The organism is Palleronia caenipelagi, from assembly GCF_007004065.1.
Taxonomy (GTDB): domain Bacteria; phylum Pseudomonadota; class Alphaproteobacteria; order Rhodobacterales; family Rhodobacteraceae; genus Palleronia; species Palleronia caenipelagi.
This window is the reverse complement of sequence record NZ_VFSV01000002.1, coordinates 55,916-167,645: the sequence shown is the minus strand read 5'-3', so window position 1 is coordinate 167,645 and position 111,730 is coordinate 55,916. Positions and strand designations below refer to the sequence as shown.

Here is a 111,730-nt window from a genome sequence, read left to right as displayed (position 1 = left end):
AGGCCTTCGAGTCCGCAAACGGGATCGAAATTCCGCACAGCATCACGGACCGCCGTCCGGGCGATGTCGCGACCTATGTGGCCTCAAGCGCGCGGGCGAAGGATTTACTCGGCTGGGAGGCTGAGTTCGACATCGAGGAAATGTGCGCCTCTGCGTGGAACTGGCAGTCAAAGAACCCGCAAGGTTATCGGGACGACTGATCTTCAGGTGCGACGTGCACGTCGGTTTTCCAGGACGCGCAAGCTTTGGCCAGTTCGGGAGGCAATGGGCGGTCGGTGATGATCATCTCGACCTCTGACAGCGAGCCGATCCGCGCCGGAGCGGTCCGGGTGAGTTTTGTATGATCGGCCAGAACGATGCGCTGCCGCGTTTGTTGCAGAATGGCCTGTCGCAAGCCGATCTCCTGCGTGTCGAAATCCATCATGTCTCCGTCGGCGTCCAGGGCGGAGCAACTGGTCACGGCAATGTCGAACTTGAACCGCCCGATGGCTTCACGCGCCAGCGTACCGGTCAGCCCGCCATCACTGCGCCTGAGCTGCCCCCCGGTGACAATCACATCGCAGCTCTCGTGTCCGGCGAGAATATTGGCCACGTTGAGATTATTGGTCACGACGATCAAACCCGTATGGGCTCCAAGTGACCGGGCGACCGCTTCGGTGCTGGTGCCGATATCCAGAAACAGAGTGATCTGATCGGGGATGTGCGCGGCACAGCCGCGGGCCATAGCCTCCTTGCCGTCTGCGTTGAGAGTCTGGCGTTTCTCATAGCCGATATTGGACGTTGATCCGCGGAGGATGGCGCCGCCATGGACACGCTCCAGCACGCCCTCTTGCGCCAGTTCTGACAGATCTCGCCGGATTGTCTGGTGTGTGACGTCGAAATGTGTGGCGAGCCCATCAACCGTGAGCATTCCTTCGCGTCGTGCGATGTCCATGATTTGCGCTTGGCGGAAGCTGTGGGACACGGCTTCATCCCTCCACGGTAATTTGCCGAAAACGGTAGTTCGTTTGGCCGCGCTTAATCAAGATATTTGTTCTTTTTTAGAAATATTGATTGTGATCCGGCGTCGAAGGCTGACTTTTCGGAAGCATACGCGCAAAAATGAAAAAAGATCTTGTCAGACGTGCAAAGCCTCATCTAGCTTCACCCCAACGGATTGTCCGCATGATGGACGACGAACGTTTGAACGGGGGAAGCTGTGACGCTGGAGCTGCGGGGGGTGTCGAAGACCGTCAGCGGTCAAACCCACATTCATCCAACCGACCTGACGCTGCGCAAAGGCACGATGAACGTCCTTTTGGGTCCAACCTCATCGGGCAAGACGTCGCTAATGCGGCTGATGGCGGGGCTTGATCTGCCGAACACCGGTTCCGTGATCTGGAACGGAGAAGATGTGACGGGTATGCGCGTGCAGGACCGGCGGGTCGCCATGGTCTACCAGCAGTTCATCAACTACCCCTCGATGAGCGTTTATGAAAACATTGCCTCGCCGCTTCGGCTGATGGGAGTGGATCGGGGCGAAATCGACCGGCGCGTGCGGGCCTCTGCCGAGATGATGCAGCTCACGCCGATGCTCGACCGCAAGCCACTGGAGCTGTCGGGCGGGCAGCAGCAGCGCTGCGCTTTGGCGCGGGCGCTGGTCAAGGAGGCGGGGCTGGTTCTGCTGGACGAGCCGCTGGCCAATCTCGATTACAAACTGCGCGAGGAACTCAGGGCAGAGATCCCGAGGATCTTCGAGGCATCTGGTGCGATCTTTGTTTATGCGACAACGGAGCCGGAGGAGGCGTTGCTGCTGGGGGGCAACACGGCGACGCTCTGGGAAGGCCGGGTGACCCAGTTTGGTCTGACGCCCGACGTCTACCGTCAGCCTGCGGATGCGACGACGGCGCGCGTCTTCTCCGATCCGCCAATGAATTTCCTGCAAGTGGTCAAGACTGGTGACCGGCTGATGTTCGGCGAAAGACAATCCATCCCCGCGACGGGCGGGCTGCGGTCGTTGCAGGACGGGGTCTATATGACGGGTTTCCGGCCCAACCATCTGGAAATCCGCGCACACGCCCCGGATGCGATACGGTTCGAGACGCGGCTGACGGTGACGGAGCTGACCGGCTCCGAAACCTTTGTCCATCTCGATCATGCGGGCGAGAGCTGGGTGGGGCTGGTGCATGGGGTGCATGACCTGAAGCCGGGCACGCCGCTCGAAGTGTGGCTCGATCCCCGCCATGTCTATGTCTTCGACCGCGACGGGGCGCTAGTTGCGCCTGCCGCCTACGCGATGAGCGCCTGAGGAGGAGATATGGCACGGATCACACTGGAGAATCTGGCGCATTCCTACCTGCCGAACCCGCAGGGCGAAGAAGATTTCGCGCTGAAAGAGCTGAACCATGACTGGATTGACGGCGAGGCCTATGCGCTGCTCGGGGCGTCGGGATGCGGCAAATCCACGCTCCTGAACATCATCTCGGGCCTGCTGGAGCCCAGTCAGGGACGGATTCTCTTCGATGGGCAGGATGTGACCCACGCGCCCACTGCCGAGCGCAACATCGCGCAGGTGTTCCAGTTTCCGGTGGTCTACGACACGATGACGGTGCGGGAGAATCTCGCCTTCCCGCTGAAAAATCGCGGCGAGGATGCGTCCTATGTGGCGCGGCGGGTGCAGGAAATCGCCCGGATGATTGGCATGGAGGACGTGCTCGACCGCCGCGCGAGGGGTCTGACGGCGGACGCCAAGCAGAAGATCTCGCTGGGGCGGGGGATGGTTCGGGAGGACGTGAATGCACTGCTGTTCGATGAACCGCTGACGGTGATCGATCCGCATATGAAATGGGAGCTGCGCACCCAGCTGAAGTCGCTGCATCATGAGTTCGGCCACACGATGATTTACGTCACCCATGACCAGACGGAGGCGCTGACCTTCGCCGACAAGGTCGTGGTCATGTATGATGGGCGGGTGGTCCAGATCGGTACGCCCGAGGAGCTGTTCGAGCGGCCCGCCCATACCTTTGTCGGGTATTTTATCGGCTCGCCGGGAATGAACGTGCTGCCTGCGACGGTGACGGGCCACCGGGCGACGCTGGCCGGGCACGAGGTGGCGCTGGGGAGGGATTTTGGCCGCCCGGAGGGCAATGTCGCGCTCGGGGTGCGCCCGGAATATCTGCGGCTGGGCGCCGAGGGCCTGCCGGTGACGGTCAAACGGGTCGAAGACGTGGGCCGGCACAAGATCGTCCGCGCCGAGCTCTTCGGACAGGAGATCAGCGTCATTGCGGCGGAGGACGAGGAGATTGGCGCGGACCAGACCCGTGTCAGCTTCGATCCCGCCCGGATCAATGTCTACGCCAATGACTGGCGCGTGACGCCGCAAGGACAGGGAGGGGCCTGAGCGATGGAGAAAACGGTCAATCAGAAAGCGTGGTTCCTCGTCCTGCCGGTGCTGATCCTCGTGGCATTTTCGGCGGTGATCCCGCTGATGACGGTGGTGAATTACTCGGTGCAGGACACGTTCGGGAACAACCAGTTCTTCTGGGCGGGGCTCGAGTGGTTCGACGAGATGCTCCACTCTGAACGGATGTGGGACGCTTTGGGGCGGCAACTTCTGTTCTCGGGGATCATCCTCGCCATCGAAATTCCTCTGGGCGTCTTCGTCGCGCTGAACATGCCGAAATCGGGCTTCTGGTCCTCGCTCTGCCTCGTCCTCATGTCGCTGCCGCTGCTCATCCCGTGGAACGTCGTGGGCACGATCTGGCAGATTTTCGGCCGAGTGGATATCGGGCTGTTGGGTCATACACTCGACGCGCTGGGCATCGACTATAATTACACGCAGGACACGCTGGCGGCTTGGGTGACCATCGTCGTCATGGATGTGTGGCACTGGACCTCGCTGGTGGCGCTTCTGGCCTTTGCCGGGCTGAAATCCATCCCCGACGCCTTTTACCAGGCTGCCAAGATCGATCAGGCCAGCCGCTGGAAGGTTTTCCGCTATATCGAGCTGCCCAAGATGATGGGCGTACTTATGATCGCCATCCTGCTGCGTTTCATGGACAGTTTCATGATTTATACCGAGCCTTTCGTGGTCACGGGCGGCGGTCCGGGCAATGCCACGACGCTCCTGTCCATCGATCTGGTGAAAATGGCGCTGGGGCAGTTCGACCTCGGTCCGGCGGCGGCTTTCTCGATCATGTATTTCCTTGTGATCCTGCTGATCTCATGGGTGTTCTACACTGTCATGACCACCATCGACCGGCGGGAGGGCTGAGCCATGAAGATCAACTCCCGCGCCGTTGTGATGACGCTTTACCTGCTGTTCCTCCTGCTGCCGATCTACTGGCTCCTGAATATGAGCCTGAAGACCAACACGGAGATCCTGAACAGCTTCACCCTCTGGCCCCGCGACCTGACTCTGGCCAACTATGCCACCATTTTGACCGATCCGGCGTGGTATATGGGCTATGTGAACTCGCTGATCTACGTCTGCCTGAACACAGTGATCAGCCTCGCGGTGGCGCTGCCGGCGGCCTATGCGTTCTCGCGCTACAGCTTCATGGGGGACAAGCACCTGTTCTTCTGGCTGCTGACGAACCGCATGGCGCCGCCTGCCGTGTTCGCCCTGCCGTTCTTCCAGCTTTATTCGTCGGTGGGGCTGTTCGACACGCATATCGCCGTGGCGCTGGCCCATTGCCTGTTCAACGTGCCTCTGGCGGTCTGGATCCTCGAAGGCTTCATGCGCGGCGTGCCCAAGGAGATCGACGAGACGGCCTATATCGACGGCTATTCCTTCGGGCGGTTCTTCGTGAAGATCTTCATGCCGCTCATCGCCTCGGGCATCGGCGTGGCGGCGTTCTTCTGCTTCATGTTCTCATGGGTGGAACTCCTGCTGTCGCGGACCCTGACCACCGTGGACGCCAAGCCCATCGCCGCGATCATGACCCGGACCCAGGGGGCGTCCGGCATCGACTGGGGCGTGCTGGCCGCAGCCGGGGTTTTGACCATCGTGCCCGGTGCGCTCGTGATCTACTTCGTCCGCAACTACATCGCCAAGGGCTTCGCCCTCGGGAGGGTGTGATGAAACTATCAGTGTTCGTCCAAACAACGCTTGAAGAAATCGCCAAAGGAGTCAGCTCAGCAAAGAACAACTCGCGATCCAACGATAATGTTTGGATCGCTCCTGGGTATCTAATGGGAAAGGAAGTAGCGTCTGAACAACAAGTTCAGTTTGATGTCCTTGTAACTTCAAGTGTCAATGGCGATGGTGGCGTGGACATCTTGGGTCTGGCGGACCTGAAGGGTGGGTACTCCCATGAAAACAGTAACCGGGTTTCATTCTCTGTTCCCGTCTATTTTCAAGCTCTGGGGGGGGGGTCCTGATGGCATGGATGGCATGGACCTGGCCCACGGCGGTTTTCTTCATGGTGATCGCTGGGCTGCTGATTGTCTCTACCGTTCTGGCAATCCGATACCCGGAGACGCCACGCACGGGCATCCTCGGGATCGAGACCACGCGGGGAGACAGGCTGTTCATCACGCTCTTGGGCTCGGCCTTTATCAATCTCGCGTGGCTGGGTCTCGTTGGGGAAAACCAGCCTTATGCGCTCCTCGTCTGTCTCGCCTATGCCGCCGGCGTCTTCCGGTGGGTCTGACTGAATTTCCAAGAACAGAACCGGTTCGATCAAGGGAGGATCACTTATGAACCTGACGTTGAAATCAAAAACCGCTCTGGCGCTTGCGCTGGGGCTCGCGGGCGCTCCGGCGTTGGCGGGAATGGACGAGGCGCGCGCCTTCCTCGATGAGGAGATCGGCGACCTGTCCGCGCTCACCCGCGAAGAGCAGGAGACGGAGATGCAGTTCTTCGTCGATGCCGCCAAACCGTTCGAAGGTATGGAGATCAAGGTCGTCTCCGAGACCATCACCACCCATGAATACGAGAGCCAGGTCCTCGCCCCCGCCTTTACGGCCATCACCGGCATTCAGGTCACCCACGACCTGATCGGCGAAGGCGATGTCGTTGAGAAACTGCAAACCCAGATGCAGTCGGGCGAGAACATCTACGATGCGTATATCAACGACAGCGACCTGATCGGCACCCACTGGCGCTACCAGCAGGCACGCAATCTCACCGACTGGATCGCGGGCGAGGGTGCGGATGTGACGAATCCGGGGCTCGATCTGGAGGACTTCATCGGCCTGAGCTTTACCACTGGTCCTGATGGCAAGGTTTACCAGCTCCCCGACCAGCAATTCGCGAACCTCTACTGGTTCCGCCACGACTGGTTCAACGACGAGAAGAACAGGGCCGATTTCAAGGAAGCCTATGGCTATGACCTTGGCGTGCCGGTGAACTGGTCCGCCTATGAGGACATTGCCGAGTTCTTCACCGGGCGCGACCTGTCCCATCTGGGTGTCGAGGGCGAGGTCTTCGGCAACATGGATTACGGCAAGAAGGACCCGAGCCTCGGCTGGCGTTACACCGACGCGTGGATGTCCATGGCCGGGATGGGCGATGTGGGTGAACCCAACGGCCTGCCGGTGGATGAATGGGGCATCCGGGTGAACGAGAACTCGCAGCCCGTAGGCTCCTGCGTGGCGCGTGGCGGGGCGACGAACGCTCCGGCGGCTGTCTATGCAGTGACCAAGGCCATCGAATGGCTGGAGAAATACTCACCTCCCGCCGCGGCCGGAATGACCTTCTCCGAAGCAGGCCCGATCCCGGCGCAGGGCAACGTAGCCCAGCAGATGTTCTGGTACACCGCCTTTACCGCCGACACGGTCAAGCCCGGTCTGCCGGTCATGAACGAGGATGGCACGCCGAAATGGCGCATGGCCCCCAGCCCCCACGGTGTCTACTGGAAAGACGGCCAGAAGGTCGGCTATCAGGACGCAGGCTCCTGGACGCTCATGGAATCGACTCCCGTGGATCGGGCCAAGGCCGCGTGGCTCTACGCGCAGTTCGTCACCTCCAAGACCGTGGATGTGAAGAAGTCCCACGAGGGCCTGACCTTCATCCGCGAGAGCACGATCCAGCATGACAGCTTCACCGAGCGTGCGGACAAACTCGGCGGTCTGGTTGAGTTCTACCGCTCTCCCGCCCGTGTGCAGTGGTCGCCTACCGGAACCAACGTGCCGGACTACCCGAAGCTGGCTCAGCTCTGGTGGCAGAATATCGGCGATGCCATGAGCGGTGCGAAGTCCCCTCAGGAAGCGCTGGATGCGCTCTGTGCCGATCAGGAGAAGGTGCTTGAGCGGTTGGAGCGTGCGGGCATCCAGGGCGAGATCGGTCCGGTCATGAACGAGGAGCAGGACGCACAATACTGGTTCGACCAGCCCGGTGCGCCTTATCCGAAGATCGAGAACGAGGACGAAGATCCGAAGACCGTGTCATATGACGAGCTGATTGCCTCCTGGCAATAAGCTGCGGCATTTTGAAACCATTAGAGCGGGCCATATGGCCCGCTCTTTTCGATTCTGATGATGCGTTGGTTGCCGGTCATTTCCCGGGAGGCGGGAGATTTCAGCGGCGTTTTGGTGGTTCGCTGCCGCCACTGCCGGCCCGGCCATCGCGGCCCGGTTTGCGCGGTTTGGCAACCTGCCCCGGGGGGGTGAATCGCCGTGACGTGTCGGTGCTCCGGGCCTTGCCAGGCCCTGCTTTCTTGTCTCCCGGCGTACGCTTTTCCGCGTAGGACGGTTTCCCCTTCTTGTCCGGACGGGCCGCGTCCTTTGCGCCGGGCTTGCCGAAGGATTTACCCTTTGGCGTGCCCTCAGCCTTGCCGGGGCGCTTTGCATATGAGCTCTTCCCGCCCGAAGGTTTGCCTTTGGGATGCGTCGGAGCCGCGCTCTGTCCGCCCTTCGACGCGCGATACGGTTTGACGGCGCCATCGGAAATCGCAGCTTCCATCTTGCTAGGCGGTTTTGGCTCTTTAGGGCGCGGTTTTTCCGGATGGGCGCGGGGTGGTCGCGACGGGGCATCTTGCGAGGGTTTGCGCGGCTTAGGGCCACGATCGGCAGGGGCAGAGCTCAGATCGGGCGCGGCATCGAGCTTTCGCACTTTCACGCCGTCCTCCAACTGGGCCGTCTCGCCGATGGCCGCCAGAAACCCGTCGGCGCTGGCAGCGGTCAGTTCGACAAAGCTCTCGGACTGCTGGATGCGGATCGCGCCGATGGCGTCCTTGTCGAGATTTCCGGCCCGGCACAAGAGCGGCAGCAGCCAGCGCGGCTCGGCCCGGTCGTTCCGTCCAACCGAGAGCGCAAACCAGACGCTGGGGCCGAAGGGTTTACGCTCCTTGCGCTCGGGGCGCGCATCGGGGGCGGCGAGATCTTCGGGGGCGGACTGCCGGTCCCGGTACAGGGTGACATAGGCGGCTGCAATCTGTTCGGGGCTGTGCAGCGCAAGGAGCCTTTGTGCGAACGCCATCTGATCGGGGGACGGCTCGGCGCTCCAGACGGGATCGGCCAGCAGCCGCTCTTCATCCTTGCGCAGCACATCTTCGGCGGAGGGGGGAACGGTCCATTCAGCTTCGATCTTCGCGAATTTCAGCAGGCGTTCGGCCTTTTTCGTCACCTTTGGCGGCACGATCAGAGCAGAGATCCCCTTGCGCCCGGCGCGTCCGGTGCGCCCAGAGCGGTGCAGGAGACTTTCGGCATTCGACGGCAATTCAGCGTGGATCACCAGTTCGAGCTTTGGCAGGTCGATGCCCCGGGCTGCGACGTCAGTGGCGACGCAGACCCGCGCCCGTCCGTCGCGCATGGCTTGAAGCGCATGGGTGCGTTCGGCCTGGCTCAGTTCACCGGACAGGGCCACCACCGAGAACGCCCGGTTCGACAGGCGTGCCGTCAGACGGTTCACCGCCGCGCGCGTGTTGGTAAAGATGATGGCATTCTGGGCATCGTGATATCTCAGCACGTTGATGATCGCGTTCTCGATATCCGATTGAGCGACCCTCAGGGCCTGATAGGTGATGTCCGCATGCTGACTTTCGCCGGTGACGGTCTTCACGCGGACCGCGTCGCGCTGGAAGGTCTGCGCGAGCTTGGCGATCATTGGCGGAACGGTGGCCGAGAACATCAGGGTCCGGCGGTTCTCCGGCGCCTCGCCCAGCATGAACTCAAGGTCTTCGCGAAAGCCCAAATCGAGCATTTCATCGGCTTCATCCAGCACGATGGTGCGCAGACAACTCATGTCGAGAGAGCCGCGCTGGATGTGATCGCGCAGACGACCGGGTGTGCCGACCACGATGTGCGCGCCGCGTTCCAGTGCGCGGCGTTCGTCGCGCATGTCCATGCCCCCGATACAGGTGGTCACGCGGGCGCCGGCCTTCGCATAGAGCCAGCCAATCTCACGCATCACCTGCAACGCGAGCTCCCGCGTCGGTGCAACGATCAGGGCCAGCGGGGCCCCGGCCGCGTCGAGGGTCTCAGCATCGCCCAAGAGAGTTGGCGCGATGGCAAGGCCGAAGCCCACGGTTTTTCCAGAACCAGTCTGCGCAGATACCAGAAGGTCAGAATCCCGCAGCGCAGGGTCAGAGACAGCCTCCTGGACGGCGGTCAGAGTGTCGTATCCACGCTCTTGAAGCGCATCGGAAAGGGCCTGAATCATATCGGATAGGGTCTCTGGTCACGGGGCTGGGAGGCTTACGCAGTTTCCGCTGGAGGGCGAAAACAAGCTTCGCCCCATAGACCCTTGTGGCTGGGCTGTATACCTCTAATCGCTGCCGGATGGGTCGCTACACATGTGCAGTCTGGCGGAAGTGCCGCTTAATCGCGCCTGTCGGATACACGAGTGATGCGTGTGCCCGGATGTACGAGGCAGAGGATTCATCCGACATCAGTCTGTGCCATTGCTGCACCGTAATGCGCCGATAAACTCCGTCATTCTGACCGCATGGGTCTTGCAGCCAACCGTCTATTCCTCTATCCGCAGCGGCGCCGTGTCCCCCTCATCCGCTTCCCGGAGGGGTCGTCCGGCCAGACAGGAGAAGCATTATGAAATTGCATGAACTGCGCGATAACGAAGGCGCGACGAAAAAAGCAAAGCGTGTTGGCCGTGGTCCCGGCTCCGGTAAGGGTAAAACCGCCGGCCGTGGTATCAAGGGTCAGAAATCCCGCTCGGGTGTGGCTCTGAATGGCTACGAAGGCGGCCAGATGCCGCTCTACCAGCGTCTGCCCAAGCGTGGCTTCAACAAGCCGAACCGCAAAGCTTACGCTGTTGTGAACCTCGGCCTGATCCAGAAGTTCATCGACGCGGGCAAGCTCGGTGCCGAGATCACCGAGGAATCGCTGGTCGAATCGGGCCTGATCCGTCGCGTGCGTGACGGTGTGCGCGTGCTGGCGAAGGGTGAGCTGACCTCGAAGGTCTCCATCACCGTGACCGGTGCGTCCAAAGGCGCCGTTGAGGCGGTCGAGAAGGCCGGTGGTTCGCTGACCGTGACTGGCGCGACCAAAGAAGCCGCCGCCGACGCGTAATCCTCGGGTTGTTCCGGGCGCCTCGCGCCTTTACATGACCTGACAGGTATTCCAGAAATGCGCCGCGTGGCCGGGGAACCGGACGCGCGGCGTTTCTACTCTCAAAGGGGCCCCCATGGCATCAGCAGCCGAACAAATGGCCGCAAACCTCTCCTGGTCCGCCTTCGGCAAGGCGACTGAACTCAGGGCGCGGATCCTTTTCACGCTTGGCCTTCTCTGCGTCTACCGGCTGGGAACCTATATCCCTGTGCCCGGTATCGATGGCGGTGCTTTGCGCGACTTTATCGAGCAGGCCAGCGCGGGCCTCGGCGGCATCTTGAACATGTTCACCGGCGGCGCGATTGGCCGCATGGGCATCTTTGCCCTCGGGATCATGCCCTATATCTCGGCCTCGATCATCGTGCAGCTGATGACCGCGATGGTCCCACAGTTGGAACAGCTGAAGAAAGAGGGTGAGCAGGGCCGTAAGAAGATCAACCAGTACACCCGCTACGGCACGGTGTTTCTGGCGACGTTTCAGGCCTATGGTCTCGCGGTGAGCCTTGAGGCCGGTGGCCTTGTCAGCGATCCGGGCTGGTTCTTCCGCATCGCCTGCGTGATTACGCTTGTCGGCGGCACGATGTTCCTGATGTGGCTCGGCGAGCAAATCACCCAGCGCGGCATCGGCAATGGCATCTCGCTGATCATTTTCGTGGGCATTATTGCTGAAATTCCCGCCGCTCTGGCGCAGTTCTTTGCGTCTGGTCGGTCTGGCGCCGTCAGCCCCGCTGTGATCGTCGGCGTGCTGCTGATGGTGGTCGCTGTGATCGCCTTCGTCGTGTTTATGGAACGCGCACTGCGCAAGATCCACATCCAGTATCCGCGTCGCCAGGTGGGGATGAAGATGTATGATGGCGGCTCGTCGCACCTGCCGATCAAGGTCAACCCTGCGGGCGTGATCCCGGCGATCTTCGCCTCTTCGCTGCTGCTGCTGCCAACCACGCTTGCGACCTTCTCCGGCGGACAGACGGGTCCGGTGATGTCGACGCTGCTGGCCTATTTCGGCCCGGGCCAACCGCTCTACTTCCTGTTCTTCGGCGGGATGATCGTGTTCTTCACCTATTTCTACACGCTCAACGTGTCCTTCAAATCCGAAGATGTGGCGGACAATCTGAAGAACCAGAACGGCTTTATCCCCGGCATTCGTCCGGGTAAGCGGACTGAGGAATATCTGGATTACGTGGTGTATCGGGTGCTTGTGCTGGGTTCGGCGTATCTGGCCGCGGTTTGCCTCTTGCCCGAGATCGTCCGCTCTCAGGCCGCTATTCCGTTTTATTTCGGTGGCACTTCGGTCTTGATCGTCGTGTCGGTTACGATGGATACCATTCAGCAGGTGCAAAGCCATCTTCTGGCCCATCAATATGAGGGCCTGATCGAAAAATCGCAGCTGCGCGGCAAGAAGCGTGGCCGCAAGGGACAAGCCCGCGGAGGATCGCGTCGATGACCGTGAACATCATTCTTCTTGGACCGCCGGGTGCCGGCAAAGGCACGCAGGCCGCGCGGCTTGTGGAGGAGCGGAACATGGTTCAGCTCTCCACCGGCGACATGTTGCGCGCCGCACGGACCTCGGGGACCGAGATGGGCCAGCGCGTGGCTGAGGTGATGGATCGGGGTGAGCTTGTCACCGACGAGATCGTGATCGGCCTGATCCGCGAGAAGCTGGAAGAAGGGTCCGAAGGCGGGTTCATCTTCGACGGCTTCCCGCGCACGCTGGCACAGGCGGACGCGCTGGGGGATTTGCTCAAAGAGACCGGGCAGAAGCTCGACGTGGTGATCGAGATGCGGGTCAATGACGACGTTCTGGTGGAGCGTATCGTCGGCCGGGCCCGAGACGCCGTCGCTGCGGGGGGCACAGCCCGTGCGGACGACAATGAGGAAAGCCTCAAGATCCGTCTGATGGAATACTATAAGAAGACCTCGCCTCTCATTGGCTACTACCATGCCAAGGGGAACCTGCGTCCGGTCAACGGTCTCGGCGAGATTGACGAGGTTGCAGCGGAAATCGGCGTGGTTCTTGACGCCTGACGTTGCGTTCCCGTGGCAGCCTTTGGCGCAGCGCTCAAAGGTGCCCTTTCGATCTTGACCTCCGGCATCGGAGGACATAACCACCGGCATCCCGCCCGGGAATCGGGCTTGGCTGCTTTTGCAGGGGATGCCATTTCATTTTGCCCGGCAGTGCCGCACTTCCGGGCTGATGTTGTGAAAAAAGGGCCTGGGACTACGGGCTCGCAACCAAAGGAAGTAAACACTTGGCACGTATCGCCGGGGTGAACATCCCCACCGCCAAACGAGTGCCCATCGCGCTCACCTATGTCACGGGCATCGGCCACAGCTCCGCCCGCCAGATCTGCGAGGCCGTTGGCATCGAACCCAGCCGTCGAGTCAATGAACTGAGCGATGACGAAGTTCTGAAGCTGCGCGAGCACATCGACGAGAACTACACCGTCGAGGGCGACCTGCGCCGTGAAACGCAGATGAACATCAAGCGTCTGATGGATCTGGGCTGCTACCGTGGCCTGCGCCATCGTCGTAACCTCCCGGTGCGGGGTCAGCGGACCCACACCAACGCCCGCACCCGCAAGGGTCCGGCGAAGGCCATTGCTGGCAAGAAGAAATAAGGGGAGGATTGAGACATGGCTCGCGATCGTCGCGCATCCGGTAAGAAGAAGGTCTCGAAGAACATCGCCACCGGCGTTGCTCACGTGAACTCCTCTTTCAACAACACCAAGATCCTGATCTCTGACGTGCAGGGCAACGCCATTTCGTGGTCGTCCGCCGGTACGATGGGCTTCAAAGGCTCGCGGAAATCCACCCCCTACGCCGCCCAGATGGCCGCCGAAGATGCCGGCCGCAAGGCGCAGGAACATGGCGTCCGCACTCTCGAGGTCGAGGTGCAGGGTCCGGGTTCCGGCCGTGAAAGCGCCCTGCGCGCTCTGGCCGCTGTTGGCTTCAACATCACGTCGATCCGCGACGTGACGCCGATGGCCCATAACGGTTGCCGTCCGCCCAAGCGCCGTCGGGTCTGATCCCGCTCTGAAGATTGGCAGACCGCTCGGTTCTCGGGCGGTCTGCTTCTGTCGTTTTCACCCTCGGGGTGTCGGTGGCGACGCATGGGCCGCTGACCGGAATTGAGGAGACATACATGCTTCAAAAGAACTGGCAGGAGCTGATCAAGCCGCAGCAGCTCGAAATCAAGCCCGGCAACGACCCCCATCGTCAGGCCACCGTGATCGCCGAGCCGCTTGAGCGTGGCTTCGGTCTGACCCTCGGCAACGCGCTCCGTCGCGTGCTGATGTCCTCTCTGCAGGGTGCCGCGATCACCACCGTGCATATCGACAACGTTCTGCACGAGTTCAGCTCCATCGCTGGCGTCCGCGAAGACGTGACCGACGTGATCCTGAACCTCAAGGGTGTCGCCTTGAAGATGGAAGTCGAAGGCCCCAAGCGCGTCTCCATTCAGGCCAAAGGCCCGATGGTCGTCACCGCTGGTGATATTTCCGTCAGCCAGGGTATCGAGGTCCTGAACAAGGATCATGTGCTGTGCCACCTGGACGATGGCGCCGACCTGTTCATCGAGATGACGGTGAACACCGGCAAAGGCTACGTCGCCTCCGACAAGAACCGCCCCGAGGATGCGCCCATCGGCCTGATGCCGATCGACGCGATCTATTCTCCGGTGCGCAAGGTCAGCTATGACGTGCAGCCGACCCGTGAAGGTCAGGTGCTCGACTATGACAAACTGACCCTGAAGTTGGAGACGGATGGATCCGTGACCCCCGAGGATGCCGTGGCCTATGCCGCGCGGATCCTTCAGGATCAGCTCGGAATCTTCGTCAACTTCGACGAGCCCGATCAGGGTGGCTCTGCCGCCGATGATGACGGCCTCGAGTTCAACCCGCTTCTGCTGAAGAAAGTGGACGAGCTGGAGCTGTCGGTGCGTTCCGCCAACTGCCTGAAGAACGACAACATCGTTTATATCGGCGACCTGATTCAGAAGACCGAAGCCGAGATGCTCCGTACCCCGAACTTCGGTCGCAAGTCCCTGAACGAGATCAAGGAAGTGCTCTCGGGCATGGGTCTGCATCTGGGCATGGATGTCGAAGAGTGGCCGCCGGAGAACATCGAAGATCTGGCGAAGAAGTTCGAGGACAACTTCTGATCCACGCGTCTAGGTACGTAATTGGAAAGGGGTGGACTCGCGTCCGCCCCTTTTCTTTTGTCCGACACAGAAGGGCTTGCCGTTGCCCGCGCCGGGGGCGATGGTTGGAATATGATACTTCGTTCTCTTGCTTCACTCGCCCTGACCCTGTTGCCGACCGGTCTCTTTGCCGATCCCGTGCGCATTGCCGCTCCGGTCAGTCTGAAAGGTGCATTCGACGCCGTGGTGGCGAAAATCGTTAAGGATCTGGGCGTCGAAATTGTGCCTGTCTATGGCGGTACGTCCCTCCTCGCGCGACAGATCCTGACCGGCGCGCCGTATGATATTTTCATCTCGGCCAACGCCGCATGGATGGATGAAGTGGCCGATTCGGGCCGTCTGGTGCCGGGGACCCGACACGATTTGCTGACCAATCGTCTGGTGGTGGCTGGCAATGCTCCGTCTCCGGAACGCCCCCTCGACGACGCGCTGACTGAAGGCCAGATTGCCATGGCGCTGACCGATGCGATCCCCGCCGGGATCTACGGCAAACAAGCTCTGCTGAGCATCGGAATGTGGGACGACGTGGAGCCACGGGTGATTGAGACCGCCGATGTCCGTGCGGCTCTTGCGCTGGTAGCCCGTGGCGAGGTGCCCTTGGGCATCGTCTATGCCACAGATGTGTTCGCGGAGGAGCGGGTGGACATTGTTGCGCGGTTCGACGTCATGTCCCACGATCCGATCGTCTATCCTTTGGCGATGCTGACCAGCGCGGGCACCGATGCTCTGAGGGTGATGGCTGCTCTGTCGAGCGACGAGGTGGGCGAACTCTTTGCGGCCCACGGCTTTCAACGGGCCGACTGAGATGACCGGGATCAGCGGCTGGCTTGGGGCGGAGGCCTCTGCCGCGCTTGCGCTGTCGCTGAAAGTCTCGGTGGTGGCCACGCTGGTCAGTCTGCCGTTCGGCGTGCTGACAGCCTTTGCGCTGGCCCGCTGGCGCTTTCCGGGGCGTCAGATCCTCAACGGGCTCGTGCACTTGCCGCTGGTCCTGCCCCCGGTGGTGACGGGCTACATCCTGCTGCTGACTTTCGGGCGTAGCGGGGTTTTCGGAGGCGCGTTGGCGGAGCTCGGCATTGTATTCGCTTTCCGCTGGACCGGCGCGGCGTTGGCCGCTGCGATCATGGCGTTTCCGCTGATGGTCCGCGCGGTTCGGCTCTCGATCGACGCTGTGGACCCGGCGCTGGAAGCAGCAGCCTCGACATTGGGCGCGAACCGCCTTTGGGTCTTTCTAACCGTAACTCTGCCTCTGATCTTACCCGGCATCCTCACCGGCGCGGTTCTGGCCTTTGCCAAGGCCATGGGAGAGTTTGGCGCGACGATCACCTTCGTGGCGAATATCCCGGGGGAGACACAGACTCTGCCCACGGCAATCTACAGCTTTCTGCAAGTCCCGGGGGCAGAGCCTGAGGTCGTGCGGCTGGTTCTGATCTCTGTCGCCGTGGCTCTGGGCGCTCTGGCTCTGTCCGAGTGGCTCTCGGTTCGCGTGGCGCGCTGGGTGGCTGGACGATGACGTTGGCCGTTCAGATCCAGCAGAAGTGGCCCAGTTTCGCCCTCGACGTCGAGTTTGATGCACCACCGGGGATCACGGTGCTGTTCGGGCGGTCCGGCTCTGGCAAGACCAGCGCGGCCAATGCGGTGGCGGGACTGATGCGGCCCGACACGGGTCGGCTCGTCCTAGGCGGGCGGATTTTGTTCGACACGGCGGCCGGCATAAGCTTGCCACCACATCGACGGCGGATCGGCTACGTGTTTCAGGACGCGCGGTTGTTTCCGCATTTGACGGTTCGCCAGAACCTGACCTACGGGCGGTGGTTCGCGGGTCGGGACGACGATATCGAGATGGACCGTGTAGTGGAGATGCTGGGCCTTGCTGCGCTGCTGACCCGTCGCCCGAGCGCGCTGTCCGGGGGCGAAAAGTCCCGCGTGGCCATCGGGCGTGCGCTTTTGTCCGGTCCTGATCTGCTGATCGCGGACGAGCCACTGGCCGCGCTGGATGAGCCGCGGAAGGCCGAGATTCTGCCCTATTTCGAATGGCTCCGGGATGAGACCGGGCTGCCTATCCTGTATGTGAGCCATTCCGTCACTGAGGTGGCGCGTCTGGCGACGACGGTTGTGGTGCTGGAGGCTGGGAGGGTGATCCGGCAGGGGGACGCCGCGGAGGTGCTGGGGGATCCGACCGTCACTCCAACCGGGATCCGCGACGTGGGCGCTCTGATCACCGCAAGGCTGGTCGCGCATCATTCCGATGGGCTCTCCGAGCTGGATGCGGGTGGTATTCCGCTGATCCTCCCGCAGATCAGCGGTAGTCTTGGGCGCGAGGTGCGGCTGCGCCTGCCCGCGCAGGATATGATACTGTCCCGCGCTCGCCCCGAGGGCCTGTCGGCGTTGAACGTCATCCCGGGTACGATAATTTCGATCCGCGACGGCGAAGGGCCGGGTGCGCTGGTGGTGCTCGAAACTGCTGCGGGACGGGTCTTGTCCCGTATCACCCGCCGCTCTGTCGCCGCCATGGGCCTCGCATCCGGCATGACCTGCTATGCGATCGTGAAAACGGTCGCCATCGCCGCGCCCGATGCTGGTGGTTGAGACTGGTCAAGCCCGGATCAGGGCGGCATTCTCTGGCGCAACGACAGTCTCAGGAGATCGCCTATGACCCCTACAGAACCCATTGGCCCGCTGGCCGGTGTCACGGTGCTCGACCTGACCCGCATCCTCGCCGGGCCGACCTGCACCCAACTCCTGGGCGATCTGGGGGCAAAGGTGATCAAAGTCGAGAACCCCGCTACAGGTGGCGACGACACGCGCAAATGGGGTCCGCCGTTCGTCATGGATGCCGACGGTGTGCCTACGGATCTGTCGGCTTATTTCGTCTGCGTGAACCGTAACAAGCTGTCGGTCGCCATCGATATCGCCAGCGAAGAGGGGGCCGCGCAGATCCGGCGGCTGGCGGCGCAGGCGGATATCCTCGTGGAGAATTTCAAACCCGGCGGACTGGCGAAATACGGGCTCGATGCGGAGACCCTCTGCGCGGCCTATCCGGGACTGGTCTACTGCTCGATCTCAGGGTTCGGCCAGACGGGCCCGAACCGCGACAAGCCGGGCTATGACCTGATGGCGCAGGGCTATGGCGGGATCATGTCGCTCACCGGTGACGCAGACGGTCCTCCGGCCAAGGTTGGCGTGGCCGTGGCGGACGTGGTCTGCGGGCTCTATGCCTCCACCGGTATCCTTGCCGCCCTGCGCCATCGGGACCGGACCGGGCAGGGCCAGCATGTTGAGCTGGCGCTGGTGGATAGCCAGATCGCGTGGATGATCAATCAGGCGAGCAACTACCTGATCGGCGGCGAGGTCCCCCGGCGCAAGGGCAACGCCCATCCGAATATCGTGCCCTATAACGTCTATGCCTGCTCCGATGGGTACGCGATTATCGCCGTGGGGAACGATCGGCAGTTCCTGCGCTTTGCGGACTGGCTGGGGCAACCGGGCTGGGCCGATGATCCGCGCTTTGCCACCAATCCGGCGCGGGTCGAGAACCGTGCGATGCTGGAGGCAGAAATCGAACCGAGGCTAAAGTGCCTGACGGTCGCTGAGGTGATCGAGGCGCTGGAGGTGCGTGGGATCACGGTCGGACCGGTGAACGATATGGCGGAGGTTTTCGCCACCGATCAGGTGGCTGCGAGGGGTATGAGGGTCGAAATGGAGTCGCAGACCGGGCCGGTCCCGGTGGTGGGCAATCCGCTGAAGTTCTCTGCGACGCCTGTCAGCTATCGCAATGCGCCACCACGCTTTGGGCAGGACACTGACGCGGTGCTGCGGGACTTGCCCGAGGGGGAGTAGGTGGACCCGGGACGCGCGGCCCGGGTCCGCCGGCGCGTTATTGCAGCGCGTCGATCAGCAGTTCCGCGACCTTAACCGAGGATTGCGGGTTCTGGCCGGTTATGAGACGGCCATCCCGCACCGCGTGGGGCTTGAAATCGGGACCCTTGCGCAAATCCGCGCCAAGTTCGCGCAGGCGAGTTTCCAAAAGGAACGGTACCACGCCGGTCAGGCCCGTGGTCTCTTCTTCGCTGTTGGTAAATGCGGAAACGGCCTTGCCGCGGACAAGCGGCGCGCCATCGACTTCGACGCCCACCAGCGCGCCGGGGCCGTGGCAAACCGACGCGATGATCTTGTCGGCTTTCCAGGCGCGGGAGAGCAGATCAGCTACCTCGTCGCTGTCCGCCAGATCCCAGACGACGCCGTGGCCGCCGGGGACGAACACGGCGTCATAGGTCGCCAAATCCTGCTCCGCGAGCACTGCGGGGGCGTTCAGGATCGCCATGGCATCTGCGTCCTTGGCGAAGCGCTCGGCAGCCTCGCCCGCATCGTTCTGCTCGGGGTCCGAGTTGGGGTCGATCGGGATCGTTTTGCCACCCAGCGTCGCAACGGTCACATCGTGCCCGCCGTCCTTAAGGGCGTAATAGGGAGCGGCGAGCTCTTCGAGCCACAGGCCGGTTTTCTCGCCGGTGTCACCCATTTCAGAATGTGCGGTAGAGATGATCAGAATCTTCGACATGGAATTTCTCCGGTAAGTCTGCCGGGCAAAGCGCCCCGCCTTTCCCAGAGTGATCTAGGGAGGGTTTGCCCCGCGTCCAGAACCTGACGCTGCGTCGCTTAGCTTTCCGGGAAAAAACACGCCGCCGGTTGCGCCTCGCCTGTCATCTGAGGCCGCTCGGCGCGGCATTTGTCCTGCGCCTTCCAACAGCGCGGCGCGAAGGCACAGCCGGGAGGGACGGCAAGAGGCGAGGGCAGCTCGCCCTGCAATTTGATCCGCTGGCGGCGCTTCGTCGGGTCGGCGGTGGGCGTCGCGGAGATTAGCGCCTTCGTATAGGGATGGCGCGGGCTGTTGAACACCGCATCGCGGCTGCCATATTCGACCGGCCGCCCCAGATACATCACCAGAATGTCGTCGGCCACGTGATGAACCACCGACAGGTCGTGGCTGATGAACAGGTAGGCGAGGTTCAGGCGTTCCTGCAAGTCATTGAGCAGGTTCAGGATCTGACTCTGAATCGACAGGTCGAGGGCGGAGACGGGCTCGTCGAGCACCAGCAGCTTCGGCTCCAGCATCAGGGCGCGGGCCACCGCGATCCGCTGGCGCTGACCGCCCGAGAACATGTGCGGGTAGCGGTCGTAATGCTCTTCGCGCAGGCCCACCAGCCGCATCATCTCGCGCGCCTTTGCCTGCCGGTCGGCGGGGGAGAGCTCCTTGCGGTTGATCTTCAGAGGTTCTTCGAGGATCTGGCCGACCTTCTGACGCAGGTTCAGCGAGCCATAGGGATCCTGAAACACGATCTGCACATCGGTGCGCAGCTCGGGCCAGCGTTCGGGCGTGACCTCGGTGCCGTCGATGCGCAAGCTTCCGGCGCTGGGTGCCTCGATCATGGTGATCATCCGCGCCAGCGTGGATTTGCCGCAACCGGATTCACCCACGACGGCCAGTGTCTTACCCGCCTCGACGGTAAAGGATGTCCCCGCGACGGCGCGCACGACCCCGGGTTTCGAAAACAGGCCGCCGCCGACCTCATAGTCGCGGCCGAGCTCGTTGGCTTCGAGAACGGGGCTCATGCGGAGACCTCCTCAGGTGTGGTGAGCGGGTAGTGACAGCGCGCGTGGCCGAGGGCGGCGGATTGCACCGGAGGCGGGGTCTGGCGGCAGGTGTCATCGGCGAATTTGCAGCGCGGCGAGAACAAACAGCCCGCCGGGCGGTCATGCTGACCCGGAACGACACCGGGAATCGTGGGCAGGTGTTTCTCCGTCGCGCGCTCGGGCAGGGCGGAGAGCAGCGCCGAGGTATAGGGGTGATGCGGCGTCTCAAAGAGCCCCTGCACCGTCTGGTCCTCGACTTTCTGGCCTGCATATTGCACCGAAACGCGCTCGGCGGTTTCGGCAACCACCCCCATATCGTGGGTGATCAGGATCAGCCCCATACCAGTCTCGCGCTGGAGCCCGGTGAGCAGGTCGAGGATCTGCGCCTGAATGGTTACGTCAAGCGCCGTGGTGGGCTCGTCGGCGATCAGCAGGCGTGGTTTGCATGCGATGGCCATGGCGATCATCACCCGCTGATTCATGCCGCCCGACATCTGGTGCGGGAAGGTTTTCAGCCGCTTTTCCGGGTCGGGGATGCCCACCATCTCGAACAGCTCCACGCAGCGGGCGTGCCGCTCGCGGGCGCTGAGGCTGGTATGCTTGCGCAGCGCCTCCCGGATCTGGAAGCCCACGGTGAAACACGGGTTCAGCGAGGACATGGGCTCCTGAAAGATCATCGCCAGTTCATTGCCGACGATCTTGCGGCGCTCCTTGGCGCTGATGGTGCGCAGGTCACGCCCGTCAAAGCTCATCTGGTCGGCAGTGATGGTGGCGGTCCACGGAAGCAGGCCCATCGTGGCCAGCATTGAGACGGATTTGCCGGAGCCGGATTCGCCGACGATGGCAAGGATCTCGCCCGGATTCACGTCCACATCGACCCCGTCCACGGCGCGGAACTGGCCCGAGGACGTGGCGAAGGAGACCGAGAGATTGCGGATGGTCAAAAGGCTCATGGTCTCAGCTCCGCTTCAGTTTCGGATCGAGCGCATCGCGCAGGCCGTCGCCCATCAGATTGATCGCCAGCACGGTGATCAGGATGGCGATGCCGGGAAGGGTGACCACCCACCACGCGCGCAGCACGAACTCCCGCGCATCGGCCAGCATGGTGCCCCATTCCGGCGTCGGCGGCTGGGCACCCATCCCGAGAAAGCCGAGCGCGGCGGCGTCGAGGATCGCGGAGGAAAAGGAGAGCGCCGCCTGAACGATGATCGGCGCCAGGCAATTGGGCAGTACGGTGATGAACATCTGCCGCAGCCGGCCCGCCCCGGCCACGCGACTGGCGATCACGTAGTCCTTCGACCTCTCCGACATCACGCTGGCGCGGGTCAGGCGCACATAATGGGGCTGGAGCACGATGGCGATGGCAATCATCGCATTCAGCAGCGACGGCCCGAGGATGGCCACCAATACGAGGGCCAGCAGCAGCGAGGGAAAGGCCAGCACGATGTCCATCAGGCGCATGATCAGCGTATCAAGCCATTTCGGCGCAAACCCCGCGACGAGGCCGAGGATGATGCCACCGGTTGCGGCCAGCACCACGACGACGATGCCGACAAAAAAGGAATAGCGCGCGCCATGGATCAGGCGCGAGAGCATGTCGCGGCCCACTGCGTCGGTGCCGAGGATGAATTGCCATGTGCCGCCGTCTTGCCAGACGGGCGGTTGCAGTGTGGCTTCGCGGAACTGCTGGGTCGGGTCATAGGGCGCCAGCAGGGGGGCGAAGATCGCGACCAGAAGAAACGCGATGAAGACGTAGAAGCCGATCACGGCGCCCCGGTTTTCCGAAAAGGAGGACCAGAATTCGCGGAACCGGCCCGGGCGGGCGGTCGTGGTGCTGGCGAGCTCGGAGGTTGTGTCGGTCATCTCAGCGCTTCCGGATCTTGGGATTGATGAGGCCGTAGAGAATATCCACGATCAGGTTCACGATCATCACGATCACGGCGATGAGCAGGAGGCCGCCCTGCACAACAGGGTAGTCACGGCGGGAGATCGAATCGACCATCCACTTGCCAATGCCGGGCCAGGAGAAAATCGTCTCGGTCAGGATCGCGCCCGCCAGCAGGGTGCCGACCGACAGGCCAATCACCGTGATCACCGGGATCAGCGCGTTGCGGAGTGCGTGGACGCCGTTGACGCGGGCGGTGGAGAGGCCCTTGGCCTTGGCGGTGCGGATGTAATCCTCGCTGAGGACTTCGAGCATGGCCGAGCGGGTCTGGCGCGCGATCACCGCCAGCGGCACCGTGGCCAGCACGATGGAGGGTAGGATCAAGTGCCGGACTGCGCTGCCAAAAGCGCCGTCCTGACCGGACATGGCGCTATCGATCAGCATGAAGCCGGTGGGTGTGTCGAAGAAGTAGAGCAATCCGATGCGTCCCGAGACCGGAGTCCATCCGAGGTTGCCGGAGAAGACGATGATCAGCAGCAGCGCCCACCAGAAGATCGGCATCGAATAGCCGATCAGCGCGGTGGACATGAGCGCGCGGTCAAAGAATTTGCCCCGGTTCACCGCCGCGATGACGCCTGCGGGGATGCCGATGGCGGTGGCGATGATGATGGCGCAGAGCGAAAGTTCGAGCGTCGCCGGGAACAGAGTGAAAAACTCGTCCCATACCGGGCGGTTGGTGACGAAGCTCTGCCCGAGGTCGCCTTGCAGGATGCCGGTCATATAGTCCCAGAACTGCACCCAGATCGGCTGGTCAAAACCGTACTGCTGGCGCAATTCCTCGTAACGCTCGGGGCTGACCCCCCGTTCGCCTGCCATGACGATGATCGGATCGCCGGGCAGAACGCGGATGAAGGCGAAGGAAATGAGCGCAACGCCGATGAAGGTGGGAATAAACGTGCCCAGACGGGAGAGGGCGAATTTCAGCATGGGCGGGGGACCTTATCGGGTTCAGGCGCCGCAGTCCGGTTCCTGCCGATGGGCGGTCCGGTTGCGGCAGCAGGGGGAGATGCCCGGGTCAGGCCCGGGCATCCCATGGTCGCGGATTACTGGGCGAGGGACACGTCCCAGAACCAGTGGCCGCCAAGCGGGTCGATCTTGTAGCCTTCGACCTCGGCGCGGACCGGCATGAAGACGATCGAGTGCGCGATGGTCGCCCACGGGGCCTGATCCTTGAAGATCGCCTGAGCCTCTTTGTAGAGGGCGGCGCGCTCGTCCTGGCTTGACTTGGTCTTGGCTTCCTGCACGACCTTGTCGAAGTCCTCGTTGCACCACTGGGCGCGGTTCGAGCCGCCGACGCCGTCACAGCCCAGCAGAACCGCGAGGAAGTTGTCCGGATCGCCATTGTCACCGGTCCAGCCCAGCAGAACGGCGCCGTCACGATCCATCTCCTTGGAGCGCTCCAGATACTCGCCCCACTCGTAGGACACGATTTCCACGTTCACGCCAATCTCGGAGAAGTCCTCCTGCATCAGCTCGGCCATGCGGCGGGCGTTGGGGTTGTAGGGACGCTGCACTGGCATCGCCCAGATCTTCAGCGTCAGATCCTCGACACCTTCCTCGGCCAGCATCGCCTTGGCGGCCTCGGGATCATGCGCGTCATCCACCGTGTCTTCGTCGTAGGACCAAATCGTCGGTGGGATCGGGTTCTTGGCGATTTTCGCCGCACCCTGGAATACCACGTCGATGATGGCTTGCTTATCAATGGCCATGTTCAGGGCCTTGCGAACCTTCGGATTGTCGAAGGGCGCGACCTGAGTGTTATAGGCCAGATAGCCCACGTTCAGGCCTTCCTGTTCCAGCATCTTCAGGTCGTCATTCGACTTGATGGAGTCCACGTCGGCGGGATTCGGGTAGGGCATCACGTGACACTCACCGGCCTGCAGACGCTGCAGACGGACGGAGGCGTCGGGCGTGATGGCAAAGACCAGATTGTCGACCTTGGGCAGGCCCTCATCCCAGTACTCGGCGTTCTTGGTATACCGGATCACGGCGTCGGTCTGGTAATCCTGGAAGACAAACGGACCGGTGCCGACGGGCTTCTGGTTCAACATTTCGGGGGTGCCAGCCGCTTCCATGGCGTCGGCATATTCCTTCGACACGATGGACGCGAAATCCATCGCCATATTGGCGATGATCGGCGCTTCGGCGCGGGTCAGATTGAACTGTACGGTCAGGTCGTCAACCTTTTCGATGGAGCCGATCAGCTCATGCATCGACATGCCGTTGAAATATTCCCAGGAGCCTTCGCCGCGCTGGCGCTCGAAGGTGTAGATCACGTCATCGGCGTTAAAATCGCGGCTGGGCGTGAACATGTCGTTCGAGTGGAACTTGACGCCTTCGCGCAGTTTGAAGGTCACGGTCAGGCCGTCTTCGGAGACGTCCCAGCTCTCGGCGAGGCCGGGAACCACGTTGGTGGTGCCGGTGTCGAACTCGACGAGGCGGTTATAGACGGTCTTCGATGAGGCGTCGAAGGTCGTGCCGGAGGTATAAAGCGCGGCGTCAAAACCTTCGGGGCTGCCCTCGGAGCAATAGACAAGCGTCTGCGCCGAGGCGCCACCCGCAAGGCCCAGCGCAAGGGCCGAAGCCGCAAGTGTGGTACGAAATTTCATTCTTCTCTCCCTGTTATGGTCCGGATCGTCTGTCCGGATATCTGCATGAAAAGATGCAGGTTCAGAGCATGTCACCCGACCGGGACAGTGGCAAGTCCTCAGATTACGGCCATCCGTGGCGTCATTTACCTGTCCTGAGCTTCGGTTGTGATTGCGGAGATTTGGGGGATGGCGTCACCTTCGTGGTGGCCTCGGATCTCCAAATCCGCCGCGTCTGGCAGCTCATGCGCCCCAATAACGGCAGTTCCGCGCGATCTGTGACTGGGCAAAGCCAGATGGCGGGCTAGCTTGCGTACCGTTCGGATCTGACACAGTGTCGCAGGTCCGGTGCGAGGCGTAATCTGTTGGGATCGCGCCGATCGAAGGGAATATACTGGTGAAGGTCCGAAGATGTCATCGTTTCTAAAGGCGGTCTTACTCATCATCATCGTTGCGGCGGTTGCCGTCGGCCTGTGGTGGATCACACGTCCGCCCCCGCTGATCATTCAGGGTGAGGTTTCCGCGGATCGCTACGACATCTCGGCGCGGGCGTCTGGCCGCGTGGAGACTATTGCCGTGGAGTTGGGTGACAGCGTTGCCACGGGCGATCTGGTGGTCCGGTTGGCCTCGCCGGAGCTTCAGGCCCGGGAAGAAACGGATCAGGCGGCCGTCGAGGTGGCCAAGGCCGATTACCAGAGGGTGATCGAAGTGCGTGAGGAAGATATCGCCATCGCCGAGGCCGATGTCTTCGCCGCTCAGGCCGATCTGGACCTGAAGGAACGCGAGCTTCAGCGTGCACAGGAACTGCGGAAAACCAATGTGACCTCGCAGGAAACGCTGGATATCGCGATCCGGGATCGGGATGCCTCGGTCCGGGGCGTCGCCGCGACCAAGGCACGGCTGGTGCGCACCACGACCGGCGCCACGCAGGCCGAGCGCGATCTGGCACAGCAGCGCATTGATCAGGCTCAGGCCGCACTTGAGGCGACCCGGACCATGATTGAAGAACTGACGGTGGTGTCCCCGGTGGATGGGCTGGTCACGGCGAAAATTGCCGAGGTAGGCGAGAACTTTTCGGCCGGAGCGCCGCTGATATCGCTGATCGACATGGAAAATCTGTGGTTCACCTTCAACATCCGGGAGGACTTTCTGAACGGAGTGGAGATCGGCCAGAGTTATCAGGTGCAGGTGCCTGCGCTGAATAACCTCATGGTGGATGTCGAGGTGACGGTCATCAACGTTCTGGGCCAGTTCGCCACCTGGCGGGCTACGCGTGCGACCGGGGACTTCGACCTGCGGACCTTCGAGGTCCGGGCCGAGCCGACCGGCAAGGTCGATGGCTTGCGTCCCGGGATGAGTGCCATCGTCCAGCTCCCGTCGACGGAATAAGCCATGAAGACGACGCAGCGGACAGGCTTCGGGCTGATCCTGCGCCGGGAGTGGCGCTGGTTCTGGCGCCGTAAGGTGCTGTGGGCCCTGGCGACCTACATTCCGCTGGGCATGTTCGCGTTTCTCGCCGTATCTTTCTGGCACGGCGTTGCGACCTCACTGCCGATTGCGGTGCTGGACAACGACAACACGCAACTTTCGCGCACCATTTCCACGCGGATCGATGCCTCGCCCACAGTCGAAATCGTCACGAAAGTCTATGACCTGAACGAAGCCAAGCGAAACATCCGCGGCGGTACGGTCTACGGTGTCATTGTCATCCCCGAACATTTCAGTCGCGACATCATGATGGGCCGCCAGCCCGAGATGACCTTGTTCTACAACACCCAGATGCTGTCGGCGGGCAATCAGGTGGCCAAGGCGTTTCAGGAAGTCCTGCCTGCGCTCGCACTGGAGGCGCAGGGGCTGGCCCGCCTGTCCAAGGGCATGACCACGAAACAGGCCGCAGCGGCGGTCAATCCCATCCCGATCCAGTCGCACGCTCTGTTCAACCCGGCCTTCGACTATAGTCACTTTATCCTGGCCGGGATCATCGTCGCGGTGCTGGAACTGACCATCGCACTGGCAGCGGCGCTGACCATCATCCTCGACATGGCGATTGACCCGAAACTCCGTGTCGTCCGCCGTATGGGCAATGGCGTGTTCCAGGTGATCCTCGCCAAACAGCTCATCATCTTTGTGTTCAGTTGCTTGGTCTACGGAATCTGCGACGCGATTATGTTCAGCGTCTACGACCTGCCCCTCGAAGGCTCCGGCGGCCTCCTTCTGGCCTCGACGCTGCTGTTCATTATCGCAGCGCAGCTCTTCGGCGTCTTCTGGGCAGTGCTCCTGAAAAGCGACTCTGCCCTCGCGCCCACGGGCATGATCCTCGCCCCGGCCTTTGGCTATCTGGGAGTCTCGTTCCCCCGTGAGGCCATGAGCGGGTTTTCCCTCGGCTTTAGCTATGTCATCCCGGGTAAAGCCCATATTCCCGTGCGTTTCGACCAGACCCTGCGGGGCGCGCCGGTCGAATTCTCGATGCCCGCCTTCCGCGAGCAACTGATCTATATCGCGATCATCACCCTGATCATTGCCATCCTCCTCGCCCTCCACCTGCGCCGGTCAAAGGACAGTGAGGAGGAGGCTGAGACGACAGCGCCCGCCGGGCAGCCGGGGGAGGCGTAGATGTTTTCCGCTATGTTCCGGATCATGAAGGATGAGTGGCGCAAGATCGTCGAGGAAAAGCTCATCCTCGCCGTCTTTGTCGGCACGATCATCCTCTACGGCGCCTATTACCCGCAGCCCTACACCACGCAGGTTCTGCGTGACGCGCCCATCGGTGTGGTGGATCTGGACGACACCTCGGTGACGCGACAGATCACACGCGACATCGACGCGTCTGCCGATGCCGAGGTCGTGATGAAACTGCCTGACGTGACAGCCGCCAAGCGCGCCCTGTTCGAGCGGAAAATCACCGGCTACGTCTACTTTCCCGAGAAATTCGAGGAGCGTCTGCTCGGCGGCCAGCAATCGCCGCTGGCCTTTTACGGAGATGCGGCGTTCTTCCTCGTCTACAGTCAGGCCTTCGCCGCCGTGTCATCCGCCGCGCAGAAGACAGGAGTTGAGACCTCGGTGGTGAGGCTAGCGGAAATGGGCTTTGGCAGCAGCGCCACAGCCGTCGCGGCTCCGATCACCGCGAATTTCGTCAGCGTCTACAACCCGGCCAAGGGCTACAACACCTATGTCGTCCCGGCGGCGTTTTTGCTGATCCTGCAACAGATCCTGCTCATGGGGGTCGGCTTTCTGAACACCTTCCCGCGGCAGAATGAGAGCGTCAGCGAGATCAACGCTTTCGCCAAGACCACGGCCAAGCTCATGTCCTACTCCGTCCCGGCGGTGTTCCTGTACTTCATGGCGACGACAGTGGTTCCGGCGGTCTACGGCGTTCCCCGGATCGGCGGGTTCTGGGCGGGAATGCTCATCGCGGTGCCCTATGCCCTGTCCATCGCCGCGCTCGGCCTGATCTTTGCCGCCATCTTCAAGAAGCCCCTCGCGGTGCAGATGGCCTGCAACTGCCTCGGGATGCCGTTCTTTTTCATTGCGGGCATCCCCTATCCTGCCGAGGTGATGCCCGATGCGTTCCGGTTGTTGATCAAGGCCGTCCCCTCTTCGACCGGCATCGACGCTACTGTGCGGGTCAACCAGATGGGCGCCGAGTTGAAGGATGTGAGCCAGCAGATCATGATTCTCGTCGCGCTGAGTGCGGTGTATTATCTGCTCGCCGTCATCGCCATCGACCGCCGGGACAAAAGAAGGGCGGCGGACGCAAGCTCAGGCTGAGTGGATCTGACGTTTCTGATCACAGCGGCGAAGACGCGCGGGACACCATATTCCGACAGGCTGGCGCCGCGCCGCCACCACGCGGAACTGTGATTGTCGAGCGCCGGAAATTGACTGTACAGCGGTGGCAAACGACACACGGAGACACGTCATGCGCCGCGCCCTTGTCAGCCTGTTGACGCTCACACTTGCCAGCCCTCTCGCTGCCGCCCCGACCGAAGAGGGCGAGTTGATCGTCCCCTGCGGCGGGAGCTTTACAGAGTTCAAAGAGACGTTGATGACCGCCGCCATCGAGCGGGGTGCGGTTTCCGACAAGGCTGCGATTTTCTTTCAGGCGGCGGCTCAGGATCCCGGGACACTCGCGGCAGACCAGAAGCAAGGGGTGTTCACCTTGCCCTTCACTGATTTTGCGCGCCGTCTGATCAGCGACGATCGCCTCCAGAGGGGGCTGGCGAACAGCCGGGACCACGCCAAAATCTTCGACACGATCGAGGCCGCGTATGGTATCCCGCGCGGCATCCTGCTGGCCTTCTGGGCCTTTGAGACGGATTACGGATCCTATCAGGGGGACTTCAACACGGTGAATTCGCTGATGACCCTGGGCCATGATTGCCGCCGCCCGGAGCTGTTCCAGCCGCAAATTCTCGCCGCGTTGTCTCTGTATGAAAAAGGCGATCTGGACCCCCAGACGACCACAGGCGCCTGGGCCGGGGAAATCGGGATGGTTCAGATGCTGCCGAAGGACATCATCGCCAACGGTGTCGACGGCGATGGGGACGGGCACGTGCGGCTGAAAACCTCTGTCTCCGACTCCCTGTTCTCCGGCGCGAATCTGCTGCGGTCGCTGGGTTGGCAGCCGAACGAGCCTTGGTTGCAGGAGGTCACCCTTTCCCCGGATATGCCGGTCGCTGAAACGGGCTTGCAGACCAGTCGGCCTGCCGGGGAGTGGGCGGCGCTGGGTGTCAGTCCGCGCGGCGGGTCGTTTCTGCGGCCCGATCTGCCCGCCTCGGTGATTCTGCCGCAGGGGCAGGGGGGACCTGCCTTCCTCGCCTACCCGAACTTTTCGGTACTCTTTGAGTGGAATCAGTCCTTTACCTACGTGCTGACCGCCGCCTATTTCGCCACGCGACTGGAGGGGGCGCCGGTCTTCGACGCGGGCACCCCGACGCCGCCGCTCTCAGGCGAGGAGATGAAAGCATTGCAGAGCAAACTCGCGGCGCGCGGCCATGATGTCGGTGAGATCGACGGTATCCTCGGAGCCGGGACCCGGGCGGCTGTCCGGGCCGAGCAGGACCGTCTCGGACTGCCGGTGGATGCCTGGCCAACGCGGGCGCTGTTGGACGCCCTTTGACAGAGGATGCTTGCAGGCAACGCGCGGGCTGAATAGCGTTCCGACATGCTCAGTCCTTCGCTCCCCGCCATCCTGACCATCACGCTGAACCCGGCGCTCGATCTGTCGACCCAGACACCCCATCTGCGCCCCGGTGAAAAGCTGCGCTGTGCTGAGCCCAGCCTCGATCCCGGCGGTGGCGGGATCAATGTGAGCCGGATGGTGAACAGGCTGGGGGCCGAGACGACGGCGTTTGTGGCGTTGGGTGGGGCGACGGGCATGCGGCTCATCACGGCGCTTCAGCAAGAGGGCATCTCCACCCGGATCATTCCCATCGCCGGCGAGACCCGCACCAGCCTGTCTGTGCGGGACTTGTCCACCGGAGAACAGTTCCGCTTCATGCTGCCGGGTCCGGCGCTGAAGCCCTCCGAATTCCTGCACGCCATCGCGGCGGTCAGTGAAGAAGCCGCTGAGGGCGATTTCGTGGTGATCTCCGGCTCGCAACCGCTTGGGACCGAGGCAGATTTCACCTGCCGCCTCGCCGAGGCATTGGCACCCAATCGCGTCCGCCTCGTGGTGGACACCTCAGGCGCGCCTTTGTCCTGGCTCGTCACCCACCCCTCGGTGGATCCGTCAGCGCGGCCCGAGATCCTCCGCTTCGACGGGGTCGAAGCCGAAGATGCTGCGGGGCATCCCCTTCCCACCCGCGCCGATACGGCGGCTTTCGCCGGTGAGCTGATCGCCCGGGGGGTGGCAAATCGTGTGGTGATCGGGCGCGGGGCCGAAGGCAACTTGTTGGCCGAAGCGGATGGGATCTGGTTCGCGCATGCGGCCAAGGTCGATGTCCTGAGCACAGTCGGCGCAGGGGACAGCTTCCTCGGCACGCTGACCTACGCGCTGGCTACGGGGGCGACCTCCGCCGAGGCGCTGCAATGGGGCACGGCTGCAGCCGCTGCGGCGGTGACCACGCCGGGCACGAAGCTCTGTGACCCCGAAGATGTGGAGCGTCTGCGACCGCTCTGCACCCTCGAAAAGATTACCGACGTGCCCGCCAGCGTCTGAGCCTCAGGCAACCAGCTGTTCGGCGCGGCTGAGGTCGACGCTGACCAGCTGGCTGACGCCTTGTTCGGCCATGGTCACACCAAACAACCGGTCCATCCGCGCCATGGTCACCGCATGGTGGGTGATGATGAGAAAGCGCGTGTCGGTCTGCCGGGTCATTTCGTCCAGCAGATCGCAGAAGCGCGTCACGTTGGCGTCATCCAGCGGTGCGTCCACCTCATCGAGTACGCAGATCGGCGCGGGGTTTGCGAGGAACACAGCAAAGATCAGCGCCAGCGCTGTCAGGGTCTGCTCGCCGCCGGACAGGAGCGAGAGCGTGGAGAGCCGCTTGCCCGGAGGCTGGCAGAGGATTTCCAACCCGGCATCCAGGGGATCCTCGGACTCGATCAGTTCCAGCCGGGCTTCGCCGCCGCCGAAGAGATGCTTGAACAGGTTGGTAAAGTTGCGGTTCACTTCGCCAAACGCGTTGAGCAGCCGTTCCCGGCCCTCGCGGTTCAGCCCTGCAATGCCTTTGCGCAGTTCGGCGATGGCATCTTCCAGATCAGCCTTTTCGCGGATCAGCGTCCCGTGCTCGCCCTCGACCTCTTTGGCATCCTCCTCGGCGCGCAGGTTCACCGCGCCAAGGGCATCCCGCTGGCGACGCAACCGCCCGATTTCGTCCTCGATTTCGGTCACCGGGGGCAGGGCGTCGGGGTCGGTGACCTCCAGCTTGTCTACCAGCGCCTCGGGTGCCAGCTCCATCTCTTCCCGGATGCGCTGAGCCGCGGCGTGGACGGTTTCGATACAGGCATCCGCCCGCGCCTGTGCCGCCGCACGGGCTTCGCGCGCTTCGCCCGCCCGACGTTCCGCCCCGCGCTCTGCCTCCTGCGCCGTCCGCAACGCTTCTTCGCCTATCTCGCGCGCGCTACGGGCGGCGCTGAGCCGGGTCTGTACCTCGGTGAGACGGGTGCTGACGGTGGCTTGCTGTTCCGCCAAAGCACCCGGCACCTGACGCGCTTCGTCGAGTTCCTGTTCCGTGCGTTCTTGCCTGCGCCGGATTTCGTCCAACCGCCCACCCGCCGAGGACAAGCGCGTGGTCCAGCTCTCCAGCTCGCACGCGATGGCCGCCAGTCGCTTGTCCCGGGCCTCACCCTCGCGGCGCAGTTCGTCATGGGCCGCGCGTTTCGCCATGGTTGTCATGCGCGCGGCATCCACGGTCATCTTCACATCTGCCACCCGGCCGCGCAGCTCCGACAGGTCGGCGAGCCCGGACAAGGCACGCTCCGCCTCACTCAGCCGGTCAGTCGCCGCAGCCGCTTCCGCTTCATGGCGCCGCACGGCATCCTGCGATGAGGCGCGCTTGCCCTCGGCGATTTCGCGATCCGCCTCGGCCCGGCTCAGCGCCCGGTTCAGCTCCGCCAGACGGGTGTCCGCCTGCCGCCGCGCTTCCCGTGCTGTCCGATCCGCTGACCCTGCCACGTCCAGTCGTGCTGTCGCAGTCTGGTGTGCGGCGCGGGCCGTCTCAAAGCGCGCCTCGGCTTCGTCCAGTTCGCGGGCGAGCCGCTCCAGCCGGTTCCGCTGTTGGAGGCGCAGTGCGGCCTGCGACGGCACATCCTCAGGGTCCGAGCGATACCCGTCCCAGCGCCACAAATGCCCTTCGCGCGACACCAGACGCTGGCCAGGACGCAAGCGGTCCTGCATCGCTGTGCCCTCATTGGCCTCGACGACCCCAATCTGCCCAAGGCGGCGGGCGAGTAGATCAGGCGCTGTCACCTGATCGGCGAGGGACGCAGACCCTTCGGGCAAGCTCTGGGCGTCCGCATAGGGCGTCAGACTGTACCAGCCGGAGCCCGTCTCGGTCACGGGCGCGCGCAGGTCATCGGCCAGCGCCGCCCCCAGTGCCGCCTCATATCCGGAACTGACCTGCAAAAGGTCCATCAGGGTCTGTCCGTCGCCTGCGTCACGGTCCACGAGCCGCGCGAGCGCCTTATGCTCGGCCCTGAGCGCCCCCAACGTGCCCTCGGCCTCGGATCGGGCGGCGCGGTGCTCAGCCTCGACAGCCTGCGCTTCGGCACGCTCGGCCTCCGCCTCTGCGAGGGCCTCTTCGACACCGGCGATGGCGGCCTCGGCCTCGGCCTGAGCGGTCTGGCTCGCCTCAAGACGCGCGGCGGCCTCAGTAAGAACCCGGTCCGCCCCGGCCACCGCCTCGCGCGCGGTTCGGGCCGCAGTCTCGGCGCGGTCACGGGCGGTGCGACACTCGTCCAGCAGTCGTTGCGCCGATTGGTGCCGCGCGGCCAGTCGGGCGACATCTTCGGTCAGGGCCGCCAGCGCGCCCTCGCGTTCGCCCAGAACAGTGGCCGCTTCTTCGGCTGCGGATCGTGCTCCGTCGAGATCCGCTTCATAGCCCTCGGCATCGGCTGCAAGAGACTGTTCTTCTTCCCGCAGCCGGGCGATGGTCTCATCGGCATCCGCGTTCAGCGCGGCCTCACGATCCGCGTCTTTGGCCAGTTGCCGCATCCGCCCCTCGAGCCGTCCAACCTTTTCGCCCGCGTTTCGGATCTGATCCGCAAGCCCCGCCGCCTCGACTTCGAGACGTTGGCTCAGGGTGGTTGCGATGGCTTCTTCGTCGCGCAGCGCGGGCATCTGACCTTCGGCGCCTTCGCGTGCGGCTTCGGCCTCGGCGGAGCCGGTCTCCGCCCGCTTGGCTTCGGCGGCACGCTCCGACAAGATCTCACGCGCGCGCCGTAACTCGTCCTCGGCCTCGCGCCAGCGCCGGTAGAGCAGAAGCGCTTCGGCCCGCCGCAACCGATGGCCAATATCGCGGTAGCGCGCGGCCTGCTTGGCCTGCCGGGCAAGCTGCGCGAGCTGCTGGGCGAGCTGGTCCACGGTGTCGTCAAGCCGGGCGAGGTTGGTCTCTGCGGCCCGGAGCTTCAGCTCGGCCTCATGGCGACGCTGGTAGAGCCCGGAAATCCCGGCGGCTTCTTCGAGGATCCGGCGGCGATTTTTCGGCTTGGCGTGGATCAGCTCAGAAATCTGTCCCTGTCGCACCAGCGCCGGCGATTGCGCACCAGTGGAGGCGTCTGCGAAAAGCATCTGCACGTCCCGCGCGCGGACATCCTTGCCCAACGCCTTGTAGGCGCTGCCGGCATCACGGGTGATGCGGCGGACGATCTCGATCTGATCCTCATCGTTAAAGCCTGCGGGGGCGAGGCGCTGGCTGTTGTCTATGGTCAGGGAGACTTCGGCAAAATTGCGGGCGGTGCGGCTGGAGGTGCCGGCAAAGATCACGTCTTCCATGCCGCCGCCGCGCATGGCCTTGGGACGACTTTCGCCCATCACCCAGCGCAACGCCTCAAGCAGGTTCGACTTGCCGCAGCCATTGGGCCCGACAACGCCCGTCAGGCCGCCATGGATCACCAGATCAGTCGGATCTACGAAAGACTTGAAGCCGTTCAGTCTGAGCCGTGTGAATTGCATCCCGCGCCTGTCCTGCCCGTGTTTTCCGGTACGCATCATGATCCGGTCAGAGCACGTGTGAGTCAAGTGAGCTGCACTATATCGGGCCGCGCAGGTCTGCTTATCCACAAGATATCGATGGCGGCACAAGGCTGTCGGACTGTTTGTCATAGAAAAACCCGGAAAAGGCCGCGCCTCTCCCGGGTTGATGCCGTCGATGCGCCGGAGCGCAAAAGATCAGCGGGTTTTCAGCTGGTCCCGGATCTCAAGCAGGACGTCGAGCTCGGACGGGCCGGTCTCAACCTCCGGGGCCACATCTTCAGGCTTCTCAGCCGCCGCCTTGATCCGGTTGACGGCGCGCACGAGGAGAAAAACCACGAAGGCGATGATCAGGAAGTTGATCACTGCGGTGATGAAGTTGCCATACATGAATTGGGCTTCGCCGATTCCAACGGACAGACCGGAGAAATCGAGACCGCCGACGAACAGCCCGATCAGCGGATTGATCAGGTCGTCGACGAGCGACGTGACAATGGCTGTGAAAGCTGCGCCGACGATGATGCCGACGGCCATGTCCATGACATTGCCCTTGGCGATGAAATCCTTGAACTCTTGAAGCATTGCGGTCCCCTCTGTTGAATACCGTTTTTATAGCAACATGGGTGACCGCTCAGGCAAGCGCTTGCAAGATGTCGCGACATGAAAAGATCGCGTGACCGCGGTGTAGTGCCCGCAGTGGCGGAAGTCCGCCTGACCTTGGGTCAGGCAGCCAGACCGGTTGTCCCCATCGACAGGAATTTCTGCCGCCGCTGGGCACGGATCTCATCAGGCGACAGGCCTTGCATCTCGTCCAGCATGTCTTCGATGGCGCGACCAACGCGGGTGATGGCCTCCTTGGGGTCGCGCTGCGCGCCACCCATGGGTTCCGGCACAATCCGATCAATGACGCCGAGAGCTTTGAGATTCTGTGCGGTCAGCTTCAGGGCTTCCGCGGCTTCGCGCATCTTCTCGGCCTCTTTCCAGAGGATGGAGGCACAGCCTTCGGGCGAGATCACCGAATAGATCGAATGCTCCAGCATCGCGACGCGGCTTGACGTGGCAAAGGCCACCGCGCCGCCCGACCCGCCTTCACCGATCACCACGCTGACCGACGGGACGCCGATTTGCAGGCCCTTCTGCGTCGAGCGTGCGATGGCGTCGGATTGCCCCCGCTCTTCCGCACCCTTGCCCGGATAGGCGCCGGGTGTGTCGATCAGACTGATCACGGGCAGCCCAAAGCGGTCCGCCAGATCCATCAGCCGGACGGCCTTGCGGTAGCCCTCGGGACGGGCCATGCCGAAATTCCGGGTCAGGCGGGATTTTGTGTCGTCGCCCTTTTCCTGACCAATCACCATCACAGGGCGTCCGTTCAGCCGCGCCATGCCCCCGATCACCGACAGGTCCTCGGCGAAATTACGATCGCCCGCCAGCGGGGTGAACTCGGTGAACAGCTCACGCACGTAATCGAGGCAGTGGGGCCGCTCAGGATGCCGGGCCACCTGACATTTCTGCCACGCGGTCAGGTTCTTATAGAGCGCTTCGAGCTTCGTTTGCGCCTTGGCGTCCAGCGCGTTGGCCTGTTCCAGCACGTCGTCACCGGCCTCAGCCATGGCACGCAACTCGGTGGCTTTGCCTTCGAGGTCGGCCAGCGGCTTTTCAAAGTCGAGATATTGGGTCATGGCGATCTCCTTGCCCGTTCAGATGGCGTCTGCGCGCGCCGGGGTCAAGCGGTCAGGCACCTGCCAGCAACGGGACCATGGACAGAACCAGCAACGCCGCGGCCGTCCGGTTGAACAGGCGTAACCGTCCGGGCTGATCGAGCCAGCGGCGCACCACCGTTCCCAGAGATGTCCAGAACGGCGCGGTGAGCGAGCCGAACAGGGCGAAGGAGATGACCACCAACAGGATCGCTCCGACGGATCGGTCGGGTGCGTAAAGGGTCACGGCGGCGATGGCCATGGACCAGGCCTTGGGGTTCACCCACTGGAACGCGGCGGCTTGCAGAAAGCTGAGCGGCCGCGCGCCGCTGCGGCCTTTGCCGGGCGCATCCGCCCGCGCGATTTTCCAAGCCAACCACAGCAGATAGGCTACGGAGACGAATTTCAGGATCGTTTCCGTCACTGGCCAGAGCGCAAAGATCTGCATCACACCGACGCCCACGCCAAGCACCATCAAGGGAAAGCCATAAGCGACCCCCGCCATATGGGGAAATGTGCGGCGGAGGCCAAAATTGGCGCCCGAGGCCATGAGCATCAGATTGTTCGGCCCGGGCGAGCCCAGAGTCGCAAGGGAGAACAGGGTCAGGGAAAACAGCGTTTGTATATCCATTCACGCAACATATCGTGACCTATCCATCAAAAGGTTGCAAATAGCGGCGCATTCTCGCAATATCCACAACTTATGCATCAGATCGACAATATCGACGCGCGGATATTGCGTGAGCTTTCCACTGACGGGCGCATCAGCAATCTGTCGCTGTCAGACCGGATCGGGCTCTCGCCTTCGGCCTGCCTGCGGCGGGTGGCGGCGCTGGAAAAATCCGGTGTGATCGAAGGTTATCGGGCGGTGCTCAATCCTAGCAAAACCGGGATCGGCTTTCTGGCCTATGTCACTGTCGGGCTGAGCGAGCATACGAAATCGGCTCAGGAAGCATTCGAGCGGCGGATGACCCATGCGCCGGAGGTGCGCGAGTGCCACAATATCACCGGCTCGGTCGAGTATTTGTTGCGCGTAGAGGCGGCGGATCTGGCCGCCTACAAGCATTTTCACACGGAGATTCTGGGCGCTCTGCCTCAGGTCAACACGATCCAGACCTATGTGGTCATGGGATCCCCCAAGGATGAGCGCCGGTAACCTCAGTTGCCCGCGATCATGTCGGCCTGACGGACGATCACCTCGGCCTGACGGATCGAGGCCAGATCGATGAGCTTGCCTTTATACGTGGTCGCGCCTTGCCCGCTGGCCTTGGCCTCTTCCATGGCGGCGAGGATCTCCCGCGCCTCGGTGACGGCAGCCTCGGACGGGGTGAAGACCTCATTGGCGAGCGCGATCTGCTTCGGATGAATCGCCCATTTGCCGACCATCCCGAGCGTCGCCGAGCGCAGCGCCTGCGCGCGGAAGCCGTCATCGTCGGAGAAATCGCCAAACGGACCATCCACCGGCAGGATGCCATGGGTGCGGCAGGCGCCGACGATGGCGGTCTGTGCCCAGTGCCACGGATCGGCCCAGTATTTCTGTCCCTCACGCAGCATGTAATAGTTCTCCTGCGTGCCACCGATCCCGGTGGTGGCCATCCCCATGGAGGCCGCGAAATCTGCCGCGCCGAGGCTCATCGCCTGCAAGCGGGGACTGGCGGCGGCGATCTCGTTCACATGGGTGAGGCCCGCAGCAGTCTCGATGATCACCTCCAGCGCGATGGGCTTCGTCCGGCCCTTAGCGGCCTCGATGGAGCTGACGAGAGCGTCCACCGCGTAAATATCGGCGGCGTTGCCGACCTTGGGGATCATGATCTGGTCGATGCGGTCGCTTGTCTGCTCCAGCAGGTCCACCACGTCACGATACCAATAGGGCGAATCGAGCCCATTGATGCGGACCGCCAGGTGCTTGTTGCCCCAGTCCACGTCGCCGATCGCCTGAATAATGTTCTTGCGCGCCTCGGCCTTGTCGTCGGGCGAAACCGAGTCTTCGAGGTCGAGATTGATCACATCCGCCGCCGAAGCTGCCATCTTTTCAAACAGTGCAGGGCGCGAACCCGGGCCAAAGAGCTGGCAGCGGTTGGGCCGGGCGACGGGCTGGGGCTGGATCTTGAAGGACATATCGGCCTCGCAATTTTATTTCGCTACATTCGCGGGAAGGGTTAGATAGCTGCGCGCTGCGGTGCAAGAGGAAATGCTGCACTGCCGCAGAAGCCGCTACGTCAGGGTGTTGGCCCGGGGGGTACGGTACCAAGGGTCAGGTCAGCCTGCTTTCTGAGCCATGACATAAAGCTGCGCAGCGCCGGGCCGGGAACACGCCCCGGCAGGGTCAGCATGTGATAGGCCAAACCTGCGGTGTCCCCGCAGTAGAGCACCTGCAACCGTCCCGCCTGAACGTCTGTCTGAGCCATGACCCAAGGCATCAGGCCTGCGCCGTATCCGGTCCGCACCGCTTCGAGAACCATCGAAAGCGTGGGCAGGCGGCGAAGTGTGATCCGGTCATGTCGCAGGCCTTCGCGCTCGGCCCAGAGCAAATCCTCCGCGTGATACCGCTCGGTAAGGACGTCACAATCGGACAAATCCGCCAGCGAGGCGACCGGGCGAAGGCCCAGCTCCGGCGGTGCGACGAGCACATGGGTCGCCCGAAACAGGCGCGTCGTGGTGACGCCCGGCCAGGGTCCCGTCCCGTAGCGCAGTGCCATGTCGAAGCCGTCCCGGCGCAGATCGACCAGCTCGGTGCCCGGGACCAGCTCGATCTGGATATCGGGGTGCTCGGCCCAGAAATCCCCGATGCGTGGCATCAGCCAGTTATTGGCCAGTGAGGGAGCCAGAGCCAGCCGCAGGGGGCGCGCTGCGTTGCGCCGGGCCAGCTCCCGGACGGCCCCGGCGATCTGTCCAAACCCGTCTCCCAACCCGGCCGCGAGCCGCTGACCCTCAGGGGTTGGAGCCATTCCGGCCCCCGCCCGTACGAGGAGAGGGCAGCCGAAATGGGATTCAAGCCGCCGGACACTCTGCGCCACTGCCGCATGGGTCACGTTCAGCTCACGCGCCGCCGCCGAAAGCGAACCACACCGGGCCGCCGCCTCAAAGGCCCGCAATGCCGAGAGGGAGGGAATGTCGCGCCAGTCCATATGTTAGCTCATATTACACTTGGTAAATCTTTGCGAGTCGCGTGAAGCGCTTGTTCAGAGCAACTTGAAAGGACCTAGAGAAGAACCCCTTTGCAATCTGCCATTACAGTTTGCGATATTTGAAGGAGGACAGAAGATGCTAAATATTTACGCCGATGCGTTCCGCGTCGCGACGCGCACCGACCGCACGCAGGCACCCCGCCAAATCCGCACCGAACCGCGCCCCAGAACCGCTGCTCCGCGAACCGGAACCCGGCGTGTGACACGGCTGATCCGACGCCTGTCGGTACGGTCCCGGCGTCGGGAGCGGTAGCTGCTTGGGGGGATCAGGTGCCTGCGCGGTATCGGGCGGAGTCTCTGACCAAATCCTCGTTGGCTTCGGGATCCTCCACCAACACCCAGCCCCCCATCTTGCGCCCTCCCGGCGCAAACGGGAGGGCGCGCCCTTCGGCCAGTAACGCCTCGGCCCGGTCGCGGGGCAATTTCAGGTTCGCATGGTCCCCAAAGACGCCCAAGGCCGCCTTACGCCCGGAAAACAGCGTAGGGCAGCCGAACATCTTTCCGCGTCTGAGGTCGGGCGCCTCGTCCTGCGCGATCTCGCAAAGCATCTCGAAAAGACCTTCGTCATGGGTGGGCATCTGCATGGGCGACCCTCCTGACCCAAGGCTCGGCCGCCGCAGTGTCACAGTCAATCCCTGCTTGACGCTGCGCCGCAGAGGGTGGACACCAAGGACCACCCACACAGGAGGCCCCAATGTCCCGCACCGTCTACGTCAATGGCCAGTTCGTCCCCGAAGAGGACGCCAAAATCTCGGTTTTCGACCGGGGCTTTCTGTTCGCCGACGCAGTTTATGAGGTGACCTCGGTGCTGGGCGGCAAGCTGATTGATTTCGACGGTCATGCGGCGCGGCTGGACCGGTCGCTCAAGGAGCTTGGGATGGGCATGCCCATGAGCCGGGATGAGCTGCTGGAGATCCACCACAGGCTGGTCGAGGCCAACGGGATCGAAGACGGGCTGGTCTATCTGCAGGTCACGCGCGGGGCCGCGGACCGGGATTTTGCCTATCCGGCAGAAGACACGCCGCAATCGGTGGTGCTGTTCACTCAGTCGAAGCCCGGTCTCGCCAACAGCCCGCAGGCGGATCAGGGCATCCGCGTCGCAAGCCTGCCCGACCTGCGCTGGGACCGTCGCGATATCAAGACGGTGCAGCTCCTCTATCCGTCGATGGCGAAGATGGAAGCCAAGGCGAAGGGTGCGGATGATGCCTGGATGGTCGAGGACGGGGTGGTGACCGAGGGGACCTCGAACAACGCCTATATCGTCAAGGACGGCAAGATCATCACCCGCCAGCTCGGTACCGAAATCCTGCATGGGATCACCCGCGCGGCCGTACTGCGCTTTGCCCGTGAGGCGCAGATGAAGGTCGAGGAGCGGACCTTTACCATCGAGGAAGCGCAGGCGGCCGACGAGGCCTTCGTCACCTCGGCCTCGGCCTTTGTGATGCCGGTGGTGGAGATCGACGGTGAAAAGCTGGGCGACGGAACGCCCGGTCCCGTGGCCCGTCGTCTGCGGGAGATCTACCTCGAAGAAAGCCGCAAGGCCGCGATCTGATCCAACGTGGTCGCCCCGAGGGCGTAGCTTCGGGGCGACCGATCATTACACCAGTAATGAAACCTGCTTTTTACGCTCGACAATCGGGAAGATAGCCTGAGGCCGCTGGGCCGTTGCGAACAATTCGGGGAAAAGTTGTTTCAGTTCCCGCCGGGCATCTGGTCCGATGCTCTTCATAGCTTCAGGACCGGGCAACAGCGTTTCTGCAGGAGCTCCATTGGCAAAAACCACGTCATGGTCTTTCAGCAGAATGTGATAGTAATCCACGCTGTCCAGAGCGCACTGGCTGATCCCGTCCATCATCGTCAGCTTGATCACGGGGATAAGGACTTCGTTCGAGCCAAACGCATCCTTTGCTGCCTGAGACGAAATCAGAACGCGGTGCTGTGGGGACAAATACAAATCCCGATCAGGTGTCGACGGCCCGAGAGTGTTGGGTGCGATCCGGCAGGGCTGCAGCTTGGGATTGTTCTGTAGGGCCGCTGAATCAAGGTGTTTTTTCCCGATCCAAAGGATCTCTTGGGTACCGCTATTTTTTGTCATGACGACATCGCCTGGACGCAGGTTCTCTACAGGGATATCGCCGTTCTCGGTCGTTATGAGAGTGCCTTTGGCAAAGCAAACGACCGACGTGATTCCAGACGCGTCATTATAGATCAGAATGCCTCTGCCCGCTGCAGATTCATCTTCAAAACCTGTGTTAAAGAAACCGGGGTCGGTGCGGATCTCCGTAATCTTGGGCAATCCGTCAAAGTCCGGAAATGACATGATGAGCTGGGTAGTCGTGCCGTCGGTGACCTCAATCCAAAGGATCGGGCCAGCCGTATAGATCTCGGTATCCGGCAATCCTGTATCGGGATTGGTGTAGTCGACCTCTCCTTCGATCGTGCCAATCCCCGTAACGGTCCAGGTCGTTCCATCGATTACAGTGGTGTCGCCGACCTGGATGAAATCATCCGACGCAGAGGCAGTCGAGAACACCTGCGTGTCGTCCAGAGCCTGTACGATCGTGCCGCCTGTTCCTGCCGTAAACGTATTCGGCCCTGAAGTTATGTCTGTCAGTGTTGCATCTAAAAGAACCGCATCAGTCAGATTTGCGATAGCCATTCCGAACCCACTTCATTCTTTGACATTGTGATGACAGCGGTCCCTCGCCGTCCGAAACTCTGGTAAAGAAATTTGGTTAACGCGCAAGAGGCACGTCTAAGTTGAGTGGGTCTTTACCTTATCTGCCCAGCCGTCGTCCAATGAGCCCGCGCTGATATTGATTTCAAACCGTTTTTCCATCTCACTGGGGCAGATTTGAATGTCCCCGGAGGCTTGCGAATAAGTGTCGTCGGGACCGATGCGCCAGCCCGCGCCGTCCTTTATCCGGACGACGCCCAGCCCCATATCGCTGTCAATCAGCGCGTAACGTCCGTCTGGCAGCATTTTGGTGTCGCGTACCACATCGCCGGGAAAGCGATCTGTCCAGAGGTTTGCCGGATCCCTGCGGGCACGGTCGCGCTTTCGGTTCAGTTGCCATAAGCCGCCTGCGGCAGCACCAGCCAGAAAGATCGACAGGATTTCCATGGGTCCGTCTCCGTATGCATATCCAGCGGCATATAGGACCGCCGGTGGTGCCGCGAAAGGGTGTCAGCGCGTGACGGCGATGTGGAGCTTTTGAGGACCGCGCACGGAGAGCCCGAGTTTGTAGACTGGCGGGCTGACCAGCTCGATTCGCGAAAACCGGTCATTCAGCGCGCCAAAGATCACCTCCATCCCGAGACGGGCGAGATGTTTGCCGAGGCAGAAATGCATGCCGCCGCCAAAAGCCAGATGCCGGTTGGGGCTGCGGGTAATGTCGAAACGGTCCGGGTGGGTAAACCGCGCCGGGTCCCGGTTCGCCGCGCCATAGAGCAGGCCGAGTTTGGCCCCGGCGGGCAAGTGCTGGCCCGCGATCACCCGATCTTCGGTCAGATAACGGTGAAAAAACGGCAAGGGCGCCTCGTAACGGAACATTTCCTGTATCGCCGTTGGCATTAGTTCCGGCGCGGCACTCAGGAGGGTATGGTGATCGGGAAAGCGCAACAGCGCGTGCAGCCCCGACCCCAGCACATCGATGGTCGAGCCATGGCCCGCCATGAGGATCAGCATGACGGTCGCGATCAGCTCGTCTTCGCTGAGCTGCCCGGCGTCGCGGTGACGGATCAAGTTGGTCAGCAGGTCGTCCTGCGGCACGCGGCGGCGCCGGGCGATCAGATCCAGCAGAAAGTGGTAGAAATCGCGCGTCGCAGTTTCCGCCAGCGCTTTGGCCGCGTCATCGCGGGCCACGTCGAAGAACCGCACGACCTGTTCGGACCAGAGGCGCAGCTGCGGTGCGTATTCGTCGGGGACGCCGATGATCCGCCCGATCACAAGGCCCGGCACATGGGCGGCAAAGGCTTCGACGAAGTCGAACTCGGTACGATCTTCGAGATCATCCAGCAACTGCGCCACATAGGATTCGATCATCGGGCGCTGGGCTTTGATCATCGAAGCAGAGAACTCGGAGAACACCAGACGCCGCAGGCGATCATGGGCAGGGCCGTCATCCTCCAGGAGGTTCGTTTGAACGAAGCGCTCATGGTGCGGCATGTCGTGCCAGTTGAGCTTGCGCTGCTCGGCGCGCCGCTCGGCCTCGGACATCAGATGGTTGCGGCTGCGCACCATCGTCCTGTCGAGGGCCACAGCCTCCACCTCGGCGGCGGAGGCCAGCATCCAGATGTCGAAGGGTTCGTAATAAAACGGCCGCCCGAGATCACGGATGGCGGCGTAGGTCTCGTAGGGATCGGCGGCAAACCCTGCGGAATAGGGGTCGAGCGTAACGCTCACTCGCCGACCAACGCGTCGATCACCGCATCCGCGGCCTCGCCCTTCCAGTGGGCGCCACCGGTCAGCCGCGCGACCTCGCGGCCTTCGGCATCAACCAGAACCGTGACGGGCAGGCCCAGTACTGCCATCTGGCGAGCGGCCACCTGCTTCGGATCGAGGAGAACCGGCAGATCGGTGATGCTTTCATCGGCAAAGAACTCCTCGATCCCCTCGACCGAGTTTCGCCCCGTTGCGATGGTCAGCACCTCCAGCGCGCCATCCCGGTCCCGCTGCATCGCGTCGAGATCCGGCATTTCCTCGCGGCAGGGGGCGCACCACGTGGCCCAGAAGTTCAGCACCAGCGGCGTTCCGGCGTAGTCGGACAGGCGCACCTCGTCTCCTTCGGGCGTGGTCACGACCAGATCCGGCACCGCTTCGGGGGCGGAGTGTACGACCAGTTTGCGCATGTCGCCCTCAAGCGTCACACCGGTCAGATCCGCAGCATTTGCGGCGGCCCCAATGGCCAGATAAAGAGCGACAGCGAACAATCTCATCCAGGATCCCCTCATGTCTCATTCCGACAGCGCCCCGACTGCCCCATCGAACGCCATGTGGGGCGGCCGCTTTGCCGGCGGTCCCTCCGAAATCATGGAAGCCATCAACGCCTCCATCGGGTTCGACCAGCGGCTCGCGGCTCAGGATATCGCGGGCTCTCGCGCCCACGCAGCCATGTTGGCGGCGCAGGGCATCCTCACCGATAAAGACGCCGAAGCGATCAGGGAAGGGCTGCTCACCGTCTTGTCAGAAATCGAAGCGGGAACGTTCCGGTTTTCGACGAAGCTCGAAGACATCCACATGAACGTTGAGGCCCGGCTGATCGAGCTGATCGGCGAGGCCGGGCGGCGGCTGCACACGGGGCGCTCGCGCAACGATCAGGTGGCCACGGATTTCCGGCTCTGGGTGCGGGAGCAGTGCGACGCGGCGATCACCAGCATTGAGGCACTGCAAGAGGCGCTGCTCACACAGGCCGAACAGGGCGCGGATTGGGTCATGCCGGGCTTTACCCATCTGCAAACCGCCCAGCCAGTGACCTGGGGGCACCACATGCTGGCCTATGTGGAGATGTTGGCGCGGGACAAGTCGCGGTTTTCCGACGCACGCGCCCGGATGAATGAATGTCCGCTCGGGGCTGCGGCGCTGGCGGGAACGTCCTTCCCCATCGACCGGGAGGCCACGGCCAGGGCGCTGGGCTTTGACCGGCCCATGGCCAATTCGCTCGATGCCGTGTCGGACCGGGATTTTGCCCTCGACTTCCTCGGCGCGTCCTCGATCCTCGCCATGCATCTCAGCCGCCTTTCCGAAGAGCTGGTCATCTGGTCCTCGGCCCAGTTCCGCTTTGTGGTTATGTCGGACCGGTTCTCCACCGGCTCCTCGATCATGCCGCAGAAGAAAAACCCCGACGCCGCCGAGTTGATTCGCGCGAAAATCGGACGGATTTTCGGGGCGCAAACGGCGCTGTTGATGGTGATGAAGGGCCTGCCGCTCGCCTATTCCAAGGACATGCAGGAGGACAAGGAGCAGGTCTTTGACGCCGCCGATACGGTGATGCTGTCCCTTGCCGCGATGGAAGGTATGATCTCCGACCTCACCGCCAATCCTGACGCCCTCCGGGCCGCGGCCGGGCACGGGTTCTCCACCGCGACGGATCTGGCGGACTGGCTGGTGCGCGAGGCGGGGCTGCCCTTCCGCGATGCCCACCACGTGACCGGCACGCTCGTCGCCCGCGCCGAAGCGAAGGGCTGTGATTTGCCCGATCTCAGTCTCGAAGAGATGCAGGAGGTTCATGGGGCGATCACCGTATCCATCTTCGACGTGCTGGGGGTGGACAACTCGGTGGCGAGCCGCACATCCTATGGCGGAACGGCGCCGGCCAATGTCCGCGCCCAGATCGCCCGCTGGAAGGAGAAACTCGGATGAAAACACTCGCCGGAGTTATCGTTATGGCGCTCAGCGTGAGCGGCTGTAACAGCGTCCTCAGGCCGACCGTCGGTCTTGGTCCGAACGGGCCGACAGCCTCCGTTGGCGTGTCGGGGCCTGCGGGGACCCGGGTCACCGTCGGACATACCGGGCGCGTCTCCGGGTCCGTCAGCCCGATCCGTGGCACGACCGTGTCGACCAACGGTGATCGGGTCGTGGGGACCGTGACACCGGTTTCGGGGACCTCCGTCCGGGTGGACCAAAGCGGCGAGCTGCAGGGCTCCGTGACCCCGCCGCCGATTCGTGTGGGAGGCTGATCATGACGCGTGTGCTCGCCCTGTTTCTGCTGCTCACCGCATGTGGTGCAGGTGGCCCCCCCGAGCCCGTCACTGACGGGATCGAGGTCAATGACCGGGGCGTGAAAATTGATGTCTCCGGCACGGCCACCATCGGTGTCAGCGGAACGAAATTCTGATGCGCCACATCTTTCTGTTACTGGCCATATGGGGCGCCATTCACCCGATGTACTGGTTTCTCAGCTACATGAGCGCGGGAAACAGCCTCGCCGACCTGATCGACGCGTGGTATGTGAACGCCTCGACCACAGGCCTCGTCTGGGATCTGACGATCTCGGCCATCGCGCTCACCCTGTTCGTCCTTTGGGAAGCCGTTTCGACCCGCGACTGGCTCCGCCTCATCGCGATCCCGGCGACGTTCTGTATTGGTGTGAGCTGTGGCTTGCCACTTTATATCTGGCTCCGCACGCGTCCGGTGTAATCCGCAGCCCGTCGCGTGTCATGTTTGTATGATATTCGCGTGCTAGATGGCAGAGATGTCGCGCCAGCGAGGAGCGCAGGGCGCGGCGACGGAAGTTGAAATCGGCCATGGAAGATGAAATGAGCCATTTGCGAAGCATACCGCTCTCAAAGATGATGAGGCGGAGAAGCCCTCTGTGACGCGGGAGAACCACTCATCTCCGGACGGGATGAACGCCTATATTGCTGTGACGGCTGCGTATTGGGGCTTTATGCTCACCGATGGCGCATTACGTATGCTGGTTCTGCTCCAGTTTCACATGCTGGGCTTTTCGCCGCTTCAACTGGCCTATCTCTTCGTTCTTTACGAGTTCGCTGGCATGGTGACCAATCTTTCGGCGGGCTGGATCGCTGCGCGGTTTGGTCTGACATCGACGCTGTTTGCCGGTCTGGTTTTGCAGATCATAGCCCTCCTGACCTTGTCCCGCTTTGATCCGGTTTGGGCCAACGGGGTCTCCGTGGCCTATGTCATGGTGGTTCAGGGCGTGAGTGGCGTGGCGAAAGATCTCGCCAAGATGTCTTCAAAATCCGCAGTCAAGCTGCTGGCCCCCGCCAACGGAGACGGCCTGTTCCGCTGGGTGGCATTGCTGACCGGCTCAAAGAACGCCGTCAAAGGGCTCGGCTTTCTCCTCGGTGCGGTGCTGCTGGCCGGGCTTGGCTTTACGTGGGCAGTAAACGCTATGGCGGTCTGTCTTGCGCTCATCCTGATCGCGGTCTGGATTGCAATGCCGCCTGGCCTTCCCCGTGGGCGCAAATCTGCGAAGTTCTCCGAGATGTTCTCGCGCTCTGCCAATGTGAACTGGCTGAGCCTTGCGCGCGTGTTCCTCTTTGGCGCGCGGGACGTCTGGTTCGTCGTTGGAATCCCGATCTATTTCTACGCCGTCTTGTCGGACGGATCGGACTCCGGAAACCGGGCCGCGTTTTTCATGATTGGCAGCTTTATGTCAGCATGGATCATCCTCTACGGTGCCGTGCAGGCCGTGGCGCCCCGCGTGCTGCGGGCTGCCCAGCGGTCCGAGGCTGAGCTGGCAGGCAGCGCCCGATTCTGGGCCTTGGGCTTGGCCTGTATCCTCGCAGCTCTCACGGCGGCCTCGATGTTGGTCGAGACACCACAGACCTGGTTTACGTCCCTCATTGTCGTGGGCCTTTTGGCCTTAGGTGTCGTATTTGCCATCAACTCGTCACTCCATTCTTACCTGATCCTTGCTTTCAGCAAAGCCGATCGGGTCACCATGGATGTGGGGTTTTACTATATGGCCAACGCTGGTGGACGGCTCCTCGGTACAGTGCTGTCGGGGCTCACCTACCAGACGGGTGGGCTGTCACTGATGCTCGGGATAGCGACGGGAATGGTCGTGATCTCCGCCATCGCAGCGTCGCGATTGAACGCTCGGGACGCTGCGGCGCGATAGGCAATGTGGGCGTTGAGGCCGAATGAGATGGGAGCGGAAACTGCACCGGGCTGCACGACTTCCATGAAGCCGAGCGGCTGTTCGTGGGGCGTCTCTGGCCGGTGGTCCGTACTGAGTGACTGATGGCCCTCTGCCAAGGGGGTCATCTTCGGTGGGTATCGGGCTTAGTTTAGCGCAGGCAACGTCGCCTCAAGCGTCGCGCGCAGATGAGCGTGCTGGCTGGGCAGCTTGAGCGTCTCGCCGAGTTCGGCAGGATCTTCGTCCACGGCGAAGCCCGGCTCGTCTGTGGCGACCTCGAACAGCACCCCGCCGGGGGTGCGGAAATAGATGGCGCGGAAATAGTCGCGGTCGATGGAGCGCGTGACGGCAAAGCCTTCGGCGGTGAGCGCCTCCCGAACCTCCGCTTGCGCGGCGATATCGGCGACTGAGAACGCGATGTGATGTACCGAGCCCGCAGATTGCGTGGCCTCGGGCACGCCTGGGCGTGCGATCAGGTCGATGATATGGGCGCGCCCTCCGGGACGATGCATCCGCAACGTGTCGCCCTGCCGTTCGAGATCCTCGTAGCCCATAAAGCGCAGGAGATCAGCGGTCGGGCCGATGTCGCGCAACATCAGCGCGGCCGAGTGAAAACCCCGGATGGCGTGGTCTGCTGGCACTATTGCGGCATAGGCCGCGCGGGGGTCATCAGTTTCAACCATGGCAAAGGCGTCACCATCCGGCGCCTCGAACCGAACGACAGCTGCACCGAATGTGTCCTCGGATACCTCCGCTCCGAGCCGGTTCGCCCAGAAACCCGTCGCGCCCTGAGGGATGGCCAGCCGCGTTTCGCTGACCTCGCCCGTACCTCGGGTTCCACGGGCGGCGTTGGGAAACGGGAAATAGGTCATGGCGGTGCCGGGACGGCCAAGCTCATCGCCATAGTAGAGATGATACACATCGGGAGCGTCGAAATTCACGGTCTTCTTGACCCGGCGCAGCCCCAGATCCACGGTCCAAAACCGATCGATGGCGCGGGGATCGGAGCCAATCGTGGTTACGTGGTGCAATCCTTGAATCTGTCTCAGCATCGCGGCCTCCTGTCGTTGCGCCCCCATCCACATAGGTGCACCCTCTGACGCGCGATACAGGCGCTGGCGCGAAGGTTCTGTGCAAAAATAAACAGCCCGGCGCTCTGTGCGAGCGTCCGGGCTGTCATGTCACAAAGGTCCGACGCTTAGACGTTGGAGGGACCAGCCACCATTTTGGGGTAGAGAACCACCTTGGCCTTCATCGGAACCTGTTCGTAAAGCAGTTTAACATGCTCATTGGTCAGGCCCGCGCAGCCGTTAGACACGGCGCGACCGATGGTGTTGGTGTCCTTGGTGCCGTGGATACGCAGGAATGTGTCACCCCGGCCCGGCTGGAACAGGTACATGGCCCGAGCCCCGAGCGGGTTGTTCGGGCCGCCTGGCATGCCGTCTTCGGCGTATTTGGCAAATTTTTCAGGCTCGCGCTCGACCATGCTGGGGGTCGGTTTCCAGGACGGCCACTCTTTCTTGGCGCCTACGTAGTAGGTGCCCGGCTCATAGAGACCGGCGCGGCCAACGCGGATGCCGTAGCGCCACGCCTGACCGTTGGGCAGGGTCCAGAAGAGCTGGAAGTGGTCGGGGAACACGTGCACTTCGCCGGCGGGCAAGGGGTGGCGCAGGTTCACAAAAGCCGGCTGGAGGCGCGGCGGCAGGGTCTGGGCGCTGCCCATGACGGGCAGGAGGGCCGAAGCAATGGCAGCCGCGCCGCCTGCGAGAAGCTCTCGTCTGTTCATGTTTTCATATCCTTTCCTCGATCCGGAGCGGGTCGTTGCCGCGCCCCGGGCACAATCTCGCGCAAGAATAACCGATCCCAGCGTATACGTCAGCCTTTGCTAGCCGCCGGTCACATCTTCGTAAAGTCGCGACCGTTTGCCGAACAGAGATGTGATCTGACCTGTAACCGCACCGGCACTCCGCGCAAGATCTGTCAGCGCAGATCCGCCGGTCAGTGGGACCGCAACGACCAGTGGGATCAGCGCCAGTGCGCGGAGCGGGATCAGGAGAGCAGCCTGCCAGACCGAGCCGGGGCGTTCGCTAAGACGCCGCGCCATGTGAGTCGCCGCCTGATCGCGGCCTCGGGCGAACTGGTAGCGGAGGCTCAGCCGGGCGGGCGGGATTTCTTCGGCCACGATGGCATTGGCAACCCAGGCTGTGGGCAGGCCCAGCGCCCGGGTTTCTGCGTAGAACTTTGCATCGGTGCCGCCCGTATGCCGCATGGTTTCATCGAAGCTTAGCCCGTGTTCAGTGAAAAGGCGCACATCTGCCAGCCAGTTATTGGTGACGATGGTCACGCCCTTGGTGTCCCGGAGGTCAGCCTTGCGGGCGGCGCGAACTTCTTTGCGCCGGTAGCGTTTTTCGACGCCGCGAAAGAGGGCCTTTTGCAGGGTGGTCAACGGCGAGTCTGGCCGGAGGGCGCGCAACGGACCGCCGAGCAGCATTGCGCCGCTCTGCCGGTAGCCCTCGATCATTCGCAGGAGCCAGTCCCCGGCCACAACCTCATCGTCATCAACGAATGCGAGCAGATCCGCACGATCCGAGACTGCCCCGATAGCGGCGCGGTTGCGCGCAAAGGGGATGCCGGGTTCGGGCTCCAGAACGTGACGCAGAGTCACCCCGTTGGCCAGCCGCTGCGGCAGATCGTGCAGTCGCGTCTCTGTGTCATTCTCGACCAGCAGGCACGTCACGGCGACCCCATCCGGCAGAGCCATCCGCCCCCAGCTCTCCGCCAACGCTGCCACCATTTGCGGCCGCTGACGTGTGCAGGCGGCGACGGTAAGACGAATGGGGGCGGGCTGGTCCATGGAAACTTGATGTCAAAGCGCCGGAGGGCTGGCAAGCACCGCAACGAAAAAGGCCCGGACGTTTCCGCCCGGGCCTTTGTCATTTCGCGCTAAAGAGCGATCAGTCGTCGGATTCTTCCGGCTTGGCTTCTTCGCCGGTTTCCTGATCCACGACCTTCATGGACAGGCGGACCTTACCGCGATCGTCGAAGCCCAGGAGCTTGACCCACACTTCCTGACCTTCTTTCAGAACGTCGGAGGGGTGGTTCAGGCGGCGGTTCTCGATCTGGGAGACGTGCACCAGACCATCGCGCTTGCCAAAGAAGTTCACGAAGGCGCCGAAATCGACGATCTTCACCACGGTGCCTTTGTAGACCTTGCCCTGCTCCGGCTCGGCCACGATCGAATAGATCATGTCATAGGCCTTCTTGATCGCTTCGCCGTTGGCGGAGGCGATCTTGATCACACCGTCATCATTGATGTCGACCTTGGCGCCGGAGGTTTCCACGATCTCGCGGATGACCTTGCCGCCGGTGCCGATCACTTCACGGATCTTGTCCGTCGGGATCTGCATGGTCTCGATGCGGGGCGCATGCTCGGAGAACTCGGAGACCTCGGAAAGGGCCTTGTTCATCTCACCGAGGATATGCAGACGGCCTTCCTTGGCCTGAGCCAGGGCGGTTTTCATGATCTCGGGCGTGATGCCGGCAACCTTGATGTCCATCTGCAGCGAGGTGATGCCGTTCTCGGTGCCCGCGACCTTGAAGTCCATGTCGCCGAGGTGATCCTCATCGCCGAGAATATCGGTCAGGATCGCGTAATCGCCGTCATCTTCGAGCACCAGACCCATGGCCACACCGGCCACCGGCGCCTTCAGCGGCACACCGGCATCCATCATCGACAGCGAACCGCCGCAGACAGAGGCCATGGAGGAAGAGCCGTTCGATTCGGTGATCTCCGACACGATGCGGATCGTGTAGGGGAAGTCGGTGGCGGCGGGCAGCACGGCCTGCAGCGCGCGCCAGGCGAGTTTGCCATGGCCAATCTCGCGACGGCCCGGAGGACCAAAGCGGCCCACTTCACCGACCGAATACGGGGGGAAGTTGTAGTGTAGCAGGAAGTTCGACCTGTAGGTGCCTTCCAGAGCGTCGATCATCTGCTCGTCATCGCCGGTGCCCAGCGTGGTAATCACGAGGCCTTGGGTCTCGCCACGGGTGAACAGCGCCGAGCCGTGAGTCCGGGGCAGGAATCCCGTTTCGGCCACGATGGGACGGACCTGATCGAGGGCACGCCCGTCGATCCGCTTTCCTTCCTTCACGACCGTGCCGCGCAGGACGGAGGATTCGAGCTTCTTGAGAGCGGAGCCGAGGTTTTCGTCGGTCAGTTGCTCTTCGCTCAGGGCGCCTTTGATCTCGTCCTTGGCGGCGGCAACAGCGGCCACGCGCTCCTGCTTGTCGAGGATCGCGTAGGCGGCGCGCATCTTGTCTTCGCCCGCAGCTTTCACCGCGGCGAACAGGTCCGCGTAATCCGGCGGGGTGAAGTCGAAGGGCTCTTTGGCGCTTTCTTCGGCCAGATCGATGATCAGGTCGATGACCGGCTGGATCTGCTCATGGGCAAAGGTGACGGCGCCGAGCATTTCGTCCTCGGAGAGCTCATAGGCCTCCGACTCGACCATCATCACCGCGTCCTTGGTCCCGGCGACAACCAGATCGAGACGCTGCTCGGGCTTGTTGCGCAGGTTGGACATGTCGTCCACGGTCGGGTTCAGGATGTATTCGCCATCCTCAAAGCCCACGCGGGCACCGGCAATCGGACCCATGAAGGGCGCGCCGGAGATGGTCAGGGCGGCGGAGGCTGCGATCATGGCGACGATGTCGGGATCGTTGACCAGATCGTGGCTGAGCACGGTGCAGATCACCAGCACTTCGTTCTTGAAGCCCGGCACAAAGAGCGGGCGGATCGGGCGGTCGATCAGACGCGCCGTCAGGGTTTCCTTCTCGGTGGGGCGGGCCTCACGCTTGAAGAAACCGCCGGGGATCTTGCCCGCAGCGTAATATTTCTCGTTGTAGTGAACCGTCAGCGGAAAGAAGTCCTGACCTGGCTTCTGCTCCTTGGCAAAGGTCACGTTGGCCATGACGCTGGTCTCGCCCAGAGTGGCGATGACCGAGCCATCGGCCTGACGCGCAACCTTGCCGGTTTCGAGCGTGAGGGTCTCTTCGCCCCACTGCATCGATTTCTTAGTTACTTGAAACATCTGTCGTATCCTGTCTCGGGAGCACACCCGGCCCTCCGGGTCTCCCGTTTATCCGGCGGCCCCATTGCCGCCGACCCCTCCATCCTGTCATGCGCCGGGGTCAATGCGTCACGTCTCAGATGTGGGCGTCCTAGCGGATCGCAGGTGATTTGGGAAGTGGAGAGGCGCTGGGTCGCGACAGTTCAGTTCCCGTTGAAGAACTTGCCCGCCGAAAGTACACCTCTCTGGATCGTATCCATTTCGTTGTTATCTATTTTACGAAACGCACCGGCAAACAAAGCTATTGTAATGGCGGTGATTGACGCAATTGGCGCAACATCATTGCAACGAGGAAGCCACCGCTCAGCGCAGCGGCATCAACGGTATACGGCGAGGGTTCGTCAGGAGAGTGCGGCGCGCCTAGAACTGAGTGTGTCAGGTGATATAAGAGTGATCCCATTCCGAAAATCACAACGCATCCCAGAAACGCTGACAACCTCCGGAGGCGCAGTCGTTGTTTCAACTCCGCGATGGACAGCTTCCTGAATTCATTCTCTCTTTCGTGCTCCAATAGCACAAGGTCATGGTGGAGTTTGCGTCGATGGCGCAGATCGGGATCGTCAGGCGGAATTTCGTCGATCATGCAGCGGTCTCTTCAACCTTTGCCCGCTTTTCCTCATAATGTTCCCTGATCAGATCATCAGGAATGCGCGTGAAATAACCGCCAGCCTTTACAGCAATGTCCCAAGGTCCGCCTTCTATATGAGTCAGATCCGAAAGCTGAAACGCGCTCAATTTTCCGTAGATGTCGTAAACTTGGCTGAGGAGGCTTTGGGAATCTTGTTCAATATTTTCGATAGAAGCTTGATCATTCGAGCCAACTACATTTGAAAAACCTGCGGCCCGAGCGAACGGATTTGTTGTCAGGTTTTGTTGCTCTCTAACCGTAACGCCCTGCTTGCGGAACGCGTTGTACACGTCAGGGATCACCGGACCATAGCGCCAAGCTTCGATCCGGTTGGCGAAAAGCGGCCGCTTCGTTGTCTCCAGATGCCAGCCATGGGCAATATAGACGAGCTTCAGGATCGTCATGATCGACAGTTCGCGATCATCCTTCGCGGCCCGGTCGATGAACCAGTTCGCGATTTGGCGGGCGTCGTACTGGGCAGTGTTGGCTCTTTCCATGGGACTAATATAGGCGTTCAGGCGCCAAAATGGAAACTGAAACGAAAATAGCCTATCGCTTCAGAGGACGACATCCGGGAAAGCTGTACGCCGCCCTAACGTTGGCAGTTTTGCCAGTCGGGGTGGATCCATGGGGCCTCATTGGCACGGGCGAGCGGTGCGCGGCCGAGGATGTGGTCCGAGGCTTTCTCACCGACCATGATCGTCGGCCCGTTCAGATTGCCATTGGGGATGCGGGGGAAGACGGAGCTGTCGGCGAGGCGCAGCCCCTCGACACCGATCACCCGCATCTCGGGGTCCACCACCGCCCCGGGATCGTCCGCCGCGCCCATCCGGCAGGTGCCGCAGGGATGATAGGCGCTCTCGGCATGGTCGCGGACAAAGCTGTCGAGGTCGTCGTCACTTTGCAGGTCGGCACCGGGTTGAATCTCGTGGTCGAGATAGGGCGCAAAGGCGGGCTGGGCGAAGATCTCGCGCGTCAGGCGCAGGCATTTGCGGAAATCCGACCAGTCCTGCTCCGTCGACATGTAGTTGAACACGATCTTTGGCGCTTCGCGGGGGTCGGCGCTGTGCAGGGTGATTTCGCCGCGCGAGGGGCTGCGCATGGGGCCGGTATGGGCTTGAAATCCATGTCCTTCCGCCGCCGCCTGACCATCATAACGCACCGCGAGCGGCAGGAAATGGTACTGGATGTCGGGATACTCAACGCCCTTGTCCGAGCGGATGAACGCCGCGCTTTCGAACTGGTTCGAGGCCCCAAGGCCGGTTTTCGTGAACAGCCACTGGGCGCCGATCAGCGCCTTTGAGATCAGGTTCCAGTGGCGGAACAGCGTAACCGGCTGCTTTGAGGCAATCTGGAAATAGACCTCCAGATGGTCTTGCAGGTTCTGCCCAACGCCGGGGCGGTCGGCGATCACTTCGATGCCATATTCCGTCAAATGGGCGGCGGGGCCGATACCTGACAGCATCAGGAGTTTGGGAGAGTTGATCGAGGAGGCGGCCACGATCACTTCGCGACGGGCCCGGATGACTTCTGTTCCGTCGCCGCGCTCAACCTCGACACCCACGGCGCGGCCATTCTCTATGATAATGCGCCGGGCCAGCGCCCGGATCAGGTCGCAATTGGGTCGTTTCAGGGCAGGGCGCAGATAGGCATTGGCCGCAGACCAGCGGCGCCCCTTCCACACGGTCTGCTCCATGGGGCCAAAGCCCTCTTGCTGCTGGCCGTTATAGTCGCCGGTGAGCGGGTAGCCCGCCTGCCGCCCCGCCTCAACAAAGGCCGCGTGGAGCGGATTGTTCCGAGGCCCCCGGCTCACATGAAGCGGTCCATCGGTGCCGCGCCAGTCGGGATCGCCCCCGTGGCCGCCATCGTGCCAGGTCTCCATCCGCTTGAAATAGGGCAGCACGTCCGCGTAGGCCCAGCCCTGTGCGCCGCTCTCGGCCCAATGGTCGAAATCCCGCGCGTGGCCGCGCACATAGACCATTCCGTTGATCGAGCTGGAACCGCCGATCACCTTGCCACGCGGCACGACCAGCCGCCGCCCGCCCAGATGAGGCTCCGGCTCGGAGCGGAATCCCCAGTCGTAGCGGGCCATGTTCATCGGGTAGCTGAGCGCGGCGGGCATCTGGATGAGCGGCCCCGCATCGGTGCCTCCGTGTTCGATGACCAGCACTGAGGATCCAGACTCACTCAGTCGGTAGGCCATGGCACAACCCGCGCTGCCCGCTCCGATGATGACGAAATCCGCTTCCATGATCCGCTCCGCTCAGAAAGGCGCTTCGACCGGGCCCATCCGCACGTACACGGATTTCACCTGACTGTAATGGGCGATGGCCTCTTTGGAGTTCTCCCGCCCCACGCCTGAGAGTTTCGAGCCGCCAAAGGGTGCTTCCACCGGCGCGTCATTATAGGAATTGATAAAGCAGCTCCCCGCCTCCAGCCGCGCGATCACCCGGTGGGCGCGGGTCAGATCGCGGGTGAAGACCCCCGCCGAGAGGCCAAACTCCGTGGCGTTGGCGCGGGTGATCGCTTCGTCCTCATCCTCGAAATCAAGCACCGCCATCACCGGGCCAAAGATCTCCTCCCGGGCGATTATCATATCGTCGGTCACGTCGGCGAAAACCGTTGGCTCCACGTACCAGCCTGGCAGATCAGGTCGCCCGCCGCCACAGATCAGCCGCGCCCCTTCTTCGACGCCTTTGGCGATATAACCCTCAACGATGTCCCGCTGGCGGGCGCTGACAAGAGGGCCGAAATTCGTCGCCTCATCCAGCGGGTCGCCGATGACCGCCTGTGACAAACGCTCGGAGAGGCGGGTCAGAAAAGCCTCCTTGATCCCGCGTTGGACAAAGACCCGCGTGCCATTGGAACAGACTTGGCCGGAGGAATAGAAATTCCCGAGGATCGCGCCGCCGACAGCATCCTCCAGATCAGCGTCGTCGAAGATCAGGAGGGGGGATTTGCCGCCGAGCTCCATGGTGACGTGCTTCATGCCTTCCGCAGCGGCGGCATAGACCTTGCGACCTGTGGGCACGGAGCCGGTGAGCGAGACCTTGTCCACGCGCGGATCGCTGACCAGTGCGGCGCCGACCTCGCCGCGCCCCTGAATGACGTTGAACACGCCCGGCGGCAGGCCTGCCTCCTGTAGAATCTCGGCGATCTTCAGAGCGCAGAGAGGGGTTTCTTCGGACGGCTTGAACACCATGGTGTTGCCGCAGGCGAGCGCGGGCGCGGCTTTCCAGCAGGCGATCTGGGTCGGATAATTCCATGCGCCAATGCCGACACAGAGCCCCAGCGGCTCGCGGCGGGTATAGACCCAATCCTGCCCCAACTGGATGTGCTCGCCCGTGAGGCTCCCGGCCAGCCCACCGAAATATTCCAACGCATCGGCGCCACTGGTCGCGTCGGCGACGAGCGTCTCAGAGAGTGGTTTGCCGGTATCATGGGTCTCGATCACCGACAGTTCATGGTTGCGGGCGCGGATCAGGTCGGCGGCGCGGCGCAGGATACGACCCCGCTCGGTGCCGCTCATTCCAGCCCACTCCGCCTGCGCTGCCCGGGCTGAAGCGAGTGCCTGTTCCACGATGGCGGGCGTGGCAGCGTGAACGCGGGCGATCTCCTGTCCGCTGGCCGCATAGATCACCGGAATCGGATCCCCGGCGGCGTCTTCGACAAAGGCGCCGTTGATGAAATGGCTGGCGGCGGTGCGCAGATCGGTCATGGCATGAGCTTTCTCTCTTGGGGCGGCATCGTCCCGGTTTGAGCGGTGTCGAGAAGCCCGAACACCAGATGCACGGCCTCGTCGTGGTCAAGCGCCCCGTCCCCGAGGCCGAGGCGCAGATAGATGCCGTCGATCATCGCGGCCATCCGCTGCGCCATTTCGGGGGCCTCGCCTCCGACCAGAGGGCGTAACCCATGGGTGAGGTTCGACAGAAGCCGCCGGTGATAGGTGCAGAGCATCCGCCGGGCCTCTTCTGACCGTTGGGCCGCAACGTAGAAATTCAGCCACGCAGCCAACATCTCCGGGCTGAGGCTCTTCGGCGAAAAGGAGACGCGCACGATGGCCTCGACCCGCGCGGCGGGCGAGGGGGCCTGGTCCAGAGCGGTGCGGATCTCAGCGCTGTAGAGCACCAAAAGGTGCCGCATGGCGGCGAGCAGCACCTGATCCTTTGAGCCGAAATAATGGTGGACCAGAGCCGAAGAGATCCCCGCATGGCGCGCGATTTGCGCGACCGTCACATCAAGTGAGCCTGCGCGCCCGATCTCGGCGATGGCCGCCTCGACCACGGCCCGGCGGCGGATCGGTTCCATCCCGATTTTGGGCATCCTTCCCCCGTGTGATGTAGCTGCGGCTGCGATTTTTCTTGACCGGGCTATCACAAGCGATCTTAATTAACTCGTCAATCAAAAAAGAACGGGAGGATCACATGAAGGTTTCCATCACTCTGGCGCTCGCGACGCTGACCGCCACTGCGGGCATGGCAGCGGCTGATTGCGGCGAAGTCGTGTTCTCGGATGTGGGCTGGACCGATATCACCGCGACCACTGCGGCAACGACCACGGTGCTGGGCGCGCTGGGATATGAAACCGATATCAAGATCCTCTCGGTGCCCGTCACCTACACGTCTATGGCGGAGGGCGATATCGACGTGTTTCTCGGCAACTGGATGCCCACCATGGAGGCCGATATCGCCCCCTATCGTGAGGCCGGAACGGTAGAAACCGTTCGCGCCAATCTCGAGGGTGCAAAATATACGCTGGCTGTGAATGCGGCGGCGAGCGCGCTGGGGATCGCCGATTTTGGCGACATTGCCGGGCAGGCGGATGCGCTCGACGGCAAGATCTATGGCATTGAACCGGGCAATGACGGCAACCGTCTGATCCAGTCGATGATCGACGAGGGAATGTTCGGGCTGTCGGAGTTCGAGGTGGTCGAAAGCTCGGAGCAGGGGATGCTGGCGCAGGTCGAGCGCGCGTCGCGCAAGGACGAGCCCATCATTTTCCTCGGCTGGGAGCCCCATCCCATGAACGCGAATTTCGAGATGTCCTATCTGACCGGCGGGGATGATGTCTTTGGTCCGGATTTTGGTGGCGCGACGGTGTATACGAACACCCGTCAGGGGTTTGCGGCGGACTGTCCGAACCTCGGCAAGTTTCTTCAGAACCTCGAATTCTCTCTGGCGATGGAGAATGAGATCATGGCTGCGATCCTCGATGATGGCGCTGACCCGCAAGACGCTGCCGCCGCCTGGCTGAAGGCCAATTCCGATGTGCTGACCGGCTGGCTGGACGGCGTGACCACCGCCGATGGGGGCGACGCCATGGCGGCGGCCAAGGACGCGCTCGGTCTCTGAGGGGCCAGGTTCTGAACGAAAGGGGCGCCCATGGACTGGCTGACCGAGACGAAAATCCCGGTAGGAAAAACGGCGAAGGCCGTGTTCGAATGGTTGCAGGACGTGGGCGAGCCATTCTTTGACTGGCTCTCAGTCATGCTGGAGCTGCTGATCGACTCGATCCTGTGGCTGATGCAGACCCCTCATCCCCTGATCGTGGTGGCGGTTTTTGCGGCCATCACGTGGGTGCTCCAGCGCAATTGGAAAATTTGCCTCTTCGTGGTGCTGGGGTTCCTCTTCATCATCAACCAAGGCTATTGGGAGGAGACGACTGAGAGCCTGACGCTGGTCCTTTCGGCCTGCGTGGTTTGCATGGGGATCGGGGTGCCCATCGGCATCGCCGCCGCCCACCGGCCGAGGCTTTACGTTGCCATGCGCCCGGTGCTGGACCTCATGCAGACCCTGCCGACCTTCGTCTACCTGATCCCGGCGATCGTTTTTTTTGGCATCGGCATGGTTCCGGGGCTGATCGCGACGGTGATCTTCGTGCTGCCCGCGCCGATCCGGCTCACCCATCTGGGTATTTCCTCGACTCCGCAAGCGCTGCTTGAAGCTGCGAGGGCTTTTGGCGCCACAAGCCGGCAGACGCTCTGGAAGGTCGAGTTGCCCTACGCGTTGCCGCAGATCATGACCGGGCTGAACCAGACCATCATGCTGTCGCTGTCGATGGTGGTCATCGCCGCGCTGGTGGGCGCGGACGGGCTGGGGGTGCCGGTGGTGCGCGCACTCAATCAGGTGAACACGGCGCTGGGCTTCGAGTCCGGCTTCATCATCGTGGTCGTTGCAATCATGCTCGACCGCGTGCTGAGAGTGGAGCGCTGAGCCATGACAGCTGTCGTTTTCGACAATGTGTCCATCGTCTTCGGATCAGATCCCGCCAGCGCACTGCCCCATATGGACCGGGGGCTGGACCGGTCGGAAGTTGTGGAGGCCAGCGGTCAGGTGCTCGGCGTGCATAACTGCTCGTTGGCTGTGGAAGAGGGTGAGATCCTCGTCCTGATGGGCTTATCTGGATCCGGCAAATCTACGCTGCTCCGGGCCGTCAATGGTCTGAACCCGGTGGTGCGCGGATCGGTGCAGGTCTCGGACGGCCAAGGGATGGTGGATATCACCCACGCGGAGGCCCGGACTCTGCGGCGGATGCGGCAGACCTGCATCGCGATGGTCTTCCAGCAGTTTGGCCTCCTGCCGTGGCGGAGCGTGCGCGAGAATGTCGGCCTCGGGCTGGAGCTGTCAGGTCTGCCTCGGGCCGAGCGGGAGGCCCGGATCGATCAGCAGCTGAAACTGGTGGGGCTCTCAGACTGGGCCGGGCAGAAGGTCAGCGCCCTGTCGGGGGGGATGCAGCAGCGGGTCGGTCTCGCCCGCGCCTTCGCCACCGAAGCTCCGATCCTGCTGATGGATGAACCTTTCTCCGCGCTCGACCCCCTGATCCGAACCAAATTGCAGGACGAATTGCTGGAGCTGCAGAAGACCCTGAACCGGACTATCATTTTTGTCTCTCACGATCTCGACGAGGCGTTCAAGATCGGCAATCGCATCGCCATTATGGAGGGCGGACGGATCGTTCAGTCCGGGACACCGCAGGACATCTACAAAAACCCGGCCAACGCCTATGTTGCGGATTTCGTGGCTCACATGAATCCGCTGGGTGTGCTGCGCGCGGGGGATCTGGCGGAGCCGTGCAGCCATGTGCCTGCCGCCACGGTGCCTCACGATACCGCTATTCGCGAGGTCATCGAACAGATCGATGTGGCGGGAGAGGCTGTGGGTGTCAGTCAGAACGGTCGGTTGATCGGAGAGATCACGCAGGACCGGGTTTTGCGCGCGCTGGTCAATCCTGGGCGCTGACCAGCACGGGTTCAGCCTGGGCAGGGCCGCGCGCCGCAGCTACAAATATCGTTCTGGACCGGAAGTGCCGGGGCGATCCGGTCCGCGGACGGGGCGCAATCGCGGTCTCTTTCGGGACCACTACACGCAGGGCCATTATACGCAGGGTCGGAGGATCGGATGCCGCTCACCATGAATCGAAATGTCTTCATCACCTGTGCCGTAACAGGGTCAGGAGCCACGCAGGATCGCAGTCCGCATGTGCCACGCAGCCCTGCGGAGATCGCCGCCAGCGCGATCGACGCGGCCAAAGCCGGTGCTGCGGTGGTTCATTGCCATGTGCGCGACCCGGAAACGGGCGCTCCGAGCCGGGATCCGGGCCTCTACCGCGAAGTGACCGAGCGGATCCGCGACGCCGAGGTGGACGTGGTGCTGAACCTGACGGCGGGCATGGGCGGCGATATGGTGTTTGGTCCGGTCGAGGCGCCCTTGCCTTTGAACGCGACAGAGACCGACATGATCGGAGCGAGTGCCCGCATGGCCCATATCGCCGAGTGTCTCCCGGAGATCTGCACGCTCGATTGCGGAACAATGAATTTCGCAGAGGCCGATTATGTGATGACCAACACGCCGGGGATGTTGCGCGCCATGGGGGCGATGATGACGGAACTGGGGGTCCGCCCGGAGATTGAGGCGTTCGACACGGGCCATCTCTGGTTCGCCAAGGAGCTCGTCCGCGACGGTACGCTGACGGGGCCAGCACTGGTGCAGCTCTGCATGGGGGTGCCGTGGGGCGCGCCCAACGATATCCACACATTTATGGCGATGGTAAATGCGATCCCGGAGGACTGGACGTGGTCGGCCTTTAGCCTCGGGCGCGACCAGATGCCTTACGTCGCACAATCGGTTCTGGCCGGGGGCAACGTCCGCGTGGGTCTCGAAGACAACCTCTTTCTCGACAAAGGCGTTCTGGCCACAAATGCGCAGCTCGTCGAACGTGCGGTAACGGTCATCGAGGGGATGGGCGCGCGGGTGGTTGGGCCAGACGCGGTCCGCGCTCAGTTGGGCCTGACGAAACGGGCACCTCTCGCCCGGGGAGCTGTGGCATGAGTGCGCCGCTCCGGGCCGCCATTATCGGTGGCGGCGTGATTGGGGGCGGGTGGGCCGCGCGGTTCCTGCTGAACGGTTGGGACGTTTCGGTTTACGACCCCGATCCCGACGCCGAGCGAAAGCTGGGGGAAGTGCTGGACAATGCCCGCCGCAGCCTTCCAGCGCTCTATGATCGGGCCTTGCCGCCTGCGGGACAGCTGCGGTTCTGTACCGGGATCGCCGACGCTGTGACCGGGGCCGCATGGGTCCAGGAAAGCGTGCCAGAGCGGCTCGAGCTCAAGCACACGGTGCATGCCGAACTAACCCGTCTTGCCCCGGCAGAGGCGGTGATTGGATCCTCGACATCGGGGTTTAGGCCTTCGGAGCTGACCGGGCAGGGTGCCCGGGTGATCGTCGCCCACCCGTTCAACCCGGTCTACCTGCTGCCGCTCGTCGAGTTGGTGGGCGCGCCGGAGCATTGCGCGCGGGCGGCCGGGCATCTGCGCGCGATAGGGATGTATCCTCTGACCGTGCGTCAGGAGATCGACGCCCATATTGCCGATCGGTTGCTCGAAGCGGTCTGGCGGGAAAGTCTCTGGCTGGTGCGCGACGGGATCGCTACGACCGAAGAGATCGACGAGGCCATCCGCATGGGGTTCGGCTTGCGGTGGGCACAGATGGGGCTGTTCGAGACCTACCGGATTGCCGGGGGCGAAGCGGGCATGAAGCACTTCATGGCGCAGTTCGGACCTGCCCTGAAATGGCCCTGGACCAAACTGATGGATGTGCCAGAGTTCAACGACGACCTGGTGGAGTTGATCGCGGGGCAATCCGATGCGCAGTCCGGTCACATGTCGATCCGCGCGCTGGAGCGGTTGCGCGACGACAATCTGGTGGCGATGATCCGTGCATTGCGGCGCACCGGCAGCGGCGCCGGAGGTGTTATCACCGCCCATGAGGCGCGCTTGCCAGCGCCTGCGGAGGGCGTGCTGCCGGTGACGCTTGACCGGCAGGTGCCGAGCTCCTGGACAGACTACAACGGACATATGAACGAAGCTCACTACGTCGAAGCCAGCGCGGCGGCCACGGATCGCTTCATGGAGATGTTCGGCGCCGATGCCGCCTATATCGCCAGCGGCCGCAGCTATTTCACGGTTGAGACCCATGTTCGCTATCTGGCCGAGACCCACGCGGGTGACCGGCTCCGGGTCACCACGCAGGTTCTTGGCGGCGATGGGCGCAAGCTGCATTTGTTTCACACCCTGATGCGCGAGGGTGAGACGCAGGTGGCTACGGTCGAGACTCTGCTCGTCCATGTGGACCTGACAACCCGGCGCAGTTCAGAACCGGCACCGGAAATTGGGGAGAGGCTCGCGCCGCTTCTGAAGGCCCATGGGAGCTTGCCGCGCCCCGAGGGCGCCGGACAGGGAATTTCCGCGTCTGGCCGGGGCGCGGGGGCGGGCTGATCGCGCCCGGAGGCAAATGCCACCCTTGGCGGCGAGGCGTTTTAGGGTAAGCTTACGAAAAATATAAAGAGAACATAGATGACGGGAGGAAACGGAATGAAGAAAGAACTCGATATGCTGGCGCGGAAAGCGCTGCAGGGTCAGCTGGGCCGGCGGGATTTCATGGCGCGGGCTGCGGCGCTCGGGCTCACCGCCAGTGCGGCCAGCAGTCTGCTCGGTCAGCCTGCGTCGGCGCAGCCGGTCAAGGGCGGTACGTTGCGGATGGGTCTGGGTGGCGGCGAAAGCACCAATTCGCTCGATCCGGCGGCGGCCTTGAGTCAGGTCCCGTTCCACACCTCCCGCACCTTTGGCGAGACGCTGGTGGATGTGAACCCGGACGGGTCTTTCGATTTCCGGCTGGCGGAGTCCGTTGAGCCGAGCGCCGACGCAACGACCTGGGCGTTCCGCATCCGCAAAGGCGTCGAGTTCCACAACGGGCAGACTTTGACCCCCGATGACGTGCTGCAGACGATGCGGCGACACTCCGACGAAAACACGCAATCCGGGGCTCTTGGCGTTATGCGCGGCATCGCGGATATGCGCTTGGATGGCGACATGTTCATCGTCGAATGCACCACGCCCAATGCTGACCTGCCCTATCTGATGTCGAGCTATCAGCTCGTGATCCAGCCGGGCGGGGGCTTTGAAAACCCGGCGGCGGGGATCGGCACAGGGGCCTATAAGGTGACCGCCGAGGAGCCGGGCGTGCGGTATATGTTCGAGCGCTTCGGCAATTACTGGGACGACAGCCGGGGCCATTTCGATGCGGTCGAGATGCTGGTCATCAACGACAGCACGGCCCGCAACGCGGCGCTGCAGTCGGGTCAGGTGCATATCGTCAATCTGGTGGAGCCGCAGGTGGCGCGACTGCTCGACCGTGCTCCGGGTCTCTCGGTAAAGAGCGTGGCGGGCCGGGGTCATTATGTCTTCATCATGCATTGCAACACGGCGCCCTTTGACAACAAGGATCTCCGTCTGGCCCTGAAATACGCGATCAACCGCGAGGAAATGGTCGAACGGATCCTGAGTGGCTATGGCACGGTCGGCAACGACATTCCGATCAACGCGGCCTATCCGCTGTTTGACGCGTCGATCCCGCAGCGGACCTATGATCCTGAAAAGGCCGCTGAACACTACAAGAAATCCGGACATGACGGCTCGCCCATCGTATTGCAGGTGGCCGATGCGGCCTTCCCCGGCGCGGTGGACGCAGCCCAGCTCTTTCAGCAGAGTGCGGCGGCGGCAGGGATCCCGCTCGAAATCAAGCGCGAGCCCGATGATGGCTACTGGTCCGAAGTCTGGAACAAGCAGCCTTTCTGCGCCTCGTACTGGGGTGGGCGTCCTGTGCAGGATCAGATGTATTCGACGGCCTATCTGTCGAAGGCGGACTGGAATGACACCCGATATTTCGATGAGACCTTCGATAAACTCCTTCTCGAAGCACGCGGCGAGCTGGACGACACAAAGCGCAAGGCGCTTTACAGCGAAATGGCCAATATGGTCCGGGACGATGGCGGCCTGATCTGCCCGATGTTCAACGACTTCGTCGAAGGGGTCCGCGACGAGGTGCAGGGATGGGAGCAGAACGGTATCTGGGAGGTGATGAACGGATCTGCGCCGTCCCGCTGCTGGTTCGCCTGAGGCGATCTCGTGAACAGAATTATTCTGCGCATACTGGCTCAGCGCATTGCGCTGAGCCTGCTTCTCCTGCTTCTCGTGTCGGTCCTGATTTTTGCCGGCACGCAGATCCTGCCGGGTGATGTGGCCGCTTCGATCCTCGGTCAGTCCGCAACCCCTGAGGCGCTTGCCAATCTGCGCGAAGAGCTGGGTCTGAACGCGCCGGCGTGGCAGCGCTATTTCGACTGGCTGGGCGGTCTCCTACAGGGCGATCTGGGCCGCTCGCTGACCAATGGCCGAGACATTGGCGAGGCGATCGGGCAGCGGTTGTCCAACACGCTGTTTCTGGCCACGACGGCAGCTGTCATTGCGGTCCCGCTGGCGATTTTCCTTGGGCTCGTCTCGGTGCTCTATCGTGACCGCTGGCCGGACAAGCTCATCTCGGCGCTGTCCCTCGCCGCCGTCTCTGTGCCGGAATTTCTGATCGGTTATATCCTGATGTTCTGGGTTGGTGTGCAACTCGGCTGGGCGCCGTCGGTGGCGATCCTGAATGACACCATGACTTTCTGGGAGCGGCTCCACGCGATCACCCTGCCGGTGGCGGTGCTCACCATGGTGGTGCTGGCCCATATGATGCGCATGACCCGGGCTGCGATCCTGAATGTGATGCAGTCCCCCTATATCGAAACCGCCGAGCTGAAAGGGCTCGGGACCTTCGCCGTTATCTGGCGTCATGCCTTGCCGAACGCGATCTCGCCGGTGGTCAATGTGGTGATGCTGAACCTCGCCTATCTGGTGGTGGGGGTGGTGGTGGTCGAGGTCGTGTTCGTTTATCCCGGCATGGGCCAATTCCTTGTCGATCACGTCTCAAAGCGCGATGTCCCCGTGGTGCAGGCCTGCGGGCTGATCTTTGCGTCGGTCTATATTCTGCTGAACATGGTCGCTGATATCGTCTCGATCCTAGCCAATCCGCGATTGAGGCATCCCAAATGACCCGCATCCCGATCCCCGCTCTGTTCGGGCTGGTCTTCACCGGGCTTTTCTTTGCCATGGCCGTGCTTGCGCCCCTGATCGCGCCCTATGGTCCGGCCGAGATCGTCGGAGATGTCTGGGAGCCCGCCTCCGCCGATCATCTCATGGGCACGGACAATATTGGCCGCGACCTCCTGACCCGGATGATCTACGGCGGGCGCACGACCATTCTAGTGGCAACGCTGGCGACGGTCATCAGCTTTGTGACCGGCGCCTGTCTGGGGCTGTTTGCCGCCGTGATCGGCGGCTGGGTGGATCAGGCCCTCTCGCGTTTCGTCGATCTGATGATGTCGATTCCGACACTGATCTTTGCCCTCGTGGTGCTCTCTGTCATGCCGGTCACGTTGCCGGTGCTGATCGTGGTGATGGGCCTCCTAGACGCCACCCGGGTGTATCGCCTGTCCCGCGCTGTCGCTGTCGACATCACCGTCATGGACTTCGTTGAAGCCGCCCGGCTCCGGGGCGAGGGGCGCGGATGGATTGTCTTTCGGGAAATCCTGCCCAACGCATTGTCCCCGCTGGTCGCGGAAATGGGGCTGCGCTTCATCTTCATGGTGCTGTTTGTCTCGACTCTGTCCTTCCTCGGCCTCGGTGTTCAGCCACCGGCCGCAGATTGGGGCGGGATCGTGAAGGAGAACAAGGACGGTATCGTCTACGGTATCGGGGCGGCACTCTGGCCTGCCGCCGCGATTGCGACACTGGCCATCAGCGTCAATCTGGTGGCCGACTGGGTTCTGGGGCGAACCACCAGCCTGAAAGGGGGCCGCGGATGACCGGGACCTTGCTGAAGGTGCGCGATCTGCGCATCGGAGCCACCATCTACCCGCCCGGTGCGGCCGCGGAAGATATCGAGATTGTCCACGGCGTCAGTTTCGATTTGGAACGAGGCAAGGTGCTGGGTCTTATCGGTGAGTCCGGCGCCGGGAAATCCACCATTGGCCTTGCGTCGCTCGCCTATGGGCGGGGCGGTGTGCGAATTACCGGGGGCGAGGTGCACCTGAACGGGCGCGACATCCTGAGCCTTGGCCCAAAGGGCCATCGTGACCTGCGTGGCGCGGAGGTCAGTTACGTTTCGCAATCGGCTGCTGCGTCTTTCAATCCGTCGAAGCCTATTCTGCAACAGGTGACCGAAGCCACGATCCGTCACGGGCGATTGTCCGCACGGGAGGCCGAAGCGCGCGCCATCGACCTGTTTCGTCAGCTGGGTCTACCCGAGCCGGAGACGATTGGGCAGCGATATCCCCATCAGGTCTCGGGCGGTCAGCTCCAGCGCTGCATGACGGCACTGGCGCTCTGCCCGAAGCCGGATCTGGTGGTCTTTGACGAGCCGACGACGGCGCTTGACGTGACGACTCAGATCGACGTGCTGAAGGCGATCAAGGACGCGATTGCGGCCACCGGGGTCGCGGCACTCTATATCACCCACGATCTTGCAGTTGTGGCGCAGGTCTCGGACGAGATCATGGTTCTGCGCAATGGCGCGACGGTGGAGCATGGCACCGCAGAGCAGATCATCAGCGCCCCGCAAGAGGCGTACACACAGGCTTTGGTGTCGGTCCGCTCGACCCAGAACCCTGCCCGTACGGGGCCCGCAACGCCGGTAGTCGAGATCAGAAATGTCTCGGCCCGCTACAAGGGGCTGGACGCGGATATCGTCTCCGATATCAGCGTCGAACTGGTCCCCGGACGGACGCTCGCCGTGGTCGGAGAAAGTGGCTCGGGTAAGTCAACGCTGGCACGCGTGCTGACGGGTCTTTTGCCCCCGCGAGAGGGAAAAATCCTGTTCGAGGGTCGTGCTTTGGCCCGCGAGTATGACGCCCGCCCACGCGACGACCTCCGTGAGATCCAGATGATCTACCAGATGGCGGATGTGGCGATGAACCCGCGACAGAATGTGGGCACGATCATCGGGCGTCCGCTGGAGTTCTATTTCGGCATGAAGGGTTCTGAAAAGGTGAGGCGTGTCAGAGAGTTGCTGGATGCCATCGACCTCGGCGCTGAGTTTGCAGATCGCTATCCGGCAGAACTCTCAGGGGGACAAAAACAACGGGTGTGCATTGCCCGTGCGCTGGCGGCAAAGCCGAAAGTCATCATTTGTGACGAGGTCACCAGCGCGCTCGATCCGCTGGTCGCCGAAGGGATTCTGAAGCTGCTGCTGGATTTGCAGACTGCAGAAGGGGTCGCCTATATGTTCATCACCCATGATCTCGCGACGGTACGGGCGATTGCCGATACAATCGCCGTGATGCATCGGGGAAAGATCGTCAGATACGGCCCAAAGCCGCAGGTTCTCAGCCCACCTTTCGACGATTACACGGACTTGCTGCTCGGGTCAGTGCCCGAGATGCGGATTGGCTGGCTCGAAGAGGTGATTGCGCGTCGCAAAATGGAGAGCGCCGGACACTAGCCGCCGCGCTCCGCAAAGCCCGTGACAGCCGCCACAATTGCATCGAAGCTTGCTCTGGCCCGTGCGGAGCTGTGTCGGGCGCGCAAATAGCCATGGGGCAGTTGCGGCTCGTTCCGGCAGGTCGCGGGAACTCCGGCCGCGCGCAACCGCGCTGCGTAGGCCGGACCGTCATCGCGTAGCGGGTCCACATCGGCGGTGACGATCCAGGCTGGTGCGACGTCAGACAGATCAGCGGCCTGCAAGGGTGCGGCGCGGGGGTCATTCGGGTCTGTGTCGCCATGAATGGCTGCCTGATAGCTGTCGAGGTCTGCGGTCCGAAGCATCGGCGCTTCGGCGTTATCCCGGTAGGATGGCAGGCTGCGGTCACCGCCGAGCCAGGGGTAGATCAATACCTGGGCCAGCGGCTGAGCGCTTCCTTGCAGCGCAAGGCAAAGACCGGCTGCCAACGTCGCCCCTGCGCTGTCGCCTGCCACAATCGTTGGCCGATCCAAGGTCTGCCAGACCGCCAGCGCGTCCTCAAGCTGTGCGGGCCAGCGATGCTCGGGCGCCAGCCGATAGGCCGCCGAAATCACCCGCAAGCCGCTGCGTCCAGAAATTTCCGCGCAGACATCATCATGGCTGTCGAGTCCACCGACAACAAAGCCACCGCCGTGAAAATACAGCACCTGCACGGGACTGTGGTTGCCGTAGATCCGGCAAGGCACCCCGCCAAGCCGCAGATCCGCGACCGGCAGACCAGAGGGACGCGAGGCCCGGAACACCTCGCACATCGCGTCATAGGCGCGCCTGTTATCTGTGGCGCTGGCGTCGTTCGTCTCCGCCGGATAGGCGGCCTCGGTGCGCCGGATAAAGTCGAGGATCTCCGGGTCGGTAATCATGGCACTCCCTTGTCTCTCAGTCTGTTTACTGGCGGAGTCGCGAAGGCCAACGGGCCACGCTCCGGTTAGTCCGAACCGGAGCTGGTGCGTGTGTCCTCGGACAGGAAGTCGGTGATGAGCGCCTGAAACAGATGGGGTTTTTCCAGATGAGCGGCGTGAGAGCTGTGCGGGATCACGGCGAGGTGCGCATCGGGGAGCGTGCTCCACAATGTTTCGATTTGTGGCCAGCGATACGACCGGTCGGTATCGCCCCAGATCACCAGCGTGGGCATGGTCAGGTGGGGCAGGGCGGGTCGGCCATCCCAACGCGCCATGGCGCCAAGCGCCGCTTCGGCCGCGTGGAGGTTGGCGGCGGCGCCGATTTCTGTGACACGGTCATATCCACGGCCCTTTGCGCCATGCAGGAACCACGTTGCGCCGATCCGCTTGATGGTCGCCGCGACGCCGTCGCTGAGGAGGCGCGCGTGGGAGGTCTCCAGCGGTTCAAAGCGGTCCGGCATCAACCCCAACGGTCCGGTGCCGTAGAGGATCAGTTTCGAGACCCGCTCGGGGCGCGTGCGTGTCATCTCCTGCACGATCATTCCGCCCATGGAGTGTCCCAACAGAATGATGTCGTCCAGATCGAGATCATCCAGCAAGCCGTGCACGGCCTCTGCCATGGCGCTGATACTCTCGCAGCCGGGTCGGTCTGCTGCGGCGCCGAATCCAGGCAGATTCGGGGCTATGACGTCGAAACGGTCGCAGAAGTGGTCGATTTCGCTTTGCCATTGCGCCGCGCCGCCGAGATAGCCGTGGACCAGCACGAGGACCGGGCCTTGACCCGCGCGGAGGTAGGGGAGCGTTGCCATCAGCGCATCTGGTCCGGCAGCCACAGTGCCACGTCGGGGGCCAAGATCAGGATCGCGATCAGCAGGATCATCGCGCCGATGAAGGGTAGGCAACCGAGGATCACGTCACCGATGGTGACCTGATCGCGGCTGATCGCCTGAATAACGTAGAGGTTCAGACCCACGGGTGGTGTCAGCACCGCGATCTCCATGGTGATGGTGTAGACGACGCCGAACCAGATCAGGTCGAACCCCGCCGCCGACATAAGTGGATAGATGGTCGGCAGGGTTATGAAGGTCATCGAGACCGGCTCAAGGAACATACCGAGGATGATGTAGAAGACGATGACGATGGCCAGCACCGTGTACGGCGACAGGTCGAAGGAGAGGAACAGCTCGGTGAATTGCTGTGGCACGCGGTAATAGGTCAGGACGAAGCCGAACAGCACCCCCGCCGACAACAGCAGCCCCAGATAGCCCATGGTGCGCATGGTCGAAAACAGCGCTTGTTTGAAGCCATCAAAGGTCAGCCCGCCAACCCCGAAGGCCAGAATTACGGTCAGCAGGGCGGCGACGGCGGCGGCCTCGGTTGGAGTTGCGATGCCCGCGTAGATCGCCACGGTGATTACCAGTCCGATCAGCAGGACCGGCCCGACCGTGCTGAGGATCATGGTCAGGGGCATCTTAGCGGCGTCTTCGCTGTTGGGGATGTCTTCGGGACGCAGGCGGCCCCAGACGAGGACCACGACCACGAAGCTGGAGACGAGGATGATCCCGGGGATCACACCCGCGATGAAGAGGTCGCCAATGCTTTGATCCGTGACGATGCCGTAAAAGAGGAGGATCAGGCTCGGGGGGATCAGCACTGACAGGGTTCCCCCGGCGGCGAGGACACCGGAGGACAGGCGCTTGCCATAACCGAGACGCAGCATTTCAGGCAAGGCGACGCCGCCGATGGTCAAGGCGCCGACCATGGACGATCCGCAGACCGCGCCGAAGCCCGCACTGGCCCCGATGGAGCCATAGGCCGCAGAGCCTTTGATCCGCACGCCCTGATGCAGGAATTGGTAGAGGTTTGGCCCGATATTTGACTTACCTATCAGCTCTCCGAGAAATACGAAGAGAGGCACCGCCAGCAGGATATAGTCGATCCAGACCCCCCAGAGCTTTAGCTCCGAGGAGACGACAGAGGTCTTCCACCCCTGAATATCCCACAGAAACGGCAGCGAGGCGGCGGCGAGGGCAAAGGGGATCGGCAAGCCGATCACGATGAAGAGCATCAAGAGGCCGAGCAGGCCGAGGCCGACCGTATACCATTCCATCAGATCTCTCCTTCGACAGCAGGGCTGCGGATCAGGCGGATGAGCCTTAGGCCCACGTAGAGGGTGAAGAGCACGAGCGCCGTGGCCCCCGGAGCCCAGAACCACCAGCGCGGCCAGTGCAGGATCTCCGAGGCCACGCCGGAATTAAACGACCGGATCGTCGCGCTGACCCCCGCATAGGCAAAGAACATCCCCACCCCGAGCATGATCGCGTGGTTGAGGATGGCGATGGCGTGCTGCACTTTGGGCGAGAAACGATCGATCAGCATGGTGACCTTGGGCATGGCGTCTTCGCGCAGCGCAAAGGCGAGCCCGGCAAAGGCGACGGGGAACAGGAGAAGCGCCGTCGCCTCGGTCACCAGCCGGTCAGGTTTGCCCAAACCGTAGCGGGTGAACACCCCGTAGGAGATCCAGACCATCTGGATCAGCACAATAATGCCGCCCAGAGCCGCGATCCAGATGACCACACGTTCCACGTTGCGGATCAGACGATCCAGTCCCGTCTCCATGGCAGGCCTCGCAAATGCTCAGAGAGTGGTGTGGCCCGGCGTGCCCGGGCCACCGGTGTGTCAGGGCGCGTGGGAGGCCAGCAGATCGCGAACTTGCTCGGCCAGATCATCGCCGCAGGACTCGTTCACCGTCATGTCCCACTTGTCCTTGACGCTGGCGATGAGATCCTTGCGCTGGTCCTCGGGGATCGACACGGCCTGTCCGCCACCCGCCATCACCGCGTTGCCGACCTGCTGATCCACCCAGGACTCATAGCGCGGCTGGAGCCATTCTTCGGTCTCGGCGGCGGCCTCTGTCAGAGCAGCCTGCTCGTCGGCGGTCAGCGCGTCGAACTTGTCCTTGTTCATCATGTACTGGATGTTGCCGTAGAACAGGTTGGCGTTCACCATGTAGGGCATCACCGTCCAGAGCTTCCACGAGGAATAGGTGGCCACGCCCATGTTGATGCCGTCCACCACGCCGCGCTCGGCGGACTGGAACACTTCTTTCGGCGCCACAAAGACCGGCTCACCGCCCCAGGTTTCGATCATCATCGAGACCAGCGGACCGATGGAGCGGACGAGCTTGCCGTCCAGATTGCCGATATCGTCGATCGGCTCCTCGAACCACCATTCCTGATCGTAGGAGTAGTTGGAGTTGAAGAGCGGTACGAGGCCCACATTTGCGGCTTCGTCGCGGATCAGCTCGGCATAGGCGGCGTCGAGCTCGGTCTGCTTTTCGAGGCTCACCTCGGCGGGATAGAGCGAGGTCACCGCATAGCAGGGCAGGCGATTGTCGGCGTTGATCCACGAGATGTCCGACACCCCGCCCTGCAACGCATCGACGCCCTCGGACCACCCGTGCAGCGTGGCGGAGGGGAAGATCTCGACTTTGACGCTGCCGCCGGTCTTTTCAGCCACGAGATCGGCGAAATGAGTAAAACCCTCATACCGGATATCGGCTTCGTTCACATAGGTGCTGAGCCGGATCGTGGTCTCTGCCGCAGCCGGCAGAGCCGCCAGTACAGTGGCGGCAAGAACAGTCGTGGAAAGCAGTCTGGTCATCATCTTCTCCCTAGTGTGTCAGGCCAAGTGACGATCGTTGATGCCGTCCGCCTGTCTCGGGCTGCGCATCACCGAGCCCTGAAAAAACACTACGCAGGCCACACCAATCGGCGCCAATACAAACATGTTATGCAACTATGCCGATTGTGCATGACGTCCCGGGCCGGGGGGGTTAATCTCTTTGGGGGAGGGCCGACGGATGGATTTGAATTGGTTGCAGGATTTCGTGTGTTTGTCGCGGACGCTGAATTTTACCCGCGCCGCAGAAGAGCGCCACATCACGCAACCCGCCTTCAGCCGCCGGATCAAGGCGCTGGAAAACTGGATCGGCGTGCCGCTCATCAAAAGGTCCAGTTATCCCGTGCAGCTCTCGGAGGCCGGAGCGCAGTTCTTGCCGGTTGCCCGTGCCATTATCACGGATCTGACCGATGCCCGTCAGGCTCTGCGCGCACAAGAACGGGGCGTGGCCGCGTTCCAGCGCTTTGCGGTGCTGCATACGATTTCGTTCAATTTTCTCAGCCACCGGATCGGCGAGATGGAGCAGCTTATCCCCAATCTCCGGGTTCGCGTCTATTCCGATAACCTGCGCACATGCTGCCAGATGCTTTCGGACGGCACCTGTGATTTTCTGCTCTGTTACAGTCACCCTGACATCCAGCCGGTCCTCGACGAAGCGCAGTTCGACCGGAAGGACGTCGGAAATGACCCTCTGCTCCCCGTCGCACAGCGCGAAGCCGCCGCAACTTTTGGCTGGACGCTGGACTGCGAGGAGGCGCCGCAGATCCCGTATCTGGCCTACGACCCGTCGAGCTTTCTCGGCACCGTGGTGGATCACACCATCGGTCGCCGCGATCCCCCGCTGGCGCTTTGTTACATGGATGTGGTGACTGAAGCGATCAAGCGGCGGATGCTGGCCGGGAGTGGTGTGTCCTGGCTCCCCGAAAGCGCGGTCGCAGCGGAGCTTGCCTCTGGACAGATCGTGCGTGTTGGAGGGGAAAGTTGGGGAACCAGTCTCACCTTGTCGCTGTTTTGCTCGCCGGATCGGCTTGATAAAACCGGCGAAGCGGTGTGGAAGACGCTCTGACCTCGCGTGGCGAGCCGCCAGACGGGTGGCGGGCCCTCGGGTTCAGAAAACGCTGCCCCTCACGAACGATGCGGAGAGGCAGGTCGGCCATGCGGGATTGTCAGACAGTCGCACCCTTGTGGCGGATCAGGCACCCCAATGCTCCGGCTCCGAGACCTACGGCGATTGAGATCGCGAATTCGGTGAGGCCGATGGCCGTCACGTGGGCGCTGCCAAAGAGGAACGGCGTGATCAGCCCCACGGCCCCGCCCATAATCATGGCCAACGGCCAGCGGCGGGTCATCATGCCCAGGAAGAGGCCAAGGATCCCCGGCAGGCCAAGGATGGCGCCGCCGAGCGTTCCAAGAAGGTCGAGTAGGCTTAGCATATCAGGTCTTTCCAAGCGTTGAGAGCGCGCACAGATGCCGCGCGCCCTGTCATCAATCGGCGTTGCGCGACAGGAAGTTGCGGATCCCCGCCACATCCACCGCGTCACGGACATTTACCGAGGCGGTCATGCCCAGATCGTCGACGACCTGCTCGTATTTTTCGAGGTAATCAGGCGGCAGATCATGGGCGATACCCTGATGGCAGTCGATGCAGGTCATTCCCTCATCGATGGCCTTCTGATGGCTGTCACCGGCGCGGGCTTCCTGAATGGTGAAGTCCATATATTCGAACGCATGACAGTTGCGGCATTCGCGGCTGTCGGTGGCTTTCATCTTCTTCCACACAGCGGCGGCCATTTGCAGGCGGTGCTCTTCGTACTTTTCAGGGGTCGAAATCGTCCCGGCGGCCTCGTGGTAGAGGTCCTTGACCGCCATGATCTTGGCTTTGATCTTATACTGCCACTCATGGGGCACGTGGCAGTCGGAGCAGATCGCCCGGACGCCCGAGTGGTTGTTGTAATGGATCGTCTCGCGATATTCGCCGAGATTGGTCTCCATCGTGTGGCAGGAGGTGCAGAATTCCTCGGTATTGGTCAGCTCCAGCGACCAATGGAACCCGCCCCAGAACAGGATCCCGGCGAGAAATCCCGCGATCAGGAGAAAACCGGTGCTCATCAGGCCGGTGGGGCTCCAGAAGCCGTTCCAGAGACGGCTGAGGAAACCCGGGCGTTTGTTGTTGTCTGGCATGGTTCAGTTCTCCGGGTCAGCGCGAGCTGTTAGAGGGCTCAAAGGTATTTTCCACCAACTCGGGGGCATTGGCCTGCGGCACATGGCACTGGTTGCAGAACCAGCGCGTGCCCGCGACCGTGTCGAGCTGCGTGCCGTCGCGGTCGAGATAGTGGGTCATGGACAGGGTCGGCGCACCGCGTTCCCCTGCCTTGGTCCAGTCATGGCAACTCAGGCACTGATTGGTGCGCAGATCCATCTGGTATTGCTCGACAGAGTGGGGGATGAGCGGCGGTTGCTGGCGGTAGTTCCGCGCCTCGCGACCCTCAAGCTGCTGGTGGATTTCATCCGCAGGCAGGGTGGCCGGGAGATCGGCGCCGCGCAGGGACTGCACCGGACCGGCATTCTGGGCCACCACAACGCCACTGGCAAAGAGCAGGGTGGCGGCGAGGGTGAGGCCGATTTTTGACGGGAGTTTCATCTTGGGTCTCCGTTTCTCGATCATGCGGCGCGGGTATCGGCCGGGGTTGCGGGGGCTTCGCTCACATTCGTGTCGAAGCGGTGTGTGAAGGCGAAGACATCTACCGAGCAGACATCGATGCAGCGCCCACAATTGGTGCAGTCAGGGGACAGGATCAGCGGGGTGTCGCTGCCCTTGCCGCGCAGGGCGGGGGTGATGACGTGGTTTTCCGGGCAGACGGCAAAGCAGTCCATGCAGTCGTCGCAGGCCACGCGGTCCCTTGCGGTGACGCGCAGCAGGCTGCGCTGGCCAAGGAGGCCGTAGAACGCGCCCACCGGGCATAAGCGTCCGCACCAGCCGTGGCGCGCGACGAAGAGGTCGAAGACGAAGATCCCCAGTACCAGCGCCCAGCCGAAGCCGATGCCAAAGACGAGGCCCCGGTGCAGCAGGGTGATCGGGTTGACGATCTCCCAGGCAATGGTGCCGGTCAGGGCCGAGACGACGAGCACCGTGCCCATGAGCCAGAGGCGGGTGCTGCGCTTGGGCTGCCAGCCCTTGGCCAGCCCCAGCCGCCGGTGCAGCCAGTGCGCGGTGTCAGTGACCGGGTTGATCGGGCAGACCCACGAACAATAGACCCGCCCGCCAATCAGCGCATAGACCGCGAGGACGATCAGCGCGCCGATAAGGGCCGTTGTTTCGGGGATGTGCCCCGCGACGAGGCCCTGCAACGTCACGAAGGGATCGGTGAGGGGCAGGACGCCGAGGGTCAGGGACCCGGCCAGCGTTCCCTTGACCAGCCAAAGGCCGAACCAAGGACCCAAGAGGAAGATCAGCAGGAAAAACGTTTGGCTCGCGCGGCGCAGGAGCAGCCATTTATGGGCCTGCAGCCAGCCCTTGACGGCAATGGCCTCGCGGCCCGCCATGGCTTTGGACGCGGTGCTCATTGGCCCGTCCCCGGCAGGTTGTAGCCCGGTTCAAACCCGCCCGGCGTGGCGAGATTGTCGGTGCCGGGGCCGGGCAGACGGTCGGGCAGGTCGATGAGATCCTCGACCAGCGGCCTGCCCTTTTCTGCCTTTTCTTCCCAGCCTTTGCGGTAATGCTCAGCCGAGCTGCCCCGGGCAAGGCGGATCGGCAGGACCTTGATCGCGGCCTCGGGCAGCACGCATTTCTTTTCGCAGACGCCACAGCCCGTGCAGTGTTCGGCATGGACGGTCGGAGCGAAGATCGCATGATGGCCGGAGCGGGTGTTGTGAGACAGTTCCAGCGTGATGGCCTCGTCGATCACCGGGCAGACCCGGTAGCAGACGTCGCAACGCAGTCCCTGGAAGTTCAGGCAGTTCTCCTGATCCACCAGCACGGCGGTGCCCATTTGCGCATCGTTGATGTCCGTCAGGCCGGGATCAAGCGCGCCGGTGGGACAGGCGGCCACGCAGGGAATGTCGTCGCACATCTCGCAAGGCACGTCGCGGGCGGTAAAGAACGGTGTGCCGGTGGCCGCGCCGTCTACGCCCAGCTCAGCGAGGGAGAGGGTGTCATAGGGGCAGTCGCGGACGCACAGGCCGCAGCGGATGCAGGCTGCGAGGAAATCCTCCTCCGGCAGCGCGCCGGGGGGGCGCAGCGCCTCGGCCGGCAAGGCCCGCGCATCACGGGCGAGGTATGCCAGGGCAGAGCCCGCCACCGCGCAGCCCGCCGCCATCCGCGCGGTGTCCTGCAGGAACCGGCGGCGTTGGGGCGAGAGAGGTTTTGCGGAGGCGGGCATGGTTCAGGATCCGGTCAGGCGCGCTCGACCTTGCAGGCGCATTTCTTGAAGTCGGTTTCCTTCGACAGCGGGCAGGTGGCATCCAGCGTAAGCTTATTGATCAGCTGGCCCTCATCGAACCACGGCACAAAGACCAGACCCTTTGGCGGCTTGTTCCGGCCACGGGTTTCGACACGGCTCAGCATCTCGCCGCGACGGCTGGAAATCATGACCTCTTGTCCACGCCGCAAACCACGTGCCTCTGCGTCTTCGGGGTGCATGAACACCACCGCGTTCGGGAAGGAGCGGTGGAGCTCCGGCACCCGGCGGGTCATCGAACCGGAATGCCAGTGCTCCAGCACCCGGCCCGTGCAGAGCCACAGGTCGAACTCTTCGTCCGGAGCCTCGGCGGCCTCCTCGAAGGGGGCAAAGATGATATTCGCACGGCCATCGGGTTTGCCGTAGAACTCTACCCCGGCGCCCTCGCTCACATAAGGATCATAGCCCTCGCGGAAGCGGTAGAGCGTTTCCTTGCCATCGACCACGGGCCAACGCAGACCGCGCGCCTGATGGTAGGTGTCAAAGGGCGCCAGATCATGTGCATGACCGCGTCCGAAGTCGGCATACTCCTCGAACAGGCCCTTCTGGATGTAGAAACCAAAGTCATTGGCCTCCTGATTGCCGAAACCCTCGGCGGTCTCTTCCAGCGGGTAGGCGTTCACCTTGCCGTTCTCGAACAGCACCTCGTAGAGGGTCTTGCCGCGCAGTTCGGGCTTTTGCGACAGCAGTTCTTCGCCCCAGGCCTCTTCGACGGTGAAGCGCTTGGAGAATTCGACCACCTGCCACATGTCCGAGCGCGCCTCGCCCGGCGCGTCCACCTGCTGGCGCCAGAACTGGGTACGGCGCTCGGCATTTCCATAGGCGCCCTCCTTCTCCACCCACATGGCGGTGGGCAGGATCAGGTCGGCGGCCATGGCGGTGACCGTCGGGTAGGGGTCCGACACAGTGATGAAGTTCTCGGGGTTCCGGTAACCGGGAAAGCCCTCTTCGTTCATGTTGGGCGCGGCCTGCATGTTGTTGTTGCACTGCACCCAATAGGCATTCAGCACGCCGTCCTTGAGCATCCGGTTCTGCAGCACGGCGTGAAAGCCGGGCTTCGGCGGGATGGTGCCGGCGGGGATGTTCCAGGCGGTCTCGCAGATTTCGCGGTGCTTGTCGTTCATCACCACCATGTCGGCGGGCAGACGGTGGGCAAAGGTCCCCACCTCGCGCGCTGTCCCGCAGGCCGAGGGCTGGCCGGTCAGGGAGAAGGGCGAGTTGCCCGGCTCGGAAATCTTCCCGGTCAGCAGATGCACGTTGTACATCAGCCCGTTCACCCAAGAGCCGCGCGTGTGCTGGTTGAAGCCCATGGTCCAGAGCGACATGACCTTGCGGTTCGGGTCGGCATATTGCTGGGCCAGACGCTCCAGCTGGTGCGTCGGAACCCCGGAGATTTCGGAGGCCTTCTCGACGGTATATTCCGCGACCGAGGCGGCATATTCCTCGAACGTCATGTCCGACAGCTTGCCCGAGTTGGGGTTGGCCGCGTCGACCTGAAGCGGGTGCTCGTCGCGCAGACCGTACCCGATATCGGTATCGGTCTTCTTAAAGTTCACATGGGCGTTGACGAAATCCCAGTTCACCGCGTCATTCTGGATGATGTAATTCGCGATGTAGTTCAGGATGGCCAGATCCGATTGCGGCGTGAAGACCATGCCATTGTCGGCCAGCTCAAAGGACCGGTGCTCGAAGGTGGAGAGCACATGGACTTCGCTGCCTTCCTTGGTCAGGCGGGTATCGGTGAGGCGCGACCACAGGATCGGGTGCATCTCTGCCATGTTCGAGCCCCAGAGCACGAAGGTGTCCGCATGCTCCAGATCGTCATAGCAGCCCATGGGCTCGTCGATGCCAAAGGCGCGGATAAAGCCCACCACGGCAGACGCCATGCAGTGTCGCGCGTTGGGGTCGATATTGTTTGTGCGCAGACCGGCCTTCATGAATTTGGCTGCGGCGTAGCCTTCCCAGACGGTCCACTGACCCGAGCCAAACATGCCGACGGAGGTCGGGCCCTTCTTGGCCAGCGCCTCTTTCCACTTTTCGGCCATGATATCGAAGGCTTCGTCCCAGGAGACGGGCTCGAACTCGCCGTTCTTGTCATAGACGCCGTTGGTCTTGCGCAGGAGCGGCGTGGTCAGGCGGTCGGCGCCATACATGATCTTGGACAGGAAATAGCCCTTGATGCAGTTCAGGCCCCGGTTCACCGGCGCGTCCGGGTCACCCTGCGTGGCGACGACGCGGCCCTCTTTGGTGCCGACGAGCACCGAACATCCGGTGCCGCAGAACCGGCAGGGTGCCTTGTCCCAGCGGATTCCGGCAGCGGCTCCCTGTGCCACGGCACTGGTCCCGGTCGCCATCGGGATGCCCGCAGCGGCAGCGGTACTTGCGGCGGCGGTGGCTTTGAGGAAGCTACGGCGAGAGGCGGATAGGGTCATGACAGTTCTCCGGCTTGGGGACCGCGGGCGGTATCCCGCTGCGACAGGTCTTCGAAATGGTGGTAATTCAGGGTGACAGAGAGCACGCCCGGGATCTGGTGCATCTCCATGATCGTGTCCGAGGCTTTGCGGTCATCCATGTCTTCGACGACGACGACCAGACGTCCGTCCTCGCTCTCGGCGTGGACCTCGGCGCCGGGCATGGCCTCGAGCCGGGCGCGCGTCTCGGTGACGGTCCCGGGAGCGGCATGGACGAGGCATCCGCAGATATTCATGCTGTCATCTCCGTCTTGGCGGGGGTGTGGCGGGTAAAGGCGATGGCGCCGGCCGGACAGGTATGGGCGCAGGCGCCGCAGCCGGTGCAGGTGGCGGGATCGAGATCGGGTAAGGCGCGTCCGCCGGTCATCAGGCGAAACCGGATCGCGCGCGGCGCACAGGCGTCATCGCAGGCGCGGCAGGTCACACCCGCCAGCGACAGGCACGAGTCGAGCACCTTCGCGGTCCACGGCCAATCTCCGGACGCCTCTTCGGTCAGAGCACCCGTCGGGCAGGCTTGCACGCACTGGTTGCAGAATGTGCAAGCGCCATAAGAGAAATCGAGCACAGGTCCACCGCTGTCGGACCGGACCACGATGCCCTCGGGGCAAGCGCGCGCGCAGGCCCCGCAATCGTCACAGAGCGCATCGAACTGCACCGACGCACCGGGCGGACGCATCACCTTGCCGTCAATCCGACGCAGCTTGCCCCGCAGCAGGTTTCTTCTGGAACTATCCGGAATCATTCAGTTTTAGTCCTTCTCCGTACGACTTTCCGGTGCTGTCCCATTCCCGGATCTGGCGGCAGGGCGGCGCACTTGCGAGGGATCCACAGAGATACGCTGCCGCCAAAATCCGAACGGGTCAGGCAGAAGCGGCGCGTCTCCTGCAATCCAGGGCAATTTACATCCAGAGGTGTCAAGTCGTCTTTATTCCAGGTATCGGAGTTGAATTCCGGTTGTGCTTTCAGATCTGCGGCAGGGACGAGTGTCCCCGAACACGGATCTGCGATTTTGAAGAGACATTAGAAGATCGCACGCTGATCCGAATTGACCTTCGTCAAGGAGCGCTGCGGTGACGCCGATTAATTTTGGATCGACCGCGACAGGAGACCTACGCCATGCAAATTGATCGGTTCATCAGCGCCAAGCTCGCCAGCCTGAAGAATGAGGGCAATTATCGGGTCTTCGCCGATCTGGAGCGGCATCGCGGGTCCTTTCCGCGGGCGACTCGCCGGTCCGGGAATCGCGAGGCGCCGGTGACGGTCTGGTGCTCCAATGACTATCTCGGCATGGGCCAGCATCCCGATGTGCTCGCGGCCATGCACGATGCGCTCGACCGGTGCGGTGCCGGGGCAGGGGGCACGCGCAATATTTCCGGCACCACCCATGAGCATGTGAAGCTGGAGCGCGAGCTTGCTGACCTCCATGGGAAAGAAGCCGCGCTGCTCTTCACCTCGGGCTATGTGTCCAACTGGGCGGCGCTGGGGACGCTCGGGGCGCTGATCCCCGATTGCGTGATCCTGTCGGACGCGCTGAACCATGCCAGCATGATCGAGGGGATGCGCCATTCCCGCGCGCAGAAGGTGATCTGGAAACATAACGATCTCGCAGATCTTGAGGCGAAACTGGCCTCTTTGCCGTTGGATCGCCCCAAGATCATCGCCTTCGAGAGCGTCTATTCCATGGATGGGGACATCGCGCCCATCGCGGAAATCTGCGACCTGGCCGACCGTTACAACGCCATGACCTATCTCGACGAGGTCCACGCGGTGGGGATGTACGGCCCCCGGGGCGGCGGTGTGGCCGAGCGCGAGGGAATCATGGACCGAGTGACGGTGATCGAGGGCACGCTGGGCAAAGCCTTTGGCGTCGTCGGCGGATACATCGCTGCCAGCGCGGATCTGTGTGACTTCGTGCGCAGTTTCGCCAGCGGGTTCATCTTTACCACCGCCCTGCCGCCTCATGTGACCGCCGGGGCAGCGGCTTCGATCCGTCATCTGAAACGGAGCGACACCGAGCGTCAGGGGCAGCGCGACCGCGTGGCCCGGCTGCGGGCCCGGTTCGATGAGATTGGTCTGCCGCACATACCGAACCCCAGCCACATCATCCCGCTGATGGTGGGTGACCCGGTGAAGTGCAAGTTCATCTCCGACACGCTCCTGGATGAGTACGGCATCTACATCCAGCCGATCAACTACCCGACAGTTCCGAAAGGCACCGAACGGCTCAGGATCACCCCGTCGCCCGTCCATTCGGACGCGGATATGGAGCACCTGTGCAAGGCCCTTGAAGCGCTCTGGACTCAGTGTAAGCTGGCAAGGGTCCCGATCGCGGCCCAATAGACGGCAATAAAAGAAATGACGGGATGCGCAGGCGCTCGCTGGCGTCTGCGTTCGCGTGTAGCCATCCAGTCTGACCGGGAACCTGATTTACTATGTTACTTACGCCCGACCAGAGACGTATTGCGTCCTCCAGCATGCTGTTATCGAACTGTCCGGAAACGGCGGTCGACCAGTTGCTGTTCCATGCCTCCGCCACGCATTATCATCGGGGGCAGCTTCTCTTCGATCACGGCGATCCCGCGTCATCGGTGCATATCGTGCTCGACGGTTGGGTGAAGCTGTTCCGCGTCACGCCCAGCGGTTCCGAAGCCGTCGTGGCAGTGTTCACCCGAGGCCACAGCTTTGGCGAGGCTGCGGCGTTGAAGGGCGGGACCTTCCCCGTGGCCGCCGAGGCTGCCACCGATTGCGACGTGCTGCGCATCCCCACAGCGCGCCTCCTCAGCATGATGCGTGCCGAACCGGATGTGAGCATCGCGATCCTGTCCTCGACCTTTGCCCATCTGCACGGGCTGGTGGCTGAGATCGAACAGCTCAAGGCCCATTCCGGCGCCCAGCGCGTGGCCCAGTTCCTGCTGTCGCTCACCCGATGCGAAGAGGGAACCTGCGCGGTCACGCTGCCCTATGACAAGGTGCTGATTGCCGGGCGCATCGGGATGAAGCCCGAGAGCCTCAGCCGTGCCTTTGCCCGGCTGAAAACCTATGGCGTACGGATCACGCAGAACCGGGCCGAGATCGAGGATATCGACCGGCTGCGCAACTTTGCAGAAGACGAGCCGCAGATGGCTATGGCTGCGGCCCGGTCCGGAAGCTAGTGTCCGGCGGGGGTTACGCCCCCACCAGATGGCGGTAGATCTCCGGCAGCGCGAGGGTCAGGTGGTCGGCCTCCGGTACCACGGCAAATCCGCCCTGACCGAACATCCGCGCGAAACTGGCCTTGGCCTTCGCGTCGACCGTGATCGCAAAGACGGCGTGCCCCATCCGACGCGCTTCCCGGACGGCCATGCGGGTGTCTTCAACCCCGTGGCGGCCTTCGTAATGGTCGAGGTCATTAGGCTTGCCATCGGTGATGATCAGCAGGAGCCGCCGCTTACGTGTCTCCCGGGCGAGTCCGGCGGAGACGTGGCGGATCGCGGCGCCCATCCGCGTGTAGAACCCGGGCCTGAGACTGGCGATGCGGGCCTCGACCTCGGTGTTCATGGGGGTGCCAAAGCCCTTGCAGCGGGTCAGGTACACCCGGTCGCGTTTCAGGGAAGAAAATGCGTCGATGGCGAAATCGTCGCCGCAGGCTTCCAGGCCCCAGGCCAGCGCGGTCAAGGCTTCGCGTTCGATCTCGATCACCTGCCGCCCGCCGACTGCACTCTCGGTCGAGCGCGAGACATCGAGCAAGATCGAGACAGCCAGATCACGCGCCTGAGGACGGCTCTGACGCCAGATATTGTCGCTGCCCGTCCCCCGTGCGGCAAGGTCGGTGGCGGCGCGGACCGTTGCTTCGAGGTCGAGTTCTTCGCCATCGGGCTGACCTGACAGGATCACCCGGCCCGGGCGCAGGGCCTCGAATTGCCGACGGACCCGCTCGATCCGGCGTTTTGCGGCTGGCTCCGGTGTGGGCGGCTCTTCGACAGGATCGGCCCAACTGGCCAGAACCCGCGTGTGATCTGGCAGATAGGCGCCCCGTCGCGCTTCCCATTCGGGATAGGTGAGCGTGTCTGACAGGGCCTCGCGATCTGCGTCTTCGGGTGCCAGATCCAGATGAAGCTTCAGCCGGGTGGCGGGTGCCTTGGAGACCTGTCCGAGCCCGATCTCATCCTGATCGTCGGCGGCTTTTTTGGCGTCGTCATTATCGTCATCATCGACCCGTCTGTTGAGGTTCAAAAACTCGGCCCAACTGAGGATCGCTTCGAATTTATGCAGGATCAGGCTGTCCTTGCGCGCGGCCAGATCGGAGCTGCGGCGGCGGGCGCGGTGCATCTTTTCGCCAGCTTCTTCGGCCTGCCCATCCGTATCGGCGGTCTCCACATCGGTCTTCGCCGATGCGCCCGGATCCCACCGGAGGGGCCAGAGCGGTACCGGCTGGGCGGGCCGGTAGCCGCGCGCCGCAGGGGGTAAACTGGTTACGGTGCCACGCGCCACCGCCTCGGCGACCTCCGCTGCTAGACCTTGCGATTGGGTGTTATCCCCGAGGATCTGGCGGATCGCTGCCTCGATAGCGGCCTCTTGCGGCGGCAAACGATGATCCGGGCGGAGGCTCAGGAAGACGCCAGCCAGCCCATCATGGAGGGGCATCAGGCCGGGATATTCGGCGCGCAGCCGGTCCAGCATCTGCCGGACTGCTGCGAGCGTGAGCACGTCCTCGTGGAAGGCGTCGTCTGTGGGAGGCATCTCGGGCAGGTGCAGCGCGGCGGCCGTCAGCCAGAGATAGAGCGCGCCGTTGGCCTCGCGCAGCGGGAGCAGCGCCAGCCGGTCGGGCAGGCGCAGAGCCTCGCCGTCAAAGCTCGCCCGTGGGGCGCGCTGGGCCTCGGTGCCGAGACGCTTGCGAAACGACAGCCGATGGCCCGACACCTCGTGATACGCGGGGCGGATCTCGACGGAAGCATCCCCGCCGAGCCCGCGAAAGAAAACGGCCAGCCGTCCTGAAATCTCTGCCAAATCGACGGCAGCGTCCGCGTAGTCCGCGTCCGGTTCCAGGCGGCTGGCCAGGGCGTGCCACAGTTTGCCGACAGTTTCTTCCGGCTCCCATGGCTCGATCTCGATCCTGCCCATGCCGTACCTCACCCGATGACGGCTGTGACAAGATCGAGCAAGCCGCGCTTAACATCCTCATCATCGGTCAGAGGTTCAATCATCGCGGCAAGAATGGCCCGCTCGACCGCCATACCGCTCTGTATGAGCGTAGCGGCGTAGATGAGGAGCCGGGTGGAGACGCCTTCTTCGAGGTCCTGCCCCTTGAGGTCGCGCAGTTTCGCAGCGAGGCGCACGAGCATCCGGGCCCGGTCTTCAGACAGGCCGGTCTCGGCGCGGATCACCTCGATCTCGCGCTCAGGGGCGGGGAAGTCGAACTCGATCGACAGAAAGCGCTGCCGGGTCGAGGGTTTCAGGGTCTTCAGAATGTTCTGGTAGCCCGGGTTGTAGGAGGCCACGAGCATAAAGCCCGGAGCGGCCTCCAGCTCTTCGCCGGTGCGGTCGATGGGCAGGATGCGCCGGTCATCGGTGAGCGGATGCAGCACCACAGTCACGTCCTTGCGCGCCTCGACCACCTCGTCGAGATAGCAGATCGCACCCTCGCGCACGGCACGGGTGAGAGGGCCATCGACCCAGACGGTCTCGCCACCCTTCAAGAGGTAGCGCCCGACCAGATCGGCCGCCGTCAGGTCGTCATGGCAGGCGACGGTATAGAGCCGCCGCCCCAGCCGTGCCGCCATATGGGCGACAAAGCGGGTTTTTCCGCAGCCGGTGGGCCCTTTTAGGAGCAACGGCAGGGTGTGGGCGAAGGCTTGCTCGAACATCTCGCATTCGTCGCCTTCGGGGAGGTAGAACGGGGCATCAGCCCCGTTCCGGTTCATGGGAGATCCGTCCATGCCACTCACTCCGCAGGCACGTCGTGGGCCACCGGGCGACTCGGTGCGATGACCTCACGCCGCGGCACGAAGATGGCGTAGATGAACAGGACTGCGCCGATCACAAAGACCAGTCCTGAGCCGAACCGCATCCAGTAGAACACGGCCAGTTCCTCTTGCACGCTCATGTAGTCGATGCCCATGACCCGCTGCAGATGGGTCTGCACGGTGCCGGCAAAGGTCAGCACGAAGGTCATGAAGGTCATGCCACCGGCCATCAGCCAGAAGGACACCATGTTCAGCACCTGATTATAGGGGTCGCGCCCTTTGAGGATCGGCATGGCGTAGCTGATGATCGCCAGGTTGAGGGACACATAGGCGCCGAAGAAGGCGAGGTGCCCGTGCGCGGCGGTGATCTGCGTGCCGTGGGTGTAGTAGTTCACCCCGTGCAGCGTGTGCAGGAAACCCCAGACCCCGGCGCCAAAGAACGCCAGCGTTGCGCAGCCCAGAGACCACAGGAGTGCGGCCTTGTTCGGGTGATCCCGGCGGCCTTTCCAGACCATGACGAAGGCAAAGCTCATCATCGCGAAGAACGGCACCACTTCGAGGCTGGAGAAGACCGAGCCGATCCACTGCCAGTAGCCGGGGGTTCCGATCCAGTAATAGTGGTGGCCGGTGCCGAGGATGCCGGAGAACAGCGCGGCGGCGACAATGACATAGAGCCACTTTTCCACGACCTCGCGGTCTACCCCGGTGAGCTTCAGCATCAGGTAGGCGAGGATGGAGGCCATGATCAGCTCCCAGACGCCTTCCACCCAGAGGTGCACGATGTACCACCAGTATTGCTTGTCCAGCGACAGGTTGCTCGGGTTGTAGAAGCTGAACAGGAACAGCAGCGCCAGACCCCAGAGGCCGAGCAGGAGGATGTTGGTGATCGCGGTTTTGCGGCCCTTGAGCACCGTCATGGAGACGTTGAACAGGAAAATCAGCGCGGCCACGACGATCCCCGCCTTGACCCATTTGGGTTGCTCGATGAACTCACGGCCTTCCTTGCCCAGCAGCCAGTGGCCGTGGAACAGGTCGAACGTGTAGGTCAGCACTACGCCCAGCGTACCGACCACGAGGATCGCAAGCTGAATGTAGGCCAGCAGAGGCGAGTGGATCTCGCGTTCTGCTTCTTCGGGCAGCAGAAAGTAGGCGGCGCCGAAGAAGCCGAGCAGGAGCCACACGATCAGGCTGTTGGTGTGCAGCATCCTGATTGTATTGAAGGGTAACAGCTCGGACAGGGTGTTGGGCATCACATAGATGAGACCCGCCAGAAGCCCGCCGAGGACTTGGATGGCGAAGAGGGCGAGGGCCACGGTAAAATAGACCAACGCGATTTTCTGGGATTCGTATTTCATCGGTTCGCCCCCTTAGCCCGCGTCATTGGGCGGCCAGCCCTGCGCGTCGATATTGTCGGTCCAGATCAGGAAATTGCTGAGATCGCGGATTTCCTCATCGCTGAGTTCAAAGCGCGGCATCTGCCGTCGGCCTTCGATCCCGGTGGGCATCGCCTCGATCCAGCCTTTCAGCGTCTCGAACGCCGCTTCGGGATCGTCGAGGACGCCCCAGCGGGTCATCACATTGCCGACTTCGGGCGCGAAATACGCGCCTTCGCCGAGAATCGAGTGACAGTTGATGCAGGTATTATCTTCCCAGACCCGTTTCCCCCGCTTGACGCTTTCGGTCAGATCCATCGAAGCGGTGGATTTGGTGACGATGTAGCGATGCGAGTGAACCGAGAGCCCGAGGAAGATCAGGATAAAAAACAGCGACCCGCCGTAAAATACGTTACGGGCCATGCTCTTTGTCATGACTTCTTTCATGGAAGCGCTCCTTTGGGCGGAGGTATCGGTGTGTCCCAGCTTTGTCGCGCGACGGCGGGACGTCCTTAACCAACGTCAAGGAGACGGGATTTAGGGGGCTGAGGGGTCGCGCGGTGTGAGGCAGAGGGGCAGGAGCGCGGCCAGAAAAAGAGCCATCGCCCCAATCCAGAGCGCGCCCGAGGTCAGCGCGGCAGTCCAGTAGAATTGCGGCAGCACCAGCGGGGCGGCCCAGCGGATCAGGGCGGCCAGCGCGATCAGACCATAGGCCAGTGCCACCGTGGCGGGGGCGACCAGCGGACGGCCCGTATGGCCGAGAATCGCCCGGCTCATGACTGCGAGGGTCATACCGCCCACGGCCCCGATCCCAAGCAGATGCAACGCCCCGATTTCGTCTCCAAATCCAAGCGCGGCGAGACCCCAGAGGATCAGTCCTGCGCCCAGCATGGCAAAGCTGAGATGCAGGCTCCAGAGAATCGGCTTGCGCAGAGTCCAGACGCCGCCCCAGCCCGCCAGACGGGCGATCTGCGCAACACCTGACAGAATGGCAACAGCGCCGGTAAGGATCATGGGTGCGCCGAAGAGAATCAGGACGGGCAAGGCAAGCGCACTCGAGATTGCGAGGATTTCCAGCGGTTTGTGGGACACCGGTTGGCGCCGGTTGACACCCGCTTGGGTCATCGCGTTGCGGGTAAAGGCCGGGGTAACGCGGCCTCCGAGGATGCCGATCATCGCGCAGAGCGTCAGCAGGCCGGCGCGCAGCCCGGTTTCCGCTCCCGGCCCGCCTGCGCCCATCCAGTCCAGATGGACGCTGAGATTGGACAACCACAAGGCGACGAGCAACCCGATGAACAGGAAATTCTGGGGCTTTGGTCGTTTCAGGAGCCGACGCAGGACTTCGGCGCCGAGGAGCGGCAGGAAGCTCAGATCAATCACCGCGACCAGCGTGGGGGGCAGGGCGCCGACGCTCCAGACAGCGAGCCGTCCCGCCAGCCAAAGCCCTGCGGCCAGCATCACGATGCGCCGACCCGGCGGCTCCGTTCCGGTCCAGTTTGGCACGGCGGTCAGGAAGAACCCGCCAAGCGCTGCGCCGGCGTAGCCAAAGATCATCTCATGGGCGTGCCAGAGCTGGGGCGCTGAGCCACCTGGCGGGACGCTCAACACGGTCCCCGAGGCTGCCGCGCCGAGCCAGAGTTCCCAAACGACTGCCGAGATCAGGCCGAACAGCGCCGCGCCGACGAAAAATACCCGGAACCCGTCTCCAAACAGCACCCCGATGGCCTTGCGCATCCTCTTTACTCCCCGGTTACGACGCCCCGCGAGCCCGGCGTTTCAGCACAGTGCAGCTTTGGGGGTCGTGGAAAATCCATTGGCATTTCAAACACAGGATACACTCATTAGGGTTGATCCGCCCTATGCGGTCAATGGCTCCGACGGTGCATTTCGTCTCGCACAGATGACATTCCCGCCCGCATTGCGGGCGCCGCCGCAACCAGTCGAAGATCTTCAGCTTGGCTGGAATCGCCAGACCGGCGCCCAGCGGGCAGAGATAGCGGCAATAGAACCGCTCGATAAACAGACCCGCGATCAGCAGCGCCAGCACGAAGGCCAGAAAGGGCCAGGCGCGAATCATTCGGAGCGAGATCGCGGTCTTGAAGGGTTCGGCCTCGGCCAGGATCAGCGCCTTTTCCATAGAATAGAAGGACAGGGCGACGATGGAGACAAAGAGGATATATTTGATCATCCAGAGCCGCTCATGCAGCGCCTGAGGCACGGTGATCTGAGGGATGTTCAGCGCTCGGGCAGCCTTGTTGGTCAACTCCTGCAACGCGCCGAACGGGCAGAGCCAGCCACAATAAACCCCCCGGCCCCAGAACAGCAGGCCCAGCGCCACGAAGGACCACAGCAGGAAGATCACCGGATCAATCAAGAAGGTCTCCCAGCGAAAGCCCGACAGGAGCGAGTGCAGGAATGCGACGATCTGGACGATGGAAAGTTGGCCGTTGATCCCCCAGCCCAGCGCGAAGAGCGTCAGCGACAGGAACACCGCGCGGCCCGTGAGGTAGAGGCGCGGGCGCGAGACCACGCTTTCCTGCGCCAGAAGGATGAGGAAAAGCGTGCCCAGCATCGTGACGGTCAGCGCGATCTGTGGACGTTTGGCCTGCCAGACGGTCTGCCAGAGCGGCACCTCCTCGGGCGGCGGGGCCAGCAGGAAATCCGGGGCGAGGGCATAGTCGAGCGGCATGACCAGCGTGACCTCGCCCTCTGGCGCGGGCCGGGTGGCGCGGATCTCGACGATAAAAGGCGCGGCGGCGTCGAAATCGGCACCGGTCTGGATGCGAAAGAGGCTGCGTTCCTTGAACTCCGGCGCTCCGGCGATGGCGAGCTTGTCGATGCGGGTGAAATCCTCGGCGGTCAGGGTGCGCACGGTCTCGCCCTGTCGCACCGTGATCCGGTCGAACACTCCGTCCCGCCGCCATTTGCTGCCACGATGCGTGTGCAGGCCGGAGGAGCCGACAAACAGCGCGATCTCGTCAGTCCCCATTGAACCGACCGCGCGGGTAAAAGCCTGTTGTCCCAGAATATTCCGCCCGATGGTCGGGGGATCGAGAAGGGTTACCCAAAGGTCGAGGAAATCTCCGTCGCCAGGCTCGGGCGCGGTCGGGCTGGCCTTGAGCGCGTCATGGGCCTCGGTCATGGAGACCCGCAGATGGGCGAAGGCGCCGCGCGCGGCGAGCTCCGGCCAGTCCAGCGGCTCGAAGGACACCCGGTCGATGCCGCCGTCCCCGGCAATGAGTCCGCGCCCCAACGCAAGATTGCGCGCGCTGCGCAGGACCGAATCGCGGATCACCCCGGTCGAGACCGTAGCCCGTGAGATGATGTCGGGCAGCGCTGCTTCACGCGCCTCAGGTGGCTGGCTCAGGTCGAGCCCTCCGAATCCGCTCACATAGGCGGCGATGTCGTCGTCGGAGATGCCAAGGGTCAGGATTGGCTCATTATGGCGAATGAGATCTGCCCCGGTCACCATACCGTCTGGCGAGAGGCCAAAGAGGATGTCGAGCGGCTGGCCGGAATAGCCGAGTGACCCGGAAAGTTCCCATGTGGAGCCCAGATAGCCCGCCACGTCGCCGCCCGACAGGACCTTCCATCCCGGCACGGGACCATCTTCACGCACCAGCCGGGCGGGGCCGTCCGCACCCGTTAGCCGGGCGGCCTGCTCAGGCGTGGGGGTCGGGACAGTGACCTCTCGCGACAGGAGACCTTCGCCCCCGGCACTGAAACCGGGACCGGCGGTCAGGAACCACAAAGCCGAGCAGAAGAAGACCATGAAACGTTGCATAGTCCGAAGATGCGGCGGGGCGGCTGACACTCCCTTAACCAAAGTCAAGGACCCGGAGAGATCGCGGACGCAGGCTGAAAGAGCCTCACCAGCGACATGAAGGAAATTGGGACATGACCAGATCGGCTTTGTGGCGATCGCGCCTCCTTGGCAGCGTCGCGATCGTCGCCGCGCTCACCACGACGGGCGCATTTTCGCAAGACGCACCGGAGGGTCATGGCAGTGGCCCTGCTGGTGCCTATGAGCCCAGTATGACCACTCTGGGCGAGCTGAACCTCGAAATTCCGGGCCGTAAGCCCGGCGATCCGGTGATCACGCCATCGGAATATGACAAGGCCAACACGATCTATTTCGAGCGCTGCGCCGGCTGTCATGGCGTGCTCCGCAAAGGCGCGACAGGGAAGGCGCTGACCACGGATATCACCCGGGAAGTGGGTTTTGACTACCTGCATGACTTCATCAATTACGGCTCGCCTGCGGGGATGCCGAACTGGGGGACGTCGGGTGAGCTGACCGCCGAAGATGTGGATCTGATGGCGCGTTACCTGCTGCTTGAGCCTGCCTCACCGCCGGAATTCGGTATGCCGGAGATGAAGGAGTCGTGGAAGGTTCTCGTCGCTCCCGAAGATCGTCCGTCCGAGAAGATGAACGATATCGACATTGACAACCTCTTCTCCGTCACGTTGCGGGATTCGGGTCAGGTCGCGTTGATCGATGGCTCCAGCTATGAGATCAAGTCTATCATCGACACCGGCTATGCGGTTCATATCAGTCGGATTTCCGCGTCGGGCCGTTATCTCTACGTGATCGGTCGTGATGCGCTGGTGAATATGGTGGACCTGTTCATGGATCCTCCCGCCACCGTGGCGCAGATCAAGATCGGTACCGAGGCGCGCTCCATCGAGACGTCGAAATTCGAGGGCTTTGAGGACAAATACGCCATCGGCGGGTCCTACTGGCCGCCGCAATACGTCATCATGGACGGCGACACGCTTGAGCCGCTGAAGATCAAGTCCACCCGCGGCATGATCTATGACGAGCAGACCTACCACCCCGAGCCCCGCGTGGCCTCTATCGTGGCGTCTCACTACCGGCCCGAGTTCATCGTGAACATCAAGGAAACCGGCAAGATCCTCCTGATCAACTATGAGGACATCGAGAACCTTAATGTGACGGAGATCGAGGCGGAGCGGTTCCTCCATGACGGTGGCTTTGACTCGTCCAAGCGGTACTTCCTCGTGGCGGCCAACGCCCGTGGCAAGGTCGCCGTTGTCGACACCAAGGAAGGCGAGCTGACTGCGCTCCTGGAGACCGGCGGCCAGACCCCGCACCCGGGCCGTGGCGCGAACCTCAACCACCCGACCTACGGGCCGGTCTGGGTCACCTCGCACCTGGGTGATGAGAGCGTTGCCGTGATCGGCACGGATCCCGAAGGGCACCCGGACGAGGCGTGGACGGTTGTGCAGACCCTCTACGGTCTCGGTGGCGGTTCACTCTTTGTGAAGTCGCACCCGAATTCGGAGAACCTCTACGTGGATGCGCCGCTCAACCCCGATGCCGAAGTCTCCGGCTCGATTGCGGTGTTCAAGGTCCCAGAGATGACGGCGGAAGAGCCTGAATACACGGTTCTGCCCATCGTCGAATGGGCCGGGATCACCGATGGCCAGCCGCGCGTGGTACAGGGCGAGTTCAACAAGGAAGGGACCGAAATCTGGTTCTCCGTGTGGAACGCGGCCGACCTGACCTCGGCAATCGTGGTGGTCGACGACAAGACGCTTGAGATGAAGCACGTCATCAAGGACGAGCGGCTGATCACTCCGACCGGCAAGTTCAACGTCTACAACACCCGGGCCGACGTTTACTGAGCCCGCTTCCGCCCGGGGACCTCATATCTCCGGGCGGGTCTCACCAGAAATTCGAAGGCGCGGGAGCGGGAGGTTTCACAGATGAACTGCAAGGGGATTGTCAGCCTTGTCGGAGCCGGTCCGGGCGACCCGGAACTGCTCACCGTTCGCGCCCTGCGTGCGCTTCTTGATTGCGATGTCCTCGTATATGACAGGCTTGTGGGGGCCGGGATTGTCGATCTGGCGCCGCCCACCGCAAGGCGGATTGCAGTCGGCAAATGCGCGGGCAACCATCCCGTTCCGCAACATGAGATCAATCGCATCCTCGTGGATCACGCCATGCGCGGCGAACAGGTCGTGCGGCTGAAGGGTGGCGATCCGTTCATCTTTGGCCGCGGCTCCGAGGAGGCCGCCGAGTTGCGCCGGCACGGTATCGAGGTCCGCGTCGTCCCCGGTATCACCGCCGCACAGGGGCTGTCGGCCTCCACCGGCATCCCCCTGACCCATCGCGGGCTCGCCACCGGCGTGCGCTACGTCACCGGCCACCGCAAAGGCAATGAGCCGCTGGATCTCGACTGGCAGAGCCTTGCCGACCCGGAAACCACATTGGTCGTCTATATGGGCCTCGCCAATATCACCCGCATTGCGGAGCAACTGGTCCGCGCTGGCCTGCCCGCCGACACCCCTGTGCTCGCCGTTTCAAAGGCGACTACGTCCGAGGAAACCCGCCTCTCGATGCGTCTGGGCCAGATCGCTGACCGCGCGCTGGTGCCGATGCTGCCCTCGCCGGTTCTCTTTCTGATCGGACGTGTGGCGGGTCTCGCGCAGGAGGCCGAAGCGGTTCTGCCGCAGGTGATGGCAGACCTCCCTTGCAGCGCCGAGGCGCGCAATGGCTGAAGGACGGGTCCTTGCGCTGGCTCTGGTCGCGATACCTCTGGTCGCAAGCGCCGAGCCCGATCCCGCCCATCTGGAGCGGCTGGTCATTCAGGATTGCGGTTCCTGCCACGGTCTGACGCGCAAGGGCGGACTCGGCCCTGACCTCCGCGCCGAAAGCCTCTCCCATTGGGATGCGGATGGGCTGACCGAAATCATTCTCGATGGCATTCCCGGCACCGCCATGCCGCCCTGGCGCCCGCTGCTGACCGAAGCGGAGGCCCAGTGGATCGCCCAATACCTGCTCACGACGGAGTAACCGATGCGCCGTGTTCTCGCCCTCGCCTGTCTCATCCTTGGCCTGATATCGGCCCCCGCACGCGCTGAAACTGACGCGCTGCGGAGCACCGGCAATCTGGGCGTCATCATCGAGCGTGCCTCGGGCAGCGTCCTGATCGTCGACCGCACCGCCCACGCGATTCTCGACCGGGTGGAGGGGTTCGGCGACCTGTCCCATGCCTCGGTGGTGTTTTCGTCTGACGCGCGCTTTGCCTTTGTGTTTGGCCGGGATGGCGGGCTGACGCGGCTCGATCTGTTGACCGGGGCCATCACGGGCCGGGTGATGCAAGCGGGCAATTCCATCGGCGGCGCGATCTCAGACGACGGCGCGCTGGTCGCTGTCGCGAATTACAAGCCCGGCGGGGTTCGGGTGTTCGACGCCGACACGCTGGAACCCGTCGCTAGCTACGACACCGGCGCCAAGACCATCGGCCTCGTGGACCTGCCCGGGCGGCGCTTTGCCTTTACCACCTGGGACACGGGTGAGACCTGGATTGCCGACCTCTCGGCGCCGGATCTGGAGGCCGTGGTGATCGAGGGCATTGGTGCCAACCCCTATGACGCGCTCCTGTCGCCTGACGGGCGCAGCTATATCGCGGGCCTCTTTGGCGAGGACGGTCTGACCCGGCTCGACATGTGGGACGACACGCCCGAGCCCCAGCGCATCCTGCCGGGATATGGACGCGGCGAGGAACCTCTGCCGGTCTACAAGATGCCCCATCTCGAAGGCTGGGCGCAGGCGGGGGACCGCTTTGTCCTGCCCGCAATCGGCCACCACGAAGTGCTCTGGGTCGATGCGAAGGACTTTACCGAGGCCGGGCGGACGAAGGTCCACGGCCAGCCGGTCTTTGCTGTCGCGCGCCCCGGCGGGCGGCAGGTCTGGGTGAATTTCGCTCACCCGCTGAACGACACGCTGCAAGTGCTCGACACGCAATCGGGCGAGGTGATCGAAACCCTCAAACCCGGCCCTGCCGTCCTGCACATGGAGTTTTCGCCGCGCGGCAACGAGGTCTGGGTCTCTGTCCGGGATGCGGGCGTCGTGCAGGTCTACGACACGGAGAGCTTCGAGCTGATCGCAGAACTCCCGGCCAACGACCCCTCCGGCATCTTTTTCACCGCGCGTGCGCACAGATTGGGACTTTGATCATGAAGATTACACCGATGGCCCCGACATCCTGCGAGATCGACACGCGGCTCCTGAATGAATTTCAGCGCGACGCCCCGGTCGTGTCGAACCCCTTTGCGGAGATCGGTGCGCGGCTGGGGATCACGGAGGACGACGTCCTGACCCGTCTCGGCGCGTTGCGCGAACGCGGGGCCGTGACCCGGTTCGGGGCGACCTGCCGCCCCAACACCGCCGGCGCCAGCACGCTGGCCGCCCTCGCCGCGCCGGACTGGGACGTGGAGCGGGTGGCGGAGATGATCAACGCCTATCCCGGGGTGAACCACTCCTACCTCCGCGAGCACGAGTGGAACCTGTGGTTTGTAGTCACCGGCCCCGACCGCGCCCATGTGAACAAGGTGCTGGCGGAGATCGGTGAAGAGACCGGCCTGCGCGTGCTCGACCTGCGGTTGGTGCAGGCGTTCAACATCGATTTGGGATTTGATCTGAGCGGGGCAAAGGCGGTCGCCCCCAGAGCTCCGCGACCCGTGCCCAGCCGCAGCCCCGATCCGAACGAAAGGCGTGTTCTACAAACTCTCTCCACCGGATTGCCCCTCGTGCCGCGCCCCTTTGCGGAGGTGGCCTCCGCGATCGGCATTGCTGAGGCCGAGGCGCTGGAGATCACCCGGCGGATGGTTGCCGAGGGCTTCGTCACCCGGTTCGGAGTCATCGTCCGGCACCGCGCGCTGGGCTGGCGGGCCAATGCCATGGTGGTCTGGGAGATCCCGCCCGAGGAGGTCAGCCAGTTTGGCCCCGAACTGGCCCGGTTGCCCGGTGTTACGCTGTGCTATCAGCGGCAGTCGGTACCCGGAGCATGGCCCTATACGTTGTTCAACATGATCCACGGGCGGTCCCGCGAAGATGCAATGGAGGTGCTGGACGCTGCACGTGCACTGCCGGGGCTCGGCGCGTATCGCCACGAAGTGCTGTTCTCCAGCCGTTGCTTCCGTCAGACCGGCGCCCTGATCCATGCGGGGCAGGGGGGGGCGGTGTGAGCGATCTCGATGCCATTGACCGGGCGCTGCTGAACCGCTTGCAGGACGGGCTGCCCGTCACGCCGCAGCCCTTTGCGCCGCTCGCAGCAGAACTGGGCGTCACGGTGGAGGACATCCTCGCGCGGCTGAGCCGTCTGAAATCCGACGGCTACATCACCCGCTTCGGCCCGTTCTACGACGCCGCAGCGCTGGGCGGGGCGTTCTGCCTCTGCGCCATGGAGGTGCCGGAGGCGCGGTTCGAGGCCGTCACCGAGCAGGTTAACGCCCACCCCGAGGTCGCCCATAACTACGAGCGCGCGCACCGGCTGAACATGTGGTTCGTGCTGGCCACCGAGACCGAAGACGCCATCGGCGCCACTTGCGCGGCCATCGAGGCGGAGACCGGGCTGGCTGTGCTGGCCTTTCCGAAGCTCAAGGAGTTCTTCATCGGCTTCAGGGTGGCGGCATGAGACTGGACCCGCTCGACCGGGCGATCATCGCCGAGACGCAAGGGGGCCTGCCGCTGGTGGCCGAGCCTTACCGTGCCGTGGCGGAAGCGCTCGGGCTGCCTGAGACCGAGTTGCTGTCGCGGATGCAGGCCATGCAAGAGCGCGGCGTCATCCGCAGGGTCGCCATCGCGCCGAACCACTACCGGCTGGGAATGACCGCCAATGGCATGACCGTCTGGGATGTGGACGACGCCCACGCTGAAACGCTGGGCGCTCGGGTCGGCGCGTTTGACTTCGTGTCCCACTGCTACCTGCGCCCGCGGGCCTTGCCGCTCTGGCCGTACAACCTGTTTGCCATGGTCCACGGTCACAGCCGGGCCGAGGTGGATGAGAAACGCGCCGAGATCGCCGCCTTGCTCGGCGACGCCTGTCGGGCCGCCGACATGCTCCTGTCGAAACGTATTCTGAAGAAAACCGGCCTCAGACTGGCCGGGGGAAGGTCCTGATGTTCCGTCTCAGCCAATATATGGATCAGCTCTACACCCCCACAGCGCCGCGCCGCGCCAAGGGTCCGCCAAAGCCGGTGGTGATCTGGAACCTGACGCGCCGCTGCAACCTCAAGTGCAAGCACTGTTACACGGTGTCGGCGGATGTGGATTTCCCGGGCGAGCTGACCCCCGTGCAGGCCCGCGAGACGCTGGAGGATATCGGGCGCTTTGGCGTTCCTGCCCTGATCCTGTCTGGCGGCGAGCCGCTCTTGCGCGATGACCTCTTTGACCTCGCGAAACGCGCGCGGGAGCTGGTGCGGGTGCTGGCGCTCTCGACCAACGGCACAGGGGTGATTGGTGAGCAGGCCGACCGGGTGGCCGAGATCGGCTTTGACTATGTGGGCATCTCCATCGACGGGATTGGCGCGGTGAATGACCGCTTTCGCGGCATGGTGGGCGCTTATGAGGCCGCGCTGGAGGGCGTCCGGGCTTGCAAGGCGCGTGATGTGAAGGTCGGGCTGCGCTTTACCCTGACCGAGGACAATGCCGATCAACTGCCCCAGCTTCTGGAGCTTTGCGATGGCGAGGGCGTGGACAAGTTCTACCTCTCGCATCTCGTCTATGCAGGGCGCGGGAACAAGAACCGGGGCGATGACGCGGATCACCGCCGCACCCGCCATGCGATGGATCTGCTGATCGAACGCGCGCAGGCGAGCCATCAGGGCGCGGCGCCGCTCGAGATCGTCACCGGCAATAACGACGCCGATGCGGTCTATTTCCTGAACTGGGCGGCGGAGCGCTATAGCGCCGAACAGATCACCCATCTGCGGGATCATCTGGAGGCGTGGGGCGGTAATTCCTCGGGCGTGGGTGTGGCGAATATAGATACCCAAGGCATCGTTCACCCCGATACCTACTGGTCCGAATATGACATCGGTTCGGTCAAGACCGCGCGGTTTTCAGAGCTTTGGACCGGCGCCGATTCGATGCTGGCCGAGCTGCGCCGTCGTCCGCGCCCCCTCAAAGGCCGTTGCGGGGCCTGTGCGCATAAGGCCGTTTGTGGCGGCAACACGAGGATCCGGGCGCTGCAACTGACCGGAGACCCCTGGGCCGAGGACCCGGCATGCTACCTGACCGACGCCGAAATAGGTCTGGCCGACGCCGCTGACCGCCTGACCAACCGTCCTTTCACCGGAGAGCGCCATGATCCGCAGCCTGCTTTCCTCTAGTCTCGCGCTCTGGGCCTGCCTCGCCGGACCCGTTCTGGCCGAGCCCGCAACGCTCTATGCCGAGAGTTGCGCCGCCTGTCATGGCGACGGGCGGCTGGGGGGCAGTGGCCCGGCCCTGATCCCCGAGACGCTGGGGCGGATGCGGGGACCGGATCTGACCACGGTCATCGCGGAGGGCCGGGCGGCCACGCAGATGCCCGCCTTCGCCGATCAGCTCTCCGAGCAGGAGATCGCCGCGCTGGCCGAATGGCTGGGTACACCGCTCGATCACATCCCCGATTGGGGGGCGGAGGAGATCCTTGCCAGCCGCGAGATCCGGGGTGACTACAGCGCGCCCGACGCGCCGGTCTGGGACGCGGACCCGATGAATATCACGCTGGCGGTGGAGACCGGCGACCACCATGTGAGCGTTCTGGACGGCGACACATGGGATGTGCTGGACCGCTTTGCCACGCCCTTTGCGGTGCATGGGGGGCCGAAATTCAGCCCTGAGGGGCGCTATGTCTTCATCATGTCGCGGGACGGCTGGGTGCAGAAATACGACCTCTGGGCGCTGCAGGAGGTGGGCCGGGTCCGCGCGGGTCTCAACAGCCGCAACATCGCCATGAGCCATGACGGTAAGTGGCTCGCCGTCGCCAATTACCTGCCGCAGACGCTGACGATCCTCTCGACCGCCGACCTGTCCCCGGCCCACGTCATGGAGGTCGTTGCCAAGGACGGCACCCCCAGCCGCGTCTCCGCCGTCTATCAGGCGCCGCAACGGCAGAGCTTCATCCTCGCGCTGAAGGACGCGCCGGAGATCTGGGAAGTCGCCACGGACCCCAATGCCGATCCGGTCTATGAGGGCTTCGTCCATTCGCGGGAGAAAGGCATGGTGGAGGCGATTGCCTCATCGGAGGGGCTGTTCGCCCGCCGCCGGATCGAGACCGCCGAGCCCATCGACGATTTCTTCTTCACCCCCGATTACCGCTTTCTCATTGGGGCCTCCCGCGACGGAGAGCGCGGTGTGGTGGTGAACCTCACGGTCGGGCGCGAGGTGGCTGAGCTGCCGCTGCCCGGGATGCCCCATCTGGGCTCCGGCATCTCGTGGGAGCGGAACGGCACCCGCGTCATGGCCACCCCGCATCTGCGCGAGGGCAAGCTCTCGGTCATCGATATCGAGAACTGGCAGGTCACCGACACGATCACCACCGAGGGTCCGGGGTTCTTCCTGCGCAGCCATGAGAACTCGCCCTATGTCTGGGCCGACGTGTTTTTTGGCCCGAATAAGGACGCCATGCATGTGATCGACAAGGAGAGCCTTGAGATCGTGCGCACCCTGCGCCCCGAGCCCGGCGCCACCGTCGCCCATGTCGAGTTCACCCGCGATGGCAGCTACGCGCTGGTCAGCGTTTGGGAAGATGACGGGGCGGTCATCGTCTACGACGCGCTGACCCTTGAGGAAGTCACCCGCCTGCCCATGCGTAAACCGTCAGGAAAGTACAATGTCTGGAACAAGATCACCTTCTCCGATGGCACCAGCCACTGACACCCATGACGTGGTCCTCGTGGCCTTCGGGTCACTTTCGGACCCGGAGCCGCACCAGCGCGGACTGGAGGAGCTGGCCGTGCGGGTTGGGGATATGCTCCCCGGCTGGCGGGTGCGGGGCGCGACGCTGGGGCATGACGGCGCGGTGGCGCGGGCATTCGAGGGGCTTGGGCCCGACGCCGTGGTATTCCCGGCGCTGATGTCCGACGGGTTCATCCTGCGCAAGGTTATGCGCGATGCGCTGGTGGCCGCCGGGCGGGGAGACGCCCCGGTGCTGCGACCGTTGGGCTTGTTGCCCGCGTTTCACGAGGTCTGCGCCGACATGATCCGCGACGCGCTAACAAACAACCGCCTGCAAGCCACCCGGACCACCGTGGTGCTGGCGGCTCATGGTTCGGCGCGCGGTCCGCGCCCTGCGGCCTGCGCGCGGATGCTGTGTGGGGAGCTGGAGCGGATGACCAGGGTGAAGGCCGTCACCCCGGGTTACCTGGAAGAGGCCCCGTTCCTAAAGGATGCGCTGGCCGCCGCGCCATCGCCCTCCATCTGCCTGCCCTGCTTTGTCGTCAGCGCGTTCCACGCGTCCAGCGACGTCCCCGAAGCGGTGGATGAAAGCGGATTTACCGGGCCCGTCCTGCCGGTGGCGGGGTCCATGCCCGGCGTGGCCGAAGTGATTGCGCAGGAGATTCAATCCACCCGGCAGCGAGGTGCAGCATGAGCGACGACCGACCCTGGCCGGTCTGGGCGCTGGCGACGTTGCTCTATCCGCTCGCTGCCGGAGCGGTGGCGATCAACGTTTTCATGCTTGCGCTCATGGGTCGCAAATTGGGACTGGGGGAGCTGTCACCGGTGGCCTCGGTCCTTGCCGGACTGGCGCTGGGCATTCCGGCGGCCTGGGCCACCGGCCTCTGGGTACGCCGGTTAATGGATGAGGCGGACGGCAAGAGGTAGAGCGGGCGCCGCTGACAGCCGCGCCCGCCCCGTGAGTATCACTCGAAGGTTGCCATATAGGCGATCACGTTCGCGATCTCTTCTTCTTTACGCAGTCCGTTGAAGGACATCTTGGTGCCCGGGATGTAGTCCTTGGGCTTCGTCAGGAAGGCGGTCAGGGACTCTTCATCCCAGACCAGACCTTCTTCGGCCTTGGCCATCAGTGCGTCGGAATACTTGAAGTCCTCAACTTTGCCGGCCTCGGCGCCGACAATGCCGTTCAGCATTGGGCCGACCTTGTTCTTGGCGCCCTCACCCACCGCATGGCAGGACTTGCACTTGTTGAAGACCTTTTCACCAGCGGCCGCATCGCCTTCGGCGAAGGCCGGCAGAGCCAGAGCGGTCAGAGCGACGGCCGTCACTGTTTTCAGAAACATGAGTTATCCTCCTTTGGATGGTTGATCATAGGCTAGCCTCGATCCGGGCCTGCGGAAAGGCCGCAATGACAGCGGCGCGCCCCTTGGGCGGGATCACGCAGAGGGCGGTGGACAGGCCATCGGCCACCATCGCTGTGGGGGCGGACACCGAGACAAGGGCTGCACCGCGCGCGGCTGTTCCGGTGCCTGGATCGAGAATGTGCTCAGTCGCAGAGGGTCCAAGTCGGGTACCGCCCGGCGCAGAGGTCGCGAGCGCCCGGTCGGTCAGTGTCAGCCGCGAGACGAGCGCGCCAGAGGGATCGGCGATCCCGGCCTGCCAGTCTGTGCCATCGGGACGGCTGCCAAGCGCCCGGATTTCGCCTGCATTCACCAAAATATTCGTCAGCCCCCGGTGCCTGAGCAAACTGGCGATGCGGTCGGTGATGTAGCCCTGTGCGATGCCGTTCAGGGTCAGCGCGGCACCGGAGGGCAGGCGGATCGCGTTCGGGGTGATCTCCACCTTGTCCCATCCGACATGCGTCCGGGCGGCACGCATTTCTTCGGGTGAGACGCTGCGACCTGCGTCGGCGGCGTGGGCGAGGGCGGCAAAGAGCGGCTGCACGGTCGGATCGAAGGCACCGCCGGTCACGTCATGGATGTGGTCCACGAGGCTCAGCACCTCCAGCAGTTCGGGGGGAGATGCGATCAATTTGCCGGTCCTGTTCAGCCGCACCAGCGCCGAATCTTCGCGATAGAGACTGAAGATCCGCTCCAGTCGCTGCAACTCCGCTTCGACGGCGGTGACCACGGGTGCGCTCTCATCTGGCGCGAGACCAGCGATGCGCAGGGATGCGCTGGCCCCGAGCGCGCGGCCCTTCCAGCGGGTCTCGGGCATCGTGGCGCCGAAGGCCGCGCCGGCGAGGGGCAACGCGGCGGAGATGGCTACGAAACGGCGGCGTGTCAGCGCGTGGGTCATGAACCTTGCTCCTTCGTCCAGTCGGGATCCACGGGGCCTGTCACGGCGTCGTCCGGGATGGCGTCGAGGGCCACAGCCTGGCCTCCGTGGTCGGCGATAAAAGCCGCTGCATCGGCCTCGGAGGCAAAGGGCACCAGCTCCGGCGCACCCATGCCGCCGGGTCGGTCGGAGCCGATGACAAAAACCGCGTCCTCGGCTGTGATCCACGGCAGGGACTGGGGAACGTCCCAATCCGCCGCACTGCCCGTGTCGCTGACATAGATGGCGGTGATGCGCCCGTCGCGTTCCGGGCTGCGCAGATAGGCGATGCCATCGCGGACCTGCGCGAAGAACATTGGCGCTTCGTAGATATCCACGTGGATCTGCGCCTTCGGCCCCCCATGGTCGAGCACGTTCATCTGACAGAAATAGCTCAGCGCCTCTTCGGTCAGGGGGGTGGGATCGGGAACCGTGGCGACCTCTTCGCGGCAGGCGGGCAGGAGCATCGTGGCCAGCAAGAACGGGATCACGCGGTTCATGGTTCAACCCTCCGAAAAGCCCAACGCGCCAGTGCGAAACCGACCAGGGGCCAGATGACAAGCGACAGGGGCGCGGCCCAGCGGGGCAGGCTCTGCGCCACCCCGCTCATACCCGCAGCGATCGCGACGCTCTCGGTCCCGGCGATATTCCACAGACGGAAGGCGTCCGCAGGGTTGGCGGTCATCACCCAGGGAAACACGGCGCGGGTAAATACGCCGTCCCCGTCCACAACCACCGCTGCCAGTAGCGCGAGATCATAGAGCACGACGAAGATCAGCCAGAGCGTGGCGGCGAGCCCTGCCGCCGATGCCGGGGACCCTGCGAGCGCCGAGATCACGTATCCCAGCGCCACGAATACCGCCCCGAGCAGGATGGACGTGCCCATGAGCCGGGCCAGCGCGGTGAGACTCTCGGTGCTCGTGCCGCCCGAGATCATGGCCAGCGCACCGGCGACGCCGAACCCGAGGAGGCTCGCAAAACCCAGCGCCGCCACATGGGCCAGCGCTTTACCGAGGATCAACTCGGCCCGGCTGGCGGGGTAGGAGAGCAACAGCGCCAGCGTCCCCCGATCCCGCTCTCCGGCAATGGCGTCAAAGGAAATCAGCAGCGCCAGTAGAGGAATCAGATAGACCGCCAGCGTGGTCATCGAGGCCACCGAGACGGTCAGCCGGTCCACGCCCAGCGTCCCCGTGGGCGCGCTGCCCGCCATGGAGAGTGCCACGGCAAAGACCACCATCATCAGGGTCGACACCGCCAGCCAGCGGTTTCGACGGAGAACCAGCGCTTCGGTCCGGGCGACGGCCGCGATGCGGGTGAATGCGCTCATGACAGGTCCCCCGAGTAATGGCGGTACAGATCTTCAAGGCCCGGCGGCACGACATCAATGTCGCTGACCTGCGGCCCGAGGCCCGAGAGCGTGCGCAGGGTGGCCATCTTGGCCCCCGGCGGACAGGTGATCTCGACAGAGGCGCCGTTGATCCGCGCGCCTCCGGTGCTGCGGGCAATGAAGTCGGCGCCATCGCTGCCGCTCGCCCGGACCCGCATCCGGGTGGGCAGCCCGGCCTGATGGCTCAGAGCGGACAGGGTGTCATCGGCGACCAGGCGGCCCTTCGACAGGATAGCGATGCGGTCGGTGCGGGCTTCGAGTTCAGTCAGGGCGTGGCTGGCGATCAGAACGGCAGTACCCCCGGCGGCAAGCTCATCGATGATGGCGTAGAGGTCGTGGCGGGAGATCGGATCGAGCCCGCTGGTGGGCTCATCCAACAGCGCCAGCCGGGGTCGTCGCAAGAGCACCTGCGCGAGCCCCAGCCTCTGGCGCATACCCTTGGAGTAGGTGGCGATCCGTCGGTCCGCGGCCTCGGCCAGACCGACACGGTCCAGAAGGTGACCGATCTGGCGGGGGTCCTCACCGGCGAGCCCTGCGAAATAGCGCAGCGTCTCCCGGCCCGTCAGCGCCCCTTGAAAGGCGACCGCCTCGGGCAGATGCGCCACAGCCTGCCGCGCAGCATCCGAGCCTTGTCGGGCGCCGAGGATCGAGATTGTGCCGCTGTCGAGAGGTGTCAGACCGAGGATCAGCTTGATGAGTGTCGATTTGCCCGCACCGTTATGGCCAAGCAGCGCCACCCGCGCGCCTTCGGGAATGGCCAGCGAGACGTCCTGCAACACTGGCACCCGGTCGCGGCGTTTCATCAGGCTGTCACAGATCAGAACAAGGCTCATGATCCCTCCTCCGGGCGCATCAGCGGATGGCTGTCGATGACCCCGCCGGGCAAGAGCGCAGGAAAGGCCGATTGCGACCAGCGCACCAGTTGCACGGCGGGCGAGCCGAGAAGCAGCTTGGCCGCAGGCTGGGTCCAGAGCACCCGGTCCATGCTGTCATTGGGGCGGTAGGGTGTGTCGGCGATGCCATTGCCGTCCAGATCATAGGCGGCGAAGTCGGACCAGTAATTGCCGCGCCCGTCCACCGACCATTCGTCCCAGCGGGTCGAGACGTATTTCACCTGTGTCCGGTTGCCGACAAAAGCATTGCCGGTGATCTCGTTGCGGTCCGATCCGGCGGTGAAATGCAGCCCGATCTCACAGCCCTCGAAGCTGTTGCCGGTAAAGATGTTCTTGTGGCTGTTATAGAGAAACGCGCATTTCTTCGCGCCGCCGGTCACCCGGTTGCCGGTGATCTCGGAACGGTTGGCGTAGTTCAGCATCACTCCGTGATCGCGATCGCCGTCGGACACATTGTCCGTCACCCGAACCCGCGTTGAGAACATCACCGCGTAGCCCAGATGGTTGCCCACCGAGAGATTGCCCGAAACCTCGCTGTCATCGGCATACATATAATGCACGCCGAATCGGAGATCGCGGAATTCGTTGTTCAGGAACCGGTTTTTCTTCGATGAATTGACGAAAATCCCGTCACGGCCCCAGCGGATCTTGTTGCCGCTGACCTCTGCACCGGGCGCATTCCAGACATAGATCCCGTTGCCACGCCGGTTCATCGCGCGGTCCTGACTACCTTCGACTACGTTTCTACGCACCAGCGCGTCGCGGGCGCCGTGGATGTCGATGCCATAGAGATTGCCCGTCAGAACATTGTCCTCGACCACCGCGCGGGTGGCGGTCTTGGTCAGCTGAATGCCGGAATCGATCGTTTCATGACTGTCACCCGACCCCGTCAGGATCAGCCCGCGAAGGGTCACGTCGGGGGCGGTGACGGTGATCACTGAGCCCGTGCCGCCCGCGTCGATATGTGCGTCGCCCTTGCCCTCAAGAGTGACGGGCCGATCGATCACAACCGGCCCGGCATAATCGCCGGGCGCGAGGCGCAGAACGTCACCATCCTGTGCCCGCTCCAGAGCCGCGGCCAGCGCGCCGGGTGCCACCGCGATCTCTGCCGCTAGGGCAGAGATCGGGAACACTACAGACGCGATGAGGGCCAGCCGGGCTATCATCGCTCAGGTCGCCTTGGGCTCGACGAAAATCCGGCCGCGCATCTCCATATGGAGCGCATGGCAGAACCACTGGCAGTAATACCAGTGCACGCCGGGGCGGGTGGCGGTGAAGGTGACAGACGCCGTGGCCTGCGGGCCGACCTCCATGGCGACACCGAAATTGGACAGGCAGAAGCCGTGGGTCACATCCTCGATATCGTCCATATTGGTCACGTAGATCGTCACCTCATCGCCCTGCTTGACGGTGAATTTCTCAAGCGAGAAATTCGGCGCGATGGAGTGCATGTAGACCCGGACCTTATTGCCGTCGCGGATCGGTTCGTCATGACCCCAATCGAGATCCACCCCGTCCGCCTCGGCCTGTTTGCGCGCCTCTTCCCACATGGAGTCGTCGCGGTTCCAGATGTTCAGCGGCTTGACGATATCGGCGCGCACGATGATCGAGTCGTGGGGTTCGGCAAAGGTCGGACCGTCATGGACCACCTTCATCGAACTACCGGTGATGTCGATGAGCTGTTCGTTCTCCGCCTTGAGCGGGCCGGTGTTCAGGAACCGGTCCTTGGAGAATTTATTCATCGACACCAGCCACTTACCGTCGGCCTCCTTGGTCTCGCCCATGGAGGTGGAGTTGTGGCCGGGCTGATACTGGACGTCGACCTTCTCAATGATCGGATCCTCGCCTGCCAGCGCCTTGTCGATGTTCCACTTCACCACCTGGCTGTCGAGGAACAGCGTGGTAAAGCAGTTGCCTTGCCCGTCAAACGCGGTGTGGAGCGGGCCGAGACCCAGTTCCGGTTCGGCCACAATGCAGTCGCGCGGCTCGATATTGCCCGCAAAGAGATCGTCGAGCTTCGTCACATCCATCACCGAGACGGTGGGGGAGAGCTTGCCGTTGATCATCACATGCTTGCCGTCCGGCGCGGTGTTGATGCCGTGGGGCGAGTTGGGGATCGGAATATAGCGGGTGTAGTTCTTGTTCTGACCCTTGCGGCCATCGAGAACCTTGACCCCGTTCAGCTCCTGATAATCTCCTGCGGCGACGCCGGCCTCAATCTCCTTAAGGTTAAACACCACGACGTGATCGAGTTCCCCTTCGGTCATCTCGGCGAGGTTGGTGCCCATCTCCGAGTTATAGGAGGTCGAGAAGGAATATTTGCCCTGATAATCGCAATCGGTGTTGTCGAGGTTCCCCGAGACGAGCACCTGCCACGCGATCTCCATCGTGTCGCCGTCAATGGCGGTGTAGACGTTCACATATTGGCTGGGATCGTCGAGCACCGTGCCGTCATTGACCAGCGGCGCCTCATGCTCGCCATTGGCAAATACATAGCCCGTGCGCGGGAATTTCTGCGGGCGCAGGCCGTGGATGTCATGGGCGTTGGGGATCTCGATAATCTTGTCGCATTTCATCACGTCGCAACGCACACGTGCCACGCGCGTGTTCGCCTTGTCGTTCATGAAGAGGTAGCGCCCGTCATAGACCCCGTCGGTAAAGGACATATGCGGGTGGTGCAGGTCGCCATTGTCATAGGTTTGCTTGCCATGGGCGGCGAGCATCTCTTTGGTTTCGGGCAAGAGGTTCTCGGTGAGGATCTTCAGGCTCTCATTGGTCTGCCCCCAGCCGGTTGCCGAGCAACGGTTGAACACCGGCACCCGCATGATCTCCCGCATCGATGGCACGCCCAGAATACGCAGCTCACCGGTCTGGCCTGACGACCAGAAGCCGTAATATTCGTCGAGTTCGCCCGGGGCGAGGCTGGCTTTGCCCTCGGCACGCACGGGACGCGCTCCGGCAAACATCCCGGCCCCGACACCGGTCGTGGCCATCAGCGCACCGGTCGCCGTGGCGCCGAGGACACCGCGACGGCTGACCGTCAGTTTTTCGGTCTTGTCAGACATGAGTTTTCTCCTTGGTCGAATTGGGATGGTTCAGGAGCCGGTCGATGGCCTCCTGATTTGTGGCAGCCGACGCGGCGTCGCGCGCCCGGCGTTTCAGTTGCTGGATGACCACCGGACAGCGGTCTTCGGACTGGTAGAGCACCTGACAATGGAGGCAGGTGATGCACTCGTTGGGGTTGATCTCTCCCGTCGGGTGGATGGCATCGACCGGACATTCATGGGCGCAGGTCTGGCAAGGGTTGCCGCAGCTCTTGTAGCGCTTGAGCCAGTCGAACATGCGGATGCGGGCCGGGATCGCGAGCGCTGCGCCGAGGGGGCACATGTATCGGCAATAGAAACGCTCGATGAACAGACCTGCCCCGAGGATCGCCAGCGCGAAGACGACGAACGGCCAGTCGCGGATGAATTTCAGGATAATCGCAGTCTTGAAGGGCTCAACCTCGGCCCATTTCTCCGCTTCGGGGATCGAGGCGAGGGACAGGCCAAAGAGCCCGAGAAAGATCAGGTACTTCAGCGCCCAGAGCCGTTCATGTAGACCCCAGGGGAGGGTGACCTGCGGCACGCGGGCCAGCCGTGCGAGTCGGTTGGTCAGTTCCTGGAGCGCGCCGAAGGGGCAGAGCCAGCCACAATAGGCGCCGCGCCCCCAGAAGATCAGCGCCGCCGCCACCGCGAACCACTGGATGAAGACCAGCGGGTCGAGCAGGAACGCATCCCATGTGAACCCCGTCCGCACGGCTCCGGCCAATGCGATCAGGTTCACCACCGAGAGTTGCGCATTCATGATCCAGCCGAGCCACACGAGGGAGATGCTCAGAAAGCCCATGCGGAACCAGAAGAACGCGCGCTCGTTGCGGGTGATCTGCATCTGGAAAAAGAACGCCAGAGTCAGTCCGCCAAGCAAGACGGCAAGACCTGCGATTTCGACGGTCTTGTCCCGCCAGATCCGCTGCCACAGGGCGGCCTTGGCGGCGGCCTCGTCAGACGTATCAGGAACGGCAACTGGGGCCGCCTGCAGCAGGTATTTCTCGGGCAGCTGATAGCCCAGATCGAAGGTTAGAAAGATCTTGTCCACCGCGCCCACCGCGCGTTGCGCCAAGAGCTGAACCTGGAACGGCGCGGCAGGGTCAAAGTCCACGTCGGCGGGGATCTTGAACACGTCAAGTTCGCTGAAACTTGGGGCGTCTTCTGCTCCAAGCCGCACCACCCGCTGGTGCTGCTTGTCAAAAAAGCGGATCGAGACATCGTTCTGGATCAGCTGGAACCGGTCGAAAATGCCGCCACGCACGTAGCCGGACCCTTTGAACGAATAGCTGCCGCGTCCCAGCAGCAGCAACGCATGCTCACCCGGTTCCAGCCACTCGGTCAGATTGGCATAGTCGCGCTCGCCCAGCAGGCTGCGACCGATCACCGGTGCGCTGACCAGCGCAGCTTGTAAGTCGATATAGGTCTCCTCGTCGGCTCCGGGTTCGGGGCGAGCAATAGCGCGCGCGTCGCCTGTGGCCGCAAAAGCCGCGTTGATCTGGCCCACATCGAGCGTCAGCCGCCGAATGGAGCCATCACCGGACAGGGTGGCCCAATCGCTGGTCGTGGCTTGGGTCATGTCGAGCGCGCGCGGTGCCGGGGCAGGGGCCTCAGGGGCCAGGCCACCCAGACCCAGAGCCCGCGCGACCTTCAGCCCGGCGCGGAGGATCGAATCATCGATCACCATGACAGTCACCGTCGCACCGGAGATGATGTCGAGGTCATGGGCTTCGCCGTCCGCCGCTGCTCTGAGGTCGAGCCCGGCATAGCTGGCCGTCAGCTCCCGCATTTTCCGATCCGGAATTCCGATGAGAACAATCGGTTCGGAATGCTCGACGAGCTGCGCCCCGGTGATGACGGCCTCGGGGGAGATTGCGGCGATGACGTGGATCGGCTTGCCCGAGTAGCCAGTGGTTCCGACAAAATCGGAGGTCAGATAGGCCCACGCCACCGTCTCACCGTCCGACAACACCGGCGCGACGGGGATGTCCTCGCGGATTGGCCCGAAACTGTCTGCACCTGTCACGAGATCGGCCGCAGCGAGGTCAGGCAGCATCCGGGCCAGATCGGATCCCACCGCCCCGGTCGCGGTCAGAAGCGCAACCAGAAGAAGACAGTGTCCAAGAATGACTCGCAGTTTAACCATGTCTCGAACATGGTCGTGCTCCCGGAGCGTGACCTTGACGAACGTCAAGCCGGGACCCGCTCTGCGGCCCCCTCGTCTACGACACCGGTCCAATCGCAATGGCGGAGGTGCGGAGGTCGTTATACCCTGGAAAGAAGACTATGAACGCGCAGTAAGGCTGCCGGGTATTGCGCCGGCAGCCTTCGGTTGGGGCGTTCAGGCGGCGGCGCCGTCTCCGAGGCCGGAAATCGCCTGGATGAGGTTGTCTTCGGTCACGTCATCAGAGGTGAAGGTCCGCATAACCCGGCCGGAATACATGGCGACTATCCGATCACTGACCCGCAGCACCTCGGGCATCTCGGAGGAGATCACGATCACCGCATAGCCCTGCGCGGCCAGCTCGCGGATCAGGTTGTGGATCTCGGATTTCGAGCCCACATCGATCCCCCGCGTCGGCTCATCCACGATCAGCACATTCGGGTGCATGGAGAGCCATTTGCCGATGACAATCTTTTGCTGGTTGCCGCCTGACAGGTTGCCCACAAGCTGCCGCCAACCGGGCGTGCGGATGTCGAGCTTGTCCCGATACTGGTCAAAGATCGCCACCTCCGCCCCGTCGCTGACGAACGGCCCGGCGGTCAGATCACTCACCTGAGGTAAGGTCATGTTGTCCCGGCAGTTCATGCCCAGGACAAGTCCCTGTCCCTTGCGATCTTCGGGAACCAGCGAAATGCCCCGCTCGATGGCGTCCACCGGGGAGTGAATGCGGATTTCCTGTCCGTCGAGCAGGATCGTCCCCGCCGATGGATCGCGCAGGCCAAAGAGCGTCTCGGCGATCTCCGTCCGGCCCGCACCCACGAGCCCGTAGAACCCCAGCACTTCGCCGCGCCGCACGTGAAAGCTCACATCTTCGAACAGGTGTCCGCAAGACAGCCCCCGCACCTCCAGCGCCACGTCGCCCAATTCATGGGTCGATTCGCTGCGGCTGAGGTCGAGTTTCCGCCCGATCATCAGTTGGGTAACGGCTTCTTCGTCGGTGTCACGGGTGTGGAGCGTGCCACGATAACTGCCGTCGCGCAGAACGCTGATGCGGTCGGTGATCTTGAAAATCTCCTCCATCCGGTGGGAGATGTAGATAATCCCGACCCCGTCGCGTTGCAGATCGGCGATCACCTCGAACAGCACCACCTTCTCCGCATCTGTCAGCGACGCGGTTGGTTCGTCGAAGATCACCGCCTTGGCGTCCACGGTCAGGGCACGGGCGATCTCGACCATCTGCTGGTTGGCGATGGACAGATCCCCCACGCGGGTCCGGGCATCGAAGCCAACCTTCAACCGCTCCAGAATTGCATCCGTCCGGGCGTAGAGCGTGTCCCAGTCCACGAGGCCGAACCGCTTTTTCGGCAACTCGCCCAGATAGACATTCTCGGCCACGGACAGCTCTTCGGCGAGGCTGAGCTCCTGATGGATGAACATGATGCCTCGGGCCTTGGCCTCAAGCGGGGAGGTCATCACGGCAGGCTGCTCGCTGACGATGATCTGGCCTTCGTCGGGTTGGTAGATCCCGCCCAGAACGTTCATCAGAGTGGATTTGCCTGCACCATTCTCGCCCATCAGGGCGTGAACTTCGCCGGGCAGGACGGTGAAAGACACCCCGTCAAGAGCCCGCACACCGGGGAAGGTCTTGACGATGTTTTCGAGGCGGAGAACCGGGGTTTGTTCGGTCATACCTTCAACTCCTCTTTGCCCTTGAGGTTCAGCTGCCGGTCGAGGAACAGCACCGCGATCAGAATGAGAC

General features: G+C 63.1%; 111 protein-coding genes (2 of these 111 cut by a window edge). 54 read left to right on the top strand and 57 right to left on the bottom strand.

Features of this window, described 5'->3' with window-relative positions; genetic code table 11:
- Window positions 1–200 carry the 3' portion of a UDP-glucose 4-epimerase GalE gene (galE, locus tag FEV53_RS01820; protein WP_142833112.1) on the top strand. Its footprint begins 817 nt before the window's first position, so only the last 200 of its 1,017 coding nucleotides appear in the window; the start codon falls outside the window, past its left edge; the stop codon is at window positions 198–200.
- On the opposite strand, the gene FEV53_RS01815 is transcribed toward galE, so the two are convergent.
- Window positions 185–964: a DeoR/GlpR family DNA-binding transcription regulator gene (locus FEV53_RS01815; RefSeq protein ID WP_142833111.1), complete on the bottom strand. Its 780-nt coding sequence runs from the start codon at window positions 962–964 to the stop codon at window positions 185–187. The genes galE and FEV53_RS01815 overlap by 16 nt on opposite strands.
- Window positions 965–1,198: 234 nt before the next feature.
- Between FEV53_RS01815 and FEV53_RS01810 the strand changes: the two genes are divergently transcribed.
- The 7 genes from FEV53_RS01810 to FEV53_RS01785 are packed head-to-tail and all read left to right on the top strand — an operon-like array spanning window position 1,199 to window position 7,401.
- The gene (locus tag FEV53_RS01810) at window positions 1,199–2,287 is read left to right on the top strand and encodes an ABC transporter ATP-binding protein (protein ID WP_142833110.1); all 1,089 of its coding nucleotides are present in this window, start codon (window positions 1,199–1,201) and stop codon (window positions 2,285–2,287) included.
- 9 nt (window positions 2,288–2,296) lie between these two features.
- On the top strand, window positions 2,297–3,379 hold the full coding sequence (locus FEV53_RS01805) for an ABC transporter ATP-binding protein (protein WP_142833109.1): 1,083 nt from the start codon (window positions 2,297–2,299) through the stop codon (window positions 3,377–3,379).
- 3 nt (window positions 3,380–3,382) lie between these two features.
- Complete coding sequence (locus FEV53_RS20715; protein WP_185962054.1) at window positions 3,383–4,252, top strand: carbohydrate ABC transporter permease; 870 nt, start codon at window positions 3,383–3,385, stop codon at window positions 4,250–4,252.
- Window positions 4,253–4,255: 3 nt separating this feature from the next.
- Window positions 4,256–5,059 carry a carbohydrate ABC transporter permease gene (locus tag FEV53_RS20710; protein ID WP_185962053.1) on the top strand — a complete coding sequence of 268 codons (804 nt, stop codon included), beginning with the start codon at window positions 4,256–4,258 and terminating at the stop codon, window positions 5,057–5,059.
- Window positions 5,059–5,361 (top strand): hypothetical protein, encoded by a 303-nt coding sequence (locus FEV53_RS01795; protein WP_142833108.1) that lies wholly within the window; start codon window positions 5,059–5,061, stop codon window positions 5,359–5,361. The genes FEV53_RS20710 and FEV53_RS01795 overlap by 1 nt, the downstream gene beginning before the upstream one ends.
- Complete coding sequence (locus tag FEV53_RS01790) at window positions 5,361–5,633, top strand: DUF2160 domain-containing protein (RefSeq protein ID WP_142833107.1); 273 nt, start codon at window positions 5,361–5,363, stop codon at window positions 5,631–5,633. Before FEV53_RS01795 ends, FEV53_RS01790 begins: the two co-directional genes overlap by 1 nt.
- 46 nt (window positions 5,634–5,679) lie before the next feature.
- Window positions 5,680–7,401, top strand: a complete 1,722-nt coding sequence (locus tag FEV53_RS01785; RefSeq protein WP_142833106.1) for an ABC transporter substrate-binding protein — start codon at window positions 5,680–5,682, stop codon at window positions 7,399–7,401.
- Window positions 7,402–7,501: 100 nt separating this feature from the next.
- On the opposite strand, the gene FEV53_RS01780 is transcribed toward FEV53_RS01785, so the two are convergent.
- On the bottom strand, window positions 7,502–9,583 hold the full coding sequence (locus FEV53_RS01780; protein ID WP_142833105.1) for a DEAD/DEAH box helicase: 2,082 nt from the start codon (window positions 9,581–9,583) through the stop codon (window positions 7,502–7,504).
- Between the two features lie 386 nt (window positions 9,584–9,969).
- On the opposite strand from FEV53_RS01780, the gene rplO reads away from it, so the two are divergent.
- From rplO to FEV53_RS01730, 10 genes are all read left to right on the top strand, one after another.
- The gene (gene rplO / locus FEV53_RS01775) at window positions 9,970–10,449 is read left to right on the top strand and encodes a 50S ribosomal protein L15 (RefSeq protein WP_142833104.1); all 480 of its coding nucleotides are present in this window, start codon (window positions 9,970–9,972) and stop codon (window positions 10,447–10,449) included.
- Window positions 10,450–10,564: 115 nt separating this feature from the next.
- The gene (gene secY / locus FEV53_RS01770; RefSeq protein ID WP_142833103.1) at window positions 10,565–11,932 is read left to right on the top strand and encodes a preprotein translocase subunit SecY; all 1,368 of its coding nucleotides are present in this window, start codon (window positions 10,565–10,567) and stop codon (window positions 11,930–11,932) included.
- 2 nt (window positions 11,933–11,934) lie between these two features.
- The gene (locus FEV53_RS01765; RefSeq protein ID WP_185962060.1) at window positions 11,935–12,513 is read left to right on the top strand and encodes an adenylate kinase; all 579 of its coding nucleotides are present in this window, start codon (window positions 11,935–11,937) and stop codon (window positions 12,511–12,513) included.
- A 224-nt stretch (window positions 12,514–12,737) separates the two neighbouring features.
- Window positions 12,738–13,106, top strand: a complete 369-nt coding sequence (gene rpsM / locus FEV53_RS01760; RefSeq protein ID WP_142833101.1) for a 30S ribosomal protein S13 — start codon at window positions 12,738–12,740, stop codon at window positions 13,104–13,106.
- Window positions 13,107–13,121: 15 nt separating this feature from the next.
- A complete protein-coding gene (gene rpsK / locus FEV53_RS01755; RefSeq protein WP_142833100.1) occupies window positions 13,122–13,514 on the top strand; it encodes a 30S ribosomal protein S11 in 393 nt (130 codons plus the stop codon).
- Window positions 13,515–13,630: 116 nt separating this feature from the next.
- Window positions 13,631–14,647, top strand: a complete 1,017-nt coding sequence (locus FEV53_RS01750; RefSeq protein ID WP_142833099.1) for a DNA-directed RNA polymerase subunit alpha — start codon at window positions 13,631–13,633, stop codon at window positions 14,645–14,647.
- Window positions 14,648–14,758: 111 nt separating this feature from the next.
- Complete coding sequence (gene modA / locus FEV53_RS01745; protein WP_142833098.1) at window positions 14,759–15,490, top strand: molybdate ABC transporter substrate-binding protein; 732 nt, start codon at window positions 14,759–14,761, stop codon at window positions 15,488–15,490.
- Window position 15,491: 1 nt separating this feature from the next.
- Window positions 15,492–16,196 carry a molybdate ABC transporter permease subunit gene (gene modB / locus FEV53_RS01740; RefSeq protein WP_142833097.1) on the top strand — a complete coding sequence of 235 codons (705 nt, stop codon included), beginning with the start codon at window positions 15,492–15,494 and terminating at the stop codon, window positions 16,194–16,196.
- Window positions 16,193–17,272, top strand: coding sequence for a molybdenum ABC transporter ATP-binding protein (modC, locus tag FEV53_RS01735; protein WP_142833096.1), 1,080 nt, complete (start codon window positions 16,193–16,195; stop codon window positions 17,270–17,272). Before modB ends, modC begins: the two co-directional genes overlap by 4 nt.
- A gap of 63 nt (window positions 17,273–17,335) precedes the next feature.
- Window positions 17,336–18,523 (top strand): CaiB/BaiF CoA transferase family protein, encoded by a 1,188-nt coding sequence (locus FEV53_RS01730; protein ID WP_142833095.1) that lies wholly within the window; start codon window positions 17,336–17,338, stop codon window positions 18,521–18,523.
- 37 nt (window positions 18,524–18,560) lie between these two features.
- Here the strand turns inward: FEV53_RS01730 and FEV53_RS01725 are convergent, their stop codons facing one another.
- The 6 genes from FEV53_RS01725 to FEV53_RS01700 form a co-directional block, all read right to left on the bottom strand.
- Window positions 18,561–19,241 carry a type 1 glutamine amidotransferase domain-containing protein gene (locus FEV53_RS01725; RefSeq protein ID WP_142833094.1) on the bottom strand — a complete coding sequence of 227 codons (681 nt, stop codon included), beginning with the start codon at window positions 19,239–19,241 and terminating at the stop codon, window positions 18,561–18,563.
- Window positions 19,242–19,339: 98 nt separating this feature from the next.
- Window positions 19,340–20,293 (bottom strand): ABC transporter ATP-binding protein, encoded by a 954-nt coding sequence (locus FEV53_RS01720; protein ID WP_142833093.1) that lies wholly within the window; start codon window positions 20,291–20,293, stop codon window positions 19,340–19,342.
- Window positions 20,290–21,267 carry an ABC transporter ATP-binding protein gene (locus tag FEV53_RS01715; RefSeq protein WP_142833092.1) on the bottom strand — a complete coding sequence of 326 codons (978 nt, stop codon included), beginning with the start codon at window positions 21,265–21,267 and terminating at the stop codon, window positions 20,290–20,292. The genes FEV53_RS01720 and FEV53_RS01715 overlap by 4 nt, the downstream gene beginning before the upstream one ends.
- A 4-nt stretch (window positions 21,268–21,271) precedes the next feature.
- Window positions 21,272–22,177 carry an ABC transporter permease subunit gene (locus FEV53_RS01710; RefSeq protein ID WP_142833091.1) on the bottom strand — a complete coding sequence of 302 codons (906 nt, stop codon included), beginning with the start codon at window positions 22,175–22,177 and terminating at the stop codon, window positions 21,272–21,274.
- A 1-nt stretch (window position 22,178) separates the two neighbouring features.
- Entirely contained in the window at window positions 22,179–23,186 is a 1,008-nt protein-coding gene (locus tag FEV53_RS01705; RefSeq protein WP_142833090.1) for an ABC transporter permease subunit, read from the bottom strand.
- A gap of 116 nt (window positions 23,187–23,302) precedes the next feature.
- Entirely contained in the window at window positions 23,303–24,868 is a 1,566-nt protein-coding gene (locus FEV53_RS01700; RefSeq protein WP_142833089.1) for an ABC transporter substrate-binding protein, read from the bottom strand.
- A 68-nt stretch (window positions 24,869–24,936) separates the two neighbouring features.
- On the opposite strand from FEV53_RS01700, the gene FEV53_RS01695 reads away from it, so the two are divergent.
- The 6 genes from FEV53_RS01695 to FEV53_RS01670 all read left to right on the top strand — a co-directional run bounded on the left by FEV53_RS01695 (window position 24,937) and on the right by FEV53_RS01670 (window position 31,007).
- Entirely contained in the window at window positions 24,937–25,155 is a 219-nt protein-coding gene (locus FEV53_RS01695; protein WP_142833088.1) for a hypothetical protein, read from the top strand.
- Window positions 25,156–25,258: 103 nt separating this feature from the next.
- Window positions 25,259–26,236 carry an HlyD family secretion protein gene (locus tag FEV53_RS01690; RefSeq protein ID WP_142833087.1) on the top strand — a complete coding sequence of 326 codons (978 nt, stop codon included), beginning with the start codon at window positions 25,259–25,261 and terminating at the stop codon, window positions 26,234–26,236.
- Between the two features lie 3 nt (window positions 26,237–26,239).
- Window positions 26,240–27,460, top strand: a complete 1,221-nt coding sequence (locus FEV53_RS01685; RefSeq protein WP_142833086.1) for an ABC transporter permease — start codon at window positions 26,240–26,242, stop codon at window positions 27,458–27,460.
- The gene (locus FEV53_RS01680; RefSeq protein WP_142833085.1) at window positions 27,461–28,615 is read left to right on the top strand and encodes an ABC transporter permease; all 1,155 of its coding nucleotides are present in this window, start codon (window positions 27,461–27,463) and stop codon (window positions 28,613–28,615) included. It abuts the gene before it with no gap.
- Between the two features lie 151 nt (window positions 28,616–28,766).
- Window positions 28,767–29,966: a lytic murein transglycosylase gene (locus FEV53_RS01675; RefSeq protein ID WP_142833084.1), complete on the top strand. Its 1,200-nt coding sequence runs from the start codon at window positions 28,767–28,769 to the stop codon at window positions 29,964–29,966.
- Between the two features lie 45 nt (window positions 29,967–30,011).
- Window positions 30,012–31,007: a 1-phosphofructokinase family hexose kinase gene (locus FEV53_RS01670; RefSeq protein WP_142833083.1), complete on the top strand. Its 996-nt coding sequence runs from the start codon at window positions 30,012–30,014 to the stop codon at window positions 31,005–31,007.
- Window positions 31,008–31,010: 3 nt separating this feature from the next.
- Here FEV53_RS01670 and smc read toward each other — a convergent pair whose 3' ends face one another.
- The 4 genes from smc to FEV53_RS01650 form a co-directional block, all read right to left on the bottom strand.
- Window positions 31,011–34,463, bottom strand: a complete 3,453-nt coding sequence (smc, locus tag FEV53_RS01665) for a chromosome segregation protein SMC (RefSeq protein WP_142833136.1) — start codon at window positions 34,461–34,463, stop codon at window positions 31,011–31,013.
- Between the two features lie 216 nt (window positions 34,464–34,679).
- Window positions 34,680–35,063 carry a large conductance mechanosensitive channel protein MscL gene (mscL, locus tag FEV53_RS01660; RefSeq protein WP_142833082.1) on the bottom strand — a complete coding sequence of 128 codons (384 nt, stop codon included), beginning with the start codon at window positions 35,061–35,063 and terminating at the stop codon, window positions 34,680–34,682.
- A gap of 140 nt (window positions 35,064–35,203) precedes the next feature.
- The gene (locus FEV53_RS01655; RefSeq protein WP_142833081.1) at window positions 35,204–36,160 is read right to left on the bottom strand and encodes an acetyl-CoA carboxylase carboxyltransferase subunit alpha; all 957 of its coding nucleotides are present in this window, start codon (window positions 36,158–36,160) and stop codon (window positions 35,204–35,206) included.
- 52 nt (window positions 36,161–36,212) lie between these two features.
- The gene (locus FEV53_RS01650; protein ID WP_142833080.1) at window positions 36,213–36,809 is read right to left on the bottom strand and encodes a LysE family translocator; all 597 of its coding nucleotides are present in this window, start codon (window positions 36,807–36,809) and stop codon (window positions 36,213–36,215) included.
- 72 nt (window positions 36,810–36,881) lie between these two features.
- Here FEV53_RS01650 and FEV53_RS01645 point away from each other — a divergent pair, with 72 nt between their 5' ends.
- Window positions 36,882–37,334, top strand: coding sequence for an Lrp/AsnC family transcriptional regulator (locus FEV53_RS01645; RefSeq protein WP_142833079.1), 453 nt, complete (start codon window positions 36,882–36,884; stop codon window positions 37,332–37,334).
- 2 nt (window positions 37,335–37,336) lie between these two features.
- On the opposite strand, the gene FEV53_RS01640 is transcribed toward FEV53_RS01645, so the two are convergent.
- The 3 genes from FEV53_RS01640 to FEV53_RS01630 all read right to left on the bottom strand — a co-directional run bounded on the left by FEV53_RS01640 (window position 37,337) and on the right by FEV53_RS01630 (window position 39,950).
- Entirely contained in the window at window positions 37,337–38,296 is a 960-nt protein-coding gene (locus FEV53_RS01640; RefSeq protein WP_142833078.1) for an L-malyl-CoA/beta-methylmalyl-CoA lyase, read from the bottom strand.
- Between the two features lie 101 nt (window positions 38,297–38,397).
- Window positions 38,398–39,306 (bottom strand): LysR substrate-binding domain-containing protein, encoded by a 909-nt coding sequence (locus FEV53_RS01635; protein ID WP_142833077.1) that lies wholly within the window; start codon window positions 39,304–39,306, stop codon window positions 38,398–38,400.
- 326 nt (window positions 39,307–39,632) lie between these two features.
- A complete protein-coding gene (locus tag FEV53_RS01630; RefSeq protein WP_142833076.1) occupies window positions 39,633–39,950 on the bottom strand; it encodes an MmcQ/YjbR family DNA-binding protein in 318 nt (105 codons plus the stop codon).
- A gap of 110 nt (window positions 39,951–40,060) precedes the next feature.
- Here FEV53_RS01630 and FEV53_RS01625 point away from each other — a divergent pair, with 110 nt between their 5' ends.
- A complete protein-coding gene (locus FEV53_RS01625; protein WP_142833075.1) occupies window positions 40,061–40,918 on the top strand; it encodes a D-amino-acid transaminase in 858 nt (285 codons plus the stop codon).
- Between the two features lie 45 nt (window positions 40,919–40,963).
- Here the strand turns inward: FEV53_RS01625 and FEV53_RS01620 are convergent, their stop codons facing one another.
- From FEV53_RS01620 to FEV53_RS01605, 4 genes are all read right to left on the bottom strand, one after another.
- Window positions 40,964–42,025 (bottom strand): Hint domain-containing protein, encoded by a 1,062-nt coding sequence (locus FEV53_RS01620; protein WP_142833074.1) that lies wholly within the window; start codon window positions 42,023–42,025, stop codon window positions 40,964–40,966.
- Between the two features lie 96 nt (window positions 42,026–42,121).
- Window positions 42,122–42,490 carry a hypothetical protein gene (locus FEV53_RS01615; protein WP_142833073.1) on the bottom strand — a complete coding sequence of 123 codons (369 nt, stop codon included), beginning with the start codon at window positions 42,488–42,490 and terminating at the stop codon, window positions 42,122–42,124.
- Between the two features lie 63 nt (window positions 42,491–42,553).
- Window positions 42,554–43,771: a cytochrome P450 gene (locus tag FEV53_RS01610; protein WP_142833072.1), complete on the bottom strand. Its 1,218-nt coding sequence runs from the start codon at window positions 43,769–43,771 to the stop codon at window positions 42,554–42,556.
- Window positions 43,768–44,304 (bottom strand): TlpA family protein disulfide reductase, encoded by a 537-nt coding sequence (locus FEV53_RS01605; RefSeq protein WP_142833071.1) that lies wholly within the window; start codon window positions 44,302–44,304, stop codon window positions 43,768–43,770. The genes FEV53_RS01610 and FEV53_RS01605 overlap by 4 nt, the downstream gene beginning before the upstream one ends.
- A 13-nt stretch (window positions 44,305–44,317) precedes the next feature.
- On the opposite strand from FEV53_RS01605, the gene argH reads away from it, so the two are divergent.
- The 5 genes from argH to arsJ all read left to right on the top strand — a co-directional run bounded on the left by argH (window position 44,318) and on the right by arsJ (window position 47,954).
- Complete coding sequence (gene argH / locus FEV53_RS01600) at window positions 44,318–45,727, top strand: argininosuccinate lyase (RefSeq protein WP_142833070.1); 1,410 nt, start codon at window positions 44,318–44,320, stop codon at window positions 45,725–45,727.
- On the top strand, window positions 45,724–46,044 hold the full coding sequence (locus tag FEV53_RS01595) for a hypothetical protein (protein ID WP_142833069.1): 321 nt from the start codon (window positions 45,724–45,726) through the stop codon (window positions 46,042–46,044). The genes argH and FEV53_RS01595 overlap by 4 nt, the downstream gene beginning before the upstream one ends.
- 2 nt (window positions 46,045–46,046) lie before the next feature.
- The gene (locus tag FEV53_RS20705; protein ID WP_185962052.1) at window positions 46,047–46,202 is read left to right on the top strand and encodes a hypothetical protein; all 156 of its coding nucleotides are present in this window, start codon (window positions 46,047–46,049) and stop codon (window positions 46,200–46,202) included.
- The gene (locus FEV53_RS01590) at window positions 46,202–46,504 is read left to right on the top strand and encodes a DUF2834 domain-containing protein (RefSeq protein ID WP_142833068.1); all 303 of its coding nucleotides are present in this window, start codon (window positions 46,202–46,204) and stop codon (window positions 46,502–46,504) included. Before FEV53_RS20705 ends, FEV53_RS01590 begins: the two co-directional genes overlap by 1 nt.
- Window positions 46,505–46,712: 208 nt before the next feature.
- Window positions 46,713–47,954 carry an organoarsenical effux MFS transporter ArsJ gene (gene arsJ, locus FEV53_RS01585; RefSeq protein WP_142833135.1) on the top strand — a complete coding sequence of 414 codons (1,242 nt, stop codon included), beginning with the start codon at window positions 46,713–46,715 and terminating at the stop codon, window positions 47,952–47,954.
- 164 nt (window positions 47,955–48,118) lie between these two features.
- Here arsJ and FEV53_RS01580 read toward each other — a convergent pair whose 3' ends face one another.
- From FEV53_RS01580 to betI, 9 genes are all read right to left on the bottom strand, one after another.
- The gene (locus tag FEV53_RS01580) at window positions 48,119–49,024 is read right to left on the bottom strand and encodes a VOC family protein (protein ID WP_142833067.1); all 906 of its coding nucleotides are present in this window, start codon (window positions 49,022–49,024) and stop codon (window positions 48,119–48,121) included.
- A gap of 146 nt (window positions 49,025–49,170) precedes the next feature.
- Complete coding sequence (locus FEV53_RS01575; protein ID WP_142833066.1) at window positions 49,171–49,758, bottom strand: L,D-transpeptidase; 588 nt, start codon at window positions 49,756–49,758, stop codon at window positions 49,171–49,173.
- Between the two features lie 99 nt (window positions 49,759–49,857).
- Window positions 49,858–50,826 carry a glycosyltransferase family A protein gene (locus tag FEV53_RS01570; RefSeq protein WP_142833065.1) on the bottom strand — a complete coding sequence of 323 codons (969 nt, stop codon included), beginning with the start codon at window positions 50,824–50,826 and terminating at the stop codon, window positions 49,858–49,860.
- A 100-nt stretch (window positions 50,827–50,926) separates the two neighbouring features.
- Entirely contained in the window at window positions 50,927–53,059 is a 2,133-nt protein-coding gene (gene pnp, locus FEV53_RS01565; protein ID WP_142833064.1) for a polyribonucleotide nucleotidyltransferase, read from the bottom strand.
- A gap of 280 nt (window positions 53,060–53,339) precedes the next feature.
- Window positions 53,340–53,681, bottom strand: coding sequence for a hypothetical protein (locus tag FEV53_RS01560; protein ID WP_142833063.1), 342 nt, complete (start codon window positions 53,679–53,681; stop codon window positions 53,340–53,342).
- Window positions 53,678–54,223 carry a Panacea domain-containing protein gene (locus FEV53_RS01555; RefSeq protein WP_142833062.1) on the bottom strand — a complete coding sequence of 182 codons (546 nt, stop codon included), beginning with the start codon at window positions 54,221–54,223 and terminating at the stop codon, window positions 53,678–53,680. The genes FEV53_RS01560 and FEV53_RS01555 overlap by 4 nt, the downstream gene beginning before the upstream one ends.
- A gap of 95 nt (window positions 54,224–54,318) precedes the next feature.
- Entirely contained in the window at window positions 54,319–55,977 is a 1,659-nt protein-coding gene (betA, locus tag FEV53_RS01550) for a choline dehydrogenase (RefSeq protein WP_142833061.1), read from the bottom strand.
- Window positions 55,978–55,989: 12 nt separating this feature from the next.
- A complete protein-coding gene (gene betB, locus FEV53_RS01545; protein WP_142833060.1) occupies window positions 55,990–57,444 on the bottom strand; it encodes a betaine-aldehyde dehydrogenase in 1,455 nt (484 codons plus the stop codon).
- Window positions 57,441–58,049, bottom strand: coding sequence for a choline-binding transcriptional repressor BetI (betI, locus tag FEV53_RS01540; RefSeq protein ID WP_142833059.1), 609 nt, complete (start codon window positions 58,047–58,049; stop codon window positions 57,441–57,443). The genes betB and betI overlap by 4 nt, the downstream gene beginning before the upstream one ends.
- A gap of 101 nt (window positions 58,050–58,150) precedes the next feature.
- Here betI and choX point away from each other — a divergent pair, with 101 nt between their 5' ends.
- From choX to FEV53_RS01495, 9 genes are all read left to right on the top strand, one after another.
- A complete protein-coding gene (gene choX / locus FEV53_RS01535; protein WP_142833058.1) occupies window positions 58,151–59,077 on the top strand; it encodes a choline ABC transporter substrate-binding protein in 927 nt (308 codons plus the stop codon).
- A gap of 30 nt (window positions 59,078–59,107) precedes the next feature.
- Entirely contained in the window at window positions 59,108–59,938 is an 831-nt protein-coding gene (gene choW / locus FEV53_RS01530) for a choline ABC transporter permease subunit (RefSeq protein WP_142833057.1), read from the top strand.
- A gap of 3 nt (window positions 59,939–59,941) precedes the next feature.
- Window positions 59,942–60,964 carry a choline ABC transporter ATP-binding protein gene (gene choV, locus FEV53_RS01525; protein WP_142833056.1) on the top strand — a complete coding sequence of 341 codons (1,023 nt, stop codon included), beginning with the start codon at window positions 59,942–59,944 and terminating at the stop codon, window positions 60,962–60,964.
- A 159-nt stretch (window positions 60,965–61,123) separates the two neighbouring features.
- The gene (gene bcoG, locus FEV53_RS01520; RefSeq protein ID WP_142833055.1) at window positions 61,124–62,053 is read left to right on the top strand and encodes a 3-dehydrocarnitine:acetyl-CoA trimethylamine transferase BcoG; all 930 of its coding nucleotides are present in this window, start codon (window positions 61,124–61,126) and stop codon (window positions 62,051–62,053) included.
- Window positions 62,050–63,498, top strand: coding sequence for a carnitine 3-dehydrogenase (locus FEV53_RS01515; RefSeq protein ID WP_142833054.1), 1,449 nt, complete (start codon window positions 62,050–62,052; stop codon window positions 63,496–63,498). Before bcoG ends, FEV53_RS01515 begins: the two co-directional genes overlap by 4 nt.
- 96 nt (window positions 63,499–63,594) lie before the next feature.
- Window positions 63,595–65,178, top strand: coding sequence for an ABC transporter substrate-binding protein (locus FEV53_RS01510; RefSeq protein ID WP_142833053.1), 1,584 nt, complete (start codon window positions 63,595–63,597; stop codon window positions 65,176–65,178).
- A gap of 18 nt (window positions 65,179–65,196) precedes the next feature.
- The gene (locus tag FEV53_RS01505; RefSeq protein ID WP_221931569.1) at window positions 65,197–66,147 is read left to right on the top strand and encodes an ABC transporter permease; all 951 of its coding nucleotides are present in this window, start codon (window positions 65,197–65,199) and stop codon (window positions 66,145–66,147) included.
- Window positions 66,144–66,959 (top strand): ABC transporter permease, encoded by an 816-nt coding sequence (locus FEV53_RS01500; protein WP_142833051.1) that lies wholly within the window; start codon window positions 66,144–66,146, stop codon window positions 66,957–66,959. The genes FEV53_RS01505 and FEV53_RS01500 overlap by 4 nt, the downstream gene beginning before the upstream one ends.
- On the top strand, window positions 66,956–68,593 hold the full coding sequence (locus FEV53_RS01495; protein WP_142833050.1) for an ABC transporter ATP-binding protein: 1,638 nt from the start codon (window positions 66,956–66,958) through the stop codon (window positions 68,591–68,593). Before FEV53_RS01500 ends, FEV53_RS01495 begins: the two co-directional genes overlap by 4 nt.
- Here FEV53_RS01495 and FEV53_RS01490 read toward each other — a convergent pair.
- The 5 genes from FEV53_RS01490 to dctP all read right to left on the bottom strand — a co-directional run bounded on the left by FEV53_RS01490 (window position 68,590) and on the right by dctP (window position 73,173).
- On the bottom strand, window positions 68,590–69,471 hold the full coding sequence (locus FEV53_RS01490; RefSeq protein ID WP_142833049.1) for an alpha/beta hydrolase: 882 nt from the start codon (window positions 69,469–69,471) through the stop codon (window positions 68,590–68,592). The genes FEV53_RS01495 and FEV53_RS01490 overlap by 4 nt on opposite strands.
- Before the next feature lie 65 nt (window positions 69,472–69,536).
- On the bottom strand, window positions 69,537–70,319 hold the full coding sequence (locus FEV53_RS01485; RefSeq protein WP_142833048.1) for an alpha/beta fold hydrolase: 783 nt from the start codon (window positions 70,317–70,319) through the stop codon (window positions 69,537–69,539).
- Window positions 70,319–71,620, bottom strand: a complete 1,302-nt coding sequence (locus FEV53_RS01480) for a TRAP transporter large permease (protein WP_142833047.1) — start codon at window positions 71,618–71,620, stop codon at window positions 70,319–70,321. Before FEV53_RS01480 ends, FEV53_RS01485 begins: the two co-directional genes overlap by 1 nt.
- Complete coding sequence (locus FEV53_RS01475) at window positions 71,620–72,129, bottom strand: TRAP transporter small permease (protein WP_142833046.1); 510 nt, start codon at window positions 72,127–72,129, stop codon at window positions 71,620–71,622. The genes FEV53_RS01480 and FEV53_RS01475 overlap by 1 nt, the downstream gene beginning before the upstream one ends.
- A 60-nt stretch (window positions 72,130–72,189) precedes the next feature.
- Window positions 72,190–73,173, bottom strand: a complete 984-nt coding sequence (dctP, locus tag FEV53_RS01470; protein ID WP_142833045.1) for a TRAP transporter substrate-binding protein DctP — start codon at window positions 73,171–73,173, stop codon at window positions 72,190–72,192.
- A gap of 199 nt (window positions 73,174–73,372) precedes the next feature.
- Between dctP and FEV53_RS01465 the strand changes: the two genes are divergently transcribed.
- Entirely contained in the window at window positions 73,373–74,257 is an 885-nt protein-coding gene (locus tag FEV53_RS01465) for a LysR family transcriptional regulator (protein ID WP_142833044.1), read from the top strand.
- 100 nt (window positions 74,258–74,357) lie between these two features.
- On the opposite strand, the gene FEV53_RS01460 is transcribed toward FEV53_RS01465, so the two are convergent.
- From FEV53_RS01460 to napF, 8 genes are read right to left on the bottom strand one after another with little or no spacing between them, the layout of a single operon-like run.
- Window positions 74,358–74,624: a hypothetical protein gene (locus FEV53_RS01460; protein ID WP_142833043.1), complete on the bottom strand. Its 267-nt coding sequence runs from the start codon at window positions 74,622–74,624 to the stop codon at window positions 74,358–74,360.
- A gap of 52 nt (window positions 74,625–74,676) precedes the next feature.
- Entirely contained in the window at window positions 74,677–75,372 is a 696-nt protein-coding gene (locus FEV53_RS01455; protein ID WP_142833042.1) for a NapC/NirT family cytochrome c, read from the bottom strand.
- 16 nt (window positions 75,373–75,388) lie between these two features.
- Window positions 75,389–75,832 (bottom strand): nitrate reductase cytochrome c-type subunit, encoded by a 444-nt coding sequence (locus tag FEV53_RS01450; protein ID WP_142833041.1) that lies wholly within the window; start codon window positions 75,830–75,832, stop codon window positions 75,389–75,391.
- A 20-nt stretch (window positions 75,833–75,852) separates the two neighbouring features.
- Window positions 75,853–76,755, bottom strand: a complete 903-nt coding sequence (napH, locus tag FEV53_RS01445; protein ID WP_142833040.1) for a quinol dehydrogenase ferredoxin subunit NapH — start codon at window positions 76,753–76,755, stop codon at window positions 75,853–75,855.
- Window positions 76,752–77,570: a ferredoxin-type protein NapG gene (gene napG, locus FEV53_RS01440; protein ID WP_142833039.1), complete on the bottom strand. Its 819-nt coding sequence runs from the start codon at window positions 77,568–77,570 to the stop codon at window positions 76,752–76,754. Before napG ends, napH begins: the two co-directional genes overlap by 4 nt.
- Window positions 77,571–77,584: 14 nt before the next feature.
- The gene (napA, locus tag FEV53_RS01435) at window positions 77,585–80,080 is read right to left on the bottom strand and encodes a nitrate reductase catalytic subunit NapA (protein ID WP_142833038.1); all 2,496 of its coding nucleotides are present in this window, start codon (window positions 80,078–80,080) and stop codon (window positions 77,585–77,587) included.
- Window positions 80,077–80,355, bottom strand: coding sequence for a chaperone NapD (locus FEV53_RS01430; protein ID WP_142833037.1), 279 nt, complete (start codon window positions 80,353–80,355; stop codon window positions 80,077–80,079). The genes napA and FEV53_RS01430 overlap by 4 nt, the downstream gene beginning before the upstream one ends.
- Entirely contained in the window at window positions 80,352–80,861 is a 510-nt protein-coding gene (gene napF / locus FEV53_RS01425) for a ferredoxin-type protein NapF (RefSeq protein ID WP_142833036.1), read from the bottom strand. The genes FEV53_RS01430 and napF overlap by 4 nt, the downstream gene beginning before the upstream one ends.
- A gap of 374 nt (window positions 80,862–81,235) precedes the next feature.
- Between napF and hemA the strand changes: the two genes are divergently transcribed.
- Together hemA and FEV53_RS01415 are read left to right on the top strand one after the other, a co-directional pair.
- A complete protein-coding gene (hemA, locus tag FEV53_RS01420) occupies window positions 81,236–82,459 on the top strand; it encodes a 5-aminolevulinate synthase (RefSeq protein WP_142833035.1) in 1,224 nt (407 codons plus the stop codon).
- 134 nt (window positions 82,460–82,593) lie between these two features.
- The gene (locus tag FEV53_RS01415) at window positions 82,594–83,271 is read left to right on the top strand and encodes a Crp/Fnr family transcriptional regulator (RefSeq protein ID WP_246100702.1); all 678 of its coding nucleotides are present in this window, start codon (window positions 82,594–82,596) and stop codon (window positions 83,269–83,271) included.
- A 13-nt stretch (window positions 83,272–83,284) separates the two neighbouring features.
- On the opposite strand, the gene FEV53_RS01410 is transcribed toward FEV53_RS01415, so the two are convergent.
- From FEV53_RS01410 to FEV53_RS01385, 6 genes are all read right to left on the bottom strand, one after another.
- On the bottom strand, window positions 83,285–85,219 hold the full coding sequence (locus FEV53_RS01410; protein WP_142833033.1) for a nitric oxide reductase activation protein NorD: 1,935 nt from the start codon (window positions 85,217–85,219) through the stop codon (window positions 83,285–83,287).
- An 8-nt stretch (window positions 85,220–85,227) separates the two neighbouring features.
- Window positions 85,228–86,034 (bottom strand): CbbQ/NirQ/NorQ/GpvN family protein, encoded by an 807-nt coding sequence (locus FEV53_RS01405; protein ID WP_142833032.1) that lies wholly within the window; start codon window positions 86,032–86,034, stop codon window positions 85,228–85,230.
- 5 nt (window positions 86,035–86,039) lie between these two features.
- Window positions 86,040–87,416: a cbb3-type cytochrome c oxidase subunit I gene (locus FEV53_RS01400; RefSeq protein ID WP_142833031.1), complete on the bottom strand. Its 1,377-nt coding sequence runs from the start codon at window positions 87,414–87,416 to the stop codon at window positions 86,040–86,042.
- Window positions 87,417–87,428: 12 nt separating this feature from the next.
- Window positions 87,429–87,881: a cytochrome c gene (locus tag FEV53_RS01395; RefSeq protein WP_142833030.1), complete on the bottom strand. Its 453-nt coding sequence runs from the start codon at window positions 87,879–87,881 to the stop codon at window positions 87,429–87,431.
- Window positions 87,882–87,971: 90 nt separating this feature from the next.
- On the bottom strand, window positions 87,972–89,168 hold the full coding sequence (locus tag FEV53_RS01390) for an NnrS family protein (RefSeq protein ID WP_142833029.1): 1,197 nt from the start codon (window positions 89,166–89,168) through the stop codon (window positions 87,972–87,974).
- 16 nt (window positions 89,169–89,184) lie between these two features.
- A complete protein-coding gene (locus FEV53_RS01385; protein WP_246100701.1) occupies window positions 89,185–91,218 on the bottom strand; it encodes a NosR/NirI family protein in 2,034 nt (677 codons plus the stop codon).
- A 113-nt stretch (window positions 91,219–91,331) separates the two neighbouring features.
- Here FEV53_RS01385 and FEV53_RS01380 point away from each other — a divergent pair, with 113 nt between their 5' ends.
- The 11 genes from FEV53_RS01380 to FEV53_RS01330 all read left to right on the top strand — a co-directional run bounded on the left by FEV53_RS01380 (window position 91,332) and on the right by FEV53_RS01330 (window position 101,052).
- On the top strand, window positions 91,332–93,083 hold the full coding sequence (locus FEV53_RS01380) for a nitrite reductase (protein WP_142833028.1): 1,752 nt from the start codon (window positions 91,332–91,334) through the stop codon (window positions 93,081–93,083).
- An 81-nt stretch (window positions 93,084–93,164) separates the two neighbouring features.
- Window positions 93,165–93,959 carry a uroporphyrinogen-III C-methyltransferase gene (gene cobA / locus FEV53_RS01375; RefSeq protein ID WP_142833027.1) on the top strand — a complete coding sequence of 265 codons (795 nt, stop codon included), beginning with the start codon at window positions 93,165–93,167 and terminating at the stop codon, window positions 93,957–93,959.
- Complete coding sequence (locus tag FEV53_RS01370; RefSeq protein WP_142833026.1) at window positions 93,952–94,254, top strand: c-type cytochrome; 303 nt, start codon at window positions 93,952–93,954, stop codon at window positions 94,252–94,254. Before cobA ends, FEV53_RS01370 begins: the two co-directional genes overlap by 8 nt.
- Window positions 94,255–94,257: 3 nt before the next feature.
- Entirely contained in the window at window positions 94,258–95,418 is a 1,161-nt protein-coding gene (locus tag FEV53_RS01365) for a cytochrome D1 domain-containing protein (protein ID WP_142833025.1), read from the top strand.
- A gap of 2 nt (window positions 95,419–95,420) precedes the next feature.
- Window positions 95,421–96,431, top strand: a complete 1,011-nt coding sequence (ahbB, locus tag FEV53_RS01360; protein ID WP_246100700.1) for a siroheme decarboxylase subunit beta — start codon at window positions 95,421–95,423, stop codon at window positions 96,429–96,431.
- Window positions 96,428–96,880: an Lrp/AsnC family transcriptional regulator gene (locus FEV53_RS01355; RefSeq protein ID WP_142833024.1), complete on the top strand. Its 453-nt coding sequence runs from the start codon at window positions 96,428–96,430 to the stop codon at window positions 96,878–96,880. Before ahbB (FEV53_RS01360) ends, FEV53_RS01355 begins: the two co-directional genes overlap by 4 nt.
- Entirely contained in the window at window positions 96,877–97,365 is a 489-nt protein-coding gene (gene ahbB, locus FEV53_RS01350) for a siroheme decarboxylase subunit beta (protein ID WP_142833023.1), read from the top strand. The genes FEV53_RS01355 and ahbB (FEV53_RS01350) overlap by 4 nt, the downstream gene beginning before the upstream one ends.
- Window positions 97,365–98,576 carry a heme d1 biosynthesis radical SAM protein NirJ gene (gene nirJ / locus FEV53_RS01345; RefSeq protein ID WP_142833022.1) on the top strand — a complete coding sequence of 404 codons (1,212 nt, stop codon included), beginning with the start codon at window positions 97,365–97,367 and terminating at the stop codon, window positions 98,574–98,576. The genes ahbB (FEV53_RS01350) and nirJ overlap by 1 nt, the downstream gene beginning before the upstream one ends.
- A complete protein-coding gene (locus tag FEV53_RS01340; protein WP_142833021.1) occupies window positions 98,551–100,104 on the top strand; it encodes a nitrite reductase in 1,554 nt (517 codons plus the stop codon). The genes nirJ and FEV53_RS01340 overlap by 26 nt, the downstream gene beginning before the upstream one ends.
- Complete coding sequence (locus tag FEV53_RS01335; RefSeq protein WP_185962051.1) at window positions 100,088–100,819, top strand: sirohydrochlorin chelatase; 732 nt, start codon at window positions 100,088–100,090, stop codon at window positions 100,817–100,819. Before FEV53_RS01340 ends, FEV53_RS01335 begins: the two co-directional genes overlap by 17 nt.
- Complete coding sequence (locus FEV53_RS01330) at window positions 100,816–101,052, top strand: hypothetical protein (protein WP_142833019.1); 237 nt, start codon at window positions 100,816–100,818, stop codon at window positions 101,050–101,052. The genes FEV53_RS01335 and FEV53_RS01330 overlap by 4 nt, the downstream gene beginning before the upstream one ends.
- Before the next feature lie 38 nt (window positions 101,053–101,090).
- Here the strand turns inward: FEV53_RS01330 and FEV53_RS01325 are convergent, their stop codons facing one another.
- The 10 genes from FEV53_RS01325 to FEV53_RS01280 all read right to left on the bottom strand — a co-directional run.
- Window positions 101,091–101,468: a c-type cytochrome gene (locus FEV53_RS01325; RefSeq protein ID WP_142833018.1), complete on the bottom strand. Its 378-nt coding sequence runs from the start codon at window positions 101,466–101,468 to the stop codon at window positions 101,091–101,093.
- 25 nt (window positions 101,469–101,493) lie between these two features.
- Window positions 101,494–102,423, bottom strand: coding sequence for an FAD:protein FMN transferase (locus tag FEV53_RS01320; RefSeq protein ID WP_142833017.1), 930 nt, complete (start codon window positions 102,421–102,423; stop codon window positions 101,494–101,496).
- Entirely contained in the window at window positions 102,420–102,941 is a 522-nt protein-coding gene (locus FEV53_RS01315) for a nitrous oxide reductase accessory protein NosL (protein ID WP_142833016.1), read from the bottom strand. The genes FEV53_RS01320 and FEV53_RS01315 overlap by 4 nt, the downstream gene beginning before the upstream one ends.
- Window positions 102,938–103,768: an ABC transporter permease gene (locus FEV53_RS01310; RefSeq protein ID WP_142833015.1), complete on the bottom strand. Its 831-nt coding sequence runs from the start codon at window positions 103,766–103,768 to the stop codon at window positions 102,938–102,940. The genes FEV53_RS01315 and FEV53_RS01310 overlap by 4 nt, the downstream gene beginning before the upstream one ends.
- On the bottom strand, window positions 103,765–104,661 hold the full coding sequence (locus tag FEV53_RS01305) for an ABC transporter ATP-binding protein (protein ID WP_142833014.1): 897 nt from the start codon (window positions 104,659–104,661) through the stop codon (window positions 103,765–103,767). Before FEV53_RS01305 ends, FEV53_RS01310 begins: the two co-directional genes overlap by 4 nt.
- Window positions 104,658–105,887, bottom strand: coding sequence for a nitrous oxide reductase family maturation protein NosD (locus FEV53_RS01300; RefSeq protein ID WP_142833013.1), 1,230 nt, complete (start codon window positions 105,885–105,887; stop codon window positions 104,658–104,660). The genes FEV53_RS01305 and FEV53_RS01300 overlap by 4 nt, the downstream gene beginning before the upstream one ends.
- A 3-nt stretch (window positions 105,888–105,890) precedes the next feature.
- A complete protein-coding gene (gene nosZ / locus FEV53_RS01295; protein ID WP_142833012.1) occupies window positions 105,891–107,786 on the bottom strand; it encodes a TAT-dependent nitrous-oxide reductase in 1,896 nt (631 codons plus the stop codon).
- Window positions 107,779–109,953 (bottom strand): NosR/NirI family protein, encoded by a 2,175-nt coding sequence (locus tag FEV53_RS01290; RefSeq protein WP_142833011.1) that lies wholly within the window; start codon window positions 109,951–109,953, stop codon window positions 107,779–107,781. The genes nosZ and FEV53_RS01290 overlap by 8 nt, the downstream gene beginning before the upstream one ends.
- Window positions 109,954–110,148: 195 nt before the next feature.
- Complete coding sequence (locus tag FEV53_RS01285; protein ID WP_142833010.1) at window positions 110,149–111,660, bottom strand: sugar ABC transporter ATP-binding protein; 1,512 nt, start codon at window positions 111,658–111,660, stop codon at window positions 110,149–110,151.
- Window positions 111,657–111,730, bottom strand: partial view of an ABC transporter permease gene (locus FEV53_RS01280; protein WP_142833009.1) — the 3' portion only. Its footprint extends 928 nt past the window's final position; the window shows 74 of its 1,002 coding nt (coding positions 929–1,002); its start codon lies off the right edge, out of view; its stop codon occupies window positions 111,657–111,659. The genes FEV53_RS01285 and FEV53_RS01280 overlap by 4 nt, the downstream gene beginning before the upstream one ends.

Bases quoted from the DNA above. Each gene is read 5' to 3' on its own strand.
- FEV53_RS01805 (WP_142833109.1), top strand. From the start codon at position 2,297: ATGGCACGGATCACACTGGAGAATCTGGCGCATTCCTACCTGCCGAAC.
- FEV53_RS20715 (WP_185962054.1), top strand. From the start codon at position 3,383: ATGGAGAAAACGGTCAATCAGAAAGCGTGGTTCCTCGTCCTGCCGGTG.
- FEV53_RS20710 (WP_185962053.1), top strand. From the start codon at position 4,256: ATGAAGATCAACTCCCGCGCCGTTGTGATGACGCTTTACCTGCTGTTC.
- FEV53_RS01795 (WP_142833108.1), top strand. From the start codon at position 5,059: ATGAAACTATCAGTGTTCGTCCAAACAACGCTTGAAGAAATCGCCAAA.
- FEV53_RS01790 (WP_142833107.1), top strand. From the start codon at position 5,361: ATGGCATGGATGGCATGGACCTGGCCCACGGCGGTTTTCTTCATGGTG.
- FEV53_RS01785 (WP_142833106.1), top strand. From the start codon at position 5,680: ATGAACCTGACGTTGAAATCAAAAACCGCTCTGGCGCTTGCGCTGGGG.
- FEV53_RS01780 (WP_142833105.1), bottom strand. From the start codon at position 9,583: ATGATTCAGGCCCTTTCCGATGCGCTTCAAGAGCGTGGATACGACACT.
- rplO (WP_142833104.1), top strand. From the start codon at position 9,970: ATGAAATTGCATGAACTGCGCGATAACGAAGGCGCGACGAAAAAAGCA.
- secY (WP_142833103.1), top strand. From the start codon at position 10,565: ATGGCATCAGCAGCCGAACAAATGGCCGCAAACCTCTCCTGGTCCGCC.
- rpsK (WP_142833100.1), top strand. From the start codon at position 13,122: ATGGCTCGCGATCGTCGCGCATCCGGTAAGAAGAAGGTCTCGAAGAAC.
- FEV53_RS01750 (WP_142833099.1), top strand. From the start codon at position 13,631: ATGCTTCAAAAGAACTGGCAGGAGCTGATCAAGCCGCAGCAGCTCGAA.
- modA (WP_142833098.1), top strand. From the start codon at position 14,759: ATGATACTTCGTTCTCTTGCTTCACTCGCCCTGACCCTGTTGCCGACC.
- modB (WP_142833097.1), top strand. From the start codon at position 15,492: ATGACCGGGATCAGCGGCTGGCTTGGGGCGGAGGCCTCTGCCGCGCTT.
- modC (WP_142833096.1), top strand. From the start codon at position 16,193: ATGACGTTGGCCGTTCAGATCCAGCAGAAGTGGCCCAGTTTCGCCCTC.
- FEV53_RS01730 (WP_142833095.1), top strand. From the start codon at position 17,336: ATGACCCCTACAGAACCCATTGGCCCGCTGGCCGGTGTCACGGTGCTC.
- FEV53_RS01725 (WP_142833094.1), bottom strand. From the start codon at position 19,241: ATGTCGAAGATTCTGATCATCTCTACCGCACATTCTGAAATGGGTGAC.
- FEV53_RS01720 (WP_142833093.1), bottom strand. From the start codon at position 20,293: ATGAGCCCCGTTCTCGAAGCCAACGAGCTCGGCCGCGACTATGAGGTC.
- FEV53_RS01715 (WP_142833092.1), bottom strand. From the start codon at position 21,267: ATGAGCCTTTTGACCATCCGCAATCTCTCGGTCTCCTTCGCCACGTCC.
- FEV53_RS01710 (WP_142833091.1), bottom strand. From the start codon at position 22,177: ATGACCGACACAACCTCCGAGCTCGCCAGCACCACGACCGCCCGCCCG.
- FEV53_RS01705 (WP_142833090.1), bottom strand. From the start codon at position 23,186: ATGCTGAAATTCGCCCTCTCCCGTCTGGGCACGTTTATTCCCACCTTC.
- FEV53_RS01700 (WP_142833089.1), bottom strand. From the start codon at position 24,868: ATGAAATTTCGTACCACACTTGCGGCTTCGGCCCTTGCGCTGGGCCTT.
- FEV53_RS01695 (WP_142833088.1), top strand. From the start codon at position 24,937: ATGTCACCCGACCGGGACAGTGGCAAGTCCTCAGATTACGGCCATCCG.
- FEV53_RS01690 (WP_142833087.1), top strand. From the start codon at position 25,259: ATGTCATCGTTTCTAAAGGCGGTCTTACTCATCATCATCGTTGCGGCG.
- FEV53_RS01685 (WP_142833086.1), top strand. From the start codon at position 26,240: ATGAAGACGACGCAGCGGACAGGCTTCGGGCTGATCCTGCGCCGGGAG.
- FEV53_RS01680 (WP_142833085.1), top strand. From the start codon at position 27,461: ATGTTTTCCGCTATGTTCCGGATCATGAAGGATGAGTGGCGCAAGATC.
- FEV53_RS01675 (WP_142833084.1), top strand. From the start codon at position 28,767: ATGCGCCGCGCCCTTGTCAGCCTGTTGACGCTCACACTTGCCAGCCCT.
- FEV53_RS01670 (WP_142833083.1), top strand. From the start codon at position 30,012: ATGCTCAGTCCTTCGCTCCCCGCCATCCTGACCATCACGCTGAACCCG.
- smc (WP_142833136.1), bottom strand. From the start codon at position 34,463: ATGCAATTCACACGGCTCAGACTGAACGGCTTCAAGTCTTTCGTAGAT.
- mscL (WP_142833082.1), bottom strand. From the start codon at position 35,063: ATGCTTCAAGAGTTCAAGGATTTCATCGCCAAGGGCAATGTCATGGAC.
- FEV53_RS01655 (WP_142833081.1), bottom strand. From the start codon at position 36,160: ATGACCCAATATCTCGACTTTGAAAAGCCGCTGGCCGACCTCGAAGGC.
- FEV53_RS01650 (WP_142833080.1), bottom strand. From the start codon at position 36,809: ATGGATATACAAACGCTGTTTTCCCTGACCCTGTTCTCCCTTGCGACT.
- FEV53_RS01645 (WP_142833079.1), top strand. From the start codon at position 36,882: ATGCATCAGATCGACAATATCGACGCGCGGATATTGCGTGAGCTTTCC.
- FEV53_RS01640 (WP_142833078.1), bottom strand. From the start codon at position 38,296: ATGTCCTTCAAGATCCAGCCCCAGCCCGTCGCCCGGCCCAACCGCTGC.
- FEV53_RS01635 (WP_142833077.1), bottom strand. From the start codon at position 39,306: ATGGACTGGCGCGACATTCCCTCCCTCTCGGCATTGCGGGCCTTTGAG.
- FEV53_RS01630 (WP_142833076.1), bottom strand. From the start codon at position 39,950: ATGCAGATGCCCACCCATGACGAAGGTCTTTTCGAGATGCTTTGCGAG.
- FEV53_RS01625 (WP_142833075.1), top strand. From the start codon at position 40,061: ATGTCCCGCACCGTCTACGTCAATGGCCAGTTCGTCCCCGAAGAGGAC.
- FEV53_RS01620 (WP_142833074.1), bottom strand. From the start codon at position 42,025: ATGGCTATCGCAAATCTGACTGATGCGGTTCTTTTAGATGCAACACTG.
- FEV53_RS01615 (WP_142833073.1), bottom strand. From the start codon at position 42,490: ATGGAAATCCTGTCGATCTTTCTGGCTGGTGCTGCCGCAGGCGGCTTA.
- FEV53_RS01605 (WP_142833071.1), bottom strand. From the start codon at position 44,304: ATGAGATTGTTCGCTGTCGCTCTTTATCTGGCCATTGGGGCCGCCGCA.
- argH (WP_142833070.1), top strand. From the start codon at position 44,318: ATGTCTCATTCCGACAGCGCCCCGACTGCCCCATCGAACGCCATGTGG.
- FEV53_RS01595 (WP_142833069.1), top strand. From the start codon at position 45,724: ATGAAAACACTCGCCGGAGTTATCGTTATGGCGCTCAGCGTGAGCGGC.
- FEV53_RS20705 (WP_185962052.1), top strand. From the start codon at position 46,047: ATGACGCGTGTGCTCGCCCTGTTTCTGCTGCTCACCGCATGTGGTGCA.
- FEV53_RS01590 (WP_142833068.1), top strand. From the start codon at position 46,202: ATGCGCCACATCTTTCTGTTACTGGCCATATGGGGCGCCATTCACCCG.
- arsJ (WP_142833135.1), top strand. From the start codon at position 46,713: ATGAACGCCTATATTGCTGTGACGGCTGCGTATTGGGGCTTTATGCTC.
- FEV53_RS01580 (WP_142833067.1), bottom strand. From the start codon at position 49,024: ATGCTGAGACAGATTCAAGGATTGCACCACGTAACCACGATTGGCTCC.
- FEV53_RS01575 (WP_142833066.1), bottom strand. From the start codon at position 49,758: ATGAACAGACGAGAGCTTCTCGCAGGCGGCGCGGCTGCCATTGCTTCG.
- FEV53_RS01570 (WP_142833065.1), bottom strand. From the start codon at position 50,826: ATGGACCAGCCCGCCCCCATTCGTCTTACCGTCGCCGCCTGCACACGT.
- pnp (WP_142833064.1), bottom strand. From the start codon at position 53,059: ATGTTTCAAGTAACTAAGAAATCGATGCAGTGGGGCGAAGAGACCCTC.
- FEV53_RS01560 (WP_142833063.1), bottom strand. From the start codon at position 53,681: ATGATCGACGAAATTCCGCCTGACGATCCCGATCTGCGCCATCGACGC.
- FEV53_RS01555 (WP_142833062.1), bottom strand. From the start codon at position 54,223: ATGGAAAGAGCCAACACTGCCCAGTACGACGCCCGCCAAATCGCGAAC.
- betA (WP_142833061.1), bottom strand. From the start codon at position 55,977: ATGGAAGCGGATTTCGTCATCATCGGAGCGGGCAGCGCGGGTTGTGCC.
- betB (WP_142833060.1), bottom strand. From the start codon at position 57,444: ATGACCGATCTGCGCACCGCCGCCAGCCATTTCATCAACGGCGCCTTT.
- betI (WP_142833059.1), bottom strand. From the start codon at position 58,049: ATGCCCAAAATCGGGATGGAACCGATCCGCCGCCGGGCCGTGGTCGAG.
- choX (WP_142833058.1), top strand. From the start codon at position 58,151: ATGAAGGTTTCCATCACTCTGGCGCTCGCGACGCTGACCGCCACTGCG.
- choW (WP_142833057.1), top strand. From the start codon at position 59,108: ATGGACTGGCTGACCGAGACGAAAATCCCGGTAGGAAAAACGGCGAAG.
- choV (WP_142833056.1), top strand. From the start codon at position 59,942: ATGACAGCTGTCGTTTTCGACAATGTGTCCATCGTCTTCGGATCAGAT.
- bcoG (WP_142833055.1), top strand. From the start codon at position 61,124: ATGCCGCTCACCATGAATCGAAATGTCTTCATCACCTGTGCCGTAACA.
- FEV53_RS01515 (WP_142833054.1), top strand. From the start codon at position 62,050: ATGAGTGCGCCGCTCCGGGCCGCCATTATCGGTGGCGGCGTGATTGGG.
- FEV53_RS01510 (WP_142833053.1), top strand. From the start codon at position 63,595: ATGAAGAAAGAACTCGATATGCTGGCGCGGAAAGCGCTGCAGGGTCAG.
- FEV53_RS01500 (WP_142833051.1), top strand. From the start codon at position 66,144: ATGACCCGCATCCCGATCCCCGCTCTGTTCGGGCTGGTCTTCACCGGG.
- FEV53_RS01495 (WP_142833050.1), top strand. From the start codon at position 66,956: ATGACCGGGACCTTGCTGAAGGTGCGCGATCTGCGCATCGGAGCCACC.
- FEV53_RS01490 (WP_142833049.1), bottom strand. From the start codon at position 69,471: ATGATTACCGACCCGGAGATCCTCGACTTTATCCGGCGCACCGAGGCC.
- FEV53_RS01485 (WP_142833048.1), bottom strand. From the start codon at position 70,319: ATGGCAACGCTCCCCTACCTCCGCGCGGGTCAAGGCCCGGTCCTCGTG.
- FEV53_RS01480 (WP_142833047.1), bottom strand. From the start codon at position 71,620: ATGGAATGGTATACGGTCGGCCTCGGCCTGCTCGGCCTCTTGATGCTC.
- FEV53_RS01475 (WP_142833046.1), bottom strand. From the start codon at position 72,129: ATGGAGACGGGACTGGATCGTCTGATCCGCAACGTGGAACGTGTGGTC.
- dctP (WP_142833045.1), bottom strand. From the start codon at position 73,173: ATGACCAGACTGCTTTCCACGACTGTTCTTGCCGCCACTGTACTGGCG.
- FEV53_RS01465 (WP_142833044.1), top strand. From the start codon at position 73,373: ATGGATTTGAATTGGTTGCAGGATTTCGTGTGTTTGTCGCGGACGCTG.
- FEV53_RS01460 (WP_142833043.1), bottom strand. From the start codon at position 74,624: ATGCTAAGCCTACTCGACCTTCTTGGAACGCTCGGCGGCGCCATCCTT.
- FEV53_RS01455 (WP_142833042.1), bottom strand. From the start codon at position 75,372: ATGCCAGACAACAACAAACGCCCGGGTTTCCTCAGCCGTCTCTGGAAC.
- FEV53_RS01450 (WP_142833041.1), bottom strand. From the start codon at position 75,832: ATGAAACTCCCGTCAAAAATCGGCCTCACCCTCGCCGCCACCCTGCTC.
- napH (WP_142833040.1), bottom strand. From the start codon at position 76,755: ATGAGCACCGCGTCCAAAGCCATGGCGGGCCGCGAGGCCATTGCCGTC.
- napG (WP_142833039.1), bottom strand. From the start codon at position 77,570: ATGCCCGCCTCCGCAAAACCTCTCTCGCCCCAACGCCGCCGGTTCCTG.
- napA (WP_142833038.1), bottom strand. From the start codon at position 80,080: ATGACCCTATCCGCCTCTCGCCGTAGCTTCCTCAAAGCCACCGCCGCC.
- FEV53_RS01430 (WP_142833037.1), bottom strand. From the start codon at position 80,355: ATGAATATCTGCGGATGCCTCGTCCATGCCGCTCCCGGGACCGTCACC.
- napF (WP_142833036.1), bottom strand. From the start codon at position 80,861: ATGATTCCGGATAGTTCCAGAAGAAACCTGCTGCGGGGCAAGCTGCGT.
- hemA (WP_142833035.1), top strand. From the start codon at position 81,236: ATGCAAATTGATCGGTTCATCAGCGCCAAGCTCGCCAGCCTGAAGAAT.
- FEV53_RS01415 (WP_246100702.1), top strand. From the start codon at position 82,594: ATGCTGTTATCGAACTGTCCGGAAACGGCGGTCGACCAGTTGCTGTTC.
- FEV53_RS01410 (WP_142833033.1), bottom strand. From the start codon at position 85,219: ATGGGCAGGATCGAGATCGAGCCATGGGAGCCGGAAGAAACTGTCGGC.
- FEV53_RS01405 (WP_142833032.1), bottom strand. From the start codon at position 86,034: ATGGACGGATCTCCCATGAACCGGAACGGGGCTGATGCCCCGTTCTAC.
- FEV53_RS01400 (WP_142833031.1), bottom strand. From the start codon at position 87,416: ATGAAATACGAATCCCAGAAAATCGCGTTGGTCTATTTTACCGTGGCC.
- FEV53_RS01395 (WP_142833030.1), bottom strand. From the start codon at position 87,881: ATGAAAGAAGTCATGACAAAGAGCATGGCCCGTAACGTATTTTACGGC.
- FEV53_RS01390 (WP_142833029.1), bottom strand. From the start codon at position 89,168: ATGCGCAAGGCCATCGGGGTGCTGTTTGGAGACGGGTTCCGGGTATTT.
- FEV53_RS01385 (WP_246100701.1), bottom strand. From the start codon at position 91,218: ATGCAACGTTTCATGGTCTTCTTCTGCTCGGCTTTGTGGTTCCTGACC.
- FEV53_RS01380 (WP_142833028.1), top strand. From the start codon at position 91,332: ATGACCAGATCGGCTTTGTGGCGATCGCGCCTCCTTGGCAGCGTCGCG.
- cobA (WP_142833027.1), top strand. From the start codon at position 93,165: ATGAACTGCAAGGGGATTGTCAGCCTTGTCGGAGCCGGTCCGGGCGAC.
- FEV53_RS01370 (WP_142833026.1), top strand. From the start codon at position 93,952: ATGGCTGAAGGACGGGTCCTTGCGCTGGCTCTGGTCGCGATACCTCTG.
- FEV53_RS01365 (WP_142833025.1), top strand. From the start codon at position 94,258: ATGCGCCGTGTTCTCGCCCTCGCCTGTCTCATCCTTGGCCTGATATCG.
- ahbB (WP_246100700.1), top strand. From the start codon at position 95,421: ATGAAGATTACACCGATGGCCCCGACATCCTGCGAGATCGACACGCGG.
- ahbB (WP_142833023.1), top strand. From the start codon at position 96,877: ATGAGACTGGACCCGCTCGACCGGGCGATCATCGCCGAGACGCAAGGG.
- nirJ (WP_142833022.1), top strand. From the start codon at position 97,365: ATGTTCCGTCTCAGCCAATATATGGATCAGCTCTACACCCCCACAGCG.
- FEV53_RS01340 (WP_142833021.1), top strand. From the start codon at position 98,551: ATGATCCGCAGCCTGCTTTCCTCTAGTCTCGCGCTCTGGGCCTGCCTC.
- FEV53_RS01335 (WP_185962051.1), top strand. From the start codon at position 100,088: ATGGCACCAGCCACTGACACCCATGACGTGGTCCTCGTGGCCTTCGGG.
- FEV53_RS01330 (WP_142833019.1), top strand. From the start codon at position 100,816: ATGAGCGACGACCGACCCTGGCCGGTCTGGGCGCTGGCGACGTTGCTC.
- FEV53_RS01325 (WP_142833018.1), bottom strand. From the start codon at position 101,468: ATGTTTCTGAAAACAGTGACGGCCGTCGCTCTGACCGCTCTGGCTCTG.
- FEV53_RS01320 (WP_142833017.1), bottom strand. From the start codon at position 102,423: ATGACCCACGCGCTGACACGCCGCCGTTTCGTAGCCATCTCCGCCGCG.
- FEV53_RS01315 (WP_142833016.1), bottom strand. From the start codon at position 102,941: ATGAACCGCGTGATCCCGTTCTTGCTGGCCACGATGCTCCTGCCCGCC.
- FEV53_RS01310 (WP_142833015.1), bottom strand. From the start codon at position 103,768: ATGAGCGCATTCACCCGCATCGCGGCCGTCGCCCGGACCGAAGCGCTG.
- FEV53_RS01305 (WP_142833014.1), bottom strand. From the start codon at position 104,661: ATGAGCCTTGTTCTGATCTGTGACAGCCTGATGAAACGCCGCGACCGG.
- FEV53_RS01300 (WP_142833013.1), bottom strand. From the start codon at position 105,887: ATGATAGCCCGGCTGGCCCTCATCGCGTCTGTAGTGTTCCCGATCTCT.
- nosZ (WP_142833012.1), bottom strand. From the start codon at position 107,786: ATGTCTGACAAGACCGAAAAACTGACGGTCAGCCGTCGCGGTGTCCTC.
- FEV53_RS01290 (WP_142833011.1), bottom strand. From the start codon at position 109,953: ATGGTTAAACTGCGAGTCATTCTTGGACACTGTCTTCTTCTGGTTGCG.
- FEV53_RS01285 (WP_142833010.1), bottom strand. From the start codon at position 111,660: ATGACCGAACAAACCCCGGTTCTCCGCCTCGAAAACATCGTCAAGACC.